This is a genomic window from Chromobacterium sp. IRSSSOUMB001 (assembly GCF_023507765.1).
In the GTDB taxonomy this organism is placed as follows: Bacteria; Pseudomonadota; Gammaproteobacteria; order Burkholderiales; family Chromobacteriaceae; genus Chromobacterium; species Chromobacterium haemolyticum.
Genome location: NZ_JALCYU010000004.1, coordinates 114,166 through 229,508 on the forward strand (window position 1 = coordinate 114,166; position 115,343 = coordinate 229,508).

97 protein-coding genes, 4 tRNA genes and 2 CRISPR repeat arrays (2 of these 103 only partly in view) are annotated in these 115,343 nt (G+C 62.4%); of the genes, 47 read left to right on the forward strand and 54 right to left on the reverse strand.

Annotation, left to right across the window (positions count from 1 at the left end; genetic code table 11):
- The 3 genes in view from MOV80_RS06600 to MOV80_RS06610 are tightly spaced (at most 17 nt apart) and all read left to right on the forward strand, a layout consistent with a single transcriptional unit that may run on beyond the window.
- Positions 1-919 carry the 3' portion of an MFS transporter gene (locus MOV80_RS06600; RefSeq protein ID WP_249604944.1) on the forward strand. 293 nt of this gene lie to the left of the window's left edge, so 919 of the gene's 1,212 nt are visible here — the last part of the coding sequence; the start codon falls outside the window, past its left edge; the stop codon is at positions 917-919.
- 17 nt (positions 920-936) lie between these two features.
- Entirely contained in the window at positions 937-2,541 is a 1,605-nt protein-coding gene (locus MOV80_RS06605) for a carboxyl transferase domain-containing protein (RefSeq protein WP_249604945.1), read from the forward strand.
- Between the two features lie 5 nt (positions 2,542-2,546).
- Positions 2,547-4,511, forward strand: coding sequence for a biotin carboxylase N-terminal domain-containing protein (locus tag MOV80_RS06610; protein WP_249604946.1), 1,965 nt, complete (start codon positions 2,547-2,549; stop codon positions 4,509-4,511).
- A 71-nt stretch (positions 4,512-4,582) separates the two neighbouring features.
- Here the strand turns inward: MOV80_RS06610 and cyoE are convergent, their stop codons facing one another.
- The 14 genes from cyoE to MOV80_RS06680 form a co-directional block, all read right to left on the reverse strand.
- Positions 4,583-5,488: a heme o synthase gene (gene cyoE, locus MOV80_RS06615; protein WP_039754342.1), complete on the reverse strand. Its 906-nt coding sequence runs from the start codon at positions 5,486-5,488 to the stop codon at positions 4,583-4,585.
- 22 nt (positions 5,489-5,510) lie between these two features.
- Positions 5,511-5,831, reverse strand: coding sequence for a cytochrome o ubiquinol oxidase subunit IV (gene cyoD / locus MOV80_RS06620; protein WP_043591087.1), 321 nt, complete (start codon positions 5,829-5,831; stop codon positions 5,511-5,513).
- Entirely contained in the window at positions 5,828-6,442 is a 615-nt protein-coding gene (gene cyoC / locus MOV80_RS06625) for a cytochrome o ubiquinol oxidase subunit III (RefSeq protein ID WP_019100421.1), read from the reverse strand. Before cyoC ends, cyoD begins: the two co-directional genes overlap by 4 nt.
- A gap of 15 nt (positions 6,443-6,457) precedes the next feature.
- Positions 6,458-8,500, reverse strand: coding sequence for a cytochrome o ubiquinol oxidase subunit I (gene cyoB / locus MOV80_RS06630; RefSeq protein WP_118268286.1), 2,043 nt, complete (start codon positions 8,498-8,500; stop codon positions 6,458-6,460).
- A 7-nt stretch (positions 8,501-8,507) separates the two neighbouring features.
- On the reverse strand, positions 8,508-9,443 hold the full coding sequence (cyoA, locus tag MOV80_RS06635; protein WP_324606830.1) for a ubiquinol oxidase subunit II: 936 nt from the start codon (positions 9,441-9,443) through the stop codon (positions 8,508-8,510).
- A 723-nt stretch (positions 9,444-10,166) separates the two neighbouring features.
- Positions 10,167-12,083: a PRD domain-containing protein gene (locus MOV80_RS06640; RefSeq protein WP_107731521.1), complete on the reverse strand. Its 1,917-nt coding sequence runs from the start codon at positions 12,081-12,083 to the stop codon at positions 10,167-10,169.
- 46 nt (positions 12,084-12,129) lie between these two features.
- Positions 12,130-12,864 carry a KDGP aldolase family protein gene (locus MOV80_RS06645; RefSeq protein ID WP_118268287.1) on the reverse strand — a complete coding sequence of 245 codons (735 nt, stop codon included), beginning with the start codon at positions 12,862-12,864 and terminating at the stop codon, positions 12,130-12,132.
- Positions 12,861-13,979 carry a DgaE family pyridoxal phosphate-dependent ammonia lyase gene (locus MOV80_RS06650; protein ID WP_118268288.1) on the reverse strand — a complete coding sequence of 373 codons (1,119 nt, stop codon included), beginning with the start codon at positions 13,977-13,979 and terminating at the stop codon, positions 12,861-12,863. Before MOV80_RS06650 ends, MOV80_RS06645 begins: the two co-directional genes overlap by 4 nt.
- Positions 13,963-15,096, reverse strand: a complete 1,134-nt coding sequence (locus tag MOV80_RS06655) for an amidohydrolase/deacetylase family metallohydrolase (protein WP_249604947.1) — start codon at positions 15,094-15,096, stop codon at positions 13,963-13,965. The genes MOV80_RS06650 and MOV80_RS06655 overlap by 17 nt, the downstream gene beginning before the upstream one ends.
- Positions 15,097-15,106: 10 nt before the next feature.
- Complete coding sequence (locus MOV80_RS06660) at positions 15,107-15,760, reverse strand: DUF4310 family protein (RefSeq protein ID WP_019101591.1); 654 nt, start codon at positions 15,758-15,760, stop codon at positions 15,107-15,109.
- Positions 15,761-15,777: 17 nt separating this feature from the next.
- Positions 15,778-16,554, reverse strand: coding sequence for a DUF4311 domain-containing protein (locus tag MOV80_RS06665; RefSeq protein WP_019101592.1), 777 nt, complete (start codon positions 16,552-16,554; stop codon positions 15,778-15,780).
- 35 nt (positions 16,555-16,589) lie between these two features.
- The gene (locus MOV80_RS06670; protein ID WP_019101593.1) at positions 16,590-16,892 is read right to left on the reverse strand and encodes a DUF4312 family protein; all 303 of its coding nucleotides are present in this window, start codon (positions 16,890-16,892) and stop codon (positions 16,590-16,592) included.
- 3 nt (positions 16,893-16,895) lie between these two features.
- Complete coding sequence (locus MOV80_RS06675; RefSeq protein ID WP_043642128.1) at positions 16,896-17,258, reverse strand: SFCGS family glycine-rich protein; 363 nt, start codon at positions 17,256-17,258, stop codon at positions 16,896-16,898.
- Positions 17,259-17,297: 39 nt separating this feature from the next.
- Positions 17,298-17,630: a hypothetical protein gene (locus MOV80_RS06680; RefSeq protein ID WP_081574177.1), complete on the reverse strand. Its 333-nt coding sequence runs from the start codon at positions 17,628-17,630 to the stop codon at positions 17,298-17,300.
- Positions 17,631-17,837: 207 nt separating this feature from the next.
- On the opposite strand from MOV80_RS06680, the gene rstA reads away from it, so the two are divergent.
- The 4 genes from rstA to MOV80_RS06700 all read left to right on the forward strand — a co-directional run bounded on the left by rstA (position 17,838) and on the right by MOV80_RS06700 (position 21,775).
- The gene (gene rstA / locus MOV80_RS06685) at positions 17,838-18,557 is read left to right on the forward strand and encodes a two-component system response regulator RstA (RefSeq protein WP_043591144.1); all 720 of its coding nucleotides are present in this window, start codon (positions 17,838-17,840) and stop codon (positions 18,555-18,557) included.
- Positions 18,558-18,563: 6 nt separating this feature from the next.
- Positions 18,564-19,835 carry a two-component system sensor histidine kinase RstB gene (rstB, locus tag MOV80_RS06690; protein ID WP_019101597.1) on the forward strand — a complete coding sequence of 424 codons (1,272 nt, stop codon included), beginning with the start codon at positions 18,564-18,566 and terminating at the stop codon, positions 19,833-19,835.
- Positions 19,836-19,982: 147 nt separating this feature from the next.
- Positions 19,983-20,879 (forward strand): hypothetical protein, encoded by an 897-nt coding sequence (locus tag MOV80_RS06695; protein WP_118268290.1) that lies wholly within the window; start codon positions 19,983-19,985, stop codon positions 20,877-20,879.
- 89 nt (positions 20,880-20,968) lie between these two features.
- Positions 20,969-21,775, forward strand: a complete 807-nt coding sequence (locus MOV80_RS06700) for a trypsin-like serine protease (RefSeq protein WP_107731520.1) — start codon at positions 20,969-20,971, stop codon at positions 21,773-21,775.
- A gap of 44 nt (positions 21,776-21,819) precedes the next feature.
- Here MOV80_RS06700 and rph read toward each other — a convergent pair whose 3' ends face one another.
- From rph to MOV80_RS06715, 3 genes are all read right to left on the reverse strand, one after another.
- The gene (gene rph / locus MOV80_RS06705; protein WP_051002765.1) at positions 21,820-22,536 is read right to left on the reverse strand and encodes a ribonuclease PH; all 717 of its coding nucleotides are present in this window, start codon (positions 22,534-22,536) and stop codon (positions 21,820-21,822) included.
- A 64-nt stretch (positions 22,537-22,600) separates the two neighbouring features.
- Positions 22,601-23,482, reverse strand: coding sequence for a protein phosphatase 2C domain-containing protein (locus tag MOV80_RS06710; RefSeq protein WP_019103807.1), 882 nt, complete (start codon positions 23,480-23,482; stop codon positions 22,601-22,603).
- Between the two features lie 13 nt (positions 23,483-23,495).
- On the reverse strand, positions 23,496-24,446 hold the full coding sequence (locus MOV80_RS06715) for a serine/threonine-protein kinase (protein WP_019103808.1): 951 nt from the start codon (positions 24,444-24,446) through the stop codon (positions 23,496-23,498).
- A gap of 107 nt (positions 24,447-24,553) precedes the next feature.
- Here MOV80_RS06715 and MOV80_RS06720 point away from each other — a divergent pair, with 107 nt between their 5' ends.
- A complete protein-coding gene (locus tag MOV80_RS06720) occupies positions 24,554-25,420 on the forward strand; it encodes a YicC/YloC family endoribonuclease (RefSeq protein WP_039756321.1) in 867 nt (288 codons plus the stop codon).
- A gap of 64 nt (positions 25,421-25,484) precedes the next feature.
- Complete coding sequence (locus tag MOV80_RS06725; RefSeq protein WP_019103810.1) at positions 25,485-25,754, forward strand: HU family DNA-binding protein; 270 nt, start codon at positions 25,485-25,487, stop codon at positions 25,752-25,754.
- A 210-nt stretch (positions 25,755-25,964) separates the two neighbouring features.
- Here the strand turns inward: MOV80_RS06725 and MOV80_RS06730 are convergent, their stop codons facing one another.
- From MOV80_RS06730 to MOV80_RS06825, 20 genes are all read right to left on the reverse strand, one after another.
- Complete coding sequence (locus MOV80_RS06730) at positions 25,965-26,831, reverse strand: NAD(P)-dependent oxidoreductase (protein ID WP_118268292.1); 867 nt, start codon at positions 26,829-26,831, stop codon at positions 25,965-25,967.
- Between the two features lie 82 nt (positions 26,832-26,913).
- Entirely contained in the window at positions 26,914-27,255 is a 342-nt protein-coding gene (locus MOV80_RS06735) for an EscU/YscU/HrcU family type III secretion system export apparatus switch protein (protein ID WP_019103813.1), read from the reverse strand.
- Complete coding sequence (locus MOV80_RS06740; protein ID WP_019103814.1) at positions 27,236-28,255, reverse strand: flagellar hook-length control protein FliK; 1,020 nt, start codon at positions 28,253-28,255, stop codon at positions 27,236-27,238. Before MOV80_RS06740 ends, MOV80_RS06735 begins: the two co-directional genes overlap by 20 nt.
- On the reverse strand, positions 28,252-28,605 hold the full coding sequence (locus tag MOV80_RS06745; protein WP_039756323.1) for a DUF2802 domain-containing protein: 354 nt from the start codon (positions 28,603-28,605) through the stop codon (positions 28,252-28,254). Before MOV80_RS06745 ends, MOV80_RS06740 begins: the two co-directional genes overlap by 4 nt.
- A gap of 125 nt (positions 28,606-28,730) precedes the next feature.
- On the reverse strand, positions 28,731-29,060 hold the full coding sequence (locus MOV80_RS06750; RefSeq protein ID WP_019103816.1) for a hypothetical protein: 330 nt from the start codon (positions 29,058-29,060) through the stop codon (positions 28,731-28,733).
- Positions 29,057-29,467: a flagellar export chaperone FliS gene (gene fliS / locus MOV80_RS06755; RefSeq protein WP_019103817.1), complete on the reverse strand. Its 411-nt coding sequence runs from the start codon at positions 29,465-29,467 to the stop codon at positions 29,057-29,059. The genes MOV80_RS06750 and fliS overlap by 4 nt, the downstream gene beginning before the upstream one ends.
- Before the next feature lie 97 nt (positions 29,468-29,564).
- Positions 29,565-30,938 carry a flagellar filament capping protein FliD gene (fliD, locus tag MOV80_RS06760; protein WP_043591150.1) on the reverse strand — a complete coding sequence of 458 codons (1,374 nt, stop codon included), beginning with the start codon at positions 30,936-30,938 and terminating at the stop codon, positions 29,565-29,567.
- Between the two features lie 44 nt (positions 30,939-30,982).
- Complete coding sequence (locus MOV80_RS06765; protein WP_019100108.1) at positions 30,983-31,411, reverse strand: flagellar protein FlaG; 429 nt, start codon at positions 31,409-31,411, stop codon at positions 30,983-30,985.
- Positions 31,412-31,488: 77 nt separating this feature from the next.
- Positions 31,489-32,337: a flagellin gene (locus MOV80_RS06770; protein ID WP_043591108.1), complete on the reverse strand. Its 849-nt coding sequence runs from the start codon at positions 32,335-32,337 to the stop codon at positions 31,489-31,491.
- A 185-nt stretch (positions 32,338-32,522) separates the two neighbouring features.
- Positions 32,523-33,371, reverse strand: a complete 849-nt coding sequence (locus MOV80_RS06775) for a flagellin (RefSeq protein WP_043591110.1) — start codon at positions 33,369-33,371, stop codon at positions 32,523-32,525.
- Positions 33,372-33,603: 232 nt separating this feature from the next.
- On the reverse strand, positions 33,604-37,452 hold the full coding sequence (locus MOV80_RS06780) for a glycosyltransferase (RefSeq protein WP_249604948.1): 3,849 nt from the start codon (positions 37,450-37,452) through the stop codon (positions 33,604-33,606).
- Between the two features lie 176 nt (positions 37,453-37,628).
- The gene (locus MOV80_RS06785; protein ID WP_249604949.1) at positions 37,629-39,653 is read right to left on the reverse strand and encodes a class I SAM-dependent methyltransferase; all 2,025 of its coding nucleotides are present in this window, start codon (positions 39,651-39,653) and stop codon (positions 37,629-37,631) included.
- Positions 39,650-40,939 (reverse strand): class I SAM-dependent methyltransferase, encoded by a 1,290-nt coding sequence (locus MOV80_RS06790; RefSeq protein ID WP_249604950.1) that lies wholly within the window; start codon positions 40,937-40,939, stop codon positions 39,650-39,652. The genes MOV80_RS06785 and MOV80_RS06790 overlap by 4 nt, the downstream gene beginning before the upstream one ends.
- Positions 40,936-41,991: a pseudaminic acid synthase gene (pseI, locus tag MOV80_RS06795; RefSeq protein WP_043591116.1), complete on the reverse strand. Its 1,056-nt coding sequence runs from the start codon at positions 41,989-41,991 to the stop codon at positions 40,936-40,938. The genes MOV80_RS06790 and pseI overlap by 4 nt, the downstream gene beginning before the upstream one ends.
- On the reverse strand, positions 41,991-42,629 hold the full coding sequence (locus MOV80_RS06800; RefSeq protein ID WP_039756097.1) for a formyltransferase family protein: 639 nt from the start codon (positions 42,627-42,629) through the stop codon (positions 41,991-41,993). The genes pseI and MOV80_RS06800 overlap by 1 nt, the downstream gene beginning before the upstream one ends.
- Complete coding sequence (gene pseG, locus MOV80_RS06805) at positions 42,626-43,648, reverse strand: UDP-2,4-diacetamido-2,4,6-trideoxy-beta-L-altropyranose hydrolase (protein ID WP_081574175.1); 1,023 nt, start codon at positions 43,646-43,648, stop codon at positions 42,626-42,628. The genes MOV80_RS06800 and pseG overlap by 4 nt, the downstream gene beginning before the upstream one ends.
- The gene (gene pseF, locus MOV80_RS06810) at positions 43,645-44,355 is read right to left on the reverse strand and encodes a pseudaminic acid cytidylyltransferase (RefSeq protein WP_081574174.1); all 711 of its coding nucleotides are present in this window, start codon (positions 44,353-44,355) and stop codon (positions 43,645-43,647) included. The genes pseG and pseF overlap by 4 nt, the downstream gene beginning before the upstream one ends.
- On the reverse strand, positions 44,352-45,515 hold the full coding sequence (pseC, locus tag MOV80_RS06815; RefSeq protein ID WP_233423316.1) for a UDP-4-amino-4,6-dideoxy-N-acetyl-beta-L-altrosamine transaminase: 1,164 nt from the start codon (positions 45,513-45,515) through the stop codon (positions 44,352-44,354). Before pseC ends, pseF begins: the two co-directional genes overlap by 4 nt.
- Complete coding sequence (gene pseB / locus MOV80_RS06820) at positions 45,512-46,507, reverse strand: UDP-N-acetylglucosamine 4,6-dehydratase (inverting) (protein ID WP_043591118.1); 996 nt, start codon at positions 46,505-46,507, stop codon at positions 45,512-45,514. Before pseB ends, pseC begins: the two co-directional genes overlap by 4 nt.
- Positions 46,508-46,668: 161 nt before the next feature.
- A complete protein-coding gene (locus MOV80_RS06825; protein WP_019103057.1) occupies positions 46,669-47,403 on the reverse strand; it encodes an S-methyl-5'-thioinosine phosphorylase in 735 nt (244 codons plus the stop codon).
- 295 nt (positions 47,404-47,698) lie between these two features.
- On the opposite strand from MOV80_RS06825, the gene MOV80_RS06830 reads away from it, so the two are divergent.
- The 7 genes from MOV80_RS06830 (at position 47,699) to MOV80_RS06860 (ending at position 56,089) form a co-directional block, all read left to right on the forward strand.
- On the forward strand, positions 47,699-48,334 hold the full coding sequence (locus tag MOV80_RS06830; protein WP_019103059.1) for a TetR/AcrR family transcriptional regulator: 636 nt from the start codon (positions 47,699-47,701) through the stop codon (positions 48,332-48,334).
- Positions 48,331-49,311: a secretion protein HlyD gene (gene hlyD, locus MOV80_RS06835; RefSeq protein WP_107731515.1), complete on the forward strand. Its 981-nt coding sequence runs from the start codon at positions 48,331-48,333 to the stop codon at positions 49,309-49,311. Before MOV80_RS06830 ends, hlyD begins: the two co-directional genes overlap by 4 nt.
- A 1-nt stretch (position 49,312) precedes the next feature.
- Positions 49,313-51,052: an ATP-binding cassette domain-containing protein gene (locus tag MOV80_RS06840; protein ID WP_249604951.1), complete on the forward strand. Its 1,740-nt coding sequence runs from the start codon at positions 49,313-49,315 to the stop codon at positions 51,050-51,052.
- Positions 51,049-52,185, forward strand: coding sequence for an ABC transporter permease (locus MOV80_RS06845; protein WP_161524249.1), 1,137 nt, complete (start codon positions 51,049-51,051; stop codon positions 52,183-52,185). Before MOV80_RS06840 ends, MOV80_RS06845 begins: the two co-directional genes overlap by 4 nt.
- Before the next feature lie 11 nt (positions 52,186-52,196).
- Entirely contained in the window at positions 52,197-53,297 is a 1,101-nt protein-coding gene (locus MOV80_RS06850) for an ABC transporter permease (RefSeq protein WP_161524250.1), read from the forward strand.
- Positions 53,294-54,718, forward strand: coding sequence for an efflux transporter outer membrane subunit (locus MOV80_RS06855; protein WP_161524251.1), 1,425 nt, complete (start codon positions 53,294-53,296; stop codon positions 54,716-54,718). The genes MOV80_RS06850 and MOV80_RS06855 overlap by 4 nt, the downstream gene beginning before the upstream one ends.
- An 87-nt stretch (positions 54,719-54,805) precedes the next feature.
- Positions 54,806-56,089, forward strand: coding sequence for a ferric reductase-like transmembrane domain-containing protein (locus tag MOV80_RS06860; protein WP_249604952.1), 1,284 nt, complete (start codon positions 54,806-54,808; stop codon positions 56,087-56,089).
- A gap of 83 nt (positions 56,090-56,172) precedes the next feature.
- Here the strand turns inward: MOV80_RS06860 and MOV80_RS06865 are convergent, their stop codons facing one another.
- Together MOV80_RS06865 and MOV80_RS06870 are read right to left on the reverse strand one after the other, a co-directional pair.
- The gene (locus MOV80_RS06865; protein WP_249604953.1) at positions 56,173-56,607 is read right to left on the reverse strand and encodes a DUF411 domain-containing protein; all 435 of its coding nucleotides are present in this window, start codon (positions 56,605-56,607) and stop codon (positions 56,173-56,175) included.
- Positions 56,608-56,680: 73 nt separating this feature from the next.
- A complete protein-coding gene (locus tag MOV80_RS06870) occupies positions 56,681-56,995 on the reverse strand; it encodes a hypothetical protein (RefSeq protein WP_157222053.1) in 315 nt (104 codons plus the stop codon).
- 326 nt (positions 56,996-57,321) lie between these two features.
- Between MOV80_RS06870 and MOV80_RS06875 the strand changes: the two genes are divergently transcribed.
- From MOV80_RS06875 to MOV80_RS06895, 5 genes are all read left to right on the forward strand, one after another.
- The gene (locus MOV80_RS06875) at positions 57,322-59,427 is read left to right on the forward strand and encodes a TonB-dependent receptor (RefSeq protein ID WP_019101549.1); all 2,106 of its coding nucleotides are present in this window, start codon (positions 57,322-57,324) and stop codon (positions 59,425-59,427) included.
- 252 nt (positions 59,428-59,679) lie between these two features.
- Positions 59,680-59,970: a DUF2218 domain-containing protein gene (locus MOV80_RS06880; RefSeq protein ID WP_227104831.1), complete on the forward strand. Its 291-nt coding sequence runs from the start codon at positions 59,680-59,682 to the stop codon at positions 59,968-59,970.
- 155 nt (positions 59,971-60,125) lie between these two features.
- Entirely contained in the window at positions 60,126-61,235 is a 1,110-nt protein-coding gene (locus MOV80_RS06885; protein WP_081554786.1) for an ABC transporter substrate-binding protein, read from the forward strand.
- Complete coding sequence (locus MOV80_RS06890) at positions 61,232-62,296, forward strand: iron ABC transporter permease (protein ID WP_048414296.1); 1,065 nt, start codon at positions 61,232-61,234, stop codon at positions 62,294-62,296. Before MOV80_RS06885 ends, MOV80_RS06890 begins: the two co-directional genes overlap by 4 nt.
- Entirely contained in the window at positions 62,293-63,066 is a 774-nt protein-coding gene (locus tag MOV80_RS06895) for an ABC transporter ATP-binding protein (RefSeq protein ID WP_249604954.1), read from the forward strand. Before MOV80_RS06890 ends, MOV80_RS06895 begins: the two co-directional genes overlap by 4 nt.
- A 230-nt stretch (positions 63,067-63,296) precedes the next feature.
- Here the strand turns inward: MOV80_RS06895 and cas3f are convergent, their stop codons facing one another.
- Positions 63,297-66,641 (reverse strand): type I-F CRISPR-associated helicase Cas3f, encoded by a 3,345-nt coding sequence (gene cas3f, locus MOV80_RS06900; protein WP_118268302.1) that lies wholly within the window; start codon positions 66,639-66,641, stop codon positions 63,297-63,299.
- Positions 66,638-67,612, reverse strand: a complete 975-nt coding sequence (gene cas1f, locus MOV80_RS06905; protein WP_118268303.1) for a type I-F CRISPR-associated endonuclease Cas1f — start codon at positions 67,610-67,612, stop codon at positions 66,638-66,640. The genes cas3f and cas1f overlap by 4 nt, the downstream gene beginning before the upstream one ends.
- Positions 67,613-67,817: 205 nt before the next feature.
- Positions 67,818-68,928: direct repeats of the CRISPR family, unit length 28 nt; unit sequence GTTCACTGCCGGATAGGCAGCTTAGAAA.
- A 94-nt stretch (positions 68,929-69,022) separates the two neighbouring features.
- Between cas1f and MOV80_RS06910 the strand changes: the two genes are divergently transcribed.
- A complete protein-coding gene (locus tag MOV80_RS06910; RefSeq protein ID WP_118268304.1) occupies positions 69,023-69,931 on the forward strand; it encodes a DUF6216 family protein in 909 nt (302 codons plus the stop codon).
- 71 nt (positions 69,932-70,002) lie between these two features.
- On the opposite strand, the gene MOV80_RS06915 is transcribed toward MOV80_RS06910, so the two are convergent.
- Complete coding sequence (locus MOV80_RS06915) at positions 70,003-73,887, reverse strand: amino acid adenylation domain-containing protein (RefSeq protein ID WP_249604955.1); 3,885 nt, start codon at positions 73,885-73,887, stop codon at positions 70,003-70,005.
- Positions 73,888-74,558: 671 nt separating this feature from the next.
- On the opposite strand from MOV80_RS06915, the gene csy1 reads away from it, so the two are divergent.
- The 7 genes from csy1 (at position 74,559) to MOV80_RS06950 (ending at position 84,281) form a co-directional block, all read left to right on the forward strand.
- Positions 74,559-75,902 (forward strand): type I-F CRISPR-associated protein Csy1, encoded by a 1,344-nt coding sequence (gene csy1, locus MOV80_RS06920; RefSeq protein ID WP_249604956.1) that lies wholly within the window; start codon positions 74,559-74,561, stop codon positions 75,900-75,902.
- Positions 75,899-76,897 (forward strand): type I-F CRISPR-associated protein Csy2, encoded by a 999-nt coding sequence (csy2, locus tag MOV80_RS06925; protein ID WP_249604957.1) that lies wholly within the window; start codon positions 75,899-75,901, stop codon positions 76,895-76,897. The genes csy1 and csy2 overlap by 4 nt, the downstream gene beginning before the upstream one ends.
- A 12-nt stretch (positions 76,898-76,909) precedes the next feature.
- Positions 76,910-77,947, forward strand: a complete 1,038-nt coding sequence (gene csy3 / locus MOV80_RS06930; protein WP_019103000.1) for a type I-F CRISPR-associated protein Csy3 — start codon at positions 76,910-76,912, stop codon at positions 77,945-77,947.
- Positions 77,948-77,950: 3 nt separating this feature from the next.
- Positions 77,951-78,508, forward strand: coding sequence for a type I-F CRISPR-associated endoribonuclease Cas6/Csy4 (gene cas6f / locus MOV80_RS06935; RefSeq protein ID WP_249604958.1), 558 nt, complete (start codon positions 77,951-77,953; stop codon positions 78,506-78,508).
- A gap of 129 nt (positions 78,509-78,637) precedes the next feature.
- A CRISPR array of direct repeats spans positions 78,638-80,755; the repeat unit is 28 nt; unit sequence GTTCTCTGCCGGATGGGCAGCTTAGAAA.
- Between the two features lie 114 nt (positions 80,756-80,869).
- Positions 80,870-81,115 carry a type II toxin-antitoxin system Phd/YefM family antitoxin gene (locus tag MOV80_RS06940; protein ID WP_048414286.1) on the forward strand — a complete coding sequence of 82 codons (246 nt, stop codon included), beginning with the start codon at positions 80,870-80,872 and terminating at the stop codon, positions 81,113-81,115.
- Positions 81,105-81,392, forward strand: coding sequence for a type II toxin-antitoxin system RelE/ParE family toxin (locus MOV80_RS06945; protein WP_048414285.1), 288 nt, complete (start codon positions 81,105-81,107; stop codon positions 81,390-81,392). Before MOV80_RS06940 ends, MOV80_RS06945 begins: the two co-directional genes overlap by 11 nt.
- A 210-nt stretch (positions 81,393-81,602) precedes the next feature.
- The gene (locus MOV80_RS06950; protein WP_249604959.1) at positions 81,603-84,281 is read left to right on the forward strand and encodes a TonB-dependent receptor; all 2,679 of its coding nucleotides are present in this window, start codon (positions 81,603-81,605) and stop codon (positions 84,279-84,281) included.
- Between the two features lie 107 nt (positions 84,282-84,388).
- Here the strand turns inward: MOV80_RS06950 and MOV80_RS06955 are convergent.
- The 5 genes from MOV80_RS06955 to fdhD form a co-directional block, all read right to left on the reverse strand.
- Positions 84,389-84,463, reverse strand: a tRNA-Glu gene (locus tag MOV80_RS06955).
- 6 nt (positions 84,464-84,469) lie between these two features.
- Positions 84,470-84,546: transfer RNA gene (locus tag MOV80_RS06960), tRNA-Arg, on the reverse strand.
- 6 nt (positions 84,547-84,552) lie between these two features.
- A tRNA-Ser gene (locus tag MOV80_RS06965) sits at positions 84,553-84,646 on the reverse strand.
- Between the two features lie 61 nt (positions 84,647-84,707).
- A complete protein-coding gene (locus MOV80_RS06970; protein ID WP_019103005.1) occupies positions 84,708-85,934 on the reverse strand; it encodes an aspartate kinase in 1,227 nt (408 codons plus the stop codon).
- A gap of 217 nt (positions 85,935-86,151) precedes the next feature.
- On the reverse strand, positions 86,152-86,961 hold the full coding sequence (gene fdhD, locus MOV80_RS06975; RefSeq protein WP_249604960.1) for a formate dehydrogenase accessory sulfurtransferase FdhD: 810 nt from the start codon (positions 86,959-86,961) through the stop codon (positions 86,152-86,154).
- A 134-nt stretch (positions 86,962-87,095) separates the two neighbouring features.
- Here fdhD and fdnG point away from each other — a divergent pair, with 134 nt between their 5' ends.
- From fdnG to MOV80_RS07045, 14 genes are all read left to right on the forward strand, one after another.
- Complete coding sequence (gene fdnG / locus MOV80_RS06980; RefSeq protein WP_249604961.1) at positions 87,096-90,152, forward strand: formate dehydrogenase-N subunit alpha; 3,057 nt, start codon at positions 87,096-87,098, stop codon at positions 90,150-90,152.
- Positions 90,153-90,161: 9 nt separating this feature from the next.
- Positions 90,162-91,034, forward strand: coding sequence for a formate dehydrogenase subunit beta (fdxH, locus tag MOV80_RS06985; RefSeq protein WP_043591190.1), 873 nt, complete (start codon positions 90,162-90,164; stop codon positions 91,032-91,034).
- Positions 91,031-91,660 (forward strand): formate dehydrogenase subunit gamma, encoded by a 630-nt coding sequence (locus MOV80_RS06990; RefSeq protein WP_019103010.1) that lies wholly within the window; start codon positions 91,031-91,033, stop codon positions 91,658-91,660. The genes fdxH and MOV80_RS06990 overlap by 4 nt, the downstream gene beginning before the upstream one ends.
- On the forward strand, positions 91,657-92,583 hold the full coding sequence (fdhE, locus tag MOV80_RS06995) for a formate dehydrogenase accessory protein FdhE (protein WP_043591194.1): 927 nt from the start codon (positions 91,657-91,659) through the stop codon (positions 92,581-92,583). The genes MOV80_RS06990 and fdhE overlap by 4 nt, the downstream gene beginning before the upstream one ends.
- Positions 92,584-92,731: 148 nt before the next feature.
- Positions 92,732-93,739 carry a hypothetical protein gene (locus tag MOV80_RS07000; protein ID WP_019103012.1) on the forward strand — a complete coding sequence of 336 codons (1,008 nt, stop codon included), beginning with the start codon at positions 92,732-92,734 and terminating at the stop codon, positions 93,737-93,739.
- A 17-nt stretch (positions 93,740-93,756) separates the two neighbouring features.
- Complete coding sequence (locus MOV80_RS07005; protein WP_019103013.1) at positions 93,757-94,125, forward strand: response regulator; 369 nt, start codon at positions 93,757-93,759, stop codon at positions 94,123-94,125.
- A gap of 13 nt (positions 94,126-94,138) precedes the next feature.
- Positions 94,139-94,489, forward strand: a complete 351-nt coding sequence (locus MOV80_RS07010; protein WP_019103014.1) for an STAS domain-containing protein — start codon at positions 94,139-94,141, stop codon at positions 94,487-94,489.
- Complete coding sequence (locus MOV80_RS07015) at positions 94,479-96,773, forward strand: chemotaxis protein CheA (RefSeq protein ID WP_118268311.1); 2,295 nt, start codon at positions 94,479-94,481, stop codon at positions 96,771-96,773. Before MOV80_RS07010 ends, MOV80_RS07015 begins: the two co-directional genes overlap by 11 nt.
- Positions 96,770-98,407 (forward strand): methyl-accepting chemotaxis protein, encoded by a 1,638-nt coding sequence (locus MOV80_RS07020; protein ID WP_019103016.1) that lies wholly within the window; start codon positions 96,770-96,772, stop codon positions 98,405-98,407. The genes MOV80_RS07015 and MOV80_RS07020 overlap by 4 nt, the downstream gene beginning before the upstream one ends.
- Before the next feature lie 13 nt (positions 98,408-98,420).
- Positions 98,421-98,981: a chemotaxis protein CheW gene (locus MOV80_RS07025; RefSeq protein WP_019103017.1), complete on the forward strand. Its 561-nt coding sequence runs from the start codon at positions 98,421-98,423 to the stop codon at positions 98,979-98,981.
- A 6-nt stretch (positions 98,982-98,987) separates the two neighbouring features.
- On the forward strand, positions 98,988-100,568 hold the full coding sequence (locus MOV80_RS07030; protein WP_019103018.1) for a methyl-accepting chemotaxis protein: 1,581 nt from the start codon (positions 98,988-98,990) through the stop codon (positions 100,566-100,568).
- Between the two features lie 75 nt (positions 100,569-100,643).
- Positions 100,644-101,168: a chemotaxis protein CheD gene (locus MOV80_RS07035; protein WP_118268655.1), complete on the forward strand. Its 525-nt coding sequence runs from the start codon at positions 100,644-100,646 to the stop codon at positions 101,166-101,168.
- Positions 101,165-102,268 carry a chemotaxis response regulator protein-glutamate methylesterase gene (locus tag MOV80_RS07040; protein ID WP_043591196.1) on the forward strand — a complete coding sequence of 368 codons (1,104 nt, stop codon included), beginning with the start codon at positions 101,165-101,167 and terminating at the stop codon, positions 102,266-102,268. Before MOV80_RS07035 ends, MOV80_RS07040 begins: the two co-directional genes overlap by 4 nt.
- Positions 102,269-102,281: 13 nt before the next feature.
- Positions 102,282-103,484 carry an EAL domain-containing response regulator gene (locus tag MOV80_RS07045; RefSeq protein ID WP_043640049.1) on the forward strand — a complete coding sequence of 401 codons (1,203 nt, stop codon included), beginning with the start codon at positions 102,282-102,284 and terminating at the stop codon, positions 103,482-103,484.
- Between the two features lie 9 nt (positions 103,485-103,493).
- Here MOV80_RS07045 and MOV80_RS07050 read toward each other — a convergent pair whose 3' ends face one another.
- Positions 103,494-104,483 carry a serine/threonine protein kinase gene (locus MOV80_RS07050; RefSeq protein WP_019100630.1) on the reverse strand — a complete coding sequence of 330 codons (990 nt, stop codon included), beginning with the start codon at positions 104,481-104,483 and terminating at the stop codon, positions 103,494-103,496.
- Between the two features lie 46 nt (positions 104,484-104,529).
- Here MOV80_RS07050 and selA point away from each other — a divergent pair, with 46 nt between their 5' ends.
- A complete protein-coding gene (gene selA, locus MOV80_RS07055; RefSeq protein ID WP_240333832.1) occupies positions 104,530-105,969 on the forward strand; it encodes an L-seryl-tRNA(Sec) selenium transferase in 1,440 nt (479 codons plus the stop codon).
- Here the strand turns inward: selA and MOV80_RS07060 are convergent.
- Positions 105,952-106,284, reverse strand: coding sequence for a GlpM family protein (locus MOV80_RS07060; protein WP_118268313.1), 333 nt, complete (start codon positions 106,282-106,284; stop codon positions 105,952-105,954). The genes selA and MOV80_RS07060 overlap by 18 nt on opposite strands.
- Positions 106,285-106,450: 166 nt before the next feature.
- On the opposite strand from MOV80_RS07060, the gene MOV80_RS07065 reads away from it, so the two are divergent.
- Complete coding sequence (locus MOV80_RS07065) at positions 106,451-107,380, forward strand: cation diffusion facilitator family transporter (protein ID WP_043591207.1); 930 nt, start codon at positions 106,451-106,453, stop codon at positions 107,378-107,380.
- Positions 107,381-107,450: 70 nt separating this feature from the next.
- Complete coding sequence (selB, locus tag MOV80_RS07070; RefSeq protein WP_118268314.1) at positions 107,451-109,334, forward strand: selenocysteine-specific translation elongation factor; 1,884 nt, start codon at positions 107,451-107,453, stop codon at positions 109,332-109,334.
- On the opposite strand, the gene MOV80_RS07075 is transcribed toward selB, so the two are convergent.
- Both MOV80_RS07075 and MOV80_RS07080 read right to left on the reverse strand, forming a co-directional pair.
- Entirely contained in the window at positions 109,331-111,085 is a 1,755-nt protein-coding gene (locus tag MOV80_RS07075) for a HAMP domain-containing sensor histidine kinase (protein WP_161784610.1), read from the reverse strand. The genes selB and MOV80_RS07075 overlap by 4 nt on opposite strands.
- 32 nt (positions 111,086-111,117) lie before the next feature.
- Complete coding sequence (locus tag MOV80_RS07080; RefSeq protein WP_043591213.1) at positions 111,118-111,618, reverse strand: molybdopterin-dependent oxidoreductase; 501 nt, start codon at positions 111,616-111,618, stop codon at positions 111,118-111,120.
- A gap of 565 nt (positions 111,619-112,183) precedes the next feature.
- Between MOV80_RS07080 and MOV80_RS07085 the strand changes: the two genes are divergently transcribed.
- A tRNA-Sec gene (locus MOV80_RS07085) sits at positions 112,184-112,275 on the forward strand.
- 361 nt (positions 112,276-112,636) lie between these two features.
- On the opposite strand, the gene MOV80_RS07090 is transcribed toward MOV80_RS07085, so the two are convergent.
- The 3 genes from MOV80_RS07090 to MOV80_RS07100 all read right to left on the reverse strand — a co-directional run.
- A complete protein-coding gene (locus tag MOV80_RS07090; protein WP_019100621.1) occupies positions 112,637-113,974 on the reverse strand; it encodes a DEAD/DEAH box helicase in 1,338 nt (445 codons plus the stop codon).
- A gap of 115 nt (positions 113,975-114,089) precedes the next feature.
- The gene (locus MOV80_RS07095; protein ID WP_019100620.1) at positions 114,090-115,010 is read right to left on the reverse strand and encodes a CobD/CbiB family protein; all 921 of its coding nucleotides are present in this window, start codon (positions 115,008-115,010) and stop codon (positions 114,090-114,092) included.
- Between the two features lie 219 nt (positions 115,011-115,229).
- Positions 115,230-115,343 carry the final stretch of a flagellar protein FlgN gene (locus tag MOV80_RS07100; RefSeq protein ID WP_019100619.1) on the reverse strand. It continues 351 nt past the right edge of the window, so only the last 114 of its 465 coding nucleotides appear in the window; the start codon falls outside the window, past its right edge; its stop codon occupies positions 115,230-115,232.

The following is a 115,343-nucleotide window of genomic DNA, read 5'->3' on the forward strand; positions in this document are numbered from 1 at the left end:
CCTGCTGCTCGCCTTCGTGTCCAACGCCGCGGAGCTGCTGACGCTGCGCGTGGCGCAAGGCATCGCCGGCGGCGGCGCGGCCATCATCGCCCGCATCATCGTGCGCGATCACTGGCGCGGCGACGATCTGGCTCGCAAATTATCCGTGCTGTCCATCGCCTTCATCACCGCGCTGGGCGGCGGCCAGTTCATCGGCGGTCTGATCGGCAAATACAGTCATTGGGAAGCCGGTTTCGCCTTGATGGCGGTCACCGGCGCCGTGGCGGCGCTGCTGACCATGGGCCTGCCGCTGCAAGCCGGCCGCCCGGCCGCCTCGGCCTCCGGCCCCAGCCCGTACTGGCGCATTCTGCGCCGCCCCGGCTTTCTATGGCCTGCCTGCGCCGGCGGCCTGGGCTTCGCCACCACGGTGACCTTGCAAGAGGTCAGCCCCTTTGTGTTTCAGGAGCACTTCGGCCTCGCGGTGGCCGGTTTCGGCAACGTCGGCCTGTTGATCGGCCTGTCTTACTTCAGCGGCGCCATGGTGGTGAACCGTCTGGTGGCCCGCGTGGGCGGGTTGCGGCTGATGCGCGCCGGCTCGGCGCTGCTGGCCGCGGCCACGCTGGCCATGCTGCTGGGCTGGCATCTGGGCTTGTTGGAGCATCAGCCCGGCTTGTGGCTGTTCATCGGCCTCTACTGCCTGACCATCTTCGGCCAGGCGGTGCTGTTTCCCAACAGCATGGCCACCGCCGTCAGCGACGCCAAGGAACACGGCGCGCATGCGATGGCCTTGTGCGGCTTCCTGCAGCAAGGGCTGGCCGGCATCGCCGCCACCGTCTCGGTGCTGCTGCATCACGATGGCGCCTGGACGCTGGCGGTAGCCGCCCTCGGCCTGTTGACCCTGTCCCAAGTGCTGTTCAAGGTGCGCCCGCGCGCGTCCTGAATCGAGGAAGCTTATTCATGTCCCGTATTGAATCCCGCGTTCCCGCCTCCGGCGAGGCGTTTGAACACAATGCCGAAGCCTACCGCCAACTGCGCGAGCGCATCGCCGCCGCCCGCGACGCCGCCCTGCAAGGCGGCGGCCCCGAAGCGCGCGCCAAACAGGCGGCCAAGGGCAAGCTGTCCCCGCGCGAGCGCTTGTCGCTGCTGCTGGACCCCGGCACGCCCTTTCTGGAGATCGGCCAACTGGCCGCCCACGACGTTTACGACCACGCGGTGCCCTGCGCCGGCATCGTCACCGGCATCGGCATCGTCGCCGGCCACGCAGTGGCGGTGTTCGCCAACGATGCCTCGGTCAAGGGCGGCACTTATTACCCGCTGACGCTGCGCAAGCATCTGCGCACCCAGCAGATCGCCCGCGAACAAGGCCTGCCCAGCCTCTATCTGGTGGATTCCGGCGGAGTCTACCTCCCCTTGCAGGAAGACATTTTCCCGGATGAGCAGCACTTCGGCCGCATCTTCCGAAATATCGCCGAGATGTCGGCGCTGGGCCTGCCGCAGATCTCCGCGGTGCTCGGCTCCTGCACCGCCGGCGGCGCCTACATCCCGGCGATGAGCGACGAAACCATCATCGTGCGCGGCAACGGCTCCATCTTTCTGGGCGGCCCGCAACTGGTGCGAGCCGCCACCGGAGTGATCGTGGACGCCGAAACCCTGGGTGGAGCCGACGTGCACGCCCGCGACAGCGGCGTGGCCGACCACTATGCGCTGAGCGACGAGCACGCGCTGCGGCTGATGCGCGACATCGTGGCCCGCCGCGGCCGCGGCAGGCAGTACGCGCCGCCGCAAACGCCGCGGCCGCCGCGTTATGATCCGGCTGAGCTGGCCGGCATCGTCAGCGCCAACCCGCGCGAACATATTCCGGCGCGGGAAATCCTGGCCCGGCTGCTGGACGACTCCGCCTTTGCCGAATACCGCGCCCGCTTCGGCGCCACCATTCTGTGCGGCACCGGCCACATCGGCGGCTATCCGGTGGGCGTGCTGATCAACGACGGCGTGTTGTTCTCGGAGAGCGCGCAAAAAGCGGCCAACTTCATCGAACTATGCGCGCAACGCGGCATTCCCCTGCTATTCCTGCACAATATCAACGGCTTCATGGTGGGCGCGGAATACGAGGCCGGCGGCATCGCCAAGCACGGAGCCAAGATGGTCAACGCCGCCTCCTGCGCCCGCGTGCCCAAATTCAGCATCCTGATCGGCGGCAGCTACGGCGCCGGCAATCTGGCCATGTGCGGCCGCGCCATCGGCCCGCAGTTGATGGCGATGTGGCCCAACGCCAAGACCACGGTGGTGGGCGGGGAACAGGCGGCGACAGTGCTGGCGCTGATCCGCGCGGAACAATTGGAAAAACAGGGCAAGGCCTGGACGCCGGAAGAAGAGGAAAGCTTCAAGCGGCCGATCCGCGACGCCTACGAGCGCCAGGGCCAGGCGCTGTACGTGGCGGCCCGCATGTGGGTGGACGCCATCGTCGACCCGGCCCAGACCCGCGAATGGCTGGCGCTCAGCCTGGCGCTGGCCGCCGCCGCTCCCGTCCAAGACACCCGCTTCGGCGTTTTCAGGATGTAAACACCATGTTCAAACGAATTTTGATCGCCAACCGCGGCGAGATCGCGCGCCGCATCGCCCGCAGCTGCCGACGGCTCGGTATCGAGCATGTCGCCGTCTACTCCACGGCCGACGCCAGCGCCGCGCACCTGGAAGGGGCCGCGGAGCGGCGCTGGATAGGCGAGGCCCCGGCCAGCGCCAGCTATCTGAATGGAGAGGCCATCATCGCCGCGGCGCTGGCCAGCGGCTGCGAGGCCATTCATCCCGGCTACGGCTTCCTCTCGGAAAACGCCGACTTCGCCCGCGCGGCGACCGCCGCCGGCCTGGTCTTCATAGGCCCGGACGCCGACACCATCGCCCAGATGGGCGACAAGGCGCGCGCGCGTCAGTTGATGGCGGCGGCCGGCGTGCCGGTGACGCCGGGCTCGGCGGAGGCCACCGAATCCTACGGTCTGATCCTGGAGAGCAGCGCCGAGATAGGCTATCCGGTCATCCTCAAGCCGGTGGCCGGCGGCGGCGGAAAAGGCATGCAGGTGGTGTGGGAAGAAGCCGCGCTGCGCGAGGCGGTGGACGCCGCCGTGCGCGTCGGCCGCTCCAGCTTCGGCGACGGCCGCTTGCTGGTGGAGCGCTACATCGCCCAGCCGCGCCACCTGGAAGTACAGGTGTTCGGCGATAGTCGCGGCAATGTGGTGCATCTGTTCGAACGCGAGTGCTCCTTGCAGCGTCGCCACCAGAAAATCATCGAAGAGGCGCCGGCCTGCGCGATGCCGGCCGCCACCCGCGCCGCGCTGCTGGACACCGCGGTGCGCGGCGCGGCAGCCATCGGCTACCGGAACGCCGGCACTTTTGAATTCATCCTGGCGCCGGACGGCCAGTTTTATTTCCTGGAAGTGAACACCCGCTTGCAGGTGGAACACCCGGTTACCGAGGCCATCACCGGCCTGGACTTGGTGGAATGGCAGCTGCGCGTGGCCGCCGGCGAAGCCTTGCCGCTGCGCCAGGAGGAGATCCGCGCAGATGGCCACGCCATCGAGTGCCGAGTCTACGCAGAAGACCCGCTGCGGGAATTCGCGCCCATGCCGGGCAAGGCGCTGCTGGCGCGCTGGCCGCAAGGCTGCCGAGTGGACGCGGCCTTCGACGGCGGCGGCGGCGAAGTACCGGCCTTCTACGATCCGATGCTGGCCAAGCTGATCGCCCACGGCGGCAACCGCGGCGCGGCGCTGGACACGCTACAGGCCGCCGCGCGCGACACCGCGCTGCCGGGCCTGACCAGCAATCTGGGCTTCATCGACCGGCTGCTGCGCGAACCGCGGGTGCGGGCCGGCCTGCTGGACACCCATCTGGTCGACCAGCTCGCCGCCGCGCCGGAAAGCGCGCCGGTGGCCGAAGCCGTCGCCTGCGCCGCAGCCGTCGAACTGGCGCTGAACTGCGCCGAATCATCCTCGCCCTGGCAGGGCGGCATCGGCCCCCACGACCGCGCCGCGCTGGACCCGGACGCGCCCTTGGGCCGCCTGAGCTATCGCGCCGGCGCTTCGCGCTGGCAGGCCCGGCTGCTGGAACGCGCCGGCGCCCATGCCCGCGTGGCGGTGGGAGAGCGGAGCCTGTGCGTGGAACTGAGCCGCGACGGCGAGCTGTGGCGCGGCGAGGTGGACGGGCTGCGCTGGAGCGCCCTGCCCTGCGGCGACGACATGGAGCTGACGGTGGGCGGCCATCGGCTGCGCTTGCAGGCGGAGCAGCCGGAGGCCGCCGAGGCGGACACCGACGCCGGCCAACGGGTAACCTCGCCGATGCCGGGCACGGTAGTGGCGCTGCCGGTGGCCGTCGAACAGCGCGTGGAAGCCAACCAGGTACTGGCCGTGGTCGAAGCGATGAAGATGGAAAACCGGATCTATGCGCCGCGCGCCGGCGTCGTCAGCGCGCTGCACTGCCGGGTGGGCGACATTGTCGCCGCCGACCAAGTGCTGGTCAGCGTCGCGGCCGACGACGTGTGATCGCGCTCTAGCCGCTCAGCCATGAAAAAAGCGCGGGCCACGGCCCGCGCTTTGTCTTGGCTTGCTGACGTTCAGGACTGCGCGGTAGCGCTCAGGCCGGCCAGTTGTTGGCGTTCCGGCTGCCGGAAATCCACCGCCATCATCACGGATAGCGCGGTGATGGTGATGATGGAAAAGAAGAACACCTGACGCGCCCAGACGCGGTCGTCGGTGCTGCTCTTGTAGCCGGACAAGGCCATCTTCAGCCACCACAGGCTGGTGGCTCCGGCCACCGCCAGATAGCCGTAGCCGGCGTATCCGCCGAAAGCCAGCATCGCGGTGGCGGCGCCGAAGGCCAGGATGTAAAGCACGATCTGCCGCTTGGCGCTGGAAATGCCCTTGACCACCGGCAACACCGGAATCCCCGCCGCCTGGTAATCCTGCAGGCGGAAGATGGCGATGGCGTAGGAATGCGGCATCTGCCACAGACAGAACATCAGCAGCAGGATAGCCGCGCCGGCGTCGAAACGGCCGGTCACCGCGCAGTAGCCGGCCACCGGCGGCACCGCGCCGGACAAGCTGCCCACCAGGGTGCCGTACACCGAATGGCGCTTCATATAGAGGCTGTACACCCCCACATAGATGACGAAGCCGAACAGCACGCAGCCGAAGGCCAGCGGATTGGTCCAGCGCCACAGCGCGTAGAAGCCGGCCAGGCCGAGCAGCAGGCCGTGAGCCAGCGCCGCCCGGGTGCTCATCGCGCCGGTGACCAGCACCCGCTTGCGGGTACGGGCCATCTTGGCGTCGATGTCCTGGTCTATGCAGTTGTTGATCGCACAGCCGGACGCCACCACCAGCGAGAGGCCGGCCAGCGTGGCCAGCAGCAAGCTCCAGTCAACCCGGCCCTGGGCCGCCAGCAGAAAGCCGCCGACGGCCGAGATCAGGTTGCCGAAGATGATGCCCGGCTTGGTCACCTGCAAATAGCGCTTGAATTTCAAGGCGGTCTCTCTCAACGCCGTCTCAACGCATCATCAGCGCGTCGGCGGTGTAGATGATCCAGATCGACAGCCCGACCAGCAGCACGATCACCATGCCGGTGAACAGGAAGGACATGGTGTTGAGCTTGCCCTCCTTGCTGAAGTCCAGGTGCAGGAAATACTTCAGATGCACCACGATCTGCACCACCGCCAGCGCGAAGATGCCGATGGCCGTCGCCTGCGGCGTGAAGGCACCGCCCATCACCATCCAGAACGGAATGGCGGTGAGCACCACCGACAGCAGGAAGCCGATCAGATAGCTTTTCACGCTGCCGTGCGCGGCGTGTTCATGTGCCTGGCTCATCCCATGGCTCCTTTCAGGTAGACGACGGTGAACACGCAAATCCACACGATGTCGAGGAAGTGCCAGAACAGCGACAGGCAGTTCAGGCGCGTCATCGCGCGGCCGGTCAGGCCGGTCTTGGCCACTTCCATCATCATCACCGCCATCCAGATCAGGCCGGCGGTCACGTGCAGGCCGTGCAGACCCACCAGGCCGAAGAAGGCCGACAGGAAGGCGCTGACCTGCGGTCCGTGGCCCTCGGAGATCAGGTGATGAAACTCGTTGATTTCCAGGCCGATGAAGGCGGCGCCAAACAGGAAGGTCATGCCCAGCCAGCCCAGCACTGCGGATTTATTGCCCTTCTGACCGGCGATCATCGCAAAGCCGTAGGTGATGGAGGACAGCAGCAGCGCCGCGGTTTCCACCAGCACGTATTGCAGATCGAAGATATCCTTGCCGGACACGCCTTCCGCCACATTGCGGAACAGCACGGCGTAAGCCGCGAACGCGCTGGCGAACAGGATGCAGTCGGTCATCAGGTAGAACCAGAAGCCCAGCACGGTTTGCGAACCGCTGTCGTGGTGCTCGTGGTCCTCATGCGCTTCGTGCGCGTCTTTTACATAAGTCGTCATGTCGGATTCAGCCCCTTACGCGGTGGTGGTCGGACGCACAGCCTTTTGCGGCTGGGCCGGATCACGCTCGGTGTAGTTGTCCACGTCGATGCCCAGCTTCTCGAAGCGCTCGCGCTCGATGGCTTCCACTTCCTCCGGCTGCACGTAGTAGTCCAGGTCGTTGTCGTAGGCGCGCGCCAGCATGCAGCCAACGATGCCCACCAGGCCAACGATGGCCAACCACCAGATATGCCAGATCAAGGCGAAGCCCAGCACCGTGGTAAAGCCGCCGATGTAGACGCCCACCGCGGTGTTCTTGGGCATGTGGATAGGCTCGTAGGACTTCGGCACCGCATAGGCCACGCCTTTTTCCTTCATGTCGGTGAAGGCGTCGATGTCATGCACCACCGGCAGCTTGGCAAAGTTGTAGAACGGCGCCGGCGACGAGGTGGACCACTCCAGGGTATGGCCGTTCCACGGGTCGCCGCTGACGTCGGCCAGCTTCTTGCGGTCGCGGATGCTAACCGCGATCTGCAGCAGTTGGCAGGCGATGCCGCAGGCGATCAACAGCGCGCCGAACAGCGCCAGGTACAACCACGGCTCCCATTCAGGATTGGTGGTGTAGTTCAGGCGGCGGGTCATGCCGAGGAAGCCCAACACATACAGCGGCATGAAGGCGAACATGAAGCCGATCTGCCAGAACCAGAACGAGGCCTTGCCCAGTTTCGGGTTCAACTTGAAACCAAACACTTTCGGGAACCAGAAGGTCACGCCGGCCAAGTAGCCGAACACCGCGCCGCCGATAATGGTGTTGTGGAAGTGGGCGATCAGGAACAGGCTGTTGTGCAGCACGAAGTCCGCGCCCGGCACCGCCATCAACACGCCGGTCATGCCGCCGATGGAGAAGGTGACCATGAAACCCAGCGTCCACAGGATGGGAGTTTCAAAGCGCAGGCGGCCGCGGTAGATGGTGAATAACCAGTTGAACAGCTTCACCCCGGTCGGGATCGAAATGATCATGGTCGCGATGCCGAAGAAGGCGTTGACGCTGGCGCCGGAACCCATGGTGAAGAAGTGATGCAGCCACACCATGAAGCCCAGGATGGAGATCGCGCCGCTGGCGTAGATCATCGACTTGTGGCCGAAAAGGCGCTTGCCGGTGAAGGTGGACACCACCTCGGAGAAAATGCCGAAGGCGGGCAGCACCAGAATGTACACCTCGGGGTGACCCCAGGCCCAGAACAGGTTCAGATACATCATGGCGTTGCCGCCGGCTTCCGCGGTGAAGAAATGGAAATCCAGGTAACGGTCCAGGCTCAGCATGGCCAGCGCGCCGGTCAGGATGGGGAAGGAACTGGCGATCAGCACATTGGCCCAGGTGCAGGTCCAGGTGAAGATGGGCATGTCCATCAGCTTCATGCCCGGAGCGCGCATCTTGATCACGGTGACCAGGAAGTTGATCGCTGTCAGCGTCGTCCCTATCCCTGATATCTGCAAGGCCCAGGTGTAGTAATCCACCCCCACGTCCGGACTAAAGGCGATGCCGGCCAAGGGCGGATAGGCCACCCAGCCGGTGCGGGCGAAGTTGCCCACGCCCAACGACAGGTTGACCAGAACCACCGCCGCCACCAGCAACCAGAAGCTCAGCGAGTTCAGGAAGGGGAAGGCCACGTCGCGCGCGCCGATCTGCAGCGGCACCACGATGTTCATCAGGCCCGTCATGAACGGCATCGCCATGAAAATGATCATGATCACGCCGTGGGCGGTGAAGATCTGATCGTAGTGATCGGGCGGCAGCACGCCATGGCTGCCGCCGGTGGCGATGGCCAGTTGCGCGCGCATCATCAGCGCGTCGGCGAAGCCGCGCAGCAACATGATCATGGCGACGATGATGTACATCACGCCGATCTTCTTGTGATCGACCGAAGTCAGCCACTCATGCCACAGATAGCCCCATTTGCCCATTTTGGAGATCAGGGCCACCAGCATCAGCCCGATCAGGCCGGCGCCGCCCAGCGCGCCCATCACGATGGGTTCGTGGAAAGGGATGGCGTCCAGCGTCAGTTTGCCTAACAGCATGTCTTGATTACTCCTTCACCGTCAGCGGTTCACACAGGCTCTTGGCCAGCGCGGCCAGCTTGACGTCGGCCTCGGTGGCGGCCAGCGAGGTGCGGCCGGTCATGTATTTGTGCAACACGCCCTGGAACAGATAGGGGGTGACGGCGCCGTAATAGGTCACCGGGTTCTTTTCGCTAGGCAGCACCAGGCCGCGATAGCCGTTCACGTCCAGCGTCTTGCCGGAAGCCTTGACCTTGGCCACCCAGGCATCGAACTCAGCCGGCGTCTTGGTGGCGACGGCGTTGAACTTCATGCCGGAGAAGCCGGCGCCGCTGTAATTGGCGGAGAAGCCCTTGTACACGCCCGGCTCATGCGCCAGCAGATGCAACTGGGTCTGCATGCCGGCCATCGCGTAAATCTGGCCGCCCAATTGCGGGATGAAGAAGGAGTTCATCGCCGCGTCGGAAGTGATCTTGAAATTCACCGGCACATTGCTGGGGAAGGCCAACTCGTTGATCGTGGCGATCTGCTGTTCCGGGTAGATGAACAACCATTTCCAGTTCAACGCCACCACCTGCACCTCGATCGGCTTCTGATCCGAATCCAGCGGGCGGTACGGGTCCAGCTTGTGGGTGGTTTCCCAGGTGAGCACGGCAAGGAAGGCGATGATGATGCAGGGAATCAGCCAGACCACCAGCTCGATCTTGGTCGAGTGCGACCATTTGGGCTCGTAGACGGCGTCCTTGTTGCTGGCTCGGTACTTCCAGGCGAAGAACAGGGTCATCACGATCACCGGGATGACCACCAGCAGCATCAGCGCGGTTGCCGTGATGATCAGGGACTTCTGCTCCGCCGCCACCGGGCCCTTGGGGTCAAGGATTCCGCCTTGACACCCGGCGAGCAGCAACGCCGAAGCAACAGCAAGTCCCCGCCACAGGCGTGAGGGTCTTTGGTTTCTCATCATTTACGACTTTACGGGTTGAACATTCTTGTTATCTCGCCCGGGCGCTACGGCTGCGCGCCATCGGCCCCGGCGGCGGTAATCCAGGCCCGGCTCATGACCGGACGGCAACAGCGAGCCCTTGCGCGGCCGACGGCCATGCAAATGCTATCGTCATAATAAAAAACAATGCGGAACTCGCAGCGCGAGCTGATCAAAATCGAAAGGTCGGTATGATCAATCGACAGGGGCGACGTGAATCGCTCCAAGTGGATGACGCGACAGGAGAGCGGCGACAGCCGGCTTTCTCCTGCTGGGACATCACAACGCTGACAGCCGGCGAACCCTCGGGCGGAGACGCGTCTTCCAGCGGGCAAGCGGCCCTGGACGGCGCAGAAAGCGGCGGGAGCATCCCGGTTGTGAAGCCAGGCGGCGCTATTAAAAACAGTTCGCCCCCAACTTTCAAGGGCAAATTTGATCCAGGTTAATGGCCGCCCGCAGGACAAAACCAGATCACTTGTTACAGATCAATGACGAAAATAACGCCCAAGCTCAGACATGGCGTGATCTAGAACGAAAGCATGAAGTAAATACTCGAACATATATACAGTTTCAAACTGTTACAAAAAAGCCGGAACTCCCCCCTTTGCGGTGCACAAAAACAACGCGATTCAACACAAATCGCAACAAAAACATAAACCAAACCGTATGGATTGACAGCCGCGGGAAAAGCCCTTCCCGCGTGCTTCAGGACTCAGGCAGGCATAGCAAGGCATTGCGCAGAAACTCTTCGAAGCTGCGGCTTTCCACCAGCCGAACGCCGGCGCGCTGGCGCATGAAGGAAACGAACAGTTCGTAGATCGCCATCGCCTCCTCGTACTCGGTCTTGCTGATCGCCAGCAGAAAAATCACCCGCGCCACGCTGCCCTCGCCCCAGGCGACGCCGTGCGGCGCGATGATGGTGCACACCGTGGTTTTGCGCGCCAGCAGACCCAGCGAGTGCGGCAAGGCGATACCGTCCCCCAGCATGGTGCTGAGAATGTCCTCACGCTCGCGCACCGAAGGCAGGAAATCGGCGTCGACATAGCCCTCCTCGCGCAACTGCCCGCAAACACGCTCGAACAAGGCCTGCTGGCTCAGTCCCGCTTCCGCCACCCAGAAATGCTTGGCGGAAAAATAGCGTTCCAACATATAAGGCCGGGTACGGTCCACCGCCACCAGCCGCGCCAATTGCTCCAACTGGTAATCCGATGGAAACGGCGACAGCAGCGCCACGGGCTTGCGCTTGTCTTCCAAGCGCACCGTGGACACCACGAAATCCGCGCTCACATGCTCCAGCGCCTCGTATTCCTGACAGGACAAGGAGGCGCATACCTCCAACTGCGGGAAACGGCGCCGCAACACCGCCTCCAACGTGCGCAGCGTGGCGTTGCCGCCGTCGCACACCAGCAGGGCCTGCGGCCGGCGCAGATAGCCGATCTGGTAATGGCGCTCCAGCCCCACGCCGATGTGCAGCACCAGATAGCCGATCTCATTTTCCGAGATCCGGTACGGCGAGTGCTTGGCCCAGCTAGACACCGCCGCCAGCGTGAAGTCGTAGGCCAGCGCGTAATGCTGCTTGATGTCGGCCAACACCGGATTGGGCAGGTTAATCTGGTAACGCACCCGGGTGATCATGGTTTTAACGTGGGTGATCAAGTCCTCTCGCAATTGCCGGTCGGCGCGCAGATCGTAACGGTAATGGCGGTTGATGTAGTCGAGGATGTAGCAGACCAAGGCGTCGGCGTCGTCGGCGTTGATCGCGCTGGGCAACATGCCGGTCAGGCTGCGCGCGGCGATGTTGACGCAGAGAAAGGCCCGCTCGGCGGCGGCGATTTCCACTCCGCTCATGCGCCTCAGCAGGCCGACGATATGCGTGGCGGCCTGATCCACCGCCGGCAGCGTCTCCTCGCCGCAGAAGTCCTGCAGCGGAAAACCGTCGACGATGCGCTTGGCCGCCACCGCGCAATAAAAGGTCAGAAACTGAGCGCCATCGTCGCTGAGACGGACGCCGGCGCGGCTCAAACAGCCCGGCAGGCCAGCCCGCACCGTCGCCAGCGCGTCGGCCAGCACCAGGTCAGCGCTCAACAGCGGGTGGTCCGGCCGCTCCGCCGCCAGTTGCGCCAATAGATCGCTAAGGCAGACGCGGATGGAGGATTCCGCGCCCAACAGCTTCATGCCGTAGTGCGGCTTGGCCTCTATGCTCAGACCGTAAGCGGCCAGACGCTCGCGCGCCTCGGCCATGTCCGTCTGCAAGGTGGCGCGGCTGACGCACCAGGCGTCGGCCAGATCTTGCAGCTTCAAGGCGTAGGCGGAGCCGAGAAACTGCGCCAGCAGATAATGCACCCGCTCGCCGGCCTGGCGCGGAATGGCGCGGTCGCTGCCGGCCTGCGGCCGCACCCGCTGGAAGCGTTCCGGGTCGTCGGCCTGCAGCCGGTAGCCCTCGCCGCGCTTGAGCACAAAGCGCGCGCCGTGCTCGGCCAGAATGGCGTTGAGCGCGTCGATGTCGTTGCGCACGGTGCGAGTGGACACCGCCAACCGACGCGCCAGTTCTTCCTGCGGCAGCGCTTCCGCCTGCAGGGCGGCAAAGGCCTGTGCCAGCCGTTGATAGGGGAATTTGACCATGAGCCTCTTTCTTGAACCCATCCGCGCCCGGCCTCCCCGGACGCGTCTACAACAAGGCTTTCACCATTGACAGCAGCCGCTCAACGTCGCCCGGCCGAGTTTCGCCGTTCGCGTCGATGATGGAGCTGTACACATGCGGAATCACCTTGGGCACGCCGGCCTCCAGCGCCAGGCGGACGATCTCGCTGAAGTTCTCCAGCGAGATGCCGCCGGTGGGCTCCAGCCAGAAATCATGGCGCGCGCAGGCTTCCGCCACCGCCAGGTACTCGTCGCGGCAGTCCAGCCCGCCCATAGGAAAGTACTTGATCGAACTGCCGCCCATATCCTTGAGCATGGCGATGGCGGTGTCCACCGGCGCCGCGCAAACGGGCGATTCCGCGCTGAGCGGACCGGTGGACACCTTCACCAAGCCAGGAATGCCGCTGGGCGAAACCAGGCCGTTGACCACGGTACGCGCCTGGCCCAGCAGCGCGCGGCTGGAGCCGACGCCGGTGAACACCTGATTGACGTGCTGCGGCTGCACTTGGCCGGCAATGGCGCTGACCATGTCCGACTGGCGCGGATCGCCGGCGCCCAGCCCCACCGACAAGGCGTTGTCGATCAAGGCCGCGTATTCGCGCATGTCGGCAACCGCGCTGTCCACATCGGCGTAGTTCTTCGACAAGACCCCCACCAATACGTGTCCTTCCGCCGCCTGGTGGATATCTCTGGCATTGTGCTTGCTTCCCGCCAACACATTCAAGCAAACGCGGTCTTGATAAAAATGGGGTTCCAGTTTCATGCTTGTTCTCCCGTCAGCAAGCGGCGGATGCGCGCGCTGATCTGTTCCAGCTGGGCGGCGTCCACGCTGCGCGCGTCCACTTCCAGCTTGCCCTCGTTAGCCCGGTATTCCCGGAAATAAATGGCGATGTCGCCCTGTTTCAGCGCGGTGGCCGCGGCGGCCGCGCTGAGGCCGGACGCGGCGGCGTCAAAAGCGATCTCGGCGCGAGCGATGTCGCGGCCGGCGGCGTCCCAGACCAGCCGCGCGCTCACGCCGGCCAGTTGGTTCAGGCCGGCGATGAAGGGCTGCAGCCGTTCCGCCATGGCCGCTCCGCTTTCCTTGTCCTGTTTGAGATAGCGTTCGATCGCGCAGGTCAGGCCCAGGATGCCCTCCTTGCCCACCTTCATCGCCCGGCCTATGCCCTGGCTTTGCAGCTTGACCCATTCCACATACTGGCGGCGGCCCAGCACCAGGCCGCTGGTCGGCCCCTCAATCGCCTTGGCTCCGCTGTAGATCACCAGGTCAGCCCCTTGCAGGTAGTAGGCGCGCAAGTCCTCCTCCGCCGCCGCATCGACGATCAGCGGCACATGGCGGCGGCGCGCCACCTCGGCGGCCTCAGCCACGCTGAGCACGCTTTTCTGCAAGGCGTGATGCGACTTGATGTACAGAATGGCGGCCGTGTCGGGCCCCACCGCGGCCTCAAGCTGCGCGGCCGAACACTCATTGCCCCAGCCGGCTTCCACCACCCGACCGCCGCCCAGCGCCACCATGGTGCCGACCGGCGCGCCGAAATTGACGTTGTGCCCTTTGGGCAGCACGATTTCACGCGGCCCGTTGACTGCCTGCGCGTGCAGGTTCACCAGCAGGCGCGGATCATCGCGGACAATGACCGCGGCCACCGACTGAGCAATGCCGGCGGAAGCGCAGGACACCACGGTGGCGGCCTCCACCTCCAGCAAGCGGGCGATGTAGTCGCCGGTTTTGTCGACCAAATCCTTCATCTCGAAATACTGGCCCAGGCCCTGCGCCACCGCGGCCGTCACCTCCGGCGCAGGCGTGGATACGCCAAGCATGGTCATGCGGCCGGAGGCGTTGATCACCGGTCGCAGCTGGTACCGTTCATAGATTGAAGACATGGCAAGCCTTTCCTTGTTCGGTGGGCAGCAAAACGCCGCCCGCCACCGCCGCCAGCGGCACCAGGTTACGCACGCAAGTCAGCGTGTCGCCGTCGCTGTCGCTCAGCGGCCGCGGCGCGGTTTCGATGTCGAAAATGGTGAGATCGGCGTCCGCGCCGACTTCCAGCCGCCCTTTGCCGCTGAGCCGCAGCGTCTCTGCCGGCCGCCGGGTCACGCAGTCCAGCACCCGATCCAGCGGCATGCCCAGGCTCAGGAATTTGGACATCACCACCGCCAGGCCGAACACCGGCCCGCTGACGCGGTTGCGGCAATAGATGTCCGAGCTGATAGTGTCCGGGTACACGCCCAGCGCCATGGCCTCGCGCGCTACGCGGAAACTGAAGCTGGCGCTGCCGTGGCCGACGTCCAGCAACACGCCGCGCTCGATCGCGGCCCGCACCGAGGCGCGCAGCGCGCCGGCGGCGTCCAGGATGCGGTTGGGCTTGCCGTTGAAGCAGTGGGTGACGATATCGCCCGGCTCCAGCCATTCTGCGATCTCGTCCAGCGACGGCGGAGTATTGCCGATGTGCACCATCAGCGGCAGCGGCCCAAAGCGGCGCTGGATCTCCTTGGCCCGCGCCAGCGGCGCGATCCCGTTGGCGCCGACCACGCTGCCGCTCAGCCGAGCCTTGATGCCGACGATGAAATCGCGATGAGCGCGGATCGCCGCGCCCGCCAACGCCACGTCGACATCGTCCAGATTGGCCAATTCATGCTGAGTGGCGAGACCGATGCGCGAAATATTCAACAGCGCGCGCACATCGGTGCGGCAGCCGCCGGCCAGCTCGCGGAAAGCGGCGACATCGTCGGCTCCGACGCTCCCCGCGTCCACTACCGTGGTGACGCCGCCGGCCACGCCCACCTGGTCCGGCTCATCGTGATAAATCGGCGAAGCCGGGTTGCAATGCACATGGCCGTCTATCCAGCCGGCGCTGAGCCGCCAACGGCCATCCAGCCGCACCGTGCGCCGGGCCGGTCCTTCCTGGCGCCCTAGCCCGGCGATCTTGCCGTGGCGGACGGCGACGTCCAGCACCGAGCCATCGGCCAGCAAGGCATCCTTGATCAGCAAGTCATCCATCAGCGCCTCCTCAGGCAATCGCCACCGGGAACAGCGTGCCCAGCAGCATCGCGCCCAGGATGGCACCGCCGGTGATGGGCTTGCCCCACAGATAGAAGACCAGCGCGCCCAGCAGCGAGCCGACGCCGATGGGGATCGACGCCGCCATCGCCGACAGGATGATCAGCGGGCCGAGGAAACGGCCGGAGGAGTTGCCCGCGCCCATCATCACGTCGGCGCCGTAAGTGGAATTGCCCTGATTGATGGTGAATTTGCGCGCGAAAATAATAACCGCGCCGATCAGCAAGCCAATCACCATCCCGGTGGCCAGCGCCGCGCCGAAGTTTTCCACCGGAAACAGAATGCCCGCGCCGAGGAACATCGCCGGAATACCCAGGCCGACGCCGGTCATAATGGCCCCGCCTATATCCAGAATGCCCACCAGCGAGCCTTCTATCACCCGGGCAAAGAGGAAGCTGGCGCCGAAGGCCGCCACCGCGCCGTAAACGCCGGTATCCATGCCCGCTCTCAGCATCGAGACGAAAGCCACCTCGTTGAAAGCACCGATGCCGTAGACGTAATACATATGAGTGCCGGCGAACACGCCGGCGGACAGCAGCCCCACCAAGAGCGGGAAAGACCAATCCGCCAGCCAGAAACCCCCGGTTTGTGCTTGTTCAGTCATCATTCTCTCCTTCAGCCTCAAGCGCCACGCACGGCGGCGTGCAGCAGTTCCAACCAGGACGGTGCGTTCAAGTGGAAGCTGCTGAGCAACTTCAGATCAAAGCCGCGGAAGAAGGCGCTGAGCGCGAACAAGGCCACGATAGCCGCCATCATCAACTTGGTGATCTTGTTCCAGCCGCCCTCGTCCACTCCCTTGCCGATCAGAATGCCCAACACCAGGCCCGGCACGGCATTGCCCATGATCAACTGGGCCAGACCGCCAAACACCGTGCCCCACAAACCGGAGCGACGGCCGGCCTCAATCGCCGCCAGCCAGAAAATCACCGGCATCACGGTATTGACCAGCAGATTGGCCGCGGGCACCAAGACCTTGACCGCGGTGATTTGCAGCGAAGCCGGCACCGCCGAAGCGGTGGTGTTCAGGAAGGCCACCAGCAGCATGCCTATCACCCCGCACACCAAGGCCATCTTGCGCGGGTTGTGCAGGGTCTCCGCCAGGTTGCGGTTGCGCGCCAACAGCGCCGCCGCCCCCCAATGCGGGATCACCCGGTGATCGATGTCCTGGGTGAAAGCCCCGGCCGCCACCGACGAGGCCCAGGCGTTGAAGAAGAAGCCCAGGCCGAAGGAAAAATGCGAGGCCGGATCGCCCTCGCAGGAATTGAGCTCGCCCAGGGTGCGGAAGGCGCCCATGCCCTGGGAAGTCGGCGCGTGGAACATGCGGGCCGCGCCGGCGCCCACCGCAACCCCGACCAGTCCGCCGATCAACAGCGACTTGAGAAGAATGATCAGAAGCATGGCTTCCTCCTCTGGTATGAAACGACAGCCAGCGCCTAAGCTTGGCGCACAGTGAACGGCACGGCCTCGATATCCAGTACGGTCACGCTGACCTCTACCTCCAAGGTGACGGCATAGCTGAGCCGGTCCCGCGGCAGAAAGAAGAACAAAAAGCGCTCGCGACGGCGGACTTCCTCCGCCGCGACCACCGTCACCCGCAGGGGCTCAATGCGCAGCAGCACCTGATGGCCGGCCGCCGTCACCGCGCGCTGCACGCCGGACAAGGCATCGGCGCAAGCCTGCGCCTTGCTGTCGCCGCGGCCACTGACCGTCACGCTGGATTCGAAACGCCTTTGCATCGCTCAGCCGCCGTATTTCTTCAAATAGGCGGCCACCAGCCGCTGCCCCAGCTCTTCCTTGTCCATGAAACCGAACCCGAGCACGGTGTAGCCCTCCTCGATCGCGGTCACGCCCTCCTCCACCGAACGCATGCCGTATTTGGCCTTGTAGCCGTACTTGGTCTGCGCGGTGATCGCGCCGGCGCCGCCGCTGCCGCAGAAGGAAATCCCCAGCTGCGCGCCCTCCGCCTGCATCACGTCGCCCAATTTCATGTCCGCGGCCATGCCCGGAACCACCACCGCGCGCGCGCCGGCGGCTTCCGCCCCCGCGCCCACTTTCTGTCCCTTGCCCAGGCGGTCGCCAATCACTACGGTTATCTGCGTCATGGTCTTCTCCTCTATCTCTCTAGCTTTGCACGGCGGACTTCAGGCCTTGTTCTTGGCCATCTCGAAATGAATGGACAGCAGCAGCGCTTCTTCTTCCGGCAGGTTGCCGAACAGGGCCACCACCGCGGCGGACAAACGCCGCGTAGTGTCCGAGATCTCGTCGAACAGGCTCTTGTCGAAATCCGGCAGGCCCTCTCCGGTCAAGGAACGGCGCGCCATCGCCTGCACATGCGAATCCAGCTTCTGCTGCTGAACCTCGGTCAAATATTTGCCGGCCGCGTCCAGCAAGGCGGGAACCTGCCCCAAGACCTGGTCCGCCAGACGGCGGATAGCGGCCTGGTCGACGGCGATGAGATGGACTTGATCGTTCATGGGGTTTCCTTTGCAAAACGGTTGGCGATGTCGAGAAACTGTAATCAAGCCGCCGCCAACTGTGGACCGGTGGATTTTCCGCTTCGAAACGGAAATCGCCTGCGCGCCAGGCGGGAACAACACCGTCCTGACCGTGCTTGCAGTTGAAGCGCGCGGCGGCTCGGGCGATACTTCGCGGATTGACCACTGAATAGATGGATGCAAGGCATGACTCACCGCATCGTGTTTGTAGAAGACGACGCCGACCTGGCCGAGCTGATCAGCGACTTCCTGTCCCGTCATGAAATGGACGTGGTGGTGGAACCGCGCGGCGACGCCGCGCTGGACACCATAGCCCGCGAAGCGCCGGATCTGGTGCTGCTGGACATCATGCTGCCCGGCAAGGACGGTCTCTCCATCTGCCGCGAGCTGCGCCCCAAGTTTGACGGCCCCATCATCATGCTGACCTCGCTGGACAGCGATATGAACCAGATTCTGGGCCTGGAACTGGGCGCCAACGACTACATTCTGAAAACCACGCCACCCTCCGTGCTGGTAGCGCGGCTGCGCGCCCAATTGCGCAATCTGCGGCCCGCTCCAGCCAACGCCGACGCCTCCGCGCCCAAGTCGGGCACCCGGAAAGTGGTGTTCGGTCAGTTGGCCATAGATCCGATCAGCCGCGACGTGACGCTGGCCAACGAGAAGATTCCGCTGTCCACCTCGGACTTCGATCTGTTGTGGCTGCTGGCCAGCCACGCCGGCGAAACCCTGAACCGCGATATCCTGCTCAAGGAAATGCGCGGCGTCAGCTACGACGGACTGGACCGCAGCATAGATGTGGCCATCTCGCGGCTGCGCAAAAAACTGGGCGACAACCCCAGCGAGCCGTTCCGCATCAAGACCGTGCGCAACCGCGGCTATCTGTTCTCCTTGTCCGGCTGGGAGTAAGCGCGCATGCGCCGATTGTTCATCCAGTTCTACCTGCTGCTGATGACCTGTTTCCTGGTGGCGGTGGTCTTGGTCGGCGCGGTCTACAAACAGGCGGTGGACGATGTGGGCGAGCGCTATCTGTCCGATCTGCTGCGCACCACGCTGTCGCTGATCGAAGCCGACTTGCGCGGCGTGCCGGAAGACCGCTGGAGCGAAACGCTGGCCAACTCCGATCACGGCTTCACCTTCCGCGTCAAAGTGGAAAAAATGAGCAGCTATCTGCTGGACGACGAATCCAAGCAGGCGCTGGACCGCGGCGAAATCGTGATGCTGGAAGACAAATACGTATTCCTGCAAAAACTGGAGGACAGCAACTACCTGTTGGTGGCCGGCCCGCTGCGCTACCTCTTTTTCCTGCATCAGCTCAAATGGTTCGACTACGCGCTGCTGGGCTTCATCGGCCTGTCGCTGGCGATCCCGGTTTTCCTGTGGATGCGTCCGCACTGGCGCGACCTGGTAGCGCTGGAACAGACCGCCGGCAAGCTGGCCAGCGGCAACCTTTCCGCCCGCGTCGACCTGCCGCCGCGCTCCGGCGTCAGCCAGTTGGGCGTCGCCTTCAACCACATGGCCGACAATATCGCCGCGCTGATCAACAGCAAGAAAACGCTGACCAACGCCGTGGCCCATGAGCTGCGCACGCCGCTGGCGCGGCTGCGCTACCGGATGGCACTGCTGGAAGGCGACGAGAGCAGCCCGGAGCGGCAGGCGATCGAACGCGACTTGTCCGCCATCGACAAACTCGTAGAAGAATTGCTGCTGCACGCGCGGCTGGACCGGCCGGAAGCGCCTCTGAAGCTCAGCAGCTTCGACGCCATTCCCTGGGCCAAGGACCGCATCGCCGGCCAAGCCGCGTTGACTCAGGACATTCAATGGCTGGAGCCCGCCGGAGCCAGCTTGGCCATCACCGCCGACGAACACCTGCTGACCCGGGTGCTGGACAACTTCCTGTCCAACGCCCGCCGCCACGCCAACCGCCTGGTGCAAACCAGCATCATCGTCGAGCAGCGCCACTGCATCATCATGGTGGACGACGACGGCCCCGGCATCCCCGAACAGGATCGCAGCCGGGTATTCGACGCCTTCGTGCGGCTGGACGAAAGCCGCGGCCGCAAAACCGGCGGTCATGGTCTGGGCCTGGCCATCGTCGCCGGCATCGCCCGCGCTCACCGAGGAGAAGTCAAAGTGGAAAGCTCGCCGCTGGGCGGCGCGCGCTTCCTGTTCCGCTGGCCGATCTGAACCCCGCCGCCACCCCGCATGTACATTTCGTAACATTGGGATACACAGAGAGCATAGACTCAGCCCCTTGTCATGGTTAGCATTTCGGCCTGAAAAGGACTATGTGTCCACTTTCATACCAATCCAAGAAACTTAGGAGTTTCATAAATGAAAAAGCTGGCTCTGCTTGCTCTGACCGCTGCTTTCAGCCTGGTGTCCGTTAACGGCTTCGCCGCTGAAAAAGCTGCTGCTTCCGCCCCGGTTGCTATCCACAAGGCTAAAAAAGCCGAGAAAAAAGTAGCGAAGAAAGAAGCTTCCGCTGCTCAAAAAGCTCAGGCCGCCAAAGCCGAAGCTTCCGCTCCGAAGGCTAAAAAAGCCAAGAAGCACGTAGCTAAGAAAGAAGCTTCCGCCGCTCAGAAAGCTCAAGCCTCCAAAGCTGAAGCTTCCGCTCCGAAAGCTAAAAAAGCCAAGAAGCACGTAGCCAAGAAAGAAGCTTCCGCCGCTCAGAAAGCTCAAGCCGCTAAAGCCGACGCGTCCGCTCCGAAAGCTAAAAAAGCCAAGAAGCACGCTAAGAAAGAAGCTTCCGCCGCTCAGAAAGCCCAAGCCGCCAAGGCCGACGCTTCCGCTCCGAAAGCTAAAAAAGCCAAGAAGCACGTAGCTAAGAAAGAAGCTTCCGCCGCTCAGAAAGCCCAAGCCGCCAAGGCCGACGCTTCCGCTCCGAAAAAAGCCAAAAAAGCCAAAAAGCACGTAGCTAAGAAAGAAGCTTCCGCTGCTCAGAAAGCTCAAGCCGCTAAAGCCGACGCTTCCGCTCCGGCCAAAAAAGCCGCTAAAAAGCACAAAAAGCACGCTGCTAAGAAAGAAGCTTCCGCTGCTCAGAAAGCCCAGGCCGCTAAAGCCGACGCTTCCGCCCCGGCCAAAAAAGCCGCTAAAAAGCACAAAAAGCACGTAGCCAAGAAAGAGGCTTCCGCTGCTCAGAAAGCCCAAGCCGCTAAGAAAGAAGCTTCCGCTCCGGCCAAGAAAGCCGAGAAGAAAGCTTCCAAAAAAGCTGCTTCCGCTGCCAAGTAATCAGGCGGCGAGCATTGCCGGCACCTCCGGCAATCGCACATAATTCGGGGCGCTTCGGCGCCCCGTTTTCATTTGCAAGGCCACACTCGATGAAACTCCTCCTGCTTGTCCTCAGTCTGCTGCTGGCTCCGCTGGCTTCCGCCGCCCCCAAGATCTCCGCGGAACACAAAGTCCTGTTCTTCGGCCAGGACGACCGCGTCCGCACCCGCCCCGACCATCAACCCTGGCTTGCGGTAGGGCAATTGCAAACTCGTTCGCGCACCATTTGCACCGGTGCGCTAGTGGCCCGCGACGTGGTGCTGACCGCAGGGCATTGCTTTGTTGACGAGAAAGGCCGGTTCGACCCTGCCGTCAGCTTCACCGTCGGCCTGTGGGGCGACGAATACACCGCCCGCAGCAAAATCCTGGAAGTTCAGGTGGACAAGAGCTTCCTCAAAGGCCTGGACCGCCGGGCGGACGGGCTCTACATCCCCCCGCGCATCGCGCCGCGCGACTTCGCCTTCGTGCGCCTGGCCACCCCGCTGGGCGATACCCAGGGCGTATTGCCGGTCTTCAGCGGCAACGCCAAACAGTTGCGCGAACTGCTGAATCAGCAAAGTTGGACGCTGACCCAAGGCGGCTACCCCATCGACGATCAAAAGCACCTTCTGGTGCATAACGCCTGCAAAGCCACCAAACTGCGCCCGGACGGCCGGCTGACGCACCGCTGCGACACCCTGGAGGGCAATAGCGGCTCGCCTGTGTTCGTGATGGGGCCGGGACAGCCCGTGATCGTCGCGGTGCAAAGCTCCGCCCCCGTCGCCGCGCGACGCAAACAAGAAGACAATATGAGCGTCAGCGCGCCGATGTTCTACGATGCGCTGCAGCAGTTCATTCGCAAGAGCGCCAAGCCATGAAAAAAGCCCCGTTTCCGGGGCTTTTTTATTGAACTGGGCTTGACTCACTCCGCCAGCGCTTGGCGCTGCAAAGCCACCAATTCGCCGATTCCGGCGCGCGCCAGGCCCAGCATCGCCTGCAGCTCTTGATCGCCAAACGGCTCGCCTTCAGCCGTGCCCTGCACTTCAACAAAACGGCCGTCGCCGGTCATCACCACATTCATATCGGTGTCGCAGTTGGAGTCTTCCGCGTAATCCAGATCCAAGACCGGCACGCCCTGATACAAGCCGACCGAAATCGCGGCCACCTGGTCGCGCAGCGGATTCTCGCTCAGCTTGCCCTCGCGCAGCAGCAGGCCGATCGCGTCGGCCAAAGCCACATAAGCGCCGGTAATGCTGGCGGTGCGGGTGCCGCCGTCGGCCTGGATCACATCGCAATCAATCTGGATCTGGCGCTCGCCCAACTTCTCCAGATCCACCACCGCGCGCAGCGAACGACCGATCAGGCGCTGGATCTCCTGAGTACGGCCGGACTGCTTGCCGGCGGAAGACTCTCGCCGCATGCGGGAGCCCGTGGAACGCGGCAACATGCCGTACTCGGCCGTTACCCAGCCGCGGCCCTTGCCCTTCAGGAAGCCCGGCACGCCGTCGTCCACGCTGGCGGTGCAAATCACCTTGGTATCGCCAAACTCAATCAACACCGAGCCTTCGGCGTGCTTGAGGTAATGGCGGCTGATCCGCACCGTGCGCAGAGCATCGGCGGGGCGTTGGGAAGGTCGCATCATGTCATCGTCCAGAACGGGAAATGCCGACGATTATAACAGTCGTCGCTGCCGGCGCAGGCGCTCAGTCGTGCTTGCCCGCTACCCGGCTGGCCAGAATCTCCTGATGCATGGTTTCCAGGTTGGAATCCAGAATCATCCGTCCCAGCTGACGCGGTGTCGCCTTCTCGGTGTCAAGCACGTCTTCGCGCTCGCCGTAGTCCTGCGTCTCGTCCAGCAAGGTCACCGCCGCCGCGGACAAATTATCTCCTCCCGCGCCGGCGCGGCGTTCCGCCACATTCATCAACGCCGGCAACACCTGGCTGACGTTTCGTCGGACAAACACCTTTTCCAGTTCGGGGTCCATGACTTGCGACCACAGGCCATCTGAACACAGCAGGATGGAGCACCCCGCGCCCACGCTCTGTTTCTCGCCGACATCGATGTCCGGATCGCTGGCCGCCCCCAGACAGTTGTAGATCTTGTGACGCTCCGGATGCACCTTGGCGGCATCCTCGCTCAACTGGCCCTGATCGATCAGGCGTTGCACCTGAGAATGGTCGCGTGAACGCAGCCGCAGCCCCTTATCATCCAGCAGATAGAGCCGGGAATCGCCTACATGACACCAATACAACTGACCCTGCTGGATGATGGCGGCCACCACCGTGGTACTTGGCACCTCAGGCAGCCTATGATCTGCGGCGTAGTCGAGGATAACCTGATGCGCGGTGCTCACCGCGTTGACCAGAAAACGGTTGGGATGCGTCAAAAGCGGGGTGGCTTGCTGATAGAACAACTCGCTGAGCAGATCAACCGTGATCTGCGCCGCCACCTCTCCACGCAAATGCCCGCCCATGCCGTCCGCCACCGCCAGCATCACGGCATCGCGAGAATGCGCAATCACCAACCTGTCCTGGTTATACGCCCGCCCGCCGATTCGGCTTTCCTGATAAATGGATAGTTTCATGCCGATCCCCTCATCATGAGCGTCCGCCAGTCAGGTTTTTTATCCATCCCACCCACTTACTGCCCGCCAACTCTTCAGGCGGACTGTACTCCTCCGCCATCAGACGCTTTTGCATCCCCGGCACCGTGGCCGGCCTCTCTTCCGGAGACAGCGCCAGGCACTGGTCGGTCAACTCCAGCAACTCGCGGGAATACAAATGACGAAACGCCTTGCTCGCCGGCGTCAGCCTGTCGCTTTCCTTGCGTTCCTTGGAAATCTGCGGCGTACCGCCGCCCATGCAGGCATAAAGACAGGCACCCAAGGCGTAGATGTCAGTCCAGGGCCCAAGCGGCGCATCTTTCTCATACTGCTCGGGCGCAGCGAAACCGGGGGTGTACATCGAGGCGAAATGTTTGTCGCGGCGCGACAAAGTCTGCCTGGCCGCGCCAAAGTCCAGCAATAACGGCGCGCCGTTGCGGCGTACATAGATATTGGCCGGCTTAATGTCCAGATGCAGCAGGCGCTGCAGATGAACTTCGCGCAGCCCGGACAACAGCGCGGCGAACCATTTGCGCAAACGCCGCTCGTCCAGCCGGCCGCCAGCGAGCTCCAACTCGCGCACCAGCGAACGACCGTCGGCATATTCCATCACCATGTAAACCGTCTGATTCGCGCGAAAGAAATTGATCACGCGCACCACGGTGGGGTGGGAAATGCCGGAGAGAATCCGCCCTTCTTCAAAGAAACACTTCAAGCCCAGATTGAAAGCCTCCCGATCCAGCTCGTGCGGCACCGTCACGTGCCCATCCTCGTCCCGCAGCGCCAGATTGCGCGGCAAGTACTCCTTGATCGCGAACTTATTGTCCTGATCGTCCAAGGCCAGATAGACAACGCTGAAGCCGCCCACAGAGAGTTGGCGGACAATCGTGTACTCCCCCAGCCGGGAGCCGGCCGGCAGGGCTGTCTGCTGGTTCGATTGAGTCATGGGATGTCAGTTGTTATAGTGTCCACAGGCCTTGGATTGAGCTTAGCAAAGCAATTCGGGCCCAGCCTTGAGAATGTAAACAATCCGCTCATCTAAGGGGGTGTCTGATGATTTTAAGTATGACAGGCTTTGCCGCAACCAGCAGGGAATTTCCCGGCGGCTTGCTTAGCCTAGAAATTCGCTCGGTCAACCACCGCTACCTTGATCTGCAAATGCGTTTGCCGGAAGAGCTGCGCGTGATAGAACCTCAACTGCGCGAGCTGATTTCCGCCAAAGTCAGCCGCGGCAAGCTGGAATGCCGCGTCGGCATCAATCAGGTGGACAGCGCCGTGCCGACGCTGGAACTGAATCAGAGCGTTCTGCAGCGCCTGATCGAAGTCTCCCAGCAGGTGCGCGAGCAGGCGGGGGAGAACCGCGGCCTGTCCGTAGGCGAACTGATGCGCTGGCCTGGCGTGATGAAAACCAACGAACTGGCGCCGGAAGTGCTGCAACAACTGTGCACGGAAAGCCTCACCGTGGCCTTGAAGGACTTCAACGCTTCGCGCAGCCGTGAAGGTGAAAAGCTGAAGGTGGTGCTGGAGGAGCGCATCGCCGGCATGGAAGCCATCGTTGTCGCCATCAAACCCAAGCTGCCGGCCATTCTGGACGCTCATATGTCCAAACTGTCCAGCCGCCTGCAAGAAGCGCTGGGCAATATCGACGAAGACCGGCTGAAGCAGGAATTCGCGCTGTTCGCGCAGAAGATAGACGTCGACGAAGAACTGGCCCGCCTCAGCACCCATCTGAGCGAAGTGCGCCGCATCCTGAAGGCCGGCGGTCAATCCGGTAAACGCCTGGACTTCCTGATGCAGGAACTGAACCGCGAAGCCAACACTCTCGGGTCCAAATCGGTATCCACCGAAACCACCCAAGCCTCGGTGGAGCTGAAAGTCCTGATCGAACAGATGCGCGAGCAGATCCAGAATATCGAGTAAGCACGGCGCCGGCGGCCAAAGCCGCCGCAGCAAGCGTTCCTAGACCTTAGGGAAAGACCAAGACATGACCAAAGCAGAACTGATCGCGGCATTGGCGGAAACATCCGGCCTGAGCAAGGCCGACGTGCTCCGCGTATTGGGCGCTTTTGATGAAGTGCTGCAAAACGCGTTGGCCAAGGGCGATGAAATCACCACCGTGGTGGGTAAGTACAAAGTCAAGGAAAGCGCCGCGCGAACCGGCCGCAACCCCAAGACCGGCGAAACCATCGAGATCGCCGCCAAGCGTAAAGTGGTGTTTCTGCCCAGCAAGCAGTTGAAGGACAAAGTCGCCTGAGGCGTCCTCAGGTCTCACCGCTGTTTGAAAACGGCGAGGCTGAGCCTCGCCGTTTTCTTAAGCACCTGTTCCCGATCTGCTGCGCTGCGTCGATACGGCGAAAACAAGCTCAAAACGCTCATGTCCCCCTCGACCATTCCGCTTTTTTGCTTGTTTTCGCCTTGTCTCGCTCGTGCTCGCTAGATCGGGAACAGACTCTTTTCCGCCGGCTCAGTTCTGCCGCCAGATCAACCTGGCGATCGCCGACGAATCCAACTCGCCCTCGCCCTCGGCCACTAGCTGATCGATCAGGCCCGATACCCGTTCGGCTTCCGGCAAACGGATGCCCTGCTCGCGCGCCGTCTCCAGCACGATGCGCATGTCCTTGGCGTGCAACTTAGCCTTGAAGCCTGGCGCGTAATTGTCATCTATCATCCGCTGGCCGTGGATATCTAGCACTTTGCTCTGCGCAAAACCGCCCAGCAAGGCCGTTCGTACCGGCGCGGGATCAACATTGCAGGCCTGGGCCAGCTTCATGATTTCCGCCACCGCGGCAACCCCGACGCCGACCGCGATCTGATTGCAGGCCTTGGCCACCTGACCGGCGCCGCTGGCGCCGATATGGGTGATGGTTTGCCCCATGGCCTGCAAGGCCGCCCGCGCCCGCTCCAAGGCTTCCGCCTTGCCGCCCACCATGATGGTTAGCGTGCCGTTGACAGCGCCCACCTCGCCTCCGGAAACCGGGCAGTCCAGGAAGTCCACGCCGAAAGACGCCAACTTTTCCGCAATGCGGCGCGCGCCATTGGGGGCGATGGTGCTCATATCGGCGCATACCAGGCCCGCGCCGGCTCCGTGAACCGCGCCTTCCTCGCCCAGCAACACCTGCTCAACATCCGCGGTATCCGACACATTGGTGATCAACAGCTCAACCTGGCCTGCCAGCTCGGCCGGGCTGGCCGCCCAACTGGCGCCGGCCTGCAACACATCCTCCGCCCGTTCGCGGCTGCGCGCCCACACCGCCACCTGATGGCCCGCCTTCAGTAGATTCAATACGCAGGGACGGCCCATGATGCCCAGACCGATATAACCGACTTTCATTTGCGACTCCAAGATGAAAACGACGACATTCATCGAGGATAAGGGGAAGCGCGCCGCAACGCCAGCGCGCGGCGGAGGGAAATCAGGGCTCGGGCAAGGGCGCCGGCTTGCGCCCGCCCAACCAGGCCTCGAACTCATAATCCTTGCCGGAGGCGTGATGCTCCAGAAAATAGACGAAGGCCAGCACCTCGGCCACCGCGCGGTAGAGTTCCGGCGGGATATTCTTGTCCAGGTCCACCTGCATCAGCAAGGACACCAGCTCCGGGGAGTCATGGACAAACACGCCGGCTTCCCGCGCGCGGTCGATGATGCGCTCGGCCAGCTCGCCATAGCCCTTGGCGACGACTTTGGGAGAACGATGCCCCTCCTGGTAAGACAAAGCCACCGCCGAGCGGCGCTTGTCCTCACTCGGCGGCCGCGCCATCGTCCTTCACCACCAAGCTGGCCAAAGCCAGACCAGCCGAGGCCAAACCCGCCTCCAGCCGGCTGGCGTTTTGGGTGATCAGCTGTCCCGCCTGTTCGTCTTCGGCGGCAAAAGACACCTGCACGGTCTGGCCCACCAGACGGATGCGCGCAGCCATGCCGCCCAGCGCTGGCAGATTCAGGGACAGGCTGGTGGACCAGGCTTGCATCTCCTGCTGGCCGTTGCCCTCGCGGTCGGCCTCGGTCTTTTCCTGCTCTATCACCATCTGCATCGGCTGGCCGGGCCAGGCCATGCCCTGAAACTGCAGTTGCTGGTTTTCCAGGCCATTGAGCTGCCTTTGCACCAGATTGCCCAATTCCTGAGTCGGAGCCTGCGGCCGCGCACTGGCAGCCGCGTGCTCGGAGCTGGCCAACGTCTGGCTCATTTTGGCCTGCGGTTCCTGTTTGATCTCGGCCAGGCTGGTGCGGCCGTCGGCGAAGTCCTTCAGATGAGATTCATAAAACAGCCCGCTCTTGGCCACGCCCTGCTGCAAATCCTCCGCCACCTTGGGCGGCGGCTGCTGCGCCGCGTTGACCAGCACCGGCTTGCCGGCGTCGCTGGTCTGGGTGGACAACAAATGGGTCAGATACTTGGAGGCAGGGCTCAGGGCCACCTGCACCGAGCTGGCCTTGTTTTGCTCCGTGCTCTCCTTGCTGCCGTCCTGCAGCAAAAAGGTCAGCGCCGGCTGCAAGGACGCCACTTTCAGCTGCAAGGTGTCGCCGCTCACCGTCGCGCCTTGAGGCAGGTTCAGCGTGAACAGCGAATTCTTGATCAATACCGCCAGTTGGTTATTGTCCAGCCGGTCCGCCACGCGCGCGGTCACCTGCTCGCCCAGCAGCAGCGTCGGCAACCGGCTGGGCAGGGTCGCGGTTTCCAGCAACAGCTTGGCGCCCTCGCCCAACAGCTGCGAGGGGTTGATCTGCTGCGCCGGCAAGACGCCGGTATTGATCGACGGAATCATGAGGTGGGACTATTTCGATACAGGGAAACGATCAACTCGGCCTCGCTGCGGGAAATGCCGCAGCGGGAGGCCACTTCGGAAGCCGTCAGGCCCTGGCGTATCATCTCGATAGCTTGATTGTAAGGGCTGAGTCCGACATCCCCGTGAGCCTGCTGCTCCATGCGGGACAATAGGCGCGACATATCCCGCTGCATAGCGCTGATCTGCTGTTGCTGCTGGTCGAGATACATGGTGGTCAAACTGTCGCGTTTGGTTTCCAAGCGCAGCACTCGCCAGTAAACATACGCTACCGCCATGGCCAGCATCAGCCAGAGCACAACCATCAGGTATGGGAAGAAGGTGCCGGACATCTTGGTTCCCCATGGAAAAGTTTCCGCCATGACTTAATTTTATGGCGAAACCTCCAACAACCCAAGGCCAACCCGCCATCAAATCTCCCCCGTCGTCCTGGCTGGGCAATCGCGGCGGCTTGAGGTCAACGATAGTGTTTGAGCACTCGGGAATTCTGATTGATCAGCACCAGTTCCGAGCGAAGCGCCTCCGACCATTGCGCCAGATCGGCCTGGATGGCCTCGCGCCGCCGCACCAGTTCGCGCAGCCTGTCGCGCTGAGTCCCCTCCAGGCCTGACAGCGCCTCCTGGGTCAGCGAAGTCAGCAGCCGGGACATCAGCTTTTCCTGCTGCGCCTGCAAGGCGCTGAAACGCTCATAGTCCTTGGCGGACACCGCGGCGGACACCTGGAGCGTCAAGGCCTCCAATTCCGCCACCAGTTGGACCAAGGCCGTCGCGCGCGTCTTCGTCGTCATGCGCCCGCCGCCGCGCTGGCCGCGGGCTGGCTACGGTCAACCTGCTGCCAAGCGGGAAGAATGGTTTCCAACAACCCACGTACCTCAGCCAGGATTTCCAGATCGTTCTTAAGGCTGGCCCGCCCCAAACGCGTCTTCATATAGAGGTATAGCTCGTTCAAATTGACTGCGGCCTCGCTACCGGCCTCGACATCCAAAGCGATGCGTAGGCCTTCGATGATGTCCATCGCCTTCGAAATCATGCGCGCCTTTTCATCGAAACGCTGTGCCTCGATCGCAATACTGGCGGTCATGATCGCCTTGATCGCGCCTTCGTACAGCATGACCACGATCCCAATCGGACTGGCGCCGTATACCGCGGCCTTCAAGGCGTCATTTTCATAAGCCTTGTTGAATTGCTTCAACATTCTGGAGTTCAGCATAATGTTACCACCAACAGAGCTAGACCGACGGGCGCTTCAGCCCGATCCGACCTCAGCGTAAAGTCATGACGAGAGACCAAATTCATACTTGAGACATCAAACCGCTAAGATTATTGGTGGCAGCGGTCATTTTAGATAATGTCGAGTTCAGTGCGGTGTATTGCTGGATATATTGTTTTTGCCGCGCAGCGAGCCGGGCAGTCAACGCATCCTGCGAGGCTTTCTCGGTGCTGATGCGCGTATTGATAGAAGTCTTGCTGCTTTCCACGACTCCGGTGGGGCCTAGCAGGCTATTGATTTCTTTATTCAACAACTGCGCAATCCCGGTAGTGCTGGTATTTCCGAAAAGATTTTTGACCGCGGTCGGATCTTTTTTCAGAGCATCGTTGAACTTGGTCTGATCCAGCTTGAGAGTACCGTCCTTTTGAATGGCAATCCCGACCTGGGACAGGTATGCATAGGAGTTAACCGGATCGACTCCCGGGATAGACTTGGTCAACACATCCTGTAGTTTTTGCTGAATCGACAAAACCGAAGCATTGCCCTTCATGCTGCCGCCACGCGCGTCTTTGATCGAACTCAGCACTTGATTATACGCGTCGACAAAACTTTGTAGATTCTTACCGATCCCCGCAGTGTCCTGATTCAGAGTCACCGTAGTGGAAACGCCTGCCCCGCCTTTGTACAGATCCAGCTCAACCCCTGGAATCGCATTGCTGACTTTATTACTACCGGAAGACACCTGAACGCCGTTCACGGTCAAGTCAGCATTGCCAGCGTCCTTGGACTCATTAGCGGCGGTCGGACTTTGCGTCAAACCCGCCAGCGTCGAACCACTAGTTGAACCCGAATCGGTGCCCCCAGCGCTGATGGTGAATTTATTGTCGGTGCCGGACGCGGTCGACGCCACCACCAGCTTATAGTTATCACCGTTTTTCACAACGGAGGCATTAACCCCCATGCCCTCGGCGTTGATCTTGTCGGAAATGGACTGCAGGGTAACTTTGTCGCCGGGCTTATCCCGCAACTTGACCGTCTGTTCCTTACCGTTGATGGTGAACTTTAATTCATCAGGCGCGCCAGTGATTTCCGCTTGCGCGTCCTTGATATCTACACCGTTAAACTGGTCGAAAACCAGTTGCCGGGAGGTTGCCAGTTTGGCTACGTTGACGACATAAGTTCCGTTTACACCACCGGAGGTGGTGCTGACCCCGGCTACCGAAGTATCACTGGATGACACCTTGAACGCTTGCAAGAACGATCCCGTCGACAAGCTGGTGATCGCGCTTTGCAGTGCGGACAAAGCAGAGCCAATTTTGCCAAGGTCGCTGAGCTGGGTATTGTAGCCGTCTAGTTTCTTCTGACTGGCGACCAATGGCCGGGAATCGATCGCCATCAGTTGGCTTACGATGGTTTGGACGTCGAGCGAGCCGACCGATGTTGTTATCCCTGCCATGTTCATCACCCTTTATGTGTATTTTGTTGAGCCGCTCCTGGGACTCAAGCTTTGTCCTTCAGCAGCATGCCCTTGAAGTCGCCGATCGCCTTGGCAATCCGGATGGCATCCTCGGAAGGGATCTGCCGGATCACCTTCTGAGTTTCCTTGTCCACGACTTTCACCACCTGCAAATCAGTGTCCTTGTCCACTGAGAACTCCAGCTGGTTATTGTACAGCGAGGCGACGCTATTCAGCTGCTTCAACGATGACTGCAGCTGCTCGGTAACCGATGGTTTTTCCTTGGCCGCGGTGTTCTGCGCTTGCTGCTGCTGCGCCTGCCCAGCGGCGGCGACAGCCTGAGCATTATCCGGCAAGGCGGAAGCAGCCTTATCGGCCCCTTGCCCACTCTGCGCCAGTTCCACCGTTTGCTGCCGCGGCGTAGAAGCCCCCGCGTTGGCAATCGGCAGTGATTGTAAAGAAGGTATTTGCATGGCAACTCTCCTGACGCGCGCAGCTCCGGTTGCCCAACCAACCGGAGCCGCCGCTGGCTCATACCATCATTCTAGACTTATTGCAGCAGGGTCAGTGCCGACTGCGGCAGCGAGTTGGCGTTCTTCAGAATCGAAGTGCCGGCCTGTTGCAAAATCTGGTTCTTGGTCAGGTTAGCAGTTTCCGCCGCGAAGTCCACATCCACGATGCGGCTGTTGGCCGCTGTCAGGTTTTCCACGTAGTTCTGCAAGTTGGCCACTACCGCATCGAAACGGTTCTGTACCGCACCAAAGGTCGACCGGATGTTCGAGATCGAAGCAATATCGGCATCCAGCGACGACAGCGCGCCGGATGCTGCACCTTGAGTGGTCACACTCACAGTGCCGGTGTTGGTCAAGCTCGAGTTGTAGCTATTCAAAACGCCGGCGGAAGTCAGGTCAGTCGACGAAATGGAAACTTGGTTGTTGGTCGCGCCGGACGAGCCCACCTGGAAGGTCAGTACCGAGCCACCGGACAACAGGCTAGTGCCGTTGAACTGAGTGGTTTGCACGATACGCGAGATTTCCTGGGTCAGCTGATCCACTTCGCTTTGCAGCTGCGAACGGTTGGTGTTGCTCACAGAGCCGTTAGCGGCCTGCACCGCGATTTCGCGGATACGCTGTAGGTTGTTGGCAATCTGGCCCAACGCGCCTTCAGCAGTCTGGCCGACAGAGATGCCGTCGTTGGCGTTCTTGATCGACTGGTTGTTACCACGGATAGCAGCAGTCAAAGTCTGCGAAATCGCCAGACCTGCGGCGTCATCCTTGGCGCTGTTCACGCGCAGACCGGAAGACAGGCGCTGCAAAGAGACCTGCAACGCGTTGTTCGAGTTGCCGAGGTTGCGCTGCGCATTCAGCGAAGCAATGTTGGTGTTGACGGTAATAGCCATGTTAGTTCTCCTGAGATACAGTTGGGCAAAGCGACTTGCTTACTCACCATATCGTCAACGCTGCAATAAACTTTACAGCCAGAACGTGAATTTTACCGACACCTCTGCATCGCCCCCCGCCCAGGACTCTGCTCCTCGGTGAACGAGCCCTAGCCCAAATCAGCCAGAGCCCGTTAATCCAAAGCTTACTGCAGCAGGGTCAGAGCCGATTGCGGCAACGAGTTGGCGTTTTTCAGAATCGAAGTGCCAGCCTGTTGCAGAATCTGGTTCTTGGTCAAGTTCGCGGTTTCCGCCGCAAAATCCACGTCGATGATACGGCTGTTAGCCGCAGTCAGATTTTCAGTGTAGTTCTGCAAATTGTTGACTACCGCGTCAAAACGGTTCTGTACCGCGCCAAAAGTCGAGCGGATATTCGATATCTGCGCAATATCCGTATCTAGTGCCGACAAAGCAGCGGAAGCCGCGCCCTGAGTCGTTACATTAATAGTGCCGGTATTGCTCAAGCTGGAACTATAGGTGTTCAGCGTGCCGGCTGAGGTCAAGTCAGTGGAGGAGATCGAGACCTGGTTTGTTGCCGCGCCGGAAGAACCCACCTGGAAAGTCAGCACCGAACCACCGGACAACAGGCTAGTGCCGTTGAACTGGGTAGTTTGCACGATACGCGAGATTTCCTGGGTCAGCTGGTCCACTTCGCTTTGCAGCTGCGAACGGTTGGTGTTGCTCACCGAGCCGTTGGACGCTTGCACCGCAATTTCGCGGATACGCTGCATATTGTTGGCCAGCTGGCCCAAGGCACCTTCAGCCGTCTGACCAACCGAGATACCATCGTTGGCGTTCTTGATCGCCTGGTTGTTACCGCGGATGGCGGAAGTCAGGGTCTGGGAGATGGCCAGACCGGCGGCATCATCCTTGGCGCTGTTGACCCGCAGGCCGGAAGACAGGCGCTGCAGGGATACTTGCAACGAGTTATTGGAACTGCCTAGGTTGCGCTGCGCGTTCAGCGACGCAATATTGGTGTTTACGGTAATAGCCATGTTATTCCCCTTAAGAGATCAAAACTGCGTCAAGCGGAACGCCGTGATTTGCGCAGCATGCTTACTAGATCGTCTAAAGGTTAATAAACTTGACCGAAATGGTATTTTTACCAAACATCAGTCTCAACTAATCTACCCTTGACCTTCACCTCTGATATACATTTCCAATGGAAAAATAAAAATGCCCGGCAGTCCATCGCAGGGCATTTCCTCAAAACATACAGCTCAACGCTCACCCATGTAGTACACGGAACCAGTCTTCATTGTGCTCCTCCAGCCAGTAATGCTGCTCCACCCACTCCCTTAGCAGCCTCCCTTCGCGCTCACTGGCGTCCAGGTCATACACCCTGCTTCTGATTGCCTCAATCCAGGCCTCCGCCACATTAGGCACCCGGCACACTGGAGCCGCATTGGTCTGATAGGGATAAATATCCGTGCACACAACCGGCCATCCCAAAGCGCCATACTCCAGCAAACGCAGATTGCTCTTGGCCTCGTTAAAGGCATTGAGTTCCAGCGGCGCCACCGCCAAATCTAGGTTCAACTTGGCAATCGTCTCAGGGTATTGATCAAACGGCACCGAGTGATGCACCTCGGCCACATATGGGCGGAATTGAGGCAGGCACATACCCATGAAAACCCAATCCACCTCTCCAGCGGTTCGCTTGATAACCTCAAGCAACAGCTCCAAATCCCCCCTGTGTTGAGACGCGCCAACCCAGCCAACCCGAGGCTTCGCACCAAGCCGCCTTTGAGATCTCAACCTCCCCCACACACTTTTCCGCAAGCGATTCGGCACTACAACAATCTCATCCACCATTCCTTGAGTGAACTCGGCCAAGGGCTCGGTCGACACCACCAAGGCGTCGCTCAACTTCAGAACCCTACGAAGCCTCTGCTTCGCATCCGGATACAAGCGTTTCCAATGGTCATACAGATTACTCTTCACCGGTGTCCCACCGACTAAGTCGTCAATCCCGAAAACCACCCGCATCTGCGGAATGAACTCACGATAAGCTGTCAGCGCATCATAGATTCCATCATTGATCCCTGTATGCAATAACAAGGTATCTGGAGCATGACGAGCCATCTCAACGACAGATAATACCCCCTGAGTCGGCTGGTGAATCTCTCCATCAAGCCGTCCCTGCTCTTGTAGGATGGACAGAGGCTGGCTCAATCGGTACTCACCGCTTCCCCCAGGAACCGGCATTCCTAACACACGCTTGCGTCCAGGCAACTCTGGATCCCAGGCAACGCAACGCTGCCATTCCACTTCCATCCTCCTGCCGCGCAAAGACAAATGGCGGTTAAAGAATGGGTCGCGCCGTATAAGCGGCAGCCATTGCCGCAACATCGCATCCATTTCATCACGCTCTCGTACTGCCGCCTGCAAGGCGATGCGAGGATCCGATGTGGTGCGGCCAATACTTTTCGCGTGATGGTGGTACAACACCACAAAGGGGTTATACACATTCCGGTAGCCCGCAGCTTGGACTTTCAGGCAGAAGTCCACATCATTAAAGCAGACCTTAAACTTGTCTTCATCCAAACCGCTTACCTGCAGGTAAATCTCTTTATTCACCAAAAGGCAAGCCCCGGTCACCGCCGAATAGTTCTGTCCAGTCAAAATCCGGTTCTGATACCCTGACTCCGAGATGTCCATCGGCTCAAACACATGATCAGCAACAGACCTCATTCCCCCCGGCAACCCGAGGATGATGCCGGCATGCTGTATTTGCCCCACTTCGGGATACAGCAGACGCGCGCCAACAACCCCCACTCCACTTTGCTGCCCCACCCCCACCAAACGCTCCAGCCAAGACTCTAAGATGACTTCGGTATCGTTGTTCAGCAACAAGACAAACTCACCGGCCGCTATACTAACGCCTAAATTGCATTGTGCCGAAAAATTAAATGGCGCGTCATACTCGACAACTTTGATCCGCTCAGGAAATCTTTCGGCCATATCCGCGTAAAACTCACGAGTTTCAGGCTGCTCCGAGCGATTATCGACAATAATGACTTCAAACGACTGATACCGGGTTTTCTCAAATAGACTTTCAATGCAAGGTTCCAAAAACTCCAGTTTATCCCGGGTTGGAATGATAATAGAAACCAGCGGACTACCCTGCACCTTGATATCAAAATGATGGGTTCCCTGTACATAACCGTCACCCACCTCCGCTTGCAACCCTAATCTTGCCGCATGGTTTTCCAAAGCCACTTTTCTCGCTGCCGTCGGCAGAGGGGCGATGTCACTCTTATCATATGGCAGGGACAACAAGACGTCATCCACATGTCCTATCGCCTCTTTCCCTTTCAACTCGAATAAGCGTAGCAGGCATTCATAAACATAAGCGCCCGGGTAAGGTTGCAAACCATTCAAAGCCACCAAAGCTCTGGTTGAAATCGTTACCGCGGCCCCTATATAGTCCATGGAACGCAAATATTCCGGGGAGAAGTCTGGCCTGAACGAAGGCAGAAAATACTCCCCCATCGGGGATACAACATCACTGTCGCAATAAATCGCCATCCACTCCGGGTGAGCGTGGGCTCCCTCGGCCAACCTAAGCAGTGCTCGCGGCTCCAAGCGGAATCCCGCAGGCAAGAGCATGGCCCAGTCGGCATAGGAATCGGCAACGACATCGTTGAATGCCTGGGCTAGCCGCTCCGGATCCTCCAGAGTAGGCAAGCTAACCCAGCCCAACTGCGGGCTGTTCTTAAATACTGGATCCGGCATTTCCCAATCCGCGAATACCAGCAAACGCCAATTTGGGTATAGTTGCTTCTCCATCGCCGCCAACGACTCGACTAAACGTCGCTTTTGTGCAGCGGGCACAACTGTCACCAAGTTGAATGTCGGCCGCACCGACCAAGCCTTCACCATTCTCTCCGCAAACTGTTCCGCATGGACTTCACGCAACTGATGATTGTTCTTCCAAATCTTGTAGCGCTGCTCCTCGATGGCATCCTCAGGGCATGAGGAATGCATAATCGGTTTGCCTATTGTGCTGGGAACGCTAATTTGAAGCGCCTTGGGTAAAACACTATTCCATACTGAAATATGCTGGCTAATCGCCCCTTCCAGCGTACGCTGCTGCGAAATGTAGTTTCGCGCTCTGGAAGCTATCGACTTTCTTGCCGCATGGTCCTCAATCAAGGAGACAATGGCGTTGAACCAAGCGTCTTCATTGTTTTCAACAGCTAGCGCCAACCCCTTTTCTTTAGCCTCAGCATAAGGAGGCAGATCCGATACAATGCTGGCCGCGCCAACCACCGCATAGTCAATCCACTTGATATCAGATTTGCACAAATTGAATCCATCTTCCTCTAATGGAGCCAATCCAATATCTATTTTCAAATCAGCAAGATAGGAAAAGTAGTCATGATACATTACCCCTTTGGGACCTTGTTTCACTCCTTTCAGGCCAATCATATTTTTGGGAACATTTCCCCAAAACACAAACTTCACCGCATCGGCATACTCATGATAAACCCGTAACAGAGCTCCAGAAATCAAATCCAAATCACGACCATGAGTGCTGGTACCCGCAAACCCAACAACCACCTGATCATCCCGCTCTCTTGGTTCGACAAAACGAAACTGGCTCAGAGAGTTAGGAATCACCACAACATTTTCATTATACGCAATAAATTTTTTAGCTAGCTCTGACGTACTCACCGTCACCACAGAACAATAAGGCAAAATCCATTTAATATACTCAGTAGATTTAAAGAAGTCATCATACATTGGGTTACTACTTGGCAACCCTAGCAACCAATCATCAATATCAAAAATAATTGGCTTCTTAGAATCAATAATAGCCTTCATTAAATCCACATAACATTTATCGACAAACCATCGCTGCACAATAAATGCATCCATGGACTCAATAAAATGTGTGTCGGACTCAAAACCATAGTCGCCCACCAAACGATGAGCCTCCAGGTTTTTGTAAAAATAAGTGTCAACCACACCGGCGAGCAAAGACAGAGGGTCACCTAATCGGAGCTTGAAACAAGCATGATCAAAGTGGTCTCTAGACAAGACGCCGATACGGGGATTTCTTTTTTCCATGAGATAAGGCCCACCTGCAGTGACGACACCACGCCCACTATAGTCAAACTACTATTTCAGCGGCAACTATCGCTACTCACACATTCAATTAGACTATTTAGGCATAGGTAGAAAAGCAACAAATAAACAAGAAGCGACCCCTCGGAGGTCGCTTCTCACTCAACAGTCAAACAACTCTATGCCTTTTCAAGCAAGAGATAAAACTGTAACGAGCACATTTCCAACATTTCATCATGGGTAACATTTTTAATTACCATGCGCTCTGTCTCAATATTGCACGGCAGTGAGCCTTGAGCCCTATTGAAAATATCTTGTAACCTGCCATCAAGTGCATTCATTTTATTAACGACTTTATAGCCGGTTTCCTGGCAAAACTTAAGCAGTTCCCGCAAGGTAAAGAAGCGAATATGCGTAATATCTAGCAAGCCCTCCTTAGCATACGTCCAGTTACCTTTAGCCAAGTCATCCATCAGAGCTAGATTGCGCACATTCGGCACACTGAGCAGCACTTGTCCTTGCGGAGATAAATAGCGATGGATTTTCACCATCACATCCCATGGGTTATACATATGCTCCAGCACATCGGCTAACACCACAGCATCTAGGCTGCCCACAGCCACCCCTTCTGCCACCAGATCAAAGTCCTCAAATTTTCCCAGCAGAACTTTATCCAATTGCCGGCTGGCCATCTCAGCCGCGGCATGGTTCATTTCAATTCCCCACACCTGGCAAGATGGAAAGCGCTGTTTAATCAAAGCGCCATTGCCGCCACCCGCGCAGCCAATATCCAAAGCCAGACTAGGCTGATTGCTGAACAGGCTGATTAAATCCTTGCGTCCCGTTGTATGGTAGCCCGCCGTCAAATCTGTATTCTCATTATCCAGATATTGCTGCCATACCAATCTTTGCGGACGTACTTGCAGCCCCTGTGCCATACTTGCCATCAGTTGCGCTACCCGCGCCGCCGCCAAACCATCTACCCCGCCATGATGATAATAGACCAGCCGCTGGCGGGCCTGATGCAACTGAGCGTTTCGTTCGTCCTTGTCTTCCAACAGTTGCAAAATGCATGCAGCCAGCTCATGGGCCTCCACTTCCTTGATCCCAGTCTCGGCCTCAAAGCATGGCCCCATCAACATGCCTGCACTATTCATCAAGTTGATGACAGGCGTATCCGCCATCATCCCCTCCACTAAATAGTTGGAATCCACTGCTACCAACACATCCGCAGCAACGGCAAAGGCGGAAGTATCCTCCATCGCGTAATAATACTGACGACCATCTGACCCCAAGGCCGCCAGCAGTTCGGAGCAGCAACGCTCGCCTACCGCTTGATTAGCCGGCCGGTCCTTGATAACGGCATTGATTTTGCAGCCATGCTGCGACAAAGCTTCGCAAGCGCTCAAGAACGCTAGCATCGTGTCCGCATAAGCATGCTCATTGCAATGTGCGCTAAGATTAGCTGCCCATGTCGTGCCGAAAACCACAATCGGCAAGCTCGGGTCCATCTCATACTTTTCGACTAAGGCTTGTCGATAAGCTGCCTTTTGGACCCGCAATTGCGCATAGCAGTCCCAAGCGGGGTTGCCTGTCAACACCAGACGCTCCGGCTCTATCCCCAAATCCAAAAAGCCTTCTTTACCACGCTCCCCATAAACAGCCATCTTATCCGCGATCAGCTCAGCGTGGACTGTGTAGGGGTCAACCAGTGCGATGCCATGGGAAAGATGCAAGCTGGGAATGCTATGTGCCTTTGCCCAGGCGGTTGCGACCTTGCCCAAACGAGTCACATCTTCGCTGGTGACAAAGAGCGAGACATCAAACTCGTCCGCCGCTGCGGCCAAGCCATCTAACAACTGTACCGACATCGGTAGTTCGAGGCCCAAACGCTCCTTGATCAACCCGGCCAATTGTTCGGTATTGTCCTCGTCAGCAAACTCTTCACTCCAGTTCAAGGCCGCCAAATGCGCACTCAGCGCAGCCAGAGATGGACTTGCTTCGCCAACCGCGTTATATCCATCCGGGAGCAGGCTCTCCAAACCCACTACAGCGCAGCCGCAATCTGCGGCCAAATTAAGTAGTGCGGGGGTCATGCCCGATGAAGTGGTCACAATCACCATGGGGTCGAACATCGCCAGAAATTGGCGCAGAGCTCCCAATTGGTTATCCCACAGCAGACTTATAATTGCCTTTGGTTTCATCCTTGGTTCCCGCCGAAAATGCCATAGTGTTTTGCCAACAAGGTATCCACCAAGTGGTAATCTGCCCCCAAGGTGAGGTCAACTCCATGCCTGAGCTTATCAGGGCAGCCAACCGACCACCCCTTGGCCAGACTCATAACCCGGCGATCCAGAGCTTCAGCCGCCAACCATACGGAGAACTGCTGCACTCGCTCTTCGGAGAGTAAGCCAGCAAAATCATAGCTAGGGCAACGTTGTACTAAAACTTTCAACAGGCAGTAGAAGAAATGTCGTGCCCGCAAAGGTTGCAACAGGCGGTCCAACTCTTGGGAAAGATCCTCGCTCGACAACAACATCCATGGCATTAGAGCTCGAAACGACAGCTGCTCTAGCGCCGCGTTTTTTTTCCTCTGCTCCTCAGCCCAAGCCCTGTTTCCTTCCGCATCTGTTCTGTTCTCCAAAACCACAAACATGCGCCCTGCGACTTTTGGCGTCAGGCGCGCCACCAAAAGCTCCTCAAGAAACAAGCCTAACTCTAGCAACTGCGGATCACGAGCAAACCATGACAGCACACGCGTCCAACGCTTGCTCTTCTCTAGCGGCTCGTACAAAAAGGCATTGATATTCCCGCCTCCGAGAAATGCCCCGTGCGGCACGGCATCCACAATGGCAAAACCTTCCTGGTCGGCAAACGCCACCAGCTCATCAACCCGGATCCGGGACATGTAACGGCCAAAGTTGGTGGGATCTTCCGCTTCGCGTATCACCGCCGGCCACTTATCGATATCCGCGCCATACGCCGCTTCAAAGTGATCTCGGGAGTGAATGTCGAACACGATGCGGCCGCCAGGCCTGACCACTCGCTTCCACTCCAGCAAAGCCTCCCGCCAGTTGGGAAAATGCACCATCACATTCAATGCAATCGCGCTATCAAAACTCTCCGCGTCAAACGGCAGCTTGGTAATATCGCCCAACTTCAACGTGATGGGTAAATTGCCAGCCAGCCTTCGCGTCTCGTTCAGCATGGCTTGGGAACTGTCTATGCCTGTTACTGCAAACCCTTGTTCGATCAAGGGAAGACTAGCCCGGCCAGTGCCGATTCCAATATCGAGCACCTCTTTGCCTCGGACATGGCGCTTGACAGTGCCCACCTCCAAAACATTTTTCAGATAGTTGGTACTGGTATTTTCCACCATCCTGCCGGAATACCAACTAACCATGCCCGCATCCTGCCACGCGTGGGTTTTCCAGTTGATCAGACTGTCGTCTTCGTGACTCGCGGCTGTAGCCGCGGCTTGATTACTCATTTCAACGCTTCCCATGTGAGCGGCATGCCCCGTTTCAGGGCTTTCGTGGCTGGCATACCAATGACAATGTCAAAAAATTTCGGAGCTAAGCCAAACCCTGGCCGAATGACTCTGATGTTCTCCGAGCTGAAGAGCTCCCCCTCCGCAATATCCTGAGCAACATAAAGGGATCGGCGAAAAACTTGTGATTTGCTTTCAATCGGGCTACTACCGTAACTGATATTTCCCAACGCCAGCCAAGCTCGCTCACTTTCAATTACCAACTGAGCTAACTCCTCGGGTTCTAGGGAAAAAGCTGAATCCACCCCGCCATCTGCCCGTCGCAAAGTGAAGTGCTTTTCAATCACGGAGGCGCCGAGAGCGACCGCGGCAATCCCAGCGCCAACCCCCATGGTGTGGTCGGACAAACCCACCTCGCAACCGAACAGATCGCGTAAATGCGGGATGGTACGCAGATCACTGTGCACAGGGGGGGCAGGGTATGAACTGGTACACTTGAGTAAGACTAATTGCTGGCAACCTGCCGCTCTTGCTTCCCTCACAGTTTCATCGAGTTCGGCTACCGAAGCCATTCCGGTTGAAATAATCATGGGTTTACCGGTTGCCGCCACTTTACGAATCAAGGGCAAATCCGTATTTTCAAAACTCGCAATCTTATAAGCGGGAACCTCGAGTGTTTCCAGAAAATCTACCGCCGTTTCGTCAAAAGGCGTCGAAAATACCAGCATACCCAGTGACTTGGCATAATCAAAAATAGGCTGGTGCCACTCCCATGGGGTATAGGCTTGCTGATATAGTTTATAAAGCGAGGAGCCGCTCCATAAACTGTCCGGATCTGAAATATGAAACTCACCCTCATCTAGATCGAGCGTCATGGTGTCCGGTGTATACGTTTGTAATTTCAATGCATGCGCACCACTGCTGGCGGCGGCGGCAACAATGGCCATAGCCCGATCCAGCGACTGGTTATGATTACCGGACATCTCTGCAATAATGAAAGGCGGGGCCTCTCTGGAAATCGGCCTACCACCGATATGAACGCCTTTTCCCATTAGACATCGTCCTTTTCAATTGTCAGCTTATAGCGGTGCCCAGCCCATTCAAAAAAAGCCGGATAGCGTTGATTATCAACCACTCGCAATAAATTAAACTGCTCCTGCAGAGACTGCCCAGGGTCAAGGCGGCTATCCTCAGGTCCCCGTCTCGGATACAGACTGGGCTCGCCTCGCTGCTCTTGAGGTTCCGCACCATCACAATGGTGTACAGCCCAATCCATCAAGCGCAACTCGCAGTCAAATAATTTGGCATTGATTTCCGTGCTAAGCTCATGCCCCTCTAGATCAAACGCATATTGTTGCCAAATGGCACCAGTATCTATGCCATCCTCGGCGTTCAATAAGCTAACCAGAATACGCTGTCGACCTTCAAGAACCTGCCAAATATGAGGAGACATACCCCTTCCTTTGGGTAAATCACTGGCATGCAGCACCAAGGTGTAACGGTAGCGCTCGCGACATGGCTTGGAAATCAATTGCTGGCAAGATACTAAAAAGAGGAAGTCCCCCCCGCCGGCCTGATTGCAATCAGTCAGCAGGCTTACGGAACATTGTGGATGCTCAACTTTCCATTGCCTCAACCATGGCCAAACCGGGTGTTCTGGGTCTGTGCACAAGATATCGACTTTGCTCATACCATTTCTTCCATTGCCAAGGCTACGCGGCCTGCGCCGCGGCCATCCACGAGTTCTTGTCCAAGCATGGACATGGTTCGTCGCAAGATGACATTATTGCAACAAGCATCCAGAGCTTGAGCCAAGTCATCAACCGTTACCGACATAGAGGGCCCCAAATACTCTATAGCCCCAGCCTTTGCTAGCGCCTCGCCTATTAGCAGTTGATTCTCCGCCACGGCAACCCCTACCGTCGGCAAACCCAGCGCGCAGCGCTCCCAAGCGCTACTTCCAGTAGCGCCAATCGCCACATCCGCCCAGCACATCCACTTGGCCATATCGTTTGTATGACGATAAACGCGCCACTGCGGTGACGCCATGTATGCAATATCCTCGAATTTCGGATTTGCGGCCCCCGCAATCACGGTCACCTCCGTAAACGCCAAACGCTGCAACGCCAACATGCTCTTGACCGTTTCTCCTGTTGGATCAGAACCGCCAAAATTCAGCAGAACCCTGCTTGCTCTTGATGGATGGTCTCTAACGCAAGTAGTAGAAAACTCATCACGCAACATGGCAAAACGCGGACCAAGCAATAAGACCGTCTCATCAGGCACCAATGATTGGTAGGCGGCTGCGTCCGCAAACAGGTTCTGGTTCAACAGTAGATCTACGTCATGGCTACGATTTGTAAGATCGTCTATCGCCAAAACGCGTTTAGCCAAACACTTCGCATCAGCCTCCCACTCCTTCCCCAAACCATAATGATCTACCACCACCCAATCAAAAACGGTGCTCTGCGGCAATACTGAGCGCAATGCGTGTAGATCAGCGGCCTCTCCCTCTGGTAGTTGTCCCGGCAACCAAAAACTAGACATGCCGGAATCAGTCAGCAACTCTCTGGCAGCTCCGGGCAGATCCTTGCACACAAAGCAGACCTCCGCCCCATTCCGTCTCAACAAGTCAGCCAGAGTCAGACAACGCATAACATGACCGCTGCCTATCTCAACTGAAGCATCGGCCCGGAACAGCACCTTCACGTAGCCTCCCCTGCCGCTTGCAATACCGCATACATCCACTCCGCCCGCCGCCAATCCTCTTCAGTATCAATATCTTGAACAAGATGACGTGGGAGACGGACTGCCAACGAACGCTCCGAAAAAAATGGCTCGCACTCAAGCCAAGCCTGACGCCGTCCCCAATAAAATTGCCCGGCATCTTGAAAAGACTCTTCAAGATCTTGCGATCGAGTATCCCGATATTGTGGATACATCGGTACCAAGTTGCCCTCGGATGAAATTTTTAACGCTCTCTGCACAGGAAAACCGAATGAGGTCACCGACACGGCATAGTGCTTTCCAGCATCCATTTCAAGCAAATTCAAGCCTCTGCGCAAGCAAGAGGCTTGCATCAAAGGAGCCGTCGCGTACAAGCAGCAGGCATAATCAAAAACCTCTCCCTGTTCTTGCAAAAATGCCACTGCATGACGGATCACAGCCACAGTCGTCGTATAGTCATCCGAGAGTTCCCGCGGACGCACAAATGGCACATCTGCACCATACTGCCTCGCCACTTGAGCAATTTGATCATCATCAGTGCTTACAATAATGCGGGAAAACAGACCACACGCCTGTGCTGTGCGTATCGAATACGCAATCAAAGGCAAGCCGTGAAATGGCTTGATATTCTTACCTGGAATCCGCTTGCTTCCTCCACGAGCCGGGATGACAGCTACGCTGCGGCTCATTGAATTGCCTTCTTCAAACTGGCAACAACATCGTTCTGCTGGCGCTCCGTTAAACCAGGAAACAAGGGCAGGGTCAATGCCTCGCGATAATGTCTTTCCGCCATAGGAAAATCTCCGAACTGGAAACCAAGACGACGGTAGTAGGGCTGCATATGTACCGGTATGTAATGAACATTGACCCCGATGCCATCAGCCCGCATACGCTCAAACACCTGGGCTCGACTGCTAGCGACCTGCTCTAAGCTCAGTCTCACTACAAACAGATGCCAGGCAGATTCATCGATAGGCTCTAGACAAGGTAAACTCAAGGGCTGCTGCGCCAACAACTCCGCATAGCGGCGGGCCAACATGCGGCGCTCTATCAAAAAACCGTCCAATTTACTCAACTGAGATAGTCCAATCGCCGCCTGTATATCCGTCATTCGGTAGTTGAACCCCAGTCCAGTCATTTGATAGTACCAAGCGCCGTCTGAATTGCCCTCCATGCGGCACTCATCACGGGTAATTCCATGACTACGCAATTCGCCCAGACGCTGGTATAAAGCGAAATCATTGCACAATACCGCACCACCTTCCCCCGTCGTAATCACTTTGACCGGGTGGAAGCTGAAAACCGTCATATCAGCGTGACTCCCACAGCCAACAGGCTGACCAGCAAACTCGGCACCAATCGCATGGGAAGCATCTTCGATCACAACAAAACCATAACGCCGTGATAGGGACTTAAGGGCAGCCATATCACAGCTGCGACCGGCAAACGCCACTGGCACGACTACCTTGGGCAAGCGCCCTAACTGCTCGCTCTGTTGCAGTTTGCTTTCCAGCTTGCCCATATCCATATTCCCACTGGCAATATCGATATCGACAAAATCAACCTCCGCCCCACAATAGCGCCCGCAATTAGCCGAAGCGACAAAGGTGTTAGGACTCGTCCACAGCCAGTCTCCCGGTCCCAAACCTGCCGCAACACAAGCAATATGCAAAGCAGCTGTCGCACTACTAACCGCCACGGCATGCGTAGCCTGACAACGCAGTGCCAGAGCCTGCTCAAAAGCAGGCACGACAGGCCCCTGCGTCAGCCAATCCGAACGCAACACCTCCACAACCGCCTCAATGTCGTCCTCATCGAGTTGTTGTCGACCATATGGAATCATGCTCATGGCGTTGCCTGATCCAAAATTTCTAGCTCGGGAATACTCAGAAACCAGGGATTGCTCTCGGAAGAATATTGAAACCCCTCCGACACTAATGTTCCGACCTCGCTCAACTGATTGGAATCATAACCATGGTGAACTGTAAAGCGAATCGAAGGAGCGATCACATAATGATCGTCAAACTCGTAGGTATGTAGGCTGTCATCAGCGGAAATCATCAGTTCATGCAACTTTTCCCCTGGCCTGATGCCAATCTGGTGTTGCAATAACTGGGGGGCCATTGCTGTCGCCAAGTCCACAATGCTCACGGAAGGAATCTTGGGCACAAAAAGCTCCCCGCCCTGCATCCGCTCAAAGTTGCTGAGCACAAAGTCCACCCCTTGTTGCAGGGTGATCCAGAAGCGGGTCATCCGCACATCGGTAATGGGCAGGCTATCAGCCCCGCTCGCAATCAATTTTCGAAAGAACGGCACCACAGAGCCCCGCGAGCCGACGACGTTGCCATAGCGCACTACCGCGAAACGGGTCTTGTGGCCGCCTACAATATTATTCGCGGCCACAAACAACTTATCCGACAACAGCTTGGTTGCCCCATACAGATTGATTGGACTAGCCGCTTTATCGGTAGACAGCGCAATCACCTTCTCCACCCCGCATTCGATAGCGGCATTGATCACATTTTCCGCGCCATTCACATTGGTGCGAATGCACTCGGTAGGGTTGTACTCGGCGGCAGGCACTTGCTTGAGAGCGGCGGCATGCACCACTAGATCAATGCCGCGCATTGCCTGCTTCAAGCGGTCGCCATCTCGTACATCGCCTAGGAAAAAACGCATGCAGGGATCGGAAAACTCCTGTTGCATCTCAAACTGCTTCAACTCATCGCGAGAAAACACCACCACCCGCGCCGGTTTGAACCGCTCCAATAGCGTGGTAATGAATTTACGGCCGAAGGATCCCGTTCCGCCGGTAATTAAGATGGACTTGTTGTCAAACATCGCCAATATGCCTTGATTTCTTTGAAAAAGACGGAGCAATCGTCCGCCATCAGCGCCAGGCTTCCGGTCCCAGCCCGCCAAAACAACGCTTGCCGATAACCCGCAAGCCCACCTTCCAGTACCATGCCTTAAAACGACACAAGCACACCAATCCAACAATCCTACTGTTTGCTTGACAATAGCTCAGCCAGCACCGACATCACCACCTCCACCCCCATCGCGCCGGTGGTCGCGTCGAACTCCACCGTCGCCGCGCCGCCCTTGCCAGCGGCCCAATTGCTGACCAGGCACAGGTGCGCATAAGGCAGGTTCATCTCCCGCGCCAATGCCGCTTCCGGCATGCCGGTCATGCCGACTATATCGGCGCCATCCCGCTCCAACTTCAATATTTCCGCGGCGCTTTCCAAACGCGGCCCCTGGGTGCAGGCGTAAACGCCGCCCACCACCCCGCTGTGGCCGCTGTCCGCCATCGCGCGGATCAGCCGCTGACGCAGCGCGTCGTCATAGGGAGAGGAGAATTCGGCGTGCACCACCGGCCGGTCCAGACCTTCAAAGAAGGTATGCTTGCGGCCCCAGCTGTAGTCGATGATGTTGTCCGGCACCACCAGGCGGCCCGGCGGCATGTCGGGACGAATGCCGCCCACGGTGCCGATGGCGATCACGCCTTTCACGCCTTGATCGTGCAGCGCCCAGATATTGGCGCGGTAATTGATTTCATGCGGCGCCAGCGAATGGCCGTAGCCATGGCGCGCGATAAACACCACGTTCTGCCCGTTCAATAGGCCGAAGGTCAGCGCGCAGGAGGGGTCGCCATACGGGGTACGCACGACTTGACGATGGGTGACTTCCAATACGGGCAGCTGGGCCAGGCCGCTGCCGCCGATGATGGCCAACATGATGTGTCCCCTTTGTAATAGTGCGACGGATCGCTGTTTTTGCCGCGGCCTGAGCTGGATACGCCCGGCGCGGCTGCGGGATTCTTGCTTGCGGCGGAGCGCCGACGCTCCAATTATGGCCGATTATTTTCCGCCGGCACATGCCGCCGCGCGGTGAATTTGCCCGCGGCGGCGGCCACGACAATCACCGCTTTGAAAAACAAGCACTTGGCGGTTTCCTCCGGATTTCGCAAATTTTATACACCCGTACAAATTCGGCTTGCATAAGCTTATACGTTCGTATAAAAATACAAATATGAAATCGACCAACGCCACTCGACAGCAGCTGCTGGACTGCGGACTAATCATGGCCAAAGAAGCCGGCCTGCGCGCACTCACCGTACGCGGCCTGTGCCAGCGTGCCGGGGTCAACCCGGGCAGCTTTGTCTACCACTTCGGCAGCCGAGAACGCTACCTGAGCGAGCTGCTGGAACACTGGTACGCGCCGCTGTTCCAGCAACTGCAATGGCAGCAGCAGCAACAGCCGTCCGCCTTGCCGCGCTTGCAGGCCATACTGCGGCAGTTGCTGGACTTCATCACCGAGCACGGCGGCCTGATCGCCCACATGCTGCTGGACGCCGCCGCAGGCGAAGCCGCCGCACAGGCCTTCCTGTCCACGCTGGCGCCGCGCCATCCCAAGCTGCTGCTGCAAAGCATTGTCGACGCGCAGCAGGCCGGCGAGCTGGAGCGAGGCGATCCCTTGCACCAGGCCCTGTTCCTGATGTCCGCGCTGGGCCTGCCGGCACTGGCTCAGCACATCATCGCCGGCAAACCATTGCTGCCCGACCTGATCCAGCAGGCTTTCAACACCTACGCCATCGATCCGCGCCACATCGAGCAACGCCTGCAATGGGCGCTGCGCGGTCTGCGCCCATTGGAGCCACAGCCATGAAGCGTCCCCTTCTGCTCATCGGCCTCGTCGTCGCCCTGCTCGCCGGCGGCGGCTACGCCTGGCGGCAGCGGCAATTAGCCCAAGAACGTCTGAGCCTGTCCGGCAACGTCGACATCCGCGAAGTCAGCCTGTCCTTCCGGGTGGCGGGCCGCTTGCACAGCCTGAACGTGGACGAGGGCGCCGCCGTGCGCGCCGGAGACGTGCTGGGCGAACTGGACCCCGCCCCTTACCGCAACGCCTTGCGCGACGCCGACGCCGGCCTGGCCGCCGCCCAGGCGCGGCAGGCGCTGTACCGCGCCGGCCCGCGCCGCGAGGATATCGAGCAGGCGCAGGCCAATCTGGACGCGCGCCGCGCCGCGCAGCTCAACGCCGAGCAGACTTACCAGCGCCAGCGCCAGCTGGCCGACACCGGCGCCTCCGCCCAACGCGCGCTGGACGACGCCCGCGCGCAGCGCGACCAGGCCGCCGCGCAGGCCGAGGCGGCGCGCCAGCAGTGGCAGGCGCTCAAGCGCGGCTACCGCAAGGAGGAAATCGCCGAGGCCGAAGCCAATGCCGAACGCGCGGCGGCGCAACTGGCCCAGGCCAAGCTGCAACTGGCCGACACCCGCTTGCTGGCCCCGGCCGACGGCGTCATCCTCACCCGCGCGGTCGAACCCGGCGGCATGCTGCCCGCCGGCGGCGCGGTGTTCACCTTGTCGCTGACCCGGCCGGTATGGGTGCGCGCCTACGTCGCCGAGCCCGATCTGGGCAAGATGGCGCCCGGAACCAAGGTCAAGGTCCGCAGCGACGGCCGCGCCCAGCCTTACGACGGCGTGGTCGGCTTCGTCTCCCCCAGCGCCGAATTCACCCCCAAGAACGTGGAAACCCAGGATCTGCGCACCGCGCTGGTCTACCGGCTGCGCGTGGTGGTGCAAAACCCGGACGCCGCGCTGCGCCAGGGCATGCCGGTGACGGTAACGCTGGCGGACGGCGGCTGAGATGGACGCGCCGGACGCCATCATCCTCCGCGGCCTCTGCCAGCGCTTCGGCGCGCACGAGGCGCTGACCGGCATAGACGCGACGATACGCCGCGGCGCGATCACCGGCCTGGCCGGGCCGGACGGCGCCGGCAAGACCACCCTGCTGCGACTGCTGGCCGGCCTGCTGCAAGCCAGCGACGGCGCCGTCCGCGTCGAAGGGCTGGACCCCATCGCCGACGGCGACGCGCTGCGCGCGCTGATCGGCTATATGCCGCAGCAATTCGGCCTCTACGAAGACCTGACGGTGCAGGAAAACCTGGAGTTGTACGCCGATCTGCGCGGCGTCGTCGGCGAGCGCCGCCGACACAGCTTCGAGCGCCTGCTGGCCTTCACCGACCTGGCCCGCTTCACCCCGCGGCCGGCCGGCAAGCTGTCCGGCGGCATGAAGCAGAAGCTGGGCCTAGCCTGCGCGCTGCTGGGCGAACCACGAGTGCTGCTACTGGACGAACCCAGCGTCGGCGTCGATCCGATTTCCCGGCGCGAGTTGTGGAAGATGGTGGGCGAGCTGGCCGCGGATGGCATGACCGTGCTGTGGAGCACCTCCTACCTGGACGAGGCCGAACGCTGCGACCAAGTGCTGCTGATGAACGCCGGACAGCTGGCTTACGCCGGCGCGCCCGGCGAGCTGATCCGCCGCATGGAAGGCCGCAGCGTGCAGTTGCGCGGCATCGCCGGCAACCGCCGCCAGACGCTGCGGCGCGCCTTGCGCCAGCCGCAAGTGCTGGACGGCGTGATCCAGGGCCAAGCGCTGCGACTGGTGCTGCGCCAGGCCGGCCAGCCGCCTGAGCTGGCGGCGCTGCAAGCCGGGCCGGACGCCCATTTCACCGTTGTTCCGCCGCGGCTGGAGGACGCCTTCATCGAACTGCTGGGCGGCGGCCCCGGCGGCGATTCGGCGCTGGCGGAACGGATGCCGCCGGCGCAACTGCCGGCGGGCGTGGACCCTGACGCGGTGATCCGCGCCAAACAGCTCACCCGCCGCTTCGGCGATTTCATCGCCGCCGACCACATCGACTTCCAGGTGCGGCGCGGTGAAATCTACGGCCTGCTAGGCCCCAACGGCGCCGGCAAATCCACCACCTTCAAAATGCTGTGCGGCCTGCTGCGCCCCAGCGCCGGCGAGGCCAGCGTGATGGGCATAGACCTGAAGCGCAGCGCCAGCCGCGCGCGCCGGCAGCTGGGTTATATGGCGCAGAAATTCGCGCTCTACGGCAACCTCAGCGTCGCCCACAATCTGGACTTCTTCTCCGGCATCTACGGCTTGAGCGGCCAGGCGCGGCGCGACACCGTCGCGGAGATGGTCCGCGTGTTCGCGCTCGCGCCCTATCTGGACATGCTCGCCGGCGCTCTGCCCCTGGGCTTCAAACAGCGGCTGGCGCTGGCCTGCGCGCTGATGCACCGCCCGCCGCTGCTGTTTCTCGACGAACCCACCTCCGGCGTCGACCCCATCACCCGCCGCGAATTCTGGACCCACATCAACGGCCTGGTGGACAAGGGCGTCACCGTGATGGTCACCACCCACTTCATGGACGAAGCCGAATACTGCGACCGCATCGGCCTGGTCTACCGCGGCCGGCTGATCGCCAGCGGCACGCCGGACCAACTCAAGCGCCAGGCCGCCGGCCCGGAAGAGGAGATCACGATGGAGGAAGCCTTCATCCGCCTGGTGGCGGCCAACGACCGCGCCGGAGCAGGAATATGAGCGCCGCCGTCAAGCCCGCCCGCCTGCTGGCGCTGTGCCGCAAGGAAGCCATGCAGATCGTGCGCGACCCCAGCAGCATTCTGATCGCCTTCGTGCTGCCTGTGCTGCTGCTGTTCATCTTCGGCTACGGCATCAATCTGGACGCCAACAAGGTGCTCATCGGCGTGGTGCTGGAGGACAGCGGCGCCGAGGCCCATCGCTTCGCCGCCGCGCTGGCCGGCTCGCCCTATCTGGAGGTCCGCCCCGGCCATGACCGCGCCGACATGCGCGCGCGGCTGGCCGCCGGCGAAGTGCGCGGCATGGTGGTGATTCCCGCCGATTTCTCCGCCAAGACCGCGCAGGGACGCGGCGCGGCCGCGGCGCAGCTGCTGACCGATGGCGCCGAGCCCAATACCGCCAACTTCCTGGCCAGCTATCTGCAAGGGGCCTGGCAAGTCTGGCTGACCCAGCACGCTCAGGACCGCGGCCAGCCGCCGCCGGCCCAGTTGCAACTGGAGCCGCGCTACTGGTTCAACCCCGACACCGTCAGCCGCAACTACCTGGTGCCCGGCTCGATCTCGGTGATCATGACCATCATCGGCGCGCTGCTGACCTCACTGGTGGTGGCGCGCGAATGGGAGCGCGGCACCATGGAAGCGCTGCTATCCACCCCGGTGACCCGCGCCGAACTGCTCTTGTCCAAAATTCTGCCCTACTACCTGCTGGGCATGGCCGCGATGCTGGTCTGCGTGCTGGCGGCCACCTTGCTGATGAACGTGCCGCTGCGCGGCTCCTGGTGGCTGCTGTTCGTCGTCAGCAGCCTGTTCCTCGGCAGCGCGCTCGGCCTGGGCCTGCTGCTCTCCACCATCACCCGCAATCAGTTCGTCGCAGCCCAGGGCGCGCTCACCGCCGCCTTCCTGCCGGCCACCATGCTGTCCGGCTTCGTTTTCGAAATCAACAGCATGCCGCCGCCGGTGCAAGCCGCCACCTATCTGGTGCCGGCGCGCTACTTCGTCAGCGCGCTGCAAACCCTGTTCCAGGCCGGCGACATCTGGCCGGTACTGCTGCTCAACACCGGCTGGCTACTGCTGTCCGCCTGCTTCTGGCTGGGGCTGACCGCGCTCAAATTCCGCCGCCGGCTGGATGCGAGCTAGGAGAAGACACCATGTGGCGCGCGCTGCTGACCCTGATCCACAAAGAACTGCGGGCCCTGCTGTCCAGCCCGCAAAGCCGCCGGCTGCTGATCATGCCGGTGCTGCTGCAACTGCTGCTGTTTCCCTTTGCCGCCACGCTGGAGGTCAAGAACAGCACGCTGGCCATCTACAATCAGGACGGCGGCGCGGCTTCCATCGAACTATCCCAACGCCTGGCCGCGGCCCAGGCCTTTCCGCACTTGCTCAACATCCATAGCGAAGCCCGGCTGCGCGAGGTCATCGACCGCCAGCAAGCGCTGCTGGCCATCCGTATTCCGCCGGATTTCTCGCGGCGGCTGGCCCAGGGTGCAGCACCGCGGCTGCAGGCCGTCATCGATGGCCGCCGCTCCAACAGCGCGCAGATCGCCTTCGGCTATGCCCAGCAAATCGTCGCCCAATACGCGCGCGAACTCAGCCCCGCGCCGCCGCCGGCCCAGCTGCAGCTCCGTCATCTGTACAACCCCAATCTGGAATACCGCTGGTTCGTGCTGCCCAGCCTGGTGGCCATCATCACTACCATCGGCTGCCTGATGGTCACCGCGCTGTCCCTGGCGCGCGAACGCGAGGAAGGCACTTTCGACCAATTGCTGGTCACCCCGCTGACCCCCGGCTACATCATGGCCGGCAAGGCGGTGCCCGGCATGCTGGTGGCCGCGCTGCAAGGCAGCGTCATTTCCGCCGCCGCGGTGTGGCTCTACCAAGTGCCCTTCGGCGGCGGCATCGCCCTGCTCTACCTCGCCATGCTGTGCTACGGCCTGGCCCTGTCCGGCTGCGGCCTGCTGATCTCGGCGCTGTGCGCCAACCAGCAGCAGGCCTTTCTCGGCGTGTTCGGCTTCATGGCCCCCGCGGTGATCCTGTCCGGCTATATGGCGCCGGTGGAAAACATGCCCTGGCCACTGCGCGCGCTCAGCGCCGCGGACCCGCTCAGCCATTTCATCGTCGTGGTCAAGGGCCTGTTCCTCAAAGGCTACGGCGCGGCGGAAGCCTGGCCGCACTTGTGGCCGCTGTTGTTGATCGCCGCCATCGCCCTTGGCCTCGCCTACCTGATTTTCCGTCAAAGGAGCGGACAATGAATTCATCCCGCCTTGCCGTTTCTCTGTCCCTCGTCCTGCTCGCCGGCTGCGCCGTCGGCCCCAACTACCAGCCGCCGACGCCGGCGCAACTGCTGCCCGCCGCTACAGCGGAAACCGAACCGGAAGCCGCCGGCTGGTGGCAGGCCTTCCAGGACCCGGCGCTGAACCGGCTGGTCGGCGCCGCGCTGCGCCACAGCCCGGACCTGGCCAGCGCCGACGCCAATATCCGCCAGGCGCGCGCCGCGCTGGAGATGAACAGCGGCGCGCAATGGCCGCAGCTCAACGCCGCCGGCCGCGTCAGCCGCGATCAGCTGAGCCGGCGCGGCGAGGCGCTGGCCAATATCCCCTTCGCCAACCCGCAGACCCTGTTCACCGATTACCGCGCCGGCTTTGACGCCAGTTGGGAAATCGACCTGTTCGGCCACACCGCCCGTAGCGTGGAAGCCGGCCGCGCCCGGCTGGAAGCCAGCCGCGAGCAAGCCGCCGACGCCGCGCTGCGCGTGACGGCGGAAACCGCGCGGCTGACGCTGGACTACCGCTACTGGAGCCTGCGCGCCGACAACGCCGCCGCCCAGGCCGGCTGGCGCGCGGAGCTGGCGCGGCTGACTCGGCTGCAATTCCAGGCCGGCCTGGCCGGCGCCGGCGAAGTGGACCAGGCCGAGGCCGAACGGCTGCGCGCCGACGCCCAGCTGCAACCGCTGCTCGCCGCCCGCCAGGCCGCGCTCGCCGCGCTGGGCCCGCTGACCGCGCTGCCGACGGCCGCTCTGCGCGCGCAGCTGGACGGCGTCGCGCCGGAACCGCGCCTGCCGCCGACGCCCGCCGCCGGTCTGCCGTCGGAGCTGCTGCTGCGCCGGCCGGACCTGCGCGCCGCGGAACGACAGCTTGCCGCCGCCAGCGCCGACATCGGCGTAGCCACCGCCGAGCAATACCCGCGCTTCAGCCTGCTGGCCAGCGGCGGCTGGGACAGCGTCCGCCCCGGCGACTTCGCCTCCCAGGCCAGCCGCTACTGGAGCCTGGGCCCGCAACTGAACTTGCCGCTGTTTGCCGGCGGCCGGCTGCAAGCCCAGGTCCGGGCTCGCGAGGCCGGCTACGACGCCGCGCTGGCGCAATACCGCAAGGCGGTGCTGCAAGCGCTGGCCGATGTGGAAACCGCGTTCTTGCGCAGCCAGGCCGGCCGCGTCCAGGAGGCGAGACTGAGCGACGGCGAAACCACGCTGCAACGCCAGCTCGGCTACGCCCGCCAGCGCGTCGCCGTCGGCGAAGCCGCGCAAAGCCACGCGCTGGAAGCGCAACTACAGCTCGCCGCGCTGCGCGAGCAAAGGCTGGCGGCGCGGCAAACGCTATCAGCCGACCTGATCGCGCTGTATAAGGCGCTGGGCGGCGCGCCAACGCGTCAACCACCCGGAGAATCTTCACGCTAAGCCGGCCCGAGCGCCGCGTTTAAGCTTGGCTTAAGCTTGCAATGTTCCAATCGTCTTAATCCCCCTATTAAAAGAAAGGATATGGCGATGAAGCGCAATCTTCCCCTGCTCAGCCTGCTGCTGCTCGTCAGCGGCGCCTTGTACGCCGCCGCCAGCCTGTGGCAAAACGGCTTGCCTGCCAGCTACTGGCAATGGCGGCGCGAACTGGTGATGCTCAGCGGCGTGCAATTGATGACCGTGATGAGCGCCGCCATGCTGCTGGCCGCGCGCCCGCGTTGGCTGGAGCCGCTGCTGGGCGGCCTGGACCGCCTGTACGCGCTGCACAAGCGCCTGGGCATCGCCGCCGGCCTGCTGCTGGCGGCTCATTGGCTGATCAAGCTGTCGCCCAAGCTGATGCTGGCGCTGGCCTGGGTCGCTCCTCGCATCAAGAGCGGCGGCGGCGGCAAAGACCCGCTGGTCTCACTGGCCAAGGATGTGGGCGAATGGGCGGCCTGGGCGGTGCTGGCCATGGTGACCCTGGCGCTGCTGCGCGCCGTGCCCTATCGCTTCTGGCGCAAACTGCACAAGCTGTTCGCCCCGCTCTACCTGATGGGCGCCTTCCACGGCCTGATCCTGATGCCGGCCGAGATGTGGGCGCAGCCGGTGGGCTGGCTGCTGGCCGCGCTGATGCTGATCGGTTCCGGCTGCGCGCTCTACTCGCTAGCCGGCCGCATCGGCAAACAAGGGCAATACGCCGGCCAGGTGCATAGCGTCGAAGCGCTGCCCGCCGGACAACTGGAAGTAATCTGCCAGATGGACGGCTGGCCCGGCCACCGCGCCGGACAATTCGCTCTGGTCAACTTCGCCGCCGCCGAAGGCGCCCACCCCTTCACCATCGCCAGCGCCGATCATGGCGACGGCCGACTGCGTTTCATCATCAAGGCGCTGGGCGATTACACCCGCCGCCTGCCGGCCGAACTCGAAATCGGCCAGACCGTCACCGTGGAAGGCCCTTACGGCTGCTTCCAGCCGCGCGGCGGCGCGCGCCAGGCCTGGGTGGCCGGCGGCATCGGCGTCACTCCTTTCCTGGCCTGGTTGCAAAGCAGGGCGCTGGCGGAGACGCCACTGGATGTGGATTTCTACTACTGCGTGCGCCATCGCGACGAAGCGGCGCGGCTGGAAGAAGTGCGGCAAGCCTGTCATCAACGCGGCGTGCGGCTGCATCTGATCGAAAGCGAAGCCGGCGCACGGTTGAACGCCGATATGCTGCCGGAAGTGGACGAGGTCTGGTTCTGCGGCCCGCAGGGCCTGGGCAAAGCGCTACAGCGCGGTCTGAGCCAGCGTGGCGCGCAAGCGCCGGCTTTCCACCACGAGGCGTTCTCAATGCGCTGACGCAAAACGGGCATTCCAACATGCCGGAACGCCCGTCATACCCTCAAGCAAGCCGCCGCAACGCGGCTTGCGCCTCGCCGGCTTTAGCGCGTGGCGTAGACGCTGCGCCTTCCCTGCTCGTCAAAACTCAACACCTGATACGGCTGCTTGCTCGGCCCTTCCATACCCGGGCTCCCCATGGGCATGCCCGGCACCGCCAGGCCCACGATCTTGGGTTTGTCCTTCAGCACCTTCTTCACCAAATCCGCCGGCACATGGCCTTCGAACACATAGCCGCCGATCTCGGCGGTGTGGCAGGAACGCAGATCGGCCGGCACTTTCAACCGGCTCTTGACTGCGGACATGTCGGCCTCGTTGCGGCTTTGCATCGCCACTCCGTTTTTCTGCATATGCTCGGCCCAGGCGGTGCAGCAACCGCAATACGGGTCCTTGTGCATCACGCCGTCGGCGGCGGCGGCAAGCGGAGAAATCAGGGAAACGGCCAGCGCGGCGGCGGCCCAGTACAAATGTTTATTCATGACATGAATTCCAATGCTGTTTGAATGAAAACGCGCGCCAGCCCGCAAACACACGGTTGGCGCAAAAAACGGCTCATTCAAAAGATTGGGGCGGGCGCTCCGGCGGCGCGGGGATGAAACCGGACCACACGGTTTCGGCCTTGGCCTGCAACACTGGCCGAATCGCCTGCAGCGGCAGACTAGGCGCCGCCGGCCATGGCGCGGCCGGCAACTGGCAGCAAGCCGCGGCTTGGGCCGCACTGGCCGGCTGGGTATGGCAAGCCGCGCCATCGTCGGCCATCCAGACGCAGGGCGCGCTGGCGGCCACGCGTCCGCCCATGCTCCAACCCGCCTGCGGCAAGAGCAGCAGACACGTTAGCAACAGTAGCAAGGGCAGACGAATAGGCATCGATTCAGCTAGGGCGCTTAGTCCGGAACAGGCTTGAGACTGACGGCTAGCGCCTTGGTTCCCAAGCCATTTCGCCATTTCGCCCACCCCGCTCAAAGTTTGAGCCAGGTCATATCTGCGCCAGATTTGTGGCGAACGAGTACAATCACACCCTCAATCAATAACGATTCGCATTTGCGTTCGCATTAATTCGGTGGGATACTTATGGTCCCATTTGACATTCCTTGCGCAAACTAAACGCCAACGGCATGCACACAGCGCCGGCCATGCCGTGACGCGGATCAAATGGGCTTCGTTCATGTGATGAATTCCAGGTATCCACGATAATGAAAACCTTTGACTCCGCCGCCCGTCACGGCGTGCGCCTCGCCCTGTTGTCCGCGGCGGTTTCCGCCCTCTACCTGCCCGCCGCGCACGCGGCGGAAGCCGAAGCCACCCTGCCCTCGGTGGTGGTGACCGCTTCCGGTTACGAGCAAAAAATCAAACAGGCTCCGGCCAGCATCTCGGTGATTACCCGCGAAGACCTGGCGAAAAAACCATTCACCAATCTGGCCGATGCGCTGACCGATCTGGAAGGCGTCAGCATCAATGGTTCCGGCCCCGGCGACAAGGACATCGCCATCCGCGGCATGCCCGGCGAATACTCGCTGATCCTGGTGGACGGTCGCCGTCAAAACACCCGCGAAACCCGCAGCCGCGGCACCGGCGGTTTCCAGCAATACCAGATCCCGCCGATGGAAGCGATTGAGCGCATCGAAGTGGTGCGCGGCCCGATGTCCTCGCTGTACGGCTCCGATGCGATGGGCGGCGTGGTCAACATCATCACCCGCAAAGCGCCCAAGGAATGGCATGGCTCGATGACGCTGGGCGGCACCATCACCGAACATTCGAACGAAGGCAATACCGGCCAGAGCAGCTTCTGGCTGGGCGGCCCGCTGATGAAGGACCTGCTGTCGCTGCAAGTCTACGGCTCGCTGAACAACCAGGCGGAAGACAATATCTTCTACTCCAAGAGCGGCGATGGCGGCAAAGTCGCCAGCCACGTGGCCGACATCAACGCCAAGCTCAGCTTCACCCCGAATCAGGACCACGAGATCACCTTCGAGGCTGGCCATAATGAGCTGCGCAAAACCACGACGCCAGGTAAAAGCGACTCAGTAATTTCGCGCGGCAAGCCGAACAAGAAGAATGACTATTTTGATGTCCGCGACCACTGGAGCCTGAGCCACAACGGCAAGTACGGCAATGTGCGCTCCAATGTCTCCCTGTATCAGGAAATCGACAAACCCAGCCACTCGCTTAATAACGTGGACGATGGCACAGGCCTGAAACTGACCAACACCACGCTGGACGGCCAACTGACCTTCCTGCTGGATCGCCACACCGTGAAAATCGGCACCCAAGTCGGCCAGCAAGTCGGTTCCGGCATGCGTGCTCAAGAAGCCATTGTGGGCTTCATCGGCCCCGCCAACCCAGACAAAATCACCGTCAACACTTGGGCGTTGTTTGCCGAGGACAGCTTCGAAGCCACAGACAGCCTGACCATCACCGCCGGCGGCCGTGTCGACCACCACAGCGTGTTCGGCACCCACTTTACTCCACGTGTTTATCTGGTTGAGCACCTGAGCCCGCAATGGACGTTGAAAGGCGGCGTCGGCAAGGGCTTCAAGGCACCAACCATCCGCCAGAGCACCGACGGCTACTGCATGCGTACCGGTGCGGGCAACGAGGCCGGCATCCTGTGCGGCAACTCCAAGTTGAAGCCGGAGGAAAGCACTTCCTACGAAATCGGCCTGCACTTCGACAATGAGCAAGGCCTGAGTGCCAACGCCACCCTGTTCAACAACGACTTCAAGAACAAAGTGGTCAGCTACGGCACCGACAAGTTCTCCAACCAGTATGCGCCTGGCACAGACCCGGTTCGTATCTACATTTACGACAATGTGGACTCGGTCAACATCCGCGGCCTGGAACTGTCCAGCAGCTGGACCTTCATGCCGAAGTGGACGCTGTCCGGCAACTACACCTACACCAAGTCCAAACGCGAAGGCGGCAAGGAAACCAGTTTCCTTGGCCAGTCGTTGAACGGCATGCCGCTGGACAAGACCCCGGAACACGCCGGCAATGTGAAGCTGGCCTGGGCGCCAATGGAAAAACTGGACCTGTACACTCGCCTGAACTTCGAAGGCAAGCAGTACTACACCGGCTTCCGCAATGGCGCCAACGTGGCCCGCACCCGCGGCGGTTCCAGCACTTGGGACTTTGGCGGCAGCTACAAGCTGAACAAGAGCTTTGACGTCAACTTCGCCGTGTACAACCTGGCCGACCGCACCGTCGCGATCGATAACCGCGGCCGTTACGATGGCCTGGACGGCAACTGGATGGTCGACGAGGGCCGCCGCTATTGGCTGACCTTGACCGGCAAGTTCTAAGAAGGTGTTCACGATCTCGCGAGCTAGAGCGAGACAAGGCGCAAACGGTTGAGGAAGCGGAATGTACAAGTGGTACATGAGCATTCCGAAGCCGTTGGCAACGCGGTATCGCCGACGCGCAGCAGATTGTGAACAGCTTCTAAGCCGCACCCTGACGGCCCGTCTCCCGACGGGCCGGAAACACCGCACGGCAGTTGCCGAATCCGCCGGATTCGCCAACTGCCTGTTCCCGTTTTTACGATTGGAGAATTGATGATGTTGAGCAGCCGCGCCCAATTGACCACGCCCAATGCCGACAAGGTGCTGTACAAACTGTGCAAGCACTACGCGCTGAAAGTGCCGGTGGAGTTCGACAGCCACCAGGCCCATGTGCACTTCCCCATCGGCGAATGCCGGATCCAGCGCCAGGACGACACCCTGGACATGATCTGTGCCGCCGACGCCGCCGACAAGCTGGCCAAGATCGAATTCATCATGGACGAGCATCTGGGCCTGATGGCCAAGACGCCGGACTTGAAGCTGGACTGGGCCAAGACCGAGTAAGAACCCCAGCCCTGCGGCGTTTTCCGAGCGCGCCGGGCCTGCCCGGCGGCTCTCGTTTCGGTATGATGCTTGCCCACCCGCTCCACTGCCAAAGCCCGTCCACCCGCCCCCACGGCGGGCTTTGACAGCGGAGCCGTATCGCTCAAGGAATCACAATGAAAACACTGTTCTCCCGTCTGCTGCTGGCCGGCGCGCTGGCTGCGGCCACGCTGGCGGCCCAAGCCGCCACCGTCACCGATATCGCCGGCCGTAAAGTGGAAGTGCCGGCCAAGGTCAACCGCATCCTCTTGGGCGAAGGCCGGCTGTTCTACGCGCTGGCCCTGCTGGAAGGCAAGCAGCCCATCGCCCGCATCGCCGGCTGGCAGGGCGACTTCCGCCAGCTGGACCCGCAAACCTACGCCCAGTACAAGCAGCGCTTCCCCGCCATCGACCGGATTCCGCTGATCGGTAAAACCAGCGAGAACTCCGTCAGTGCAGAGAAAGTGCTGACCTTGCGCCCGGACATCGCCGTGTTCAGCATCTCCGGCCACGGCCCGGGCCTGAACAACCCCATCGTGCAGCAGCTGCAAGCGGCGAAGGTGCCGGTGGTCTTCGTCGATTTCCGCAACGCCCCGCTGGAACACACCGTGCCCAGCCTGCGCATCATGGGCAAGGCGCTGCAGCGCGAGGCCGAAGCCGAGCGCTTCATCCGCTTCTACCAGGGCAAGATGGACGCCATCCGCAAGGTGGTGGCCACCATCCCGGCGCAGCAAAAGCCCAAGGCCTTCCTGGACCTCCGCGCCGGCGCCTTCAGCAATGTCACCAGCGCCGGTCGCGGCAGCCTGGGTGAGCTGGTGGACGCCGCCGGCGGCGTCAATATCGCCGACAAGCTGATCCCCGGCGCGGTGGGCGAAGTGAATATGGAGCATGTGCTGGCCAGCAATCCGGACCTGTACATCGGTACCGGCACCGCGGACGCCGCCGAGAAAACCGGCATCCAGTTTGGCGCCAACATCAGCGCGGCGCAGGCGCAGGCCTCGCTCAAGCGCACCGCCGCGCGCAGTCCGGTGGGCGCCTTGCGCGCGGTGCGCGAAGGCCGCACCTTCGGCGCCTGGCACCACTTCTACAACACGCCTTACCACATCGTGCTGCTGGAAGCCTTCGCCAAGGAACTGCAGCCGGCGCGCTTCGCCAAACTGGACCCGGACGCCAGTTGGAAGCAGCTGCACCGCGACTTCCTGGCCATCGAGCCGCAAGGCACTTACTGGGTCAAGGGCGTTAAATGAGCAGCGAGACCATGACGCTTTCCGCCGCCGCGGTGGCGGCGGACTACCGCCGCACCCTGCTGCGCCGGCTACTGCTGGTGGCCGTGCTGCTGAGCCTGCTCGCCGTCTCGCTGACGCTGGACGTCACCACCGGCGCCAGCGGCATGCCGCTGGCCGAATTCTGGCAGACGCTGTGGCACCCCGCCGCCGCAGATCCCGCCACTGAAGTGATCGTCTGGCAGATCCGCCTGCCCTACGCGCTGATCGCCATCGCCGCCGGCCTGGCGCTGGGCCTGGCCGGCGCGGAGATGCAGACCGTGTTGCACAACCCGCTGGCGGACCCGTTCACCCTGGGCCTGCAGCCCGCGGCCGCCTTTGGCGCGGCGCTGGCCATCCTGCTGGATGTCAGCATCCCCGGCGTCCCCGGCCCATGGATGCTTCCGGTCAACGCCTTCGTCTTCGCGCTCGGCTCCGCTCTGCTGCTGGACGTGGTGGCGCGCTGGAGCAATATGCCCACCAGCGGCGTGGTGCTGTTCGGCATCGCGCTGTTCTTCAGCTTCAACGCCCTGGTGTCCCTGCTGCAGTTCGTCTCCACCGCGGACTCGCTGCAAGACTTGGTGTTCTGGCTGATGGGCAGCCTGTCGCGCGCGGACTGGCCCAAGATCGCATTGCTGTTCGGCGCCTTCGCGCTGATCCTGCCCTGGTCGCTGAGCCAGTCCTGGCGGCTGACCGCGCTGCGGCTGGGCGAGGACCGCGCCGCCAGCTTCGGCATCAATGTGCGCCGGCTGCGGCTCAGCTCGCTGCTGCGCGCCAGCCTGCTCACCGCGCTGGCGGTGGCCTTCGTCGGCACCATAGGCTTCATCGGCCTGATCGCGCCGCACATCGCGCGCCGGCTGGTGGGCGAAGATCACCGCTTCTACCTGCCGGTGAGCGCGCTGACCGGCGCCGCCATCCTGTCCATGGCCTCGGTGGTGACCAAGAACCTGGTGCCCGGCGTCATCGTGCCGGTGGGCATCGTCACCTCGCTGGTGGGCATCCCCTTCTTCATCGCCATCGTGCTGCGCAACGGAGGCCGCCAATGAGCTCCGCCCTGTCCATCCATCAACTCTCGGTCAGCTACGGCAAGCGCCAGGTGATACGCGAGCTGGACGTACCCTGTCTGCGGGCGGGCGACATCACGGCCTTGCTGGGCCCCAACGGCAGCGGCAAATCCACCTTGCTGCGCGCCCTGGCCGGCCTGCAGCACAGCAGTGGCGACGTCCGCCTGGACCAGCGCGCGCTCAGCTGCCAGCGCGGCGAAGTGGCCTATCTGCCGCAAACCCTGCCGCCCAGCGTGCATCTGTCGGTGTTCGAATCGCTGATGGTGGCCGGCCAGGCCACCGCCGCCGGCCTGTCGCGCCGCCATGACGACCAACAGGTGTTCGCGCTGCTGCAATCGTTGGGCATCGAGCAACTGGCGCTGCGCTACCTGGACCAGCTGTCCGGCGGCCAACGCCAGCTGGTGGGCATCGCCCAGGCGCTGATCCGCGAACCGGCGGTGCTGCTGCTAGACGAACCACTGTCGGCGCTGGACCTCAACTACCAGTTCCACGTGATGGACCTGCTGCACCGCGAAACCCGCCGCCGCGGCATGGTCACCGTCATCGTGCTGCACGACCTCAACGTGGCGCTGCGCCACTGCGACCGGGTGCTGATGCTGAAGGACGGCGCTTTGCAAGCCAACGGCGCGCCGGACGAGGTGATAGACAGCCAAAGCCTGCGCCGCGTCTACGGCGTCAACGGCCGGGTGGAGCGCTGCTCCCAGGGCGTGGCGCATGTGCTGGTGGACGGGCTGCACAGTGGTTTGCGCTGAGAACCGCTTTATCACCTGCTGCGCGTCGCGAGATGCGGCGCGGCGGGTGCCGCGGCGGCCTCGGCCGCAACGCCTTGGCTCGCGAGATCGTAAACAGACTCCAAGACCTGCCGGTGGGTATCGCCTACGGCTCCACCCTCCCTACGCCCGGCTGCCCGTCATAGCTAGGGTGGCTGGAGCGCAACGATACCCACGCCGCAGCCTCGGCCGTTTTCATGGCCAGCCCAGCCTCAAGCCTTGCAAAACCCCAGCGCCGGATGGAAGCGCCAGCCATTGTCAGACTGCGGCAAGCTCAACCCGCCAAAGCGCCGCGCGCAAGTCTCCAGTTCCATGCCCAGCTCCGCCGCCAGTTCGGCCAAGGCCGCCGGATATTCGCTGACGCCCCAGGGCCGGATATTCGGCTGCGTCAACGCCGCCTCCGGCACCCGCTGGTTCAGGCTGGCCTCCACCGGCGTGAAATGCGGCGGCTCCGGCCACGGCCGGCTTTCCACTCGGTGCAGCGCGTAATCGTCCCCGTCCTCGGTGGGCAGCAACAGCAAGTCCACTTCCGGCTCGCCGCCGGCGCGAAAGGGCTGCTGCTGCGCCAGCACCCCGCTGAGCAGCGCCTGCGGCTGCTGCCAACAGCTATACGCGCCCAGCGGCGCGATGGCCTGGCCCTCCCGCCCCGGCCGGCTGCTGGCGGCTCTGACCTGGCCAGCCGGCGACATCAGCTGCGCCAGCCGCGCGTGCTCCAGGTGCGACAAGCGCCGCTTCGGCTGCAGCGGCTCCGGTTGCACGATGCGCGGCCGCGCGTCCAGATGCCGGTACTCGTCCTCCTCCAGCAGCTCGCTCAACAGATGGCTGTCCAAGGGGAAGGCCTCGTCCTCGAAACCCGGCCAGCGGAAAGCCGGCTGATCCGGCTGTTCCACGCTGCTTAGATTGCGCTCGCAAATCAGCACGTTCACCGCCTCCCAGGGATCCGGGCGGTGGCGGCGCAGCCGGCCGGCCAGCTGGATCAGCGAACGCATCGACGAGGGCTCGACAATCGCCCAATCATAATCGTGATCTCGCCCCACCTCGGTCACCGGCGAACCCAACACGATGAACACATGCTCGCGTTCCGGCTCCGCGTCCAGCTCGCGACGGATGGCCGGCAGCGTGAACACCGCTTTCTCTTTCTCGCGGTTCAGCGCCTGGTCCAGCTGGCGCTCGATGGCGGAACGCAACAGCAAAGGGTATTGCGAGTGGTAGACGCATAAATGCAGCTGCCAGTGCGCCGGCCACGGCAGCGCGTACAAGGCCAGCGCCACTTCGAACAAGGGCTGGATATTGGCCATGCGCACCAGACCGAAGCTGACCGCCTGGCCGCTGATCGGGTCCCGCTGCTGATTGAGCCGGTGCAAGCGCTCTATGGCCGGCTGCAACTGGGCGGCGAACTCGCGGCGCATCGCCGGCGCCTGCCCCTGGCCAAAGCTCAACGGCAGCAGCTCGGCGTTGCGCCGCGCCGGCTGCGTGGCCAGCCAATCAGCGCGCCGGCCGGCAAACTGCCGTTGCCGCCGGCGGAAAGCGTCGACATCGGCGCAGTCCTCCTGGGCCCGGTCCTGTTCATCCACCCAGGCGCAGCACACCGCCAGCGGTCGCCCCGGCTGGCCGCGATTGGTCTGGAACTGACGACGGCCGGCCAGATACGCCTCGAACAAACCTTCAATCAGCGCCGGCGGCAAGGTGGCGGACGACAACAGCAGCCGGCTGCCCAGCAGGCCGGCCCAATGCGCCAGCCGGGTCAGCGCCGGCAAATCTGTCAGATCGAAATCGTCCGGCTCGTCCAGCACCAGGTCCCCGCTCATCAGCCGCAGCATGGGCGCGATCTGCCGCCCGCCGCGCAGGCTTTCCGTTGCCGGCGTCAGGTGGTCTATGGTGCACACCAGCAACGGCGCCTGCAGCAGTTTGGCTGTTTGCGGATCGCGCAACGCGCGCGACAGCAGCGGGTGCTCGCCGCCGGCCTCGTAACGCACCTCGCCGCCCTCGTCCCACAAGGCCTGGCGCGAGGCCGAGCCGCTGGCCTCCGCCTGCCGCTGATAGTGTTCAAACAGCTGGGTATTGGCGCTGCCGCCCACGCAGACGGCCAGATCCTCGTCGTTCAGGCGCAGCCGCTGGCGGAAGGCCCGCCCGGTTTGCAGCGTCAGCGCGCGCAGGCCCAAGGCGAACGCGCAACGCAGGCCCAGCGCCGGGTCCGCCAAGGCGTACATGATCCGCGCATTGCCCAAGGTCTTGCCACAGCCGGTGGACGCCATATTGACGATAAAAGCGCCCTGCTCCGCCGCCCGCGCCCGCATTCCCGCGGCCAGATCCGCGGCGCGGTCCTGCCAGCGGAAACGCGCGTCGGGGCTGCGTTGCAACAAGCGCTTGCGCCGCAACAGCCGCGGCAACTCGCGCTCGAAACCGGGCAAGGCGCGGCATACCAGCGCGCTATGCTCCGCCACGCCCAGCAAATGCTCGTCCAGCGGCTGATTGAAATCGCCGGACCCGCCATGGGTGTTGGCCCACAGCGGATAGCCGGCCTGGCCGCGCTTGTGCCGCAGCTGCGCGTAATCCAGGCTGGAGAAATGATGGTCCGCCAGCATCAGGCTCAGCCGCGCCACGTGCATCGCGTAAAGATTGTCCAGCCAGCGCGTCTCGCCGCGCGCGGCCAAACGCGCCGCCAGCTTGTCCGCCAGCCGCGCGGCGCGGCGGCTCCAGGCCGGCGTGCTCACCGGCAGGCCCTGCGGGAAGCTCCAGTACGGCGCCAGCTGCGCCGGCTCGGCCTCAACATCCCGCCATTCATTCCAGCGCGCGTCGATATGAGCGGGGATATTCAACAACATGCGGCTTTGAAAACCCTGCAGCTTGCCGCCCAAGCGGCACTGTTTGCCCTCCGCGAAGTCCGGCATCAGCGGCAGCCGGTGATGCGTCAGCACCAGCCAGCCCACCGCGGCGGCCAGCGGCGGCAAACGGGCGAACGGCGGCTCGCACTCCGCCCCCATGCCGTCCGCCTGCAAGCGCTCCAGCCAGCTGGCATGGTCCTGCTCCGTCGGCTGCCGCAAGCGCGCCAGCCAGCCGGCGTCGTCGTCGTCGCCGACAAAGGCCTGAAACAAGCGCAAGGACACCCACTCGTGGCGGTAGAGATTGCGCTCGGTCCGCTCGCCGCGCAGCCGTTGCTGAAACGCCTGACTGGCCTTGCCCAAGTCGTGCAGCAAGGCCGCCAGGCCAGCCAACAGCTGGATGTCCTCGCCGCTGTGCCAATCGTTCTCATCCGCGCTGCGCAGCACATTGCGGCGGGTGCTGTGCGTGGGCGTGGCGCCGTCGGCATTGAAGCGGCTGGCGTCGCCCACTATCCACAACAGCTCGCTATGGTCCTGGCCGCGTATCCAGTGGCAGGCCACCGCGGTGTTCTTGCGCGCGCTCTGGCGCAGCAAGCGCCGCAGCGTGTCCAGCCCGGCCTGGGTGATGGGCGTCTGCCAGACGCGGTCGCCGCGGCGTTCGGCGAACTGGTCCAGAATCTGCCGGCTGCGTGTCAGCGCCTTCTTGTCGCATTGCGAGATCAACAGGATATTCATGCCGCCCGCCCCCGCCGCTCGGCAATGTCCTTCAAGGTCTCGATGATGAAATCCAGCGCCTCGCCGCGGGTCAGCGCCTCGATGCAGGCCTGACGGAAAGTCTGCTCATCGTCGCCGCGCATCGCGGAGACAAAGGCCTGCGGCAGGATCAGCGCGTCCTTGACCAGGTCCGCCGCGTCGAACACCAGCCCGCCGCGCCGGGTCTTGCCGTGCAACACCGCCAGGCCGTGCGGCAAGCCCAGCACCCAGGCCGCGGTGGCGCCCAGGCCGTAAGCCAGATAATTGCCATGATCCAGAAACGCGTTGGCCGGGTCCGTGCCGGAGCCGCGCTTGGCGCGGCTGAAATCGCCATAGCCGGTGGCCTGCGCCGCCAAACGGAACAGCAGCTTGGTCAGCCGCGCCTCCTCGGTCAGCAAATGCGCGTGGTCCGGCGCCTGGGCAATCGCCTGGCGCGAGGCCTGCAAGGCCGCCTCCAGGCTGGCCTCCTCCACCACGAAGCCAGCTTCACGCAAGGCGCGGCTGCCCAGCCAATGCCGCTGCAAACAGCCCAGCCGCGCCAGCTGCACATCCTTGGCGGCCGCCAGCCGCTGCGCGTCGTCAAACCAGAAGCGCACCCAGTACTGCAGATATTCCGTGGGCCGGTACTCGCTTTGCGGCGCAAACCACGCCGCCTCCTGCTCCAGCTCGTTGGCGCTGAACAAGGGCGTGCCGCCCCCGCCGCAAAACCCCACCATCACCCCGGCCTTGGCCAGCTCCCGCATCGCCGCCTGCGTCACCGAAGTGCCGGTGCCCAGCAGAATGCAGCTGGTATTGGCGATGGGGATATTCCAATACAACGAGGCCTTGCCGGCATCGGTGACGTACTCCACCCGCCCGCCGTTGACCAGCACCCGGCAGTGCTGCAGGTAGTAAAGATTGGCGCGCTTGGAATGCAGAATGGTCTTGAGATCGGACGGGGAAAAATCGGACATGGCGATACCTTTGGGATGGAACGCGACAGCGCATCTTGCCATGAGCATGAAGGGCATGACAGCCAGCGAGATCAACCATTTTTTCCAGACCTCTCTTCTGACCCTGTAAAAACAATCACTTAGCCTGTGGCTGAAAATTTGGGTCAAAGCCGGAAAAATCGCTGCAATGCCTACGCCATAAGGCAAGGGGGCGGTGTAGACTCTAGTTCACTGCCGGATAGGCAGCTTAGAAAATCTCAAGCAGCGTTTGCTCAACATGCCACGTGTTCACTGCCGGATAGGCAGCTTAGAAACCGCCGCCCCTTCACAAAGCGCACCAGCTTGCGGTTCACTGCCGGATAGGCAGCTTAGAAATGGACAAGCTGAAATTGCTTGGCTTTATTCCGGTTCACTGCCGGATAGGCAGCTTAGAAAAGCTCGGATAGACAATTACATTGCCACTAGACGTTCACTGCCGGATAGGCAGCTTAGAAACGCCCCCAGCTTGCCGCACACGACAGAAAAGGGTTCACTGCCGGATAGGCAGCTTAGAAAAGCACCGCGATACCGGCAGTAATGGCGGCAGTGTTCACTGCCGGATAGGCAGCTTAGAAATCCCCCGCTCTCAGGAAAGCCCATTGCTTTGAGTTCACTGCCGGATAGGCAGCTTAGAAATTCGGTTTCCCGCTTCACGACCTGGGGTCAGGGTTCACTGCCGGATAGGCAGCTTAGAAACGGGCGGCTATGCCGATGCGCGGGCGCATATGCGTTCACTGCCGGATAGGCAGCTTAGAAAAGCACGTCATTAAACCAAGCAGCAACAATGCCGTTCACTGCCGGATAGGCAGCTTAGAAATGGTCACCGGGTGAACGGCGACGTGCGTTGCAGTTCACTGCCGGATAGGCAGCTTAGAAAGCAGCGTGGACGAGCTCAGCCGGCTGCGGGAAGTTCACTGCCGGATAGGCAGCTTAGAAATTGCGCAAGCCGCGAAGAACATCAATCGTCGGGTTCACTGCCGGATAGGCAGCTTAGAAAATTCCAGATCAACGGGAAAACCTACGCCAGCAAGTTCACTGCCGGATAGGCAGCTTAGAAACGGCAGCACCATGTTGGCGTCAACGCCTTCCAGTTCACTGCCGGATAGGCAGTTTAGAAAAAGCACTGCATCTGGTCCGATACGGCTAATGCGTTCACTGCCGGATAGGCAGCTTAGAAATTTGCGATCGCGTAGCGCGTGCCGCGCTCGCGGTTCACTGCCGGATAGGCAGCTTAGAAAGTCAGATGTGCGCCCAACATACCGCCGGCCACGTTCACTGCCAGCTAGTCCGCAAACAAAACGCCCCTGATGGGGCGTTTTTCTTGATCTGCTTCCAGAGCAAATCCTCTCCCCGAGGATAAAATATGCCAATCACATTGACAAAGGAGCCTCCGTGGAATACATCGACTACGTCAACCAGGCATCCAAGCTGATCTCGCCCCTCACCGCCATCTTCCTGGGCGCGCTGCCGGTATTGGCCATTCTGTTCGTGGTGCTGCGCACTCAGTCCTACCACATCCCCTTGACGCTGCTATGGCGCATTGTGGGCGGCAAGAAGGAGATCAACGACAAACTGCTGGCGGACTTTCTGGATGAAAGAAACGCCATCATGAAGTTCCGCACCCTGACCGGGCTTAAGATCCGCACCAAGCAAGAAATGCTGGCGCTGATCCAATGGGCGGCCAAGCACAACGAGGATATCGACGACGTCAAACGCTGCGGGCATTACTTCAAGCTCAGCGAGCCCGGCAATATCACCTCGCCCAATAGATTTGGCAGCATCGCCCTACTGCTAGCGGTTCTCGCGCTGGGCATCCTCACCGCCAGCGGTGTTGCCAGCACCGGCATAGACGACGGCCTCTATGCCACCACGGAAAGCAAGACCTGGTTCTTTGCCAGCAGTCAAAAAACCATCACCGGCTTATGGGGCAAGAACAAAATCAGTGAAAGCGACTGCGCCAAACCCACGCTTCCCGCCACGGGTTTCTCCCCCGGCGATGCCCAGATTTTTTGCAAATTCTTCAAGCAGACCAATTACCCCAAGGCGATCAGCGACACCGTATCAAAGCAACGCATGCTGCTCTTATTTCTAAGCGCCTATACCGGTTTCTTCCTATTCCTAACCGTGCAGCCATTGCGCCGCTGCGTCAGCGCGAAGGAGATGATTCGTCGTCAAAAAGCACTTCAAGCGAAGCAGGAAGAAAGAGGCCAGCTCACCACTGAGCCTCTCCCCACCACAGCGGAGATGACCGCCCCGCTCCCGGCAAATCATACGCAAGCAGCCCCTGCTGCCAGCGAATGAACAGCCTGACAGCATAGACAAAAACGCCGCTCAACCAAGGTGAACGGCGTTTTTCATCAAACCGGCGCGGCTCAAGCCAAACGCCGCGCCAACTCCTCGCCTATCCGCCGCATCGGCTCTGGGTCGCTCATGCCGAAGTGGTCGCAGTCCAGCTCCACGCACTCCAGCTTGCCGCCGAGGAAGGGCCGCCAATCTTCCGGCTTGGGCGCGTCTTCCGGGTGAACGCCGGCGCGGAACAGCAGCAAGTCGCCGTCGTAACGCGGGGTTTGGCTGTCGCGGAACAACTGCATGCCGTGCAGCGAGGCCTCGCCCAGCCGCTCCAGCGCGGCGCGGCCCAGCGGCGCCAGCGGGCTGCCGGGACGCAGCAGGCGCTGGTAGATCGCCTCATTGTCCAGCGGCTGGCCGTTTTCGTCGGCGTCCACCTCGCCGTTGACGCTGAGCACCGTCACCAGCGCGTCGTGCAGCGTCGGCTGCGGCCGGCCCTGCCAGCTGGCGGTCGGATAACTGTCCATCATCGCCGCCAGTTCCACGGTTTCGCCGGCGGCGCTCAGTTGCGCCGCCATCGCCTGCGCCAGCCCGCCGCCCAGCGACCAGCCCAGCAAGCGGTACGGCCCTTGCGGCTGGACCTCGCGCACGCGGGCCACGTAGTCCGCCACCATCGCGTCGAAGCTGGCCGGCTTGTCGCCGGTGATGCCGGTGGCCTGCAGGCCGTAGATGGCCACGCCGGGCAGGTGCTTGGCCAGGCCCAGATAGCACCAGGACAAGCCTTCCGCCGGGTGCAGGCAGAACAGCGCCGGCAGCGCGCCGGGCTGGATGGTCAGCAGCGGCGCGAACTCCTGGCCTTCGCTGGCCGATGGTGGCCGGTGCGCGGCGGGCGCGCTCAGCGCCTGCGCCAGCGCCGCCACCGTGCTGTGGCTGAACAGCGCGGACACCGCCACTTCGCGGTTCAGACGCTGCGCCAGCCGGTTGGCCACCTGGATGGCTTGCAGCGATTTGCCGCCCAGTTCAAAGAAGTTGGCGTGGCGGCTGGGCGGGGTCACGCCCAGCACCTGCTGCCACACCTCCATCACCTGGCGTTCCAGCGGGCTGGCGTCGTCCGCCGCGGCCGGCGCTTGCGCTTCGATGCCGGCGGCCAGTTGCTTGCGGTCTATCTTGCCGTTGACGTTGCGCGGCAGGCTGTCCAGCCAGCGCCAGTGATCCGGGATCGCCGCCGCCGGCAGCACCTCGGCCAGGCGCGAGCGCAGCGTCGCCGGCTCGGTCTCGCCGCCGCTGAGGAAGGCGGCCAGGGTATAGCCGCCGCCGGCCAGCGGCAGCCCCACCACCGCCGCTTCGCGCACCTCCGGGCAAGCCAGCAGCGCGTTTTCGATTTCGGCCGGGTCGATGCGCAGGCCGCTGATCTTCATTTCATGGTCCAGCCGGCCCAGGAAGCGCAGCTGGCCGTCGCTCAGACGCGCGCGGTCGCCGGTGCGGTAGGCGCGCGGCGCGCCGGGCAAGGCGTCCAGCATGACGAAGCGGCGCGCGGTCAGTTCTTCACGGCCCAGGTAGCCGATGGCCAGCGCCTCGCCCAGCAGGCACAGCTCGCCGTCCTCGCCCTGCGCCACCGGCTGCAGGCGCTCGTCCACGATGGCGGCGCGCACGCCCGGGCGCGGCAGGCCGATGGGCACGCTGTCACCGCCGTCCCACACCGCGCCGGGGCCGGACAGGATGGCGCTGGTGGCGATGATGGAGGCCTCGGTGGGCCCATAGCTGTTGAGCAGCACGCTATTGGGCAACAGCGCCTGCCAGCGGCCGGCGCGTTCCGGCAGCGCGGCTTCGCCGCCGATGATGGTCAGCCGCACGCTGGCCAGCTGCGCGGCCAGTTCCGGCTGCAAGGCGAAGGCCAGCTCGTGCCAGAAGGCGGTGGGCAGGTCCAGCACGCTGATGCGCTGGCGCGCCACCGCGGCGGCGAAGGCCGGCATCGATTCCAGCATCGCGTCGGTGCGCAGCACCAGAGTGCCGCCGTGGCACAGCGCCAGGAAGATTTCCTCGATGCTGGCGTCGAAATGCAGCGGCGCGAATTGCAGAATGCGTTCGTCCGCGCCGATGCGGTAAAGCTGGCCGGCGCTGCTGACAAACTGAGCCAACGCGCCGTGGCTGACCAGCACGCCGTTGGGCTTGCCGGTGGAACCGGAGGTGTACAGCACATAGGCGGCCTGGCCGGCTTCCGGCGCCGGGTCCGCGGCGGCCAGCGCGTCCTGTTGCGGCGGCTGGTCCAGGCACAGCGCCGGCACCTCGCCCACTAGCGGACGCCAGGCGCTCAGGGTGACGGCCAGCCGCGGCCGCGCGTCGTCCAACACCATGGCCAGCCGCGTCGGCGGGCCGTGCGGGTCCAGCGGCACATAGCAACCGCCGGCCCACAACGTGGCCAGGATGGCGACGATGGCTTCCGGGCTGCGCGGCAGCACGATGGCCACCCGCTCCTCCGCCTGCAGGCCGGCGGCTTGCAGACGGCCGGCCAGTTGCAGCACGCGCTGCAACAGCTCGCGGTAGGACAGGCGCTCGCCGTCCTGCTCCAGCGCCGTCGCGTCCGGCCGCGCGGCGGCGGCGGCGCGGATCAGGCTCAGCACCTCCCGCGGCTCGCGCTCCAACGCCGGGCCGTCCAGCACGCTCAGCGGCGGCAGCTCCGGCAACAGCTCGCTCAGCGCGGCTTCCGGCGCGCGGCCGGCCCAGGCGTCCAGCCAGGCCAGCAAATCGTCGCGCAAGCCATCCAGCTCCGCCTGCGGGTAAGCGTTGGGATTGGCCTCCAGGCACAGCCGCCACTCGGTGTTCAACAGACTGAAATTGATCGACACATCCTCCACCGGGCCGGAGCCCAGCGGCAGCACCCGGCTGTCCAGGCCGGCGAACGGCGCGCGGCGGTCGAAAGGCATCAGGTTCACTACTGCGCCGAACAAGCGCTGCTGGCCGCCGACGCGCGCCAAATCCCCGCGCAGTTGCTCGTAGCGGTAGCGTTGATGCGGCCGGATCGCGCGCAGGCTGTCCGCCAGCTGGCGGCTTAGTTCCGCCGCGCCCAGCTCTTCGTCCAGCCGCAGGCTCAGCGGCGCGATATTCATCGCCATGCACGGCACCGCCAGCGCCGGCGTGCCCAGGCGGTTCATCACCGGCAGGCCCAGGGTCAGCGCGCGGCGGCCGCTGCGCTTGGCCAGCCAGGCGCCCACCGCCGCCAGCAGCCAGGCGCCCCAGTCCACGCCGTGCTGTTTGGCCGAAGCCTGCCAGGCGGCGATCTGCGCCGGGCTCAGCCATTGCTCGGCCTTGTTCACCCCCTCCGCCAGCAAGGCGGCGGGCGCCAGCGTGCTGGCCGCCGGCTGCCGGCCCTGGCGCTGCACCCAGAAGTCGCGGTCCTGCGCGCAGGCCTCGCTGACCTGGTAGTCGTGATCGGCGGCGACGATCTTGTCCAGCGACCAATCCGCCAGCGGCGGCAAGGCCTGCTGTTTGACGCGGGCGCTGTAGCGCGCCGCCAGCGCCTGGCTCAGCAAGCCGTAGGCGAAACCGTCCAGCGCGATATGGTGGGTTTGCAGATACCACCAGTGCCGCTCCGGCCCCAGCTTCAGCACCGCGCCCAGATAGAGCGCGTCCCGCGCCGGATCGCATGGCCGCGTCAGCGTCTGGGCCACCCAGGCCCGCGCCGCCGTTTCCGGCTCCGCCTCCGCGCTGAAGTCCAGGCAGGGTATCTCCGCCTGCGCGGCCACCGGCTGCTGCCACAGCTGGTTGCCGTCAAACTCGAAGCGCATGTTCAGCGCCGCGCAATTGGCCAGCACCTCGGCGGCGCTGTCGCGCAAGGCGTCCAGGTCCAGCGCGCCGCGCAGCTCGGTGGCTTCGGCGGTGAGGTAACTCGGGTTGTCCGGGGAGAGTTGCTGCCCCATCCAGATGCCGTGCTGCGCGGCGCTGACGGGGAGGCGAGAAGCGGTCAAAGTCATAAGAAGGCGTGCCGTTGCGGTTCCATGCCAGCGCGTATGATGCGTGGGCAGATCAAATGAGAGCAGCAATCTTACACTATAAATAGGAATGATTATCAATATTGGTTTGATTAGGCCTATCCCATCTCCAGCCTCAGCCCCGCTCGGCAAAGCCGCCGCCCTTGCAGGCTATCCCCCAGCCGCATGCCTCCTCCAAAACACCAACCCTCCCCCGCCTGATTCAAATCAAGTAAATCCCACCCACTGTCCATTCCAATACGATCCCGCCGCAGGCACACTGGCAGACGGCATGCCAAGCGAATGGACGTAAAAAAAGGCCAGTCGCTTGCGCGCCGGCCGGTCTGAGCTGCCTATCCGGCAGAGAACTGAAATGAAAGTTTCAGTTGGACTATTTCTAAGCTGCCTTATACCGGCAGTGGCGCCGATGTTACAAGTCACCTACACCACATACCGATAAATGCATGATTCAGTTTGACTAGGTAAAAAATTAGCGTATGGTTGGTGTTGCGCAAGCACGTGACAAAGTTGGAAGACCGGACCCACACCCATCCTAATCCCTTGCATAACAGGAGGATGCGCATGCGATGAAGCACCGAGCCAAGGCCCCGGCAGCCTAATAGCGCCGGGGCCGCGTTGCTGTTTGTTCCTGACTTTGTGATCCAAGGACAGCCATGCCCCCTACCCTCACGCCCCGCGCCACCGCACTACGCGCCTTGATTGCCGGCTTCATCCGGCAACGGCGCGACGACAAGCTGGACAAGCTTGCCCCCGACGACGACGCCAAGCGCGAAGCGCTGCTGGCCCAGCACCAGCCCGCCGCCTGGCTGGCGGACGCCGCCCGCCGCGCCGGCCAGCTGCAAGCCGCCACTCACACCCTTAAAGCCGTTCACCCGGACGCCCGCGGCAGCAACCTGTACGCGCCACCCTCCTCCCTGCCGGCGCGCCGCGAAGTGGGCAGCCACTGCCTGGGCGCGGATTTTGCCGATGACGTGGTGGGCAACGCCGCCGCGCTGGATGTGTACAAGTTTCTGAAGCAACAGCACGACGGCCAAAGCCTGCTGGCCCTGGCCTTGGCGCAGGACGCCGACCTGGCCGCCGCGCTCAGCGACGACGCCGAGCAGGCGCAGGCCTGGATCGCCGCCTTCGCCGCGCTGACCGACGCCGGCGCGGACGCCGCCAGCCACAGCCGCGCCAAACAAGTGTATTGGCTGGTGGGTTACGAGCCGGCCAAGGACGAGGACTACCACCTGCTGGCCCCGCTCTACCCCAGCGCGCTGGCGCAGCGGCTGTACCAAACCATCCAGGAACATCGCTTCGGCGAAGCCGCTAAGGCCGCGCGCCAGGCCCGCCGCGAACAGCGCGATCATCCGCACGGCTATTGCGACTATCCGCAGCTGGCGGTGCAGAAACTGGGCGGCACCAAGCCGCAGAATATTTCCCAGCTCAATAGCGAGCGCAAGGGCAATAACTATCTGCTGGCTTCCTTGCCGCCGCAGTGGCGGAGCCTGGGCCTGAAACCACCGCTCAATACCGAAGACGCGCTGCTGCGTTTTGGCCGCCGCAACGATGTGCGCCGGCTGGTCCGCCAGCTGCGCGCCTTTCTGGAAAGCCAGCCGCGCAAGATCATGGACACCCGCGACCGCCGCGACGAGTTGAGCGACGCGCTGCTAGAGGAACTGCTGCTGTTCGGCAAGGAAATGCACGAGGGCCTGCCGCCCGGCTGGAGCGCGGAAGCGCGCTGCCGGCTGCCGGAATACCAGCAGCTGTGGCTGGACCCCTGGCGCGCCGATACCGACGCGGACTTTGCCGCGCGCTGGCACGGCGAGGACTGGCCGCTGGACGTGGCCAAGCGCTTCGGCCGCTGGCTGAACCAGCAATTCGACGCCAGCCCGCTGGAAATGGGCGACGCGGAATTCCGCCACTGGGCGCGGGAGCTGGCCGGGGACCTGGGCTGGCAGGCCCAGCACGATCAAACCCGCCGCCAGCTGGCGGCCATGGCCAAGGAGCAAGCATGAGCACCCTGCCCGTGATCACCGGCCTGCTGAGCGTGCCCCGGCTGCGGGTGCAAAACGCCAACGCCATTTCCAGCCCCTTCACCTGGGGCTTTCCGGCCATCACCGCCTTCACCGGCCTGGCCCAGGCGCTGGAACGCAAGCTGGCCGGCAGCCTGGATTTGCAGTTCGAGGCGGTGGGCGTGGTTTGCCACCATTACCAGGCGCAGACCAGCGGCGCTTACACCCAGGGCTTCCACCTCAGCCGCAACCCGGTGGACAAGGACGGCAGCACCGCCGCCATCGTGGAGGAAGGCCGCATCCACTTGGACATCAGCCTGCTGTTCGGCCTCACCGGCGAAGCGCTGGCCGCGCCCAGGGAGCAGCTGCCGGCACTGGCGCAGCAAGTGGCGGATACCCTGCACGGCATGCGCATTGCCGGCGGCAGCGTGACGCCGCCGTTGCCCGGCCACCGCCGTCCCGCGCCGCTGCTGATGACCTTGAACGAGGACGAGGCGACGCGGCGCGAAGAATTCCGCCAACTGCGGCGCAGCCTGCTGCCCGGCTTTGCGCTGGTATCGCGCGACGACTTGCTGCAAAGCCATCTGGCCACGCTGCGCGCCAGCCAGCCACAGGCGGACGCCTTCGACGCCTGGCTGGACCTGTCCCGCATCAACCACGCGCCGCACTGGCAGGAACAAGCGGACCCGGCCGGCGGCGAGCCGCGCCGCACGCTGGAATGGCGCAGCCAACGCGGCCACAGCCAGGGCTGGACGGTGCCGATGCCGGTGGGCTACGGCGCGCTGTCCCCGCTTTACCCGGCCGGCCGCGTGGCCAACGCCCGCGACATGCATACGCCGTTCCGCTTTGTGGAAAGCCTGTATTCGCTGGGCGAATGGGTCAGCCCGCACCGCTTGCACGATGTCAGCCAACTGCTGTGGTACGCCGATGACGACACCGCCAGCGGCTTGTACCGCTGCCGCAATGATTACGCCGCCACCTTGGACATAGAAGACTAGAAAGGAAGCCCCATGAGCACCGCACCGCTGAAAACCGCTACCGTATTGGCCTTTGAACGCAAGCTGGACCCATCCGACGCCTTGTTTCACGCCGGCGACTGGCAACAGCGCGAGCAGCACGCCGGCTGGGAGCCGGTCAGAGTCATCGAAAAATCCGTGCGCGGCACCATTTCCAACCGCCTGAAGACCAAGGACCAGGACCCGGCCAAGCTGGACGCGCAGATTGAAAACCCCAATCTGCAAACCGTGGACGTGGCCGCGCTGCCGCACCACGCGGACACCTTGAAAGTCAGCTTCACGCTGCGGGTGCTGGGCAATGTCGGCGCGCCGTCCGCCTGCAACGACAGCGCCTACCAGGCCAAGCTGCGCGCCACCGTGGCCGGCTATGTGCAAGCCCACGGCTTTGCCGAGCTGGCGCGCCGCTACGCCTGCAACCTGGCCAACGGCCGCTTCCTGTGGCGCAACCGCGTGGGCGCGGAGCAGGTGGAGGTGCGGGTGGCGCTGCTGGAGCAAGGCCAGCCGGCGCAACAATGGCAGTTCGACGCGCTGGCGCTGTCCCTGCGCCACTTCGACCCCGGCAGCCAGGCCGCCGCGCTGGAACAGCTGACCGCCGCCATCGCCGCCGGCCTGGCCGGCCAGCGCCATCTGCTGTTGCAGATCACCGCCTTTGCGCGGCTGGGCGCCGGCCAGGAGGTGTTCCCGTCGCAGGAACTGATCCTGGACCGTGGCCGCGGCGACAAGAGCAAGACCCTGTACGCCATTGAGCAAGGCGCGCTGAAAATCGCCGCCATCCACTCGCAGAAGCTGGGCAACGCCATCCGCACTATTGACGACTGGCACCCGGAAGCCGAGCAGCTCGGCCCCATCGCCGTAGAGCCCTACGGCTCGGTCACCACGCTGGGCAAGGCCTGCCGCCAGCCCAAGGCCAAGTCCGACTTCTACACCCTGCTGGACAACTGGGTGCTGAAAGACCAGGCCCCAACGGCGCATGATCAGCACTTTGTGCTGGCCACGCTGATCCGCGGCGGCGTGTTCGGCGCGGCGGAGTAAGCCATGGATCATTACCTGGACATCCGGCTGCGTCCGGACCCGGAGTTTGCGCCCACGCTGCTAATGAACGCGCTGTTCGCCAAGCTGCACCGCGCGCTGAGCGAGCAAGGCCGCGACGACATCGGCGTCAGCTTCCCGCGCGCGGCCCCGGCCGCCGCGCTGGGCGACACCCTGCGCCTGCACGGCGGCCACGCCGCCTTGCAGCGGCTGATGGCCGGCGACTGGCTCAGCGGCATGCGCGACCACATCGCGCTGGCCGCCATCCAGCCGGTGCCGCCGCAGGCGGAGGCCTGGCAGGTACGGCGCAAGCAGGCCAAGACCAATCCGGACAAGGAACGCCGCCGGCTGGTGCGGCGGCTGGGCATCAGCGCGGAAGAGGCCGCGCGGCGCTTCCCGGACAGCGCCGCCCGCCGGCTGACCCTGCCCTTCCTCACCCTCAACAGCGCCAGCACCGGCCAGCGCTACCAGTTGCACATCGAGCAACGTCCGGCCCCAGCCACCCGCAGCGGTCGCTTCAACACCTTCGGCCTCAGCCCCGACGCCACCGTGCCGTGGTTCTGACCCTTTTTTCCAAGCCCCGCCGCCAAGCCTATTAAATCAAGGGCTTGGCGCGGGGTGCGAGAAAAGGGTTTTTATTGGGGAAAGCGATGCTTTCCCCCGCTGGCGCGGGTTTGCGGGGGAAAGGCTCTAGTTCTCTGCCGGATGGGCAGCTTAGAAACATCACCACCACGCGGCGGCACGGGTCTTCCGGTTCTCTGCCGGATGGGCAGCTTAGAAAGTAACGAGAAACCGCGAGATGGATTTTTGGCAGTTCTCTGCCGGATGGGCAGCTTAGAAATCTTGCAATTTGTCTAGTCCTGCCAATGTCACGTTCTCTGCCGGATGGGCAGCTTAGAAAGCTGGTATCGACCTCGACCGCTAACTGGCCGGGTTCTCTGCCGGATGGGCAGCTTAGAAAACCAAGGCGAAACAGGATGCTGTCAGCGCCAAGTTCTCTGCCGGATGGGCAGCTTAGAAAGATCAGCACCGCGCCGAAGGATGGAACAGTAAGTTCTCTGCCGGATGGGCAGCTTAGAAACTGAAGCCAAGCAACTGATCGACGTACGCCTGAGTTCTCTGCCGGATGGGCAGCTTAGAAAAGTTGCATAATCATGTCATCAATTGTTTTCCAGTTCTCTGCCGGATGGGCAGCTTAGAAATTGCCGGCCAGCATTGCGCCTCGGCATGAATTGTTCTCTGCCGGATGGGCAGCTTAGAAATGGGAAGGGCGCCGGCGTCGGGAAACCCTCGAGTTCTCTGCCGGATGGGCAGCTTAGAAAAACGACCAGGTGATCCAGAATGCGGATGTCCAGTTCTCTGCCGGATGGGCAGCTTAGAAATGGACGAGGCCGGCGTTGTGCCTACGCGCTTGGTTCTCTGCCGGATGGGCAGCTTAGAAATGCTTTTCCTTGTCGGTGGCGGTTTCGCGGGTGTTCTCTGCCGGATGGGCAGCTTAGAAAGTAAAATGGTCGCCGCCGGCGATAGCTTCCCGGTTCTCTGCCGGATGGGCAGCTTAGAAAATCTGGCGCTCGGTACAGGATGGCACGGCACTGTTCTCTGCCGGATGGGCAGCTTAGAAAACCAGTTCGGGCCGTTCCGTGACTTCCAGCTCGTTCTCTGCCGGATGGGTAGCTTAGAAATGGTCAGTACGCTGGGGCTTTTCGCTGGGAGTGTTCTCTGCCGGATGGGTAGCTTAGAAAATTCCGGAAACCCCGCATGGAGAACTGCATGGGTTCTCTGCCGGATGGGTAACTTAGAAAGAAATGGACTGGGCCGAGAACTGCGAAGAGCTGTTCTCTGCCGGATGGGTAGCTTAGAAAACAGCCTGCTCCACATTGCTGCATTTGACTATGTTCTCTGCCGGATGGGTAGCTTAGAAATGTTTTCCATCAGCCCAGACGGTGACTGGAAACGTTCTCTGCCGGATGGGTAGCTTAGAAATTAACAGACAAGTATCACCGCCATCCGGCAGAGTTCTCTGCCGGATGGGTAGCTTAGAAAGCTAACGAGATGATGGAGCACGACAGCTACGAGTTCTCTGCCGGATGGGCAGCTTAGAAACTGCCCTGTCGGCATGGGCGCGGGTGAGGATTGTTCTCTGCCGGATGGGCAGCTTAGAAAGCAGAAGAAAACTTCAGCGCTTCGGCGGCGGCGTTCTCTGCCGGATGGGCAGCTTAGAAAAAGTTCGGCGCGATGCTGAACCGAATTATCGGGTTCTCTGCCGGATGGGCAGCTTAGAAAAATTGTGACCGCCCAGGCGGCGCCGATGCCTGGTTCTCTGCCGGATGGGCAGCTTAGAAATGAGCCTAAGAAGCGTGGCCGTCCGGCCTCTGGTTCTCTGCCGGATGGGCAGCTTAGAAAACAGAAAGAAGTCCGAGAAACGGACGTATGGTGTTCTCTGCCGGATGGGCAGCTTAGAAATCAACCAGTCCACGCTTACCACGCTAGCCGCCGTTCTCTGCCGGATGGGCAGCTTAGAAAATTGATATCGAAGCGCGGCGCCGCGACGGCCCGTTCTCTGCCGGATAGGCAGCTTAGAAATGCCGCTGCGGCTGCTTCAGGTTCTCTGCCGGATAGGCAGCTTAGAAAAGCGCGGTGGGCGTCCGCTGTATCCAGTTCGCGTTCTCTGCCGGATAGGCAGCTTAGAAAAGCGGCCGCTGATCATCGACGAGGCCGACTATGTTCTCTGCCGGATAGGCAGCTTAGAAAAGGCGGGCGGCTGATTGATCGGAGCGCCGGGAGTTCTCTGCCGGATGGGCAGCTTAGAAATCTCAAGAGGTGAGTGGGGCCTGCCGGCTCTAGTTCACTGCCGGACAGGTAGTTCTCCACAACAAAATCAATGCTATATTAGGCATCTAAATTGACATTGACTAGGGAGAAATTATGGACTTGGTACTTGCCGATGTGGCCGTCAGCGTCACCGAGCTCAAGCGCAATTTTGCCGGCATCATGCGCGAGGCCGCAGGGCATCCGGTGGTGATCCTGAATCACAACCGCCCAGAGGCCTATCTTGTCCCTGCCGCCCAGTACGAACGCATGATGAGCCTGCTTGAAGACATTGAGGACACAAAGCTGGTGTTGGAACGTCGGCAGCAGCCCACTGTCAAGGTGGACCTGGATGAGCTATGAAATTGTCTTCCGGGTGGATGCGGAGAAGGAATGGCGAAAGTTGGACCCATCAATCCGACAGCAGTTTGCCAAGAAACTGAGAGAACGAGCCGAGCATCCGCACAACCCTGCCGCCAAGCTGCATGGCCTGGAAGGCTGCTACAAGATCAAGCTGCGTCAGACCGGATACCGGCTGGTCTATGAGGTGGACGACGGCAAAATCATCATCATCGTGGTGGCTATCGGACATCGCGACAAGAACCAAGCCTACCAAAAAGCCAAAGCGCGCCAGGGCTGAGCCGACGCAAGCCCGCGACAGCTGCACCCGCTGTCCTCATAGCCCCGCCCCCTGCCCCTCCTCCCCAAATCCCCTCCCCCACAATCCTTCCAATCACATTATTCTCAATTTGAATAACAATCTAATTTTCCAGATTTTTAACATATATGCAATCGTGCTAGATTTTGTTTTCCAAAATCAAGAAAGGGCCGGCTCAGCCGGCGTTCCGCGATGGCATATCCACATTTCACTCTCTCCGCGCTGGCACTGGCCTTGGCAGGGCAAGCCTTGCCGGCGCTGGCCGACAGCGGCAACACGCTGGACAGCGTCACCGTCACCGGTTCGCGCATTGCGCGCGCCGGCAAGGAAGGCGCCACCGGGGTCACGGTGCTGACCGGCGCCGATATCGAAAAACAGGGCTACACCAATGTCTACGACGCGCTGAACAATCTGGCGCAGAACACCGGCTTCACTCAGGGCGCGGATTTCGGCAATACCTTCACTCCGGCCGCCAACGCCATCAGCCTGCGCGGGCTGGGGCCCAACCATACGCTGACCTTGCTCAATGGCCGCCGCATCGCAGATTACCCGGTGGCTTACGAGGGTTCGGTCAACTTCGTCAATCTGGCCAATATCCCGGCGGCGATGATAGAGCGCATCGAGGTGCTCAACGGCGGCGCGTCGGCGATTTACGGCTCGGACGCCATCGCCGGCGTGGTCAATGTGATCCTGAAAAAGAAGGCCGACGGCACCACGGTCAACGTCAAGGCCGGCGGCAGCGAGCATCACGGCGGCGAAAACCTGCGCCTGCAGCTGAGCGGCGGCAAGAGCTGGGACAAGCTGAACCTGGTCTACGCGCTGGAGTTGAGCCAACGCAACCCGATCTGGTCGCGCCAGCGCGGCTTCATGGCGGACAACACCGTCAACGGCGCGGCGCCCACCACGGTGTGGTCGCAGAAGGATGTGAAGACCGGCAAGTTCATCGATCCCGGCGCGGCTTGCGGCGAGCTGGGCGGCTTGTACGCCGGCAGCGTGCGCGCCTACCGCACCAGCAAGACCAATGTTTGCGCCAGCCCGCTGGCCAAGGCCTCGTACTGGACGGTGCAGACCGCCAACCAGAGCCAGAACGGCTATCTGAGCCTGAATTACGCGCTCAACGATCACCTGGAGCTGTTCGGCGACGCGCTGCTGGCCTTCAACCACAGCGAAAACAATACCCGCGGCCCCAGCTGGACCTCAGCCGGCGGCAACGGCGGCTATTTCCTCAACCAGAACAGCGGCCGCTACGAGGCCTGGAGCCGGCTGCTATCGCCGGAGGAGATGGGCGGCGCCAGCCGCTACAACCGCAAGTGGGACGATGTGGCGGCCAACCTGACCTTCGGCCTGCGCGGCGCGGTGCCGGACAGCAGTTGGAGTTACGAAGCCGCTTACAACGCGTCGATCTACACCAGCCAGAACATCGCGCCGCGGCTGCTGGCCAATGCGGACAGCTTCTTCCTGGGCCAGCAGCAGGGCGTGGACGCCAAGGGGGTGCCGATTTACGCGCCGTCGTCCGGGCCGTTCAACCGTCGGCTGAGCCAGGCGGAGTTCGACAGCATCGCCGGGCGCTCGGTGAGCCAGAACAAATCCTGGTTGCAGGCGCTGAGCCTGAGCGGCAGCGGCGAGTTGTTCAAGCTGCCGGCCGGCGCGGTGAAGCTGGCCGGCACGCTGGAATGGGGCAGCCAGGGCTTCAGCAACGATCCGGACCCGCTGATCAATCAGGGCGCTTTCTACAATACTTCGCCGGCCGCGCACGCCGGCGGCACCCGCTCGCGCCAGGCGGCGGGCGGCGAGCTGTACATCCCGGTGTTCAAGCAGCTGAACCTGACGCTGTCCGGCCGCTACGACCGCTACCAGCTGCCGGACAGCAGCGCCGGCAAGTTCACTTACGGCGCCGGCCTGGAGTTCCGGCCGCTGAACACGCTGCTGCTGCGCGGCAGTTACGCCACCAGCTTCCGCGCGCCGGACATGAATTACCTGTTCCTGACCCAGAGCCGCGGCTATTACTCGTCCAGCACCGATTACTGGCGTTGCGCCCAGGCCGGCCAGCCGCTGGCTAGCTGCGACTATAAGAGCATGTCGCCGGGCGCGGATTACGTGAAGAACGGCAACGCCGAACTGAAACCGGAAAACGGCAAGTCCTACGGCTTCGGCTTTGTGTGGTCGCCCAGCAGCAGCGCGGATATTTCGGTGGATTACTGGGACATCGCCATCAATGATCTGGTCACCGACCTGAGCGGCGACAAGCTGCTGCGCGACGAGGCGCTATGCCGCGCCGGCATGCTGGACGCGTCGTCCCAGCTGTGCCAGGACACTCTGCGCCGAGTGCAGCGCAATCCCGACAGCGCGCTGATCAACCCGGGCGCGGTCAAGCAGATCGTGGTCAACCCGATCAACGCCGCCAGCGAGCGCACCAGCGGTTTCGACATCGCCGGCAAGCTGCGCTGGAGAACCGCCAACTGGGGCGGCTTCCTGCTGAAAGCCAATTACACCAAGGTGTTGAAGCACACTTACCAGCAGTTTGCCGGCGATGCGGAAAAGAATATGTTGAACGACCCGGAAAACACCGATTGGCCGGACAAGCTGGACACCAGCCTGAGCTGGGACATCGGCCCGTGGTCGTCCACCGTGCTGCTGACCCGCTACGGCAAGATCCCCAAAGCCAACGGCTCCGGCAATTTGACGCCCACGGTGCTGGCCAATTTCAGCACTCAGTACCAGTGGAACAAGCGGACGTCGGTGGGGCTTATCGTCAACAATGTGCTGGACACCATCAAGCGCGACGACACCAGCGGCTGGCCTTACTACCCGGTGGGCAGTTATCTGCCCTATGGCCGCCAGTGGTGGGTTGAGTTGAACCACAAGTTCTGAGCCAGACGGCCTGCGCCGATCCGCGCGGGCGGCCTGCCGCCGCCTGCGCTCAAAGCAACGGCGCAATGCAAAAAGCCCACCGCTTGCGCGATGGGCTTTTCTGAATCTGGCGTCCCCACGGGGAATCGAACCCCGGCTACCGCCGTGAAAGGGCGGTGTTCTAACCGCTAAACTATAGGGACATCAAGTGGCGCACCCGGAGCGATTCGAACGCCCGACCCTCTGGTTCGTAGCCAGATACTCTATCCAACTGAGCTACGGGTGCGCTGACTGGCGGAGAAAGAGGGATTCGAACCCTCGATACAGGTTTAAGCCCGTATGCTTCCTTAGCAGGGAAGTGCCTTCGACCACTCGGCCATTTCTCCGTTCAGAGAGCGCCATATTAATTAGCGCTGCGCCCTCTGTCAAGCGTGAATCCGAAATTATTTACGCCGGCTGGTCCAGTCCAAAAACTTTATGCAAAACGCGAACCGCCAGCTCCAGATACTTCTCGTCCACCAGCACCGATACCTTGATTTCCGAGGTGGAGATCATCTGGATGTTGATGCCCTCTTCCGCCAGAGTGCGGAACATGGTGGAGGCGATGCCGCAGTGCGAACGCATGCCCACGCCCACAATGGAAATCTTGGCCACCTTGTCGTCGGCGTCGATCTTGGCGGCGCCGATATGGGTCTGCACTTCGCGCAGGATGGTCAGCGCGCGCTGGAATTCGCCGCGCGGCACGGTGAAGGAGAAATCGGTCGCGCCGTTTTCGCCCACGTTCTGGATGATCATGTCCACTTCGATATTGGCATCGGCGATCGGCCCCAGAATCTGGTAGGCGATGCCAGGCTTGTCCGGCACGCCCTTGACGTTGATGCGCGCTTCGTTACGGTCAAATGCGATGCCTGCGACAACGGCCTTTTCCATGCTTTCATCTTCCTCATACGTAATCAGGGTGCCTTCGCCTTCGTCTTCGAAGCTGGAGAGCACGCGCAAACGAACCTTGTACTTGCCGGCGAACTCCACCGAGCGGATTTGCAGCACCTTGGAGCCCAAGGACGCCATTTCGATCATTTCCTCGAAAGTGACGGTCTTCAGGCGGCGCGCTTCCGGCACCACGCGCGGATCGGTGGTGTAAACGCCGTCCACGTCGGTGTAGATCTGGCATTCGTCGGCCTTCAGCGCGGCGGCCAGCGCCACGGCGGAGGTGTCCGAGCCGCCGCGGCCCAGCGTGGTGATGTCGCCGTCCTCGTCCACGCCCTGGAAGCCGGCGACGATGACGACGCGGCCTTCATTGAGGTCGGAGCGCATCGCGGCGTCGTCTATCTCCTGAATGCGGGCCTTGGTGTGGGCGTTGTCGGTGACCAGTTTCACTTGCCAGCCGCAGTAGCTCTTGGCCGGCACGCCGATTTCCTTCAGCGCCATGGCCAGCAGGCCGATGGTGACTTGCTCGCCGGTGGATACCACCACGTCCAGCTCGCGCGGGTCCGGATAGTCCTGAATCTCCTTTGCCAGGGCGATGAGGCGGTTGGTTTCGCCGCTCATGGCGGACACCACCACCACGACATCATGTCCCTGCGACTTCCACTTGGCGACACGGCGGGCAACGTTCTTGATCCGTTCGGTGGTTCCAACCGAAGTGCCGCCGTACTTTTGTACGATGAGTGCCATGCTTGTTTCTTATATTCGAAAGGGTTGAAATGTCGAGCTTCGATTCTGACCCCAACTTGCCAAGAATTGCAAGACGGAATTCACCGCCGATATTGCATTGCAAAACCAGCCGCCCGCCCCTGCCGGAGCATCGCGGCGCAAGCTGCCGGCGCTGCAGTGCTTGCCGGCATCAATCCACGGCGGCCATGCCGTTTACTGGCAGATTATTTCTGTTGGATTACATGCGCAAACGTTCGGGACAACTATAGAGATTGGCGCGGCCGCGGCCGGCGAAGCCGATCAAGGTCAGGCCGTAGCGCGCGGCCATCTCCACCGCCAGCGAAGTGGGCGCAGACATCGCTATCAATATCTCGATGCCGGCGGCGGCGGCCTTCTGCGCCATTTCATAGCTGGCGCGGCTGGTGACGACGGCGGCGCCGTCGCGCCAGCCTTGGCGCGCGCGCGCTCCGATCAGCTTGTCCAGCGCCACGTGGCGGCCCACGTCCTCGCTAAGATGTAGGAGTTCGCCCTGCGGCGTCACCCAGCCGGCGGCGTGGGCGCAGGCGGTGGCCTGGGACAGGCTTTGCGCCTGCTGCAAGGCCGGCAAGGCGCGCGCCAGCGCGTCCAGGCTAAAGCTTTGAGTAACCGGCAGCGGCGGCAGCGGCCGGTGAATTTCGGCCAACTGCTCCACGCCGCACAAGCCGCAGCCGGTGCGCCCGGCCAGTTGGCGGCGGCGTTCTTTCAGGGCCATGAACCGGGCCGAAGCCAGCTCGATATGGACCTCCACCCCGCGCTCGCCCGGAAGGATGTCGACGCCGTAGATCTCGCCCGGATGGACGATGATGCCTTCGGCCAGGCTAAAACCGAGCGCGAAGTCTTCCAGCGCCATCGGGCTGGCCATCATCACCACGTGGGACAGGCCGTTGTACACCAGCGCCACCGGGGTTTCCACCGCCACCCAGTCTTGCCTGGCCTGAGCGCCGCCATCGCGGCAATCTAGAATGCCCAGCTCAAGCGCCGCATGCTCCAGCGCTTCATTTTTTTTCATAGAATTTGGCCTGCCATCAGCTGCAATAGTTTGTACTAATTGATACCTAGGGCGATAATAGATTTTCCGCTGTGAGTGAGCAATGCGCCCTTGGTGGGTCAAGGGCGCCAGGTTCATACCAAGGAGACAAACCCATGCAAGTCAGCAGACGGCAGTTTTTCAAGCTCTGCGCCGGCGGCATGGCAGGCACCACCATCGCGACCCTGGGCTTCATGCCCGAAACCGCGCTGGCCGACACGCGCAGCTATAAATTGATGCGCGCGACGGAAACCCGGAATACCTGTCCATACTGTTCGGTGGGCTGTGGCATCTTGATGTACAGCCTGGGCGACGGCGCCAAGAACGCCAAAGCCGATATTTTCCACATTGAAGGCGATCCGGACCACCCGGTCAATCGCGGCGCGCTCTGTCCCAAGGGCGCCGGCCTGATCGACTTCATCCACAGCCCCAACCGCCTACGCTACCCCGAAGTGCGCGAAGCGGGCTCCAACGAATTCAAACGCATCAGCTGGGACGAAGCCTTCGAGCGCATCGCCGCCCACATGAAGCGCGACCGCGACGCCAACTTTGTCGAGAAAAACGCCGATGGCGTCACCGTCAACCGTTGGCTGACCACGGGCTTCCTGGCCGCATCCGCGTCCAGCAACGAGGCCGGCTGGCTCACCCACAAATTCACCCGCAGCCTGGGGCTGCTGGCGGTCGACAACCAGGCGCGTGTATGACACGGACCAACGGTGGCAAGTCTTGCCCCAACATTTGGTCGCGGTGCCATGACAAACCATTGGGTCGACATCAAGAACGCCAACCTCATTGTCGTCATGGGCGGCAATGCGGCCGAGGCGCACCCGGTGGGTTTCCGCTGGGCGATTGAAGCCAAGACCCGCAACAAGGCGAAGCTGATCGTCATTGATCCGCGCTTCACCCGCACGGCCTCGGTGGCGGATTATTACGCCCCCATCCGCACCGGCACGGACATTGCGTTCCTGTCCGGCGTGATCCGCTACCTGCTGCAAACCGGCAAGTACAATAAGGAATACACGCTGGCCTACACCAATGCCGCGCTCTTGGTGAACCCGGACTTCAAGTTCGACGATGGCCTGTTCTCCGGCTACAACGCGGAGAAGCACAGCTACGACAAATCCACCTGGACTTACCAGCTGGACGACAAGGGCATGGCCAAGCGCGACGACACCCTGTCCGACCCGCGCTGCGTAATCAATCTGATGCGCGACCACGTGGCCCGCTATACGCCGGAAATGGTGGAAACCCTGTGCGGCACACCCAAGGACGCCTTCCTCAAGGTATGCGAATACCTGGCGGAAACCGGCGCCCACGACAAGACCACCTCCTTCCTGTACGCGCTGGGCTGGACGCAGCACTCCATCGGTTCGCAGAACATCCGCACCATGGCGATGATCCAGCTGCTGCTGGGCAATATGGGCATGGCCGGCGGCGGGGTCAACGCCTTGCGCGGCCACTCCAACATCCAGGGTCTGACCGATATCGGCCTGCTGTCCACCAGCTTGCCGGGCTATCTGAACATGCCCTCGGAGAAAGAGCCCACGCTGGAGGCCTATCTGGCCAAGTACACCAGCAAGCCGCTGGCCGACGGGCAGATGAACTACTGGCAGAACTATCCCAAGTTCTTCATCTCGCTGATGAAGGCGATGTGGGGCGACAAGGCCACCGCCGACAACCAGTGGGGCTATGACTGGCTGCCCAAGTGGGACAAGAGCTACGACGTGCTGCAGTACTTCGAGCTGATGCACCAGGGCAAGATCAACGGCTATTTCTGTCAGGGCTTCAACCCGGTACTGGCTTTCCCGGACAAGAACAAGGTGGTGTCTTCGCTCTCCAAGCTGAAGTACTTGGTGATCATGGACCCGCTGGCCACCGACACCTCCACCTTCTGGAAAAACCACGGCGAACAGAACGATGTGAAGACCGCGGAGATCCAGACCGAGGTGTTCCGCCTGCCCACCACCTGTTTCGCCGAGGAAGACGGCGCGGTGGTCAACTCCGGCCGCTGGCTGCAATGGCACTGGAAAGGCGCGGACGCGCCGGGCGAAGCCATCACCGACGCGGAAATCCTGGCCGGCATCTTCACCCGCCTGAAGGCGCAGTACGCCAAGGATGGCGGCAAGAACGCCGAGGCCATCATGAGCCTGTCCTGGGCTTACGGCAACCCGCACGAGCCCAAGCCGGAAGAACTGGCCAAGGAGCTCAACGGCAAGGCGCTGGCGGACATCCCGGATCCAAAGAACCCGGGACAGTTCCTGGCCAGGAAAGGCGAGCTGCTGTCCGGCTTCGCCCTGATGCAGGCGGACGGCAGCACCGCGTCCGGCTGTTGGATTTTCGCCGGCAGCTGGACCCAGGCCGGCAACCAGATGGCGCGCCGCGACAACAGCGACCCGTCCGGGCTGGGCAACACTCTGGGCTGGGCCTGGGCGTGGCCGGCCAACCGCCGCGTGCTGTACAACCGCGCTTCCTGTAAGCCGGACGGCACGCCGTGGGACAAGAAGCGGACGCTGATCAAGTGGAACGGCGAAAAATGGGTGGGCGTGGACGTGCCTGACTTCAAGGCCGACGAGCCGCCCGGCAGCGCCATGGGCCCCTTCATCATGCAGGCCGAGGGCCTGGGGCGGCTGTTCGCGCTCGACAAGATGGCGGAAGGCCCGTTCCCCGAGCACTACGAGCCGTTCGAAACGCCGCTGGGCACCAACCCGCTGCATCCCAAGGTGGTGTCCAATCCGGCTGCGCGGGTGTTCGCCGCGGACCGCGAACAGATGGGCAAGCACGACGCCTTCCCGTACGCGGCCACCACTTACCGGCTGACCGAGCACTTCCACGGCTGGACCAAGCACGCGCGGCTGAACGCGATCGCCCAGCCGGAGCAGTTCGTGGAAATCGGCGAGGCGCTGGCCAAGGAGAAAGGCATCGCCCACGGCGACACGGTGAAAGTGTCGTCCAAGCGCGGCTATATCAAGGCCAAGGCGGTGGTGACCAAGCGCATCCGCGCGCTGCAGTCGGGCGGCAAGACGGTGCACCAGGTCGGGATTCCGATTCACTGGGGTTATGAAGGAGTGGCCAAGAAAGGCTTCAGCGCCAACACGCTGACGCCGTTTGTCGGCGACGCCAACACCCAGACCCCGGAATTCAAGTCCTTCCTGGTCAACGTCGAGAAAGTATAAGGAGCGACCATGTCACTGCAATCGCAAGATATCCAGCGCCGCTCCGCCAGCCCCACCCAGCCGCCGGTGGTGCGCGATTACAAGGCCGAGGTGGCCAAGCTGATCGACGTGTCCACCTGCATCGGCTGCAAGGCCTGCCAGGTGGCCTGCTCGGAGTGGAACGACATCCGCGACGAAGTGGGCAGCAACGTCGGCGTCTACGACAACCCGGCCGATCTCACCGCCCACAGCTGGACGGTGATGCGCTACAGCGAGGTGGAAGAAAGCGGCAAGCTGGAGTGGCTGATCCGCAAGGACGGCTGCATGCACTGCGCCGATCCGGGCTGTCTGAAGGCCTGTCCGTCGCCGGGTGCCATCATCCAGTACGCCAACGGCATCGTGGACTTTCAGTCCGAGCACTGCATCGGCTGCGGCTATTGCATCTCCGGCTGTCCGTTCAACGTCCCGCGCATCAATCAGAAGGACAACAAGGCGTATAAATGCACCTTGTGCTCCGACCGGGTGATGGTGGGCCAGGAGCCGGCCTGCGTGAAGACCTGTCCCACCGGAGCCATCCGCTTCGGCACCAAGTCCGATATGCAGACCTACGCGCACGAGCGGGTGGAAGAGCTGAAGACCCGCGGCTACGCCAACGCCGGGCTGTACGATCCGGAAGGCGTGGGCGGCACTCACGTGATGTACGTGCTGCACCACGCCGACAAGCCGGAGCTGTATTCCGGCCTGGCCAAGGATCCCAAGATCAGCCCGGTGGTCAGCCTGTGGAAGGGCATCCTCAAGCCGCTGTCCACCATCGGCCTGGCGGCTTCGGTCTTATTCGGCTTCTTCCACTACATCGGCGTCGGCCCCAATAAGGCGGAAGAGGAAGAGGAGGAACAGGCATGAGCAAGGAAAAGCTGATCAAGCGCTACAGCGCGGCGGAACGCGTCAACCACTGGATCGTGGCGGTGTGCTTCGTGCTGTTGGCGATTTCCGGCCTGGCCTTCTTTTACCCGGCCTTCTTCTGGCTGACCGGCGTGTTCGGCACGCCGCAGCTGGCGCGCATCATCCATCCCTTCGTCGGGGTGCTGATGTTCCTCGGCTTCGCGCGCCAGTTCCTGCGTTACTGGCATCACAACTTCCTGGACAAGGAAGACGTGAAGTGGATGATGGCGGTGAAGTCGGTGCTGTCCGGTCATGAGGTCGGCGACATCGGCAAGTACAACGGCGGCCAAAAAGGCATGTTCTGGCTAATGACCGGCTGCATGCTGGTGCTGGTGTGCACCGGCTTCATCATGTGGCGGCCGTACTTCGCGATGTACTTCCCCATCCCGGTGATACGCGTGGCGCTGCTCCTGCACGCCTGGAGCGCGCTGATCCTGATCGCCGGCATCATCGTCCACGTCTACGCCGCCATCTGGGTGCGCGGCACGATACGGGCGATGGTGGAAGGCGTGGTCACCCACGCCTGGGCCAAGAAGCATCATCCGCGTTGGTATCGTGAAATGACCGGAGACAAGAACAAGCCATGAGCATACGCATCGTCCCTCTGGACGAGGCTGGCCGGCTGCAAACCACGGCGGGAGAGATCCCGCCGTTGTTGCTGCCCCAGCCCGCCGAACGTTATCTGGCCCGCAGCCAGCGCCTGACAACGCTGGCCGACGGCCACCCGATGGCGGCCTATCTGGCATTCGCCGCCCGCGTCGCCGCCGCGCAGCACCGCTTGGTGCGCGAACAGCCGGTGACGCTGCCGCCGCGCGGCGACTACTTCCATCATTGCGCCGAGCACGGCCTGCCGCCGCTGGGCGCCGCCGCCTGGCCGCGCGATCCGGTCTGGCGCGATCTGCTGCGCGCGCTGTGCGCGGAGCTAGCCGCCCTGCCCGGCCCCGCCGGCGAAGTAGCGCGCGAGTTGGAACAAGCGAACGACGCGGCGCTGGAAAGCGCCGCCCGCGCGCTGCTCGACGGCGATTTCGCCGCGGTTGGCTCGGCGCGCGCGCCCTTGCTGTGGGCGGCGCTGTCGGTCTACTTCAGCCAGCTGGCCGCGCAGTTGCAGGTGACGGCGGTGGCCGAACCGGACGACGCCCGCCATCTGTGCCCGGTGTGCGCGATGCCGCCGGTGGCCAGCGTGGTGCGCCTCGGCAACGAGTCCGGCCTGCGCTATCTGCATTGCAGCCTGTGCGAGAGCGAATGGCATCTGGTGCGCGCCAAGTGCAGCAATTGCGAAGCCACGCGCGACATCGGCTACTGGTCGCTGGAGCAAGGCGACAGCCAGCAGGCCGCGGTGCGAGGCGAAAGCTGCGGCGACTGCGGCAGCTACCTGAAGATCCTGGCGCTGGACAAGGACCTGAACGCCGAGCCGGCAGCCGATGACCTGGCCTCGCTGGCGCTGGATCAGCAGCTGGAGCAGCGCGGCTTTGCCCGCAGCGGGGTGAATCCGCTGCTGTTCCCCGGCTGAGAAGCGCTTCTGTTTCCACCCTGCCAGCCTCCTTCACGGAGGCTTTTTTATTGCCTAAGCAAGCGGCTTGGCCGCGCCGGCCGTTTGCATAAGAAAAAACCAACAACTACAAAAAAGGTATGACTTTTTTCTATTCCGGTTAATCGACATGGCTCTGCTCCCGCCTCTGACGCCAAGAAACCGCCTGCTGCTGGGTCTGGCCATCAATGGCGGCGTCTTGTGCTGGCTGTTTTGGGGGCATGCCCTGCTCTGGGCCGGGCTGGCGCTCAGCTCCGCCGCGCTGGCGCTGGCACTGAGCTGGCCCTCTCCGGTCGACGCCGCGGAGCAGACGCCGAACCCCGACGCCTACTGGCAAGGCTTCGCCAGCCATGTTTGCGCCTTGCTCCCGCTGTGGGCCGGCCACATCTCCTTGGGCAAGGAACAAATGGACGACGCCGCCAATCGGTTGACCCTGCGCTTTGACGGCATCTTGCGCCAAGTCGGCGGCGCGGTGCCCAAACCCGGCGAGCACACCGACCAAGCGGCGCTGGCGCAAGCGGAAAGCCGGCTCAAGCACATGCTGCAGCTCTTGCAAAACGCCACCCGGCAGCAAACCGACCTCGCCATCCATCTGCACACACTGGGCCAATCGGCCAATACCCTGCAAAACCTGGTGCGTAGTCTGATCAGCGGCCGCCAGCTGGACGGCGAGCAAAGCATGGAACAACTGGGCAGCGATACGCTGGAGCAACTGTCCCGCTTGCAAAACCAGATCGACAAGGCGATGGACAGCCTGGCGCAGATGGCGCACGAGCCGCTGCGGCCGCATGCGCCGCTAAACCCCGCCGACCCGGCCGCCCAGGATAAAGAAGCCATGCAGGACGAAGAGGCCGCTCAGTCTCAATCCTTGCAGCAGGCGCTGGAAGATATTCTGGTGCAACTGCAATTCCAGGATAGGGTGGATCAAATCCTCAGCGGAGTGCAAAACGACATGCGCCGGCTGGAAAGCGTCTTCAGCCAGGCGCTGATCGATACCGAACAGCGGCCGACGCCGCCGGACACGGCAGCCTGGCTAGAGGCCTTGAAAAACAGCTATACCACCCATGAGCAGCGCGTCCTGCACAGCAGCGACAAGACTGAATCGGGCAATAACCAAAACAACATCACCTTTTTTTGATCCGGGGAACGCTTCCGATGGCCAAAACCATACTCATCGTCGATGATTCGGCCAGCCTGCGACAGGTGGTGCGCATGACGCTTGCCGGCGCGGGCTATGAGGTGCTGGAGGCCGGCAACGGCCAGGAGGCGCTGGATGTGCTGGACGGACGCAAAGTCCATCTGATCGTCTCCGATGTGAACATGCCGCTGATGGACGGCATCGCCTTGCTGCGCAATATCAAGGTCCATCCTAATTACAAATTCACTCCGGTGATCATGCTGACCACGGAATCCTCCGAGGAAAAGAAGCAGGAAGGCAAGGCCGCCGGCGCCAAAGCCTGGGTGGTCAAACCATTTCAGCCGCCGGTGCTGTTAACCGCCGTTTCCAAATTGATCCTGCCCTGAACGGGAGCCCGACATGCCGCGCACCCGCAAAAAATCAGACGCCCGAGACGGCGCGCCCGCCACACTGTCCGCCGACGTTTTCCAACTGACGCTCAGCGGAGAACAAACCATTTACCAGGCGGCGGAACTGCATCAGCAGCTTCACGCAGCCCTGACCGGCCACGCCGCCATCGAGCTGGATATGTCCTGTGTCGGAGAACTGGACTGCGCCATCGCCCAGGTGCTGCTGTGGCTGCGCCGGGAAAGCCTGCGCAAGGGCGTCGCGTTGCGCTTCATCGCCCCCAGCCCGGCCTCTCAGGACTTCATACGACTCGTCGGCCTGCAAGGCGAGCTCTCATTGGAAGAGGCCGCGCATGGATCTTGAACTGGCGCTGCAAACCTTCTTCGAAGAGTCCAACGATCTGCTGGGGGAGATGGAAAGCATCCTGCTGGACGCGGAGGCCGACTCCACCACCACGGAACAGCTGAACGCCCTGTTCCGCTCCATGCACACCATCAAGGGTTCCGCCGGGCTGTTTGGTCTGGACATCGTCGTCGGCTTCACCCATGAAGTGGAAAACGTGCTGGACCTGCTGCGCGACGGCGCCCTGCGGCTGGACGATATGCTGACCGGCCTGCTGCTGCGCTGCCACGACCACGTCAAGGAGATGCTCACCGCGCTGGCGGCCAAGGACAGCCTGGAGCGCTTCGCCGACACCGAACTGCTGGACGAACTGATCGCCTACAACCGCGCGGCCGGCGGCGCCGCGGCTCAGGATGCGGCGGAAACAACCCCGCCCCCGGAAGCGCCGCCAGCAGCGGCCCCATCCGAACCTCCGGCCGCGCCCGACGCGCAAAAGCCGGAGCAGTGGCTGCTGTCGCTGCGCTTCGGCCCGGACATGTTGCGCAACGGCATGGACCCGTCTTCCTTCATCCGCTATCTCGCCACCATCGGCGAGATCGATCGGATCGAAGCCGTCACCACCCAACTGCCGGCCGGCGACGCCTTCAATCCGGAAACCAACTATCTGCGCCTGGAGGCGCTGTACCGCAGCCAGGAAGAACAGCAGACGCTGCTGGATGTCTTCGAATTCGCCCGCGAAGACAGCGAGGTCCATATTTGGCCGTGGCCGCCCACTTCGCGACAACAAGCGCAGACGCTGGCCAGCGCCGCGCCGGAGGAGGCCGAGGCGGTGCTGGCGGTATGGCTGCGCTTTGGCCTGGAACCCGAGACCGCCGAGCCGGAAGCCGCGCCCGACGAGTCCTTCGCGATGGAGGTGGAAACGCCGCAGGCGGAAGTCGTGGAATTGGCGCAGGAGGAACATTCCACCGCGGACCTCGATCCTGTTTTGCTCGTCGACGCGGCCCAGGAGGCCCCGGCAGCCCGCGCCGGCGTCAAGACCTCCGGCGACGCCAAAAGCGGCAAGCAGGCTGAAAGCAAATTCATCAAGGTGGAGGCTGGCAAGCTGGACAGCCTGATCAACCTGATAGGCGAACTGGTGATCGCCGGCGCCGCCGCCAACCTGGTGGCGCGCCGTTCTCAGCAAAGCGCGCTGGTGGAGGCCACTCAAACCATCGCCAACCTGATCGAACAGATCCGCGCCGGAACGCTGTCCATGCGCATGATCCAGATCGGCGAAATCTTCAGCCGCTTCCCGCGCGTGGCGCGCGATGTCTCCCGCGAACTGGGCAAGGACATCCAGCTGCACATCTCCGGCGCGGAAACCGAGCTGGACAAATCCATGGTGGAAAAACTGGGCGACCCGCTGATGCACATCGTGCGCAACGCCATAGACCACGGCATCGAAACCACGGAGCGCCGGCTCGCCAGCGGCAAACCGGCCGAAGGGCATGTCTGGCTCAACGCCTACCATGAGTCCGGCAGCATCGTGATCGAAGTGGCCGACGACGGCGGCGGCCTCAACCAAGAGCGCATCCTGGCCAAGGCGGTGGAACGCGGCTTGGTTCCCGCCGACTCCGCGCTGCCGGAGCAGGACGTGTTCCGGCTGATCTTCGAGGCGGGCTTCTCCACCGCGGACCAGGTCACCAACATCTCCGGCCGAGGCGTCGGCATGGACGTGGTGAGAAAAAGCATAGAGCAGCTGCGCGGCACCATAGACATCGAATCAGAACTCGGGCTCGGCACCACCTTCCGCATCCGGCTGCCGCTGACGCTGGCCATCATCGACGGCTTCCTGGTGGAAGTGGCCGCCGCCACCTTCGTGGTGCCGCTGGAAGCGGTGATCGAATGCATAGAACTACCCGCCGCCCTGGACAAAGACAGCGTTCACGACTGCCTGAATCTGCGCGGCGAGTTGCTGCCGCTGCTGCGCCTGGACAGCTTCCTGGATCTGCCGTCCGTCCCGGCCAAACGCCGCAACGTGGTGGTGGTCCACTACGGCGATCGCAAAGCTGGTCTGGTGGTGGATGCCCTGCTGGGCGAATTCCAGACGGTGATCAAGCCGCTGGGCAATCTGTTCCGCCATCTCAAGGCCATCAGCGGCTCCACCATCTTGGGCACAGGCGAAGTCGCCTTGATTCTCGACGTGCCCGCCCTGATCCACCATGCCACCCAAAAAGAGGCGGAGCGGTACGCGCTGCTTCCCGCCCGGGAATGGGACGCTGGCACGACAAACACCGCGGCGAAAACGGATAGGAGCGCCCAATGAGCCAATACAAACACGGCATGTCCATCGCGCAGAAGCTCGGGCTGGGTTTCGGCCTGATCATCGCGCTGATGCTGATCTGCGTCAGCGCGGCGTTGTACGGGCTGGAAATCAGCAATATCGCCCTGCGCGACATCACCCAGATCAACAATGTGGAAAGCCGGCTGGCGCGCCAATTGATCAGCGACAATCAGGACATCCGGATTGCCTACCGCAACGTGATGCTGGCGGAGGGGCCTGCCGACATCAACAACGCGCTGCAAGCCTATCAAGCGGCCAAAATCATCTATATGGACCGGGAAAAGAAGCTGGCCGAAGTGTTCCGGCAAGCCAGCAACAACACCCCACAAGAACTGGAGCAGATGAGCCGCATCCAGAATATGCGCCCCGCCACGCTGGCCCTGGTGGACAAGGCGGTGGATCTAGCCAACCAGGGCCGCCAGGATGAGGCCAAGAAATTGATGCAGAACGAGATCGCTCCGCAAATGATCGCCTTCAACCAGCAACTGACCGCGCTGGCGGACCTGGAAGACAAACTCAACGACCAACTGGCCAATCAGGCCGACGCCAGCTATCAGCAAGCCCACTGGGTGATGATAGCGCTGTCCTTGCTGGCCACCTTGATCAGCGCCGGCCTCGCCACCCTGATCACCCGCAACCTGCTGCGCACTCTGGGCGGCGAACCGCACTACGTGTCCGAAGTGATGCGTCAGGTGGCCGACGGCAATCTGGACGCGGAAATCCGGTTGCGGCCGGGCGACCAAAACAGCCTGTGCGCCGCCATCGCCGTCACCATAGAGCGGATGCGCAACATCATCGCCGAGGTCAAGAGCGGCTCCGAGGCGCTGTCCAGCGCCGCGCAGCAGATCAACTCCACCTCCCAGGCGCTGTCCCAGGCCGCCAGCGAACAGGCCGCCGGCATTGAGGAGACATCGGCCTCCGTGGAAGAGATGTCCTCGTCCATCAGCCAGACCAACGACAACGCCCGCGTCACCGAGAGCATCGCCACCAAGGCCTCGCGCGAGGCGGCCGAGGGCGGCGAGGCGGTACGCCGCACCGTAGAGGCGATGCGTCAGATCGCCGATAAGATCGGCATCGTCGACGACATCGCCTACCAAACCAATCTGCTGGCGCTCAACGCCGCCATCGAAGCCGCGCGCGCCGGCGAGCACGGCAAGGGCTTCGCCGTGGTGGCCGCCGAAGTGCGCAAGCTGGCCGAGCGCAGCCAGATCGCCGCTCAGGAAATCAGCGGCGTGGCCGGCAGCAGCGTCAAGCTGGCCGAGCAGGCCGGCCAGTTCCTGGAGGAAATCGTCCGCTCCAGCAGCCGCACCGCCGATCTGGTGCAGGAAATCGCAGCCGCCTCCAATGAACAGGCCAGCGGCGTCAGCCAGATCAACTCCGCCATCCAGCAACTGAGCCTGACCACGCAGCAGAACGCGTCCGCCAGCGAAGAACTGGCCTCCACCGCCGAGGAAATGAACGACCAGGCCGAACATCTTCACGAATTGATGGGCTACTTCAAGCTGGGCGCCGCCGAATCCTTCCACCCCGCGCCGCGCGCGCGGCGCGAGTCCGTGCTGCAGCACAAACCGCTGCACCCGCCGCTGGCGGAAGAGTCCGACTTCATCCGTTTCTAACCGGACTAGCGCCATGAAACCGCTCCATCTGCAGCGCAAACACGACAACGCCGTCTCCGCCGAAGGGCAGACCGACGCACGCCAATACCTGACCTTCCAGCTGGGCGGCGACGTCTTCGCCATCGGCATCCTGGCAATACGTGAAATCCTGGAATATTTGAAACCCACCCATGTGCCGCTGATGCCGCCCTTCATTCGCGGCGTGATGAATTTGCGCGGCTCGGTGGTGCCGGTAATAGACCTGTCGTTGCGCTTCGCACGAGGCGAAACCGAAATCAATCGCCGCACCTGCGTCGTCATCATCGAGGTTGAAGGAGAGGACCAGCTGCAGTTGATCGGCATTCTGGTGGACGCGGTGCACGAAGTGCTGGCCATTCCCGACGCAGACATCGAGCCTCCGCCCCAGTTCGGCAGCAAGATCCGCGTCGACTTCATTGCCGGCATGGCCAAGCTGGACGGCCACTTCATCGTGCTGCTCAATGTCAACAAAGTGCTGTCGGTCGATGAAATGGCCCTGATCTCCAGCCTGGGCCAGCAGGAAACCGCAGCGGAAACCCAAACGGAAAAGGCCTGAGCGGCCATGCCGGCCCACTTCGCCTCCGCGCCCGGCCCAAGTTTTCTGTCCGTCTCCCGGCAGTTGAAACTGGGCTTCGGCGCGCTGCTGTTTCTGCTGCTGGCCTTGATTGGCGCGGGGCTGTACGGCCTGGAGCAATTCCATGTTCAATTGGAGGAGATCACCCAAGTCTATGGCCGCCACGCCCGGCTCAGCGACCGCATGCAGGTCCAGATCCAGGAAATGCGCATCGACTACCGCTCGCTGATCATCGTCTCCTCCCGCCGCGACATCGACACCTGGCGCGAACGCTATTTGAGCGCGCGCAACCGCTACCTGGAGCTGGAACAGCGTCTGGCCGACGGCATCGCCCGGCAACAAGCGCCGGGCCGGGCCAGCCTGCAACAGGCCCTGCGGCAACTGCAAAATCGCCGCATAGAGGCCTTCATCCAGTTGGACCAGGCGATGCGCCAGGCCGCCGCCAACCAAAAATACGAAGCGCGCAAAGTCCTGGGCCACGCTACGCCCAATTTCCTGGCCGCCTTGCGGAGGCTGCGGACCGAAACCCACGCCTTGCAGCAACAAGCCGCCCTGCAAGCGGAGAGCCGCGGCCGGGAATTGAAAACGCTGTTGCTGACGCTGGCCGGAGGCAGCGCGCTGGCCGGCCTCCTGCTGGCTTGGGCCATTCACCGCAACCTGTGGCGCATCCTGGGCGCGGAGCCCGACGAGCTGGCCGAACGCATGCGCGAAATGGCCGCCGGCCGGCTATGGCGCGGCGGCAAGCTGCCCGCGGGAACGCGCCGCAGCGTGCACTCCACCTTGGAATACAGCAGCCGCCACCTGAGCGACATCATCCAAGACGTGCGTCACAACGCCGACCAATTGGCCGACAGCGCCCGCGAAATCCGAGCCACCGCCGAGGCGCTGGCGCAAAACAGCTGGGCCGCCGCGCTCAGCGTTAGCGCCACCGCCCAATCCTGCGCTCAAATGCACGAAGTCAGCCAAGGCAACCTGGCTCAGGCCGAACTGACCAACGCCGCCGCGCACGACGCCGCGCGCCAGGTGGCTGACGGCAAACAAGCGGTGCAGACCGCGGAAAACGCGCTGGAACAGATTGCCGAACGCATCGCAACCGTCGAAGACATCGCCTACCAAACCAATTTGCTGGCGCTCAACGCCGCCATAGAGGCCGCCACCGCCGGCCGGCACGGCCATGGTTTCGCCGTGGTGGCCGGCGACGTGCGCAAGCTGGCCGAACGCAGCCATCACGCCGCCCGGGAAATCAGCGAACTGGCCCGGCACAGCCGCCATGAAGCGCGTCAGGCCGCGCGCGCGCTGTCCGGCATTCTGGAACGCAGCGCGGCCACCGCGGAACTGGTGGGCGGCATCAGCGCCGCCAGCCGGGAAGAGGCGCGCGGCATATCCCAAGTCCGCGACGCGATGGAGCACCTGGGCGAGGTGTCCCAGCGCAACACCTCCAACAGCGAAGCGCTGGCGGCCACCGCCGCCGAAGTGCACAAACAGGCGGCGCGTCTGCAACAGCAAATCGCTTACTTTCTGATTCAGGAGACAAGCGCGGAGACGGGGAGCGCGTCGAATCCACCCTGAAACGGCGCGGCAACTGATCTACATTAAAACGAATGAACCGGTCGCTTGGCCACCTTCGGCACAAAGGCCCTGGTAATGACAAAACAAGACGTCGATATTTTCCTGCATCCCGGCGATTGGTACTTCGGCGACAAGCACCACAAGGTCCGCACGCTGCTAGGTTCCTGCGTCTCGATCACGCTGTGGCATCCCAAAGCCAAAATCGGAGGGATGTGCCACTACCTGCTGGCTCGGCGCACCGACCGCAGGGCATCGACACTGTCGGGCCGCTACGGCGACGAAGCCATGCTGTTGATGCTGCACGAGGTGCTGAACTCCGGACTGCCCTTGCAGGAATTCCACGCCAAGCTGGTGGGCGGAGCCGCAGTGCTGGCCGGCGTCGAGCGCGATCAGCCGCACGACGTGCCGTCGCGCAATATCGACATGGCCTACCAGTTGGTCAAGCAACTCGGGCTATCCGTGCATGCGGAGGATTTGGGCGGCAACAGCCCGCGGTTGGTGATGTTCGATCTGGCCACGGGCGATGTGTGGGTAAAACAGACGCAAGACGCGGACATGAGCAGGATTTCCGCACACCATAAGGCAAGGACTCGGGCATGACTATCAAAGTGCTGATCGTGGACGACTCTGCAGTGGTTCGCCAAGTGCTGAGCCAGGTTTTCAGCCAGGCAACCGGCATGACGGTGATGGATGTGGCCACCGACCCCATCGCCGCGATGGAAAAAATGAAACAGCAATGGCCGGACGTCATCGTGCTGGACATCGAGATGCCCCGCATGGACGGCATTACCTTTCTCAAACAGTTGATGGCCAGCCGACCAACGCCGGTGGTGATCTGCTCGTCGCTGACGCAGAAAGGCACCGACATCAGCATGCAGGCGATGGCCGCCGGCGCGGTGGAGGTGATCGCCAAACCCATGGCCGGGGTCAAGGGCTTTCTCGAAGAGAGCGCCAGCCAACTGGTGCATGCGGTGCGCAGCGCCGCCGCCGCCCGAATGAACCGAGTGCGGGTGATGCCCTCCGCCGGCGGCGGAGCGCCCTCTGGCGGCCCGGCGCCAACACCCAACCCGCTGGAAACCCGGCCCAAGCTGTCCGCCGACGCCATCCTGTCCGCGCCCACCGGCGGCAATATGTTCGCCACCACGGAACGCATCATTGCCGTGGGCACCTCCACTGGCGGCACCCAGGCCTTGGAAACCGTCCTCACCGCTTTGCCGCGCACCTGCCCCGGCCTCGCCATCGTCCAGCACATGCCGGAAAAATTCACCCGCTCTTTCGCTGAGCGGCTGGACAGCCTGTCCCAGATCGAAGTCAAGGAAGCCAGCAACGGCGACCGAATCCTGCCGGGCCGCGCGCTGATCGCCCCCGGCGGCAAGCACATGATGATCAAACGCAGCGGCGCCTTCTATCTGGTGGAAGTGGTGGATGGACCGCTGGTCAGCCGCCACAAGCCGTCGGTGGACGTGCTGTTCCGCTCCGCCGCCAAGTTCGCCGGCAAAAACGCGCTGGGCATCATCATGACCGGCATGGGAGACGACGGCGCCAAGGGCTTGAAGGAAATGCACGACTGCGGCGCCAAGACCATCGCCCAAGACGAGGAAAGCTGTGTCGTGTTCGGCATGCCCAAGGAAGCGATCCGCCTGGGCGCGGCCGACGAAGTGATGTCGCTGGACACCATCGCCAAGGCGATTTGCCGCTGAACGAGGAAACACCATGCAACTGGATATCCAGGACGTCCTGATCATTGACGACAGCACCTTGCAACGCCAGCACGGCTGCGAGATCTGCCAAGGCCTGGGCGCGCAGCAGATCCGCCAGGCCGCCAACGGCGAGGAAGGTCTGGAGCGGATGCGCGAGCAGCTGCCCAGCCTGATCCTGCTGGATTTGGAAATGCCCAAACTGGACGGCGTGCAAGTGATGCAACACATGGCCAAAGAGGGGCTGACCGCGCCGCTGGTGGTCACTTCCAGCAAAGACTATCTGTTGATCTCCACCGTGGAGCTGATGGGGCGGGAGCTTGGGCTGCCGGTGCTGGGCGGCTTAAAGAAGCCGCTGCGCCAGCCCGAGCTGCTGGACCTGCTCAAACGGGTCTGGACGCCCAAGGGCAGCGACGAACACCATGCCGAACTGTTCAGCGAGGTGGAGGTGCGCGAGGCCCTGGACAAGGGCGAGATCATTCCCTACTACCAGCCCAAGGTCACCCTCAACGGCGGCTTGCTCAAAGGCGCGGAAATGCTGGCGCGCTGGCAGCACCCGGAGCTCGGCATCGTCTCGCCCGCCCGCTTCATCCCGGTGGTGGAAGCCAGCGGCTGGGCCACCGAACTGACGCTCAGCATGCTGGACCAAGGCCTGAAGCAATGGCAGGAATGGGCGCGTCGCGGGCTGCGGCTGCCGCTATCGGTCAATCTGTCGGCGCTGTCGCTGAAGGGCGACGACCTGACACAGCAGATCGAGCAGCGGCTGCTTAGCACCCATGTGCCGCCGCGCTTCATCATCTTCGAAGTGACCGAGACCGCGATCGCCGACAACCTGGCCGAGGCCATCGGCATCGCCGCCCGGCTGCGGCTGGGCGGCCTGGGCCTGTCCATCGACGACTTCGGCACCGGCTTCGCCACCTTGCAGCAACTGACCCGCTTCCCGTTCACCGAACTGAAAATCGATCAATCGCTGGTCACCTCGGTGTCCACCAAGCCGCACCTGGAAGCCGTACTCAACAGCGTGATCGAACTGGCGCAACGCATGCAACTGACTACCGTGGCCGAGGGCATAGAAACCACCACCGATCTCGACTTCATGGGCAACCGCGGTTGCCTGATGGGCCAGGGCTATTTCATCGCCAAGCCGATGGACGCTCCCCATTTTGAAAGCTGGGTCAAGGAAAGAATGCAGCAGCATAAGGAGGCCAGCACCGGCTGAACCCCACGCTCAGGCAGACCACAACGGCGGCTCGTCCAACAGCGCGATCTGCTCGCGCAAGGTCAGAATCTGCTCCTCCCAATAACGCTGGCTGTTGAACCAGGGGAAGGCGACCGGAAAGGCCGGATCATGCCAACGCCGAGCCAGCCAGGCGCTGTAATGGATCAAGCGCAAGGTGCGCAGCGCCTCCAGCAGATGCAGCTCGCGCAGATCGAACTCGCAGAAATCCTCGTAGCCGGCCAGCACCTCGGCCAGTTGCGCCGACTGCTCCTCGCGGCTGCCGGACAGCAACATCCACAAATCCTGCACCGCCGGCCCCATGCGGCTGTCGTCGAAGTCGACGAAATGCGGGCCGTCGTCGGTCCACAGCATATTCCCGACATGGCAATCGCCGTGCAGCCGCAGCGCGCTCACCGCGCCGGCGCGCTGGTAGGCGCGGTCGACCCCGGCCAGCGCCTGCTCCAGCACGCCGCGGAAGACTTCGCGCAGTTCCGGCGGCAAGTCCGCGTGTTGTAATAGATAGTCCGCCGGCTCGCGGCCGAAGCTGTCCGCGTCCAAAGCCGGCCGCCGCTCGTAGCCCTCCACCCGGCCCAAGGCGTGAATGCGCCCAAGGAAACGGCCTATCCACTCCAAGGTTCGCGCGTCGCCCAGCTCAGGCACCCGGCCTCCGCGGCGAGGAAACAAGGCGAAGCGGAAACCGCCGTGATGGTGCAGCGTCGCGCCGTTGAAAGCCAACGGCGGCACCACCGGGATCTCTCGTTCCGCCAGCTCCAGCGAAAACGCGTGCTCCTCCAGTATCTGCTCGTCGCTCCAGCGCTCCGGCCGGTAAAACTTGGCCACCAGCGGCGCGGCGTCGTCGATGCCGATCTGATAAACCCGGTTCTCATAGCTGTTCAGCGCCAGCAGGCTGCCGGAGCTGTAAAGACCCAGGCTGTCCACTGCGTCGAGAATGGCGTCCGGCGTGAGACCGGCGAAGGGAGGCGTTTGATGTGTCTGCATCCAGGCATTATACGCAGCCGGCAGCTCTCGAGCGTAAGCGGGTAAAATGAAGGAATCTGACGTCGCGCCGGAAGCTTCCATGGACCTGAAAAACCTGTATACCCGCCTGCCCTCCGTAGACCGCCTGCTGAGCCACGACCGTCTGTCCCGCCTGCTGGGCCGCCACGGCAACGCCGCGCTGGCCGAAGCCGTGCGCCAGACGCTGGAGCAAGCGCGCCGGACCATACGCGAACAGCACGCGCTGCCGCCCTGGGCCGCCAGCGACGACAGCCTGGCCGCCGCCGTAGGCGATCGAGTCGCCGAACGCCAGCGCATGCGGATGCGCCCGGTGTTCAACCTGTCCGGCACCGTCTTGCACACCAATCTGGGCCGCGCGCCGATGGCCGAGACCGCGGTGGATGCAGTGACCGCGGCGATGCGCGAAGCCGCCACGCTGGAATTCGACCTGCAAGGCGCCGGCCGCGGCCACCGCGACCAGGCGGTCAGCGAACTATTGCGCGAACTCACCGGCGCCGAAGCCGCCTGCGTGGTCAACAATAATGCGGCAGCGGTGCTCATCATGCTATCCACCGTGGCCGCCGGCCGCGAGGTCATTCTGTCCCGCGGCGAGATGGTGGAGATAGGCGGCGCCTTCCGCATGCCGGACGTGATGCGCCAGGCTGGCTGCCGGCTGGTGGAAGTGGGCGCCACCAACCGCACTCACCTGAAGGACTATCGCAACGCGATCACGGCGGAAACCGGCCTCCTGCTCAAGGTCCACACCAGCAATTACGCGATTCAGGGCTTCGCCAGCAGCGTGGCGGAGGCGGAACTGGCCGAACTGGCGCGCGAACGCGGCCTGCCGGTGGCCACCGATCTGGGCTCCGGCGCGCTGATCGACCTGGCCGCCCACGGCCTGCCTCACGAGCCGATGCCGCAGCAGATGATCGCCGCCGGCGTGGACTTGGTCAGCTTCTCCGGCGACAAGCTGCTGGGCGGGCCGCAGGCCGGCCTGATCATCGGCAAGCGCGAATGGATAGACAAGATTCAGCAACACCCGCTCAAACGCGCGCTGCGCTGCGACAAAATGACGCTCGCGGCGTTGGAAGCCACGCTGCGGCTTTATCTGGAACCGGACCGGCTGCCCGAAACCCTGCCGACGCTGCGCCTGCTGACCCGCCCGCAAACAACGATGCGCGCCAGCGCCGAGCGCCTGCGCGCCCCGCTGGCCGCCGCGCTGGGAACGGACTATCTGGTAGAGGACGCCGCCTGCCTGTCCCAGATCGGCAGCGGCTCGCTGCCGGTGGACCGCTTGCCCAGCTGGGCGCTGGCGGTTTCGCCCGCCGACGGCCGAGGCGGCACGCTGGAACGGCTGGCCGAAGCGCTGCGCGCGCTGCCGCGGCCGGTGATCGGCCGCTTGGCCGACGGCCGGTTATGGCTGGACCTGCGCTGCCTGGAGGATGAAACCGGCTTTATCGACAACCTGGGCTCATTGGCGCGTCCATAGCCACACCAAAACGCCGGCGGCCATGGTCCAGCATGCCGCCGCGCCCAGCAAGGCCGCGCCCAAGCGCCAACGGTCGATCAGCCAATACAAAGCCAACAAATAAATAAAATAAGGCAGCAGCGAAGCCATGCCGAACAGCAAGGTGGTTTTCAACTCGGCCACGCCGCGCTCGCTGCCCACGATATAGTGCGCAATCAGCGCGAAGGTGGGAAACAGCGGCACCAGGCCGGCGATATAGTAATTCCTGGACCTGGCCAACACGCTGATCAACAAGACCGCCAGCGCGCCCAAGACGCTTTTCAACAATAAAGCCATTTCCTTACCCGCCCGCGGAAAACCACGATTGTGTCACAAGCCGTCCAGCCAACGGCTGAGGTTCATTCTTGTTCTCATTCTCATTAATAAAAACAATCAATTTTTTAAAATTAATAGTCAGTGTGCGATAATAGCGATATCCCACCCACTGCCGGACTGCACTGCCATGGCCCACACTCATCACGCCATCGACGGCGACAGCGTAGAAAAACGCCGCGCCGGCCGCATCAGCACGCTCGTCAGCGTCGCGGTCAACCTGATTCTCTCCACCACCCAGATCGTGGTGGGCGCCCTGGCGCACTCCTCCGCCTTGATCGCCGATGGCCTGCACTCGCTGTCCGACCTGATCGCCGACTTCGTCGTCTTGCTGGCCGGCAAACACAGCCACAAAGCGCCGGACAACGATCACCACTACGGCCACCACCGCTACGAGAACGCCGCCTCGCTGGTTCTGGGCTTGCTGTTGCTGGGCGTCGGCCTGGGCATGCTGTACAACGCCGCCGCTAAATTCCACGACCCCGCCTCCATCCCCACCGTCCATGTCGTCGCCTTGTGGGTGGCTCTGCTGGCCCTGGTGGTCAAAGAGGCGCTATTCCGCTACATGCTGGCGGTGGCAAAACGCGTGCGCTCCAGCATGCTGGTGGCCAATGCCTGGCACGCGCGCTCCGACGCGGCCTCCTCGCTCGTGGTGGCGCTGGGCATTATCGGCAACCTGATGGGCTACCCTCTGCTGGACCCGGTAGCCGCGCTACTGGTGGGCCTGCTGGTCGCCCGCATGGGCTGGCGCTTCGGCTGGGACGCAATGCATGACCTGATGGATCGCGCCGCCGACGACGACGCCGTCGCCGCCATCCGCCAGACCCTGCTGGCCACCCCCGGCATCCACGGCGTGCATGACCTGCGCACTCGCAAGATGGGCGATCTGATCCAAGTGGATGTGCATCTGGAAGTAGACGGCGCCATCAGCGTGGAACAAGCCCACGCCATCTCAGAGGCCGCGCGCCACCATGTGCTGGAGCTCCACCCGGTGCTGGACGTGCTGATCCATATCGATCCCGTCGGGCACTACCTTCCGGACGCCGCGCCCGCAAGCTGAGCGAGGCCCCATGGCCAAGCCCGCCGTTTCTGGCGATACTTGGCCTTTTCCCCCTTCAGCTTCGCCCGCCATGATTATCGCCACCGCTGGACACGTAGACCACGGCAAAACCACCCTGCTGCACGCCCTGACCGGCACCGACGCCGACCGTCTGCCGGAAGAAAAAAAACGCGGCATGACCATAGATCTGGGCTATGCCTATTTGCCCACGCCAGACGGCGGCGCGATCGGTTTCATCGACGTGCCCGGCCATGAACGCTTCCTCGGCAATATGCTGGCCGGCGTAGGCGGCGTGCGCCACGCCCTGCTGGTCATCGCAGCCGACGACGGCGTGATGCCGCAAACCCGCGAACACCTCGCCATTCTGCAATTGCTGCAACTGGACAGCCTGACCGTGGCCGTCAGCAAAAGCGATCTGGTCGGCCCGGAAGCACTGGAACGCGTCATGAGCGCGGTGCGACAGACGCTGACGGAGCACGGCCTGCAAGCGACAGCGCTGCTCCCGGTTTCCGCGCGCACCGGCGTCGGCGTCGATGCTTTACGGCGGCAAATGCTGCAACAGCGCGGTGACGCGGCTGGCACGGAACGGCGCTTCCGTCTGGCGATAGACCGCGCCTTCACCATAGGCGGCGCCGGCCTTGTGGTAACTGGCACGGCTTGGGGCGGCCGCGTCAGCATAGGCGACACGCTATGGCTGAGCGGCAAGGACGTTCCGGTCCGCGTACGCGGCCTGCATGTGCAAAACCAGCCGGCGCGGCAAGGCCAGGCGGGGCAGCGCATCGCGCTCAACCTGGCAGGCGACGTCGAAAAACAACAGATTCAGCGCGGCGACTGGCTGCTGGCGCAAGCGGCCCCGGCACCGAGCACCCGCGTCAGCGTCCGCTTGCGCCTGGCTCCGGCGCTTCACGCCACGCTGCGCCATTGGCAGCCCGTGCACATCCATCACGCCGCCAGCCACTGTACCGGCCGGGTGGCGCTACTGGAACGCCCGCAGCTCCATTCCGGCGACGAGGGGTTGGCGGAACTGAGCCTGGACCGTCCGCTCCACCTGGCCGACGGCGACCGGATAATCCTACGAGACGCCGGCGCGCAGCACACGCTGGCCTGCGCCACGGTGTTGGAGCGGCAACCGCCCACCCGCGGCAAGCGACACGACGAACGGCTGGCCTATCTGCGCGCCCTGGCCGCGGCGGGAATGGAGGATGTCGAGAATCTGCGGCTCCGCCTCAGCCGGCAAGCGGTTTCCCTGCCCGATCTGGCCTGGGACCGGCAATTAAACGAAACCGGCCTGGCGGAACTGCTGCGCGCCGCGCCGCTACGCATCGCCGGCCAACATGCTTATGCGCCGGAACACTGGGTAAGTTTGCTAGAACAACTGCTGCAACGACTGGCGGCGCTGCATCTTCAGCAACCGGATCAACTGGGCGCCAGCCGCGGCCGCGCGCGCCGGCTGGCGCTGCCGCAGGAAAGCGAGGCGGCGGTCAACTTGATGATTGATCAGTTGCTGGCGGAAGGGAGGCTGGCCAACACCCGCGGCTGGCTGCACCTGCCCGAGCACGTGCTGGCTTTCAGCGCAGAAGAAACCGCGCAGTGGCGGCGATTGGAACCGGCTTTCGCCGAGGAGAACCAAGCGCACTGGGTACGGGATCTGGCAACGGCTGCCAGCCTGGAAGAAGAACAGGCGCGCGCCTTGCTGCGCAAAGCCGCACGACTAAGTCATGTCCACGCCGTGGTGCGGGACCGCTATTGCTCCAGCGCGACCATACGCGGCATGGCGGCCATCGTTCGAAACCTGAACCAAGACGTCGGCTACGCCGACGCCGCCAACTTCCGCGATCAGTTGGGCTGCGGCCGCAAACTGGCGATTCAGATCCTGGAATACTTCGACCGCTGCGGTTTTACCCGTCGCTTGGGCGACAAACACCTTCTGCGCGAAGCCCGGCTGTTCGACTAGCCGGCATGCCCGGGGCCTGGCGGCGACTCCAAGGCCCGGCCCAGCACCGCGCGCAGCCGGCTGATGTCAAACGGCTTCTCCAGACGCGCGGCGAACCAAGCGGCGCGCGGGTCCGCGTACTCTTCCGGATACGCCGTCATCGCGATGATTTTCACGCCACGGTGGCGCACGCTGCGCTTCAGCGCTTCCGCCACTGAATAACCGCTCTCATTACCCAGCTGCATGTCCAACAACACCACGTTGAAGCTCGCCTGCTGCAGCTTTTGACAAGCTTCCGCCACCGAGCTGGCGGTGGACACCGCGTAACCGTTCATCTGCAGACAATCTGAAAATGGCTCTCGGATATTCTTGTCGTCGTCCACCACCAACACCGAGCGCTCCGGCCCCGGCAGTTGGTCGGGCACCACAATCGGCAAACGGACGATGAATTCGGAGCCGACGCCTACCACGCTCTTCAGCTCCAACTCGCCGCCCAGCAGCGACACCAGCTCCTTGACCACCGCCAAGCCCAGCCCGCTGCTGCCCACTCGACGCGCATGCCCCTGGAAAAACGGCTGGAAAATGCGAGATTGAAACTCCTCAGGCACGCCGATGCCGGTATCTATCACCCGGATATCCAAAATATTGCGGCCATCGGCGGCGTCCACACCGGCCTCAACAGTAACCGTCCCGTGATCCGTGTAACGAATGGCGTTGGTCAGCAGATTCCCGACTATCTGCCGTAAACGGTCTCCGTCCAACCTCACCTTCGGCGGCAACTCGCCCAGCCGCACATGCAGGCCCAGGCCCTTGCCATCCAGCTGAGCGCGATGCACGTCGATCACCTCGTTCAGCGCCGCCGCCACATCCACATCGCTGATATGCAAGCGGAACTGCATGTTTTTGATCGCGGAGATGTCCATGATGTCCCGTACCTGGGTCATCAGATGCGCCATGCAGGTTTTCAAGCGCCCCACCGCCTTGGCCGCCTTTCCTGCCGGATCAATGTCGGGCTCGATCAGCTCCACGCATACCTGCATGGTCTGCAGCGGCGAGCGGATCTCGTGGCTCAGCGTGGCGAGGAAGGTGGTGCGGTCCAGTTCCGCGTTCACCGTGGCCTTATGCGCCTCACGCTCTTGTTCCAATAGTTGCTGACGGGCGGCGGCGTCGCGACGCGCGCCCTGATAGCGGTACAAGAGCACGAAAATCACCATGCAAATACCGCCCAGCGCGAACCACAGCGAAGCGACCAACTGCTGGTTGTGCCGCAAATCCTTATTGCGCGCGTCGCGGGACGACACCTCGGCCACGCGCGCCTGAACCGCGAACTCCGCCAGCGAAGGCCTGATGCTGTCGATGCGGTCTATATTCTGCTGCGCGGTCCTTAGGCTGGGATGCAGAATATTCTCGTCCTCGAAGAAATCCTGCAACAGGCTGGCGGTGCCCTTGAAGCCGTCCACGCGGCTCAGCATCTCCTGCATCTTGGATGGAGTGACGAAATCGAGGAAACGGCTGTTGGCCACCGCCAAGCGAAATTGCACTTGCGACTCGGGGACTTCCCCCGCCTTCAACCTCAACAGGTCCGCGCGGGCTTTCTCAAGCTCAAGCTGCATCTGCGCCACCGACCAGTACAAATCTTCGCTGCGCCCCTCAAAGCCGCGCGCCGGCACATAACGCTCGATCGCCATGTAAACGCCGATGGCGAGCAACAAAAAGCCAAGCAAGGCCAGCGCCGGAATCCCCTTCCAGCCGGACAGCATCGATTTGTTCATCGCTCGTCCCGAGCCCTCCTGACCGGCCGGCATCAAAACACCACCAGGCGATTGATTTGCCATACCAGCTTGGCGTCCATCACCGGCCCTTTCTTATCCTCCGGCATTTGGTCCAGTGGATACATCAGCCAAAGCGGCCCGCGGTTGGTGATGTCCAAAGGCTTGTTGTTGACCGAGCGGGCCAGCACGACGTCGAAGTCGTAGAATTCGCGGCGGTCTATCCAGTACACGTAGTCGTTCAGCGCGCGCAGTTTCACCTTCTGGCCGCTGGCGCCCACCTTGGCCAGGATGTCCCGCATCAGCGGTCCGCTGAACACCGATTGCGGCGTCCAGCTGGTCCTGGTCACCACCGAATGCTGCTTCAAGTTCTGCAAATCCTGCTCGCGGAACTCGTACACATTCTTTTCTTTATTAGTGAACTGGCTGATCTTGCCCGACACCGTCAACACCACTGGCCCCGGTTCGGCATGCAGCGCGGCCATGCAACACGCCAGCGCCATTCCGCCCAAGACCGCCTTCCAGCTCTTCCCCATGCCACGCTCCCAACCCTGCTCATCCCGTGCCCGTCGTCCGACGTCTTTCGGCGCCGGGCTCATGACATTTGAACTTTGATTTTGCAAGCAAAACAATTAAATCTAATTAGAACAAAAATGCCATTAAAATATTTCTGGCCAATATATCAAGCTGCCCGACAAAAAACCATCCGCCCCTATCCGGACCAGTACCATGGGACAGTAGGCGGCGCTCGCGGCGCTCAATGCGAAAGCGGCCCTTCAGGGCCGCTTTCGCATTGCTCCGCCGGCCTCGCCGGCGATAGGCTCATTTGCCGCGACGCAGCCCCGGACGTCCCGCGACATGGCAAAGCTGGGTAAACAAAGACAGAAGGTGCTTCATACTGATTTCCTTTATTCTCAGTAGACGGAATGACCCGCGCGCTCTTGCGGCGCATTGCAGCGGGCCATCCATTCTAATGGCATGAGGCTCTGTCTAGAAATTCATTTTATTTATAAGGCATAAAATTGGCTTATCGCGATTCCGCGATATAATGCCCGCTGGCGTCGGCTTGACGCCAGCGGGCCAATAGTCCGTTCGCACTCTGGAAGAGACTCGTCCCCGGTGGGGCGGCTGGTCTTCAAAATCAGATGGGGCCGCCAGCGGTCCCGGGCAGGTTCGACTCCTGTTCTCTTCCGCCGTTCGCTCCGCCAACATCCCGCCCCAGGCATAGCGAGCAATGGCATTGGATCGCATGCTGTTTCACCAGCGCGCGCAGGCGCTCCAGCCGCTGCGCCTCCGCCAGCATCACAGATGCCGCCACGGGCTTGGCCTCAGTGTTCCGCGAAGCGGATGGAAGCATCGTCGTCGCTCCCGCCGCCGCGCCGATGCCCAGCATCACCCCGCCCATGCCGATATACCGCCATTTCACCCGCATCGCTCTCCCTCTCTTTACCTAGCCGTTCACCCTGAAGTCCGACCCCGCCGACAACGGGAAGTGCCGGCGACGCCCATAAAAAAACGGCCCCATGCAGGGCCGTTCCATGTGTGTTCGCCAAATCAGCGAATGATTTCCACCTTATAGCGCGGCGGCAGCAGCAAGGCCGGCACCTCCCGCTTCGCCTTGCGGCTACGACGGCCGCTCAAAGGTCTCTTCACACCCTCGGTCGAACCGGCCAGAACCGAAGCTTCCGGCTTGGACGGCGCCGGCAAGCGCTCACGCTCCCGTTCGCGCTCACTGGGGCGCGTCAGCCAGGAAGGGCGGAAACCGTCGACGATCTGCGGCGTCAACGTCTGCTTGGTCAGCTTCTCGATAGACTCGTGCTGACGGGTTTCTTCCGGGGACATTAACGAAATCGCCACGCCCTTGGCGCCGGCGCGGCCGGTACGGCCAATCCGGTGCACATAATCTTCCGGGGCGTTCGGCAGCTCGAAGTTGACCACATAGGGCAACTCCGTCACATCCAGGCCGCGAGCGGCGACATCGGTGGCCACCAATATGCGCAGTTTGCCTTCCTTGAACCCCGCCAACGTTTCCAGACGCGCGCCCTGAGCCTTGTCGCCGTGAATGGCTTCGGCTTGCAGGCCGTCGCGCTGCAGTTCACGCGCCAGACGGTCGGCGCTGAGCTTGGTCTTGCAAAACACGATGACCTGGCTCATCTCGCGAGATTTGATCAGATGCGTCAACAGATGGCGCTTTTTGAAGGCATCCACCGAGTAAACAATCTGCTCGACCTGATCGTTGGTGGCGTTTTGACGCGCGACCTCCACCGTTTGCGGCGACTTCATGAAGTCAGCGGCCAGCCGTTTGATCTCCGGCGCAAAAGTGGCGGAGAACAATAGGGTCTGACGCTCTTTGGGCAGCATCCCCATGATCTTGCGGATGTCCTGAATAAAGCCCATATCCAGCATGCGGTCGCCTTCGTCCAGCACCAGCACTTCCACCTTGTTCAATTGAACGGTTTTTTGCTGGATGTGGTCTAGCAGGCGGCCCGGCGTGGCGATCAGGATTTCCACGCCGCGGCGCAGTTCCTGAGTTTGCGGGTCCATATTGACGCCGCCAAACACCGTGGTGGCGCGCAGAGGCAGGTATTTGGTGTAGCTCTTGACGTTGACGCCGATCTGATCCGCCAATTCGCGGGTAGGAGACAACACCAGGGCACGCAGCGGATGCATCGCCGGGGACACGCTGGTATTGGCGTATTTCTTCAGGCGCTCCAGAATGGGCAGCATGAAGGCCGCGGTTTTGCCGGTGCCGGTTTGGGCGGCGGCCAGCAAATCGCGGCTCGACAAGACCAGAGGGATCGCCTTTTCCTGAATCGGGGTGGGCTGGGAATAGCCCTGTTCTTCGATGGCGCGCAGAATCTCGGGCGACAGCCCGAGTTCGGAAAACAGCATGGACAACACTCCTGCAAAACTCGCGGGGCCTGTTGCGCGCACGCGCCAACACGCCCCCGTATTCAAATGACACAAACGGACAAGACAACGCCGCCCTAACGGCGGCGTTGGGTCGTCAGCCCATGTGGCTTGCGACGCTGAGCAGCAGGATTACGGCCAACCATAGCAAGGCGGAACGCCAGACCAGACCAACCGCGCTTTTCAGGTAGTTGGGGTCGGCTTCGTCGCCCAAGCCCAGTTCGGGCCGGAAGCGTATGGAGTAATCCTGTCTGAGCGGATCGCCCAATTTCACGCCGATCGCACCCGCGGCCGAAGCCAGAAGAATGCCATTGGCGTAGTTCCCCCATGTTTTGGCCTGGGAGCGCCAGCAATACACCGCATCTTCGAAATCGCCCATGATGGCGAAGCTGGCGGCGGTCAAACGCACCGGAATCCAGTCCAGCCAGGCAGCGGCGCTAGCCGAGAAACGACCGAACGGGTCTTCGTCCGCGTCGCGGTTGCCCCACTTCTGATTCAGCATAGAACAGAGTCGGTACAACAGCGCGCCGGCCGGACCCGGCAACAACACGAACCAGAACATGGTGCCGAACACATGGCGGTAGCTGTCCACCACCCCCTGCTCAATCGCCAGCCGGGAAATTTCCTCGACAGACAATTCAGCGGTGCCCTGTCCAGTCCAATTCGCCAGCGCGGTGCGCGCGTCCAGATCCCGCCCTTCGGCCAAGGCCTGGGAGATTTCGGAGAACGCACTGGAGAAATGGCGGAAACCCATGGTCAGATACAAGATCAGGACATTCCACAACATCGCCAGGATCGGGCTCAAGGCGTGCAGCGCGTAATAGATCAGCAAGCTGAGCAAGACCGCCGGCACGATCGCCAAGGACCACGCCAACACGCCATGGCGGTTGGAGCCGGCATTCAGATTGCGTTCCAAATGATTGGCGTAGCGAGTGAACAGCAGCCAGACGCGATTGCGATTGCCTAGCGGCCGCAACTGCTCCAGTGCCAGAGCGATAATCAAGGAAATCAGGGTCATTGGTTCCGGATAGTGGTTTTCTCAGGCCCGGAGAGGAAGATACCATAAAGGCCAGGGCATTCCCACTGCTCCTTGAGAATAGACTCTAAAACCGGCCGGGCGCGGTGAAAAAGCCAAGAGCGCCGAAAGGCGCTCTCTTGTGTATTGACGCTTGCCGGGGGCGTTTTCACCCCCCTTTTCCAGCCATCCCGCCTACGCGCGGCGGACTTTGAACAAACCTCAGGCGGAGCCGAGAAAGCGCCGCCCGGTCGCCAACTCCGGCAACTGGCCAGCCTTGTCGTAGCCCACGGTGGACGCTGCGGCATCGCGCAAGGTGTTCAGCGCGCCCTCCAC

Excerpts from the sequence above, each read along its gene's own strand:
- MOV80_RS06605 (WP_249604945.1), top strand. The coding sequence starts at position 937 with ATGTCCCGTATTGAATCCCGCGTTCCCGCCTCCGGCGAGGCGTTTGAA.
- MOV80_RS06610 (WP_249604946.1), top strand. The coding sequence starts at position 2,547 with ATGTTCAAACGAATTTTGATCGCCAACCGCGGCGAGATCGCGCGCCGC.
- cyoD (WP_043591087.1), bottom strand. The coding sequence starts at position 5,831 with ATGAGCCAGGCACATGAACACGCCGCGCACGGCAGCGTGAAAAGCTAT.
- cyoC (WP_019100421.1), bottom strand. The coding sequence starts at position 6,442 with ATGACGACTTATGTAAAAGACGCGCACGAAGCGCATGAGGACCACGAG.
- cyoB (WP_118268286.1), bottom strand. The coding sequence starts at position 8,500 with ATGCTGTTAGGCAAACTGACGCTGGACGCCATCCCTTTCCACGAACCC.
- cyoA (WP_324606830.1), bottom strand. The coding sequence starts at position 9,443 with ATGATGAGAAACCAAAGACCCTCACGCCTGTGGCGGGGACTTGCTGTT.
- MOV80_RS06640 (WP_107731521.1), bottom strand. The coding sequence starts at position 12,083 with ATGGTCAAATTCCCCTATCAACGGCTGGCACAGGCCTTTGCCGCCCTG.
- MOV80_RS06645 (WP_118268287.1), bottom strand. The coding sequence starts at position 12,864 with ATGAAACTGGAACCCCATTTTTATCAAGACCGCGTTTGCTTGAATGTG.
- MOV80_RS06650 (WP_118268288.1), bottom strand. The coding sequence starts at position 13,979 with ATGTCTTCAATCTATGAACGGTACCAGCTGCGACCGGTGATCAACGCC.
- MOV80_RS06655 (WP_249604947.1), bottom strand. The coding sequence starts at position 15,096 with ATGGATGACTTGCTGATCAAGGATGCCTTGCTGGCCGATGGCTCGGTG.
- MOV80_RS06660 (WP_019101591.1), bottom strand. The coding sequence starts at position 15,760 with ATGACTGAACAAGCACAAACCGGGGGTTTCTGGCTGGCGGATTGGTCT.
- MOV80_RS06665 (WP_019101592.1), bottom strand. The coding sequence starts at position 16,554 with ATGCTTCTGATCATTCTTCTCAAGTCGCTGTTGATCGGCGGACTGGTC.
- MOV80_RS06670 (WP_019101593.1), bottom strand. The coding sequence starts at position 16,892 with ATGCAAAGGCGTTTCGAATCCAGCGTGACGGTCAGTGGCCGCGGCGAC.
- MOV80_RS06675 (WP_043642128.1), bottom strand. The coding sequence starts at position 17,258 with ATGACGCAGATAACCGTAGTGATTGGCGACCGCCTGGGCAAGGGACAG.
- MOV80_RS06680 (WP_081574177.1), bottom strand. The coding sequence starts at position 17,630 with ATGAACGATCAAGTCCATCTCATCGCCGTCGACCAGGCCGCTATCCGC.
- rstA (WP_043591144.1), top strand. The coding sequence starts at position 17,838 with ATGACTCACCGCATCGTGTTTGTAGAAGACGACGCCGACCTGGCCGAG.
- rstB (WP_019101597.1), top strand. The coding sequence starts at position 18,564 with ATGCGCCGATTGTTCATCCAGTTCTACCTGCTGCTGATGACCTGTTTC.
- MOV80_RS06695 (WP_118268290.1), top strand. The coding sequence starts at position 19,983 with ATGAAAAAGCTGGCTCTGCTTGCTCTGACCGCTGCTTTCAGCCTGGTG.
- MOV80_RS06700 (WP_107731520.1), top strand. The coding sequence starts at position 20,969 with ATGAAACTCCTCCTGCTTGTCCTCAGTCTGCTGCTGGCTCCGCTGGCT.
- rph (WP_051002765.1), bottom strand. The coding sequence starts at position 22,536 with ATGCGACCTTCCCAACGCCCCGCCGATGCTCTGCGCACGGTGCGGATC.
- MOV80_RS06710 (WP_019103807.1), bottom strand. The coding sequence starts at position 23,482 with ATGAAACTATCCATTTATCAGGAAAGCCGAATCGGCGGGCGGGCGTAT.
- MOV80_RS06715 (WP_019103808.1), bottom strand. The coding sequence starts at position 24,446 with ATGACTCAATCGAACCAGCAGACAGCCCTGCCGGCCGGCTCCCGGCTG.
- MOV80_RS06720 (WP_039756321.1), top strand. The coding sequence starts at position 24,554 with ATGATTTTAAGTATGACAGGCTTTGCCGCAACCAGCAGGGAATTTCCC.
- MOV80_RS06725 (WP_019103810.1), top strand. The coding sequence starts at position 25,485 with ATGACCAAAGCAGAACTGATCGCGGCATTGGCGGAAACATCCGGCCTG.
- MOV80_RS06730 (WP_118268292.1), bottom strand. The coding sequence starts at position 26,831 with ATGAAAGTCGGTTATATCGGTCTGGGCATCATGGGCCGTCCCTGCGTA.
- MOV80_RS06735 (WP_019103813.1), bottom strand. The coding sequence starts at position 27,255 with ATGGCGCGGCCGCCGAGTGAGGACAAGCGCCGCTCGGCGGTGGCTTTG.
- MOV80_RS06740 (WP_019103814.1), bottom strand. The coding sequence starts at position 28,255 with ATGATTCCGTCGATCAATACCGGCGTCTTGCCGGCGCAGCAGATCAAC.
- MOV80_RS06745 (WP_039756323.1), bottom strand. The coding sequence starts at position 28,605 with ATGTCCGGCACCTTCTTCCCATACCTGATGGTTGTGCTCTGGCTGATG.
- MOV80_RS06750 (WP_019103816.1), bottom strand. The coding sequence starts at position 29,060 with ATGACGACGAAGACGCGCGCGACGGCCTTGGTCCAACTGGTGGCGGAA.
- fliS (WP_019103817.1), bottom strand. The coding sequence starts at position 29,467 with ATGTTGAAGCAATTCAACAAGGCTTATGAAAATGACGCCTTGAAGGCC.
- fliD (WP_043591150.1), bottom strand. The coding sequence starts at position 30,938 with ATGGCAGGGATAACAACATCGGTCGGCTCGCTCGACGTCCAAACCATC.
- MOV80_RS06765 (WP_019100108.1), bottom strand. The coding sequence starts at position 31,411 with ATGCAAATACCTTCTTTACAATCACTGCCGATTGCCAACGCGGGGGCT.
- MOV80_RS06770 (WP_043591108.1), bottom strand. The coding sequence starts at position 32,337 with ATGGCTATTACCGTCAACACCAACATTGCTTCGCTGAATGCGCAGCGC.
- MOV80_RS06775 (WP_043591110.1), bottom strand. The coding sequence starts at position 33,371 with ATGGCTATTACCGTAAACACCAATATTGCGTCGCTGAACGCGCAGCGC.
- MOV80_RS06780 (WP_249604948.1), bottom strand. The coding sequence starts at position 37,452 with ATGGAAAAAAGAAATCCCCGTATCGGCGTCTTGTCTAGAGACCACTTT.
- MOV80_RS06785 (WP_249604949.1), bottom strand. The coding sequence starts at position 39,653 with ATGAAACCAAAGGCAATTATAAGTCTGCTGTGGGATAACCAATTGGGA.
- MOV80_RS06790 (WP_249604950.1), bottom strand. The coding sequence starts at position 40,939 with ATGAGTAATCAAGCCGCGGCTACAGCCGCGAGTCACGAAGACGACAGT.
- pseI (WP_043591116.1), bottom strand. The coding sequence starts at position 41,991 with ATGGGAAAAGGCGTTCATATCGGTGGTAGGCCGATTTCCAGAGAGGCC.
- MOV80_RS06800 (WP_039756097.1), bottom strand. The coding sequence starts at position 42,629 with ATGAGCAAAGTCGATATCTTGTGCACAGACCCAGAACACCCGGTTTGG.
- pseF (WP_081574174.1), bottom strand. The coding sequence starts at position 44,355 with ATGAGCCGCAGCGTAGCTGTCATCCCGGCTCGTGGAGGAAGCAAGCGG.
- pseC (WP_233423316.1), bottom strand. The coding sequence starts at position 45,515 with ATGAGCATGATTCCATATGGTCGACAACAACTCGATGAGGACGACATT.
- pseB (WP_043591118.1), bottom strand. The coding sequence starts at position 46,507 with ATGTTTGACAACAAGTCCATCTTAATTACCGGCGGAACGGGATCCTTC.
- MOV80_RS06825 (WP_019103057.1), bottom strand. The coding sequence starts at position 47,403 with ATGTTGGCCATCATCGGCGGCAGCGGCCTGGCCCAGCTGCCCGTATTG.
- MOV80_RS06830 (WP_019103059.1), top strand. The coding sequence starts at position 47,699 with ATGAAATCGACCAACGCCACTCGACAGCAGCTGCTGGACTGCGGACTA.
- hlyD (WP_107731515.1), top strand. The coding sequence starts at position 48,331 with ATGAAGCGTCCCCTTCTGCTCATCGGCCTCGTCGTCGCCCTGCTCGCC.
- MOV80_RS06840 (WP_249604951.1), top strand. The coding sequence starts at position 49,313 with ATGGACGCGCCGGACGCCATCATCCTCCGCGGCCTCTGCCAGCGCTTC.
- MOV80_RS06845 (WP_161524249.1), top strand. The coding sequence starts at position 51,049 with ATGAGCGCCGCCGTCAAGCCCGCCCGCCTGCTGGCGCTGTGCCGCAAG.
- MOV80_RS06850 (WP_161524250.1), top strand. The coding sequence starts at position 52,197 with ATGTGGCGCGCGCTGCTGACCCTGATCCACAAAGAACTGCGGGCCCTG.
- MOV80_RS06855 (WP_161524251.1), top strand. The coding sequence starts at position 53,294 with ATGAATTCATCCCGCCTTGCCGTTTCTCTGTCCCTCGTCCTGCTCGCC.
- MOV80_RS06860 (WP_249604952.1), top strand. The coding sequence starts at position 54,806 with ATGAAGCGCAATCTTCCCCTGCTCAGCCTGCTGCTGCTCGTCAGCGGC.
- MOV80_RS06865 (WP_249604953.1), bottom strand. The coding sequence starts at position 56,607 with ATGAATAAACATTTGTACTGGGCCGCCGCCGCGCTGGCCGTTTCCCTG.
- MOV80_RS06870 (WP_157222053.1), bottom strand. The coding sequence starts at position 56,995 with ATGCCTATTCGTCTGCCCTTGCTACTGTTGCTAACGTGTCTGCTGCTC.
- MOV80_RS06875 (WP_019101549.1), top strand. The coding sequence starts at position 57,322 with ATGAAAACCTTTGACTCCGCCGCCCGTCACGGCGTGCGCCTCGCCCTG.
- MOV80_RS06880 (WP_227104831.1), top strand. The coding sequence starts at position 59,680 with ATGATGTTGAGCAGCCGCGCCCAATTGACCACGCCCAATGCCGACAAG.
- MOV80_RS06885 (WP_081554786.1), top strand. The coding sequence starts at position 60,126 with ATGAAAACACTGTTCTCCCGTCTGCTGCTGGCCGGCGCGCTGGCTGCG.
- MOV80_RS06890 (WP_048414296.1), top strand. The coding sequence starts at position 61,232 with ATGAGCAGCGAGACCATGACGCTTTCCGCCGCCGCGGTGGCGGCGGAC.
- MOV80_RS06895 (WP_249604954.1), top strand. The coding sequence starts at position 62,293 with ATGAGCTCCGCCCTGTCCATCCATCAACTCTCGGTCAGCTACGGCAAG.
- cas3f (WP_118268302.1), bottom strand. The coding sequence starts at position 66,641 with ATGAATATCCTGTTGATCTCGCAATGCGACAAGAAGGCGCTGACACGC.
- cas1f (WP_118268303.1), bottom strand. The coding sequence starts at position 67,612 with ATGTCCGATTTTTCCCCGTCCGATCTCAAGACCATTCTGCATTCCAAG.
- MOV80_RS06915 (WP_249604955.1), bottom strand. The coding sequence starts at position 73,887 with ATGACTTTGACCGCTTCTCGCCTCCCCGTCAGCGCCGCGCAGCACGGC.
- csy1 (WP_249604956.1), top strand. The coding sequence starts at position 74,559 with ATGCCCCCTACCCTCACGCCCCGCGCCACCGCACTACGCGCCTTGATT.
- csy2 (WP_249604957.1), top strand. The coding sequence starts at position 75,899 with ATGAGCACCCTGCCCGTGATCACCGGCCTGCTGAGCGTGCCCCGGCTG.
- csy3 (WP_019103000.1), top strand. The coding sequence starts at position 76,910 with ATGAGCACCGCACCGCTGAAAACCGCTACCGTATTGGCCTTTGAACGC.
- cas6f (WP_249604958.1), top strand. The coding sequence starts at position 77,951 with ATGGATCATTACCTGGACATCCGGCTGCGTCCGGACCCGGAGTTTGCG.
- MOV80_RS06940 (WP_048414286.1), top strand. The coding sequence starts at position 80,870 with ATGGACTTGGTACTTGCCGATGTGGCCGTCAGCGTCACCGAGCTCAAG.
- MOV80_RS06945 (WP_048414285.1), top strand. The coding sequence starts at position 81,105 with ATGAGCTATGAAATTGTCTTCCGGGTGGATGCGGAGAAGGAATGGCGA.
- MOV80_RS06950 (WP_249604959.1), top strand. The coding sequence starts at position 81,603 with ATGGCATATCCACATTTCACTCTCTCCGCGCTGGCACTGGCCTTGGCA.
- MOV80_RS06970 (WP_019103005.1), bottom strand. The coding sequence starts at position 85,934 with ATGGCACTCATCGTACAAAAGTACGGCGGCACTTCGGTTGGAACCACC.
- fdhD (WP_249604960.1), bottom strand. The coding sequence starts at position 86,961 with ATGAAAAAAAATGAAGCGCTGGAGCATGCGGCGCTTGAGCTGGGCATT.
- fdxH (WP_043591190.1), top strand. The coding sequence starts at position 90,162 with ATGTCACTGCAATCGCAAGATATCCAGCGCCGCTCCGCCAGCCCCACC.
- MOV80_RS06990 (WP_019103010.1), top strand. The coding sequence starts at position 91,031 with ATGAGCAAGGAAAAGCTGATCAAGCGCTACAGCGCGGCGGAACGCGTC.
- fdhE (WP_043591194.1), top strand. The coding sequence starts at position 91,657 with ATGAGCATACGCATCGTCCCTCTGGACGAGGCTGGCCGGCTGCAAACC.
- MOV80_RS07000 (WP_019103012.1), top strand. The coding sequence starts at position 92,732 with ATGGCTCTGCTCCCGCCTCTGACGCCAAGAAACCGCCTGCTGCTGGGT.
- MOV80_RS07005 (WP_019103013.1), top strand. The coding sequence starts at position 93,757 with ATGGCCAAAACCATACTCATCGTCGATGATTCGGCCAGCCTGCGACAG.
- MOV80_RS07010 (WP_019103014.1), top strand. The coding sequence starts at position 94,139 with ATGCCGCGCACCCGCAAAAAATCAGACGCCCGAGACGGCGCGCCCGCC.
- MOV80_RS07015 (WP_118268311.1), top strand. The coding sequence starts at position 94,479 with ATGGATCTTGAACTGGCGCTGCAAACCTTCTTCGAAGAGTCCAACGAT.
- MOV80_RS07020 (WP_019103016.1), top strand. The coding sequence starts at position 96,770 with ATGAGCCAATACAAACACGGCATGTCCATCGCGCAGAAGCTCGGGCTG.
- MOV80_RS07025 (WP_019103017.1), top strand. The coding sequence starts at position 98,421 with ATGAAACCGCTCCATCTGCAGCGCAAACACGACAACGCCGTCTCCGCC.
- MOV80_RS07030 (WP_019103018.1), top strand. The coding sequence starts at position 98,988 with ATGCCGGCCCACTTCGCCTCCGCGCCCGGCCCAAGTTTTCTGTCCGTC.
- MOV80_RS07035 (WP_118268655.1), top strand. The coding sequence starts at position 100,644 with ATGACAAAACAAGACGTCGATATTTTCCTGCATCCCGGCGATTGGTAC.
- MOV80_RS07040 (WP_043591196.1), top strand. The coding sequence starts at position 101,165 with ATGACTATCAAAGTGCTGATCGTGGACGACTCTGCAGTGGTTCGCCAA.
- MOV80_RS07045 (WP_043640049.1), top strand. The coding sequence starts at position 102,282 with ATGCAACTGGATATCCAGGACGTCCTGATCATTGACGACAGCACCTTG.
- MOV80_RS07050 (WP_019100630.1), bottom strand. The coding sequence starts at position 104,483 with ATGCAGACACATCAAACGCCTCCCTTCGCCGGTCTCACGCCGGACGCC.
- selA (WP_240333832.1), top strand. The coding sequence starts at position 104,530 with ATGAAGGAATCTGACGTCGCGCCGGAAGCTTCCATGGACCTGAAAAAC.
- MOV80_RS07060 (WP_118268313.1), bottom strand. The coding sequence starts at position 106,284 with ATGGCTTTATTGTTGAAAAGCGTCTTGGGCGCGCTGGCGGTCTTGTTG.
- MOV80_RS07065 (WP_043591207.1), top strand. The coding sequence starts at position 106,451 with ATGGCCCACACTCATCACGCCATCGACGGCGACAGCGTAGAAAAACGC.
- selB (WP_118268314.1), top strand. The coding sequence starts at position 107,451 with ATGATTATCGCCACCGCTGGACACGTAGACCACGGCAAAACCACCCTG.
- MOV80_RS07075 (WP_161784610.1), bottom strand. The coding sequence starts at position 111,085 with ATGAACAAATCGATGCTGTCCGGCTGGAAGGGGATTCCGGCGCTGGCC.
- MOV80_RS07080 (WP_043591213.1), bottom strand. The coding sequence starts at position 111,618 with ATGGGGAAGAGCTGGAAGGCGGTCTTGGGCGGAATGGCGCTGGCGTGT.
- MOV80_RS07090 (WP_019100621.1), bottom strand. The coding sequence starts at position 113,974 with ATGCTGTTTTCCGAACTCGGGCTGTCGCCCGAGATTCTGCGCGCCATC.
- MOV80_RS07095 (WP_019100620.1), bottom strand. The coding sequence starts at position 115,010 with ATGACCCTGATTTCCTTGATTATCGCTCTGGCACTGGAGCAGTTGCGG.